Raw genomic sequence first — 113,256 nt, forward strand, 5'->3', positions numbered from 1 at the left:
ATGCTTGGCTTGGAGATGGATAGCTTTGATCGGCCACGCGCGCGTGCATGGCGATACCCCGCCAGCCAACATCAGTACGGCGAAGGATGCCTGAACTCTGTTCTCGAAATTGACACCGCCCCCTCCAGTCGAAAAGGGGTTCGACAGCTTTTTAACTTTGGGGGGCTTGGTAGGTGAATTCTTTTTTGACGGCATGGGAACACTGCGAGAGACCTAAACAAGCCCCTGTGTACAATACTCCTGCGCGCAGCAGTCGGATGAAAATACAACTCAACAGTTTTTTGTTGACGGGTAGCAGTTGTTGACGCCTCAAGTGATTTCACTGAGGTAATCAACTGCATCGGATTGCTATACCGGAAGCTCTTCAACCTCCCTATCCCTGCAAAGCTCCATGCCTACCTCGGTCACGCACGCGACTAGGTCCTTCCGCGGCTGGTCCATGACGTACCCCTCGCGGAAAAACACCGCGATATCGCGATTAAGGGTCGGGTCGAAGAATGGCAACTCGTAGAGCCGTTGCTCTGCAACCTCCTCGCGGACGGCGTGTGCCGGCAGTAGAGCCAAGTGCTCTGTTTCGGCTACCAGTGATTTCAACAGTGATACCGATCCGCAAACGGTGATCTGGGGAAGGGGAGCGTCCATGGTTTGCATGATGTGATCCAGGACCGTGTGGGTCCTACGCGACGTCGGGCTGATCCACGGATATTTCACGAGATCGGCCCAGGTAAGCGTCTCCAGCTTCCGCAAGGGGTGATTTATCCCGGCTATCACGCGCAGGGTGTCACGGAACAGGACGCGCTGACGTAGGCCATCGAGCATATCGAAGACCTTGGTAAAGCCGATCACGAAGTCAAAATCGCGACGAAGAAGGCCCGTGAGGAGATCGACCTGAGCGTTTTCAACGACCTCGAGGTGTCCACCCTCGTGGGTTTCGCGCCATTTGCTGAGGGCCATAGGCACTATTTTGCTGGCAAGGCTGGGTAGGCTGCCAATGCGAATGGACTCGCTGCGGCAATCGTCCGCATTCAGGAGGTCTCGTTCGGCAAGCTGAATCTCTTCCCGTATAAGCCGTGCGTGACAGTAAAGGATGTCGCCCTTTCTCGTGGCGACGATCCCCTTAGGTCCACGTTCGAGGAGCTGCATCCCAAGCTCGGCCTCCAGACGGTCCATCGACGTTGACAAGGCCGGCTGCGACACGCTCAACTGGCGTGCCGCACGGTTCAAACTTCCCTGTTCGATAACGGCGGCAAAATACAGAAGCTTTTTGGGATCGATCTCGAGCACCATCGCTAGAACTCACCTCCATTCGTTCGCGGAGGAGTCTAAAGCTTTGAGCTTGAAAATCAAACTTTTACCCGACGCTCCGCGATCGTTTTCGCGACGGTATAGCTGTGGTACATCTCTGTTCCACCCTCGCGTCCGATCCCGCTCTCTCGAACGCCCCCGAAGGGTGCGTCTCCACCCGGGCTGGTAAACACGTTAAGGGCTACCGATCCAACCTGAAGCTCCCGTGACAGATAGTCGGCGCGCTCCATGTCGTTGGTGAAGACAAAGGCTGCAAGCCCCATGCTGAGGCTGTTGCTGATCTTCAGTGCTTCCTCCATGGAGTCTACTGCCGTGCATGGAGCGATAGGACCAAAGGGCTCTTCGCTCATGACCCGGGCCTCCAGCGGAACGTCGGCCAGAACCGTGGGGGCGTAGAACCATCCGCGGTTGCCGACGCGCTTTCCGCCCGTCGCGACCCTTGCGCCGTGGTAAACAGCGTCCTCGACGAGGTCTGCCATCGCCGCCAACCGACGCCGATTGGCGAGCGGTCCCATCTGAACACCTTCGGTAAAGCCATCGCCCACTTTGAGCTTGCTGGCCTTTTCCGAAATGCTTGAAACGAAATCGTCGTAGCGCGAGCGATGGATCAGGAAACGAGAGGGGGCAGAGCAAAACTGCCCAGCCATCCTGAACTTCCAGTTCACCGCAAGCTGGGCGATCTCGTCGACACTGGTGTTCTCATCGATGAGGACAGGCGCGTGGCCTCCCAGCTCCATGAGGACCGGCTTCATGGTCTCGACCGCCAACCGTGTCAGATGCTTGCCCACATTGATCGAACCGGTGAGGGTGACAAGGCGGGTGATAGGCGAGAGGACGAGCGTTTTCGACACCTCGGCCGGATCGCCGAACACGACATTCAGCACGCCCTTTGGAAGGCCGGCGTCGAGGAAGCACTGGGCAAACAGACATGCTGTTGCCGGCGTCTCTTCTGCCGGCTTGAGGATGATCGAGCAGCCAGAGGCAAGAGACGCGCTGATCTTGCGGGACGGCGCGCTCATAGGAACGTTCCATGGCGTGAAGGCGGCGACAGGACCGACAGGTTCGCGAACCACAAACTGCTGGATCGGCGGATCGGTGGGGACAATCCGACCGTAGAGGCGTCGGATTTCCTCGGAGTCCCAGTCGAGGAACGTCGCGGACCGCTCGATCTCAGCGAGGACCTCGGCGTAGGTGCGTCCAGATTCGGCCGTGAAGATCGGAGCGATATCCTTCGCACGTTCGCGGACGAGTGCCGCAGCGCGTCGCATCACCGCTGCCCTCACTGTCGGAGGGGTCTTCCGCCACGTCTCGAAGCCGCGAGCCGAGGATTCAAGTGCGTTCTGCAGGTCCTGTGCCGTCGCCTTGGGTACCTGACCAAGGATCGACTCGTCGCTGGGGTTTTCCACCTCGCAAAGCGGCTCGCGATCGTAAATCCATTCTCCATCGATCAAGAGGCCGATCTTGGGGTAGGTGAACTGATGCTTGTCGGTCATTTCGTTGGTCCTTTGGAAATCGACCACCATCGATTTCGCTTCTAATTGATGTGTCGGTTCAGTTCGCCGGTCAGGGCAGCGTCGCCAAAAAAGCTAGGACCTCGTCCTCGGCGATCCGGGCACCTCGAGAACGCTGACCCCAGGTCTGGCCGCCAATGTGCGGTGTCAGGATTACATTGGGAAGCGCCGCCAGCCGGGGAGGGACAGTCGGTTCCGTATCGAGAACATCGAGCGCTGCACCGGCGATCGTCTTGTTTTCCAGAGCGGCAATCAGTGCTTCTGTATCGACAAGGTTACCACGACCCACGTTTACGAGCCGCCCCTTTGGGCCGAGCGCTGCAAGTTCACGAGGTCCAATGATGTGCTTGAGATCGGCGGTGCCTGGAACTGCGAGGACAAGAACGTCACTCGCCTCTGCCAGTGCTTCCCATCCATCATAAAGGGACGCGCCGAGGCCCTCGTTCGATCCCCGCCGTAAGCCTGCAATCTTCATTTTGGAGGCAGCCGCTCGCGTGGCGATGGCTTGACCGATCCGCCCGCTCAGACCGCCGATCCCGATGGTCATGCCAACAGGGCTGTCCCCCACGTCAAATCTACCAGCCTGCCAGTCGCCGCCACGCGCAAAAGCGTCGGCGCGAACAAGATCGCGGCAAAGCATGATGGTCAACGTCATGGCGAGATCGGCGACATCGTCCGTCAACGCTTCTCCCACACAGCGAACTCGGACGCCGCGCTTCTCAAGACCCGCGATGTCAATCTTGTCGCTGCCGGCTCCCTGCGAAACGACAAAACCCAGGTTAGGCAGCTTGTCAGCAAGGTCTAAACTGCAGCCTCTTGTGGCGCTGGTCATCAGAACCCGCACATGCGACCGGTCGATCTCCGATACCTCGGCGACGCCTTCGGGTCCGGCTATGATCCTGATCAGGTCCTCCTGATCGAGCTTGGGGTATGTCATGCCGGCGAGCGGTGGAAATGACAGGATGGATTTTACAGTCATGGCAGCTTCGATTTGATTGAGTTGGCGTCAGGCTATCGACCGAAAGGGCGGGTTTCAACGCGCCCTTCGTCGGCCCTATAGCTTTATGTTATACCACGGGCAGCATCAGAGATCGGCGTAGAAGACCGCGCTTTTGCGCAGACCTGCAGCCATGTCCGCATCGGACCCCAAGAACGCCGTCATGAAGAGGCGGTTGCCGCTATCGCCGCCGATCGTGCAGGATATTGCCGATCCATCGAACTTGAAGGTATCGGTAATTCGCCCTCCGTCGAGCACGCGGACGAACTCTCCCGTGTTGTAGATGCCGGCCCAGATAGCTCCTTGAGCGTCCGCACAGATACCGTCGGGCTGGCGGCCGTCGAGGTCTGCAAAAACACGACGGTTGCTAAGATTTCCAGAGGTGTCGATGTCGAACGCGGTGATACGGGCTTTCCAAGTCTCCGCAACGATAAGCGTACGCCCGTCATCGATGACTACTGAGCCGTTCGGAAAATCCACGTTCTCCGCTGCGACGGAAATCGATCCATCTCGTTCCACCCGATGGAGTTTAGTGCTGCGTGGGGGATCATTGGCAACGAAGTCGTAGCCGAAGTCTCCAACGAAGATGCGATCGGAGGCATCGATAGCGAAGTCGTTCAGCCACCATTTCGTATGGGCCGACAGGTCCGCATGTTCGGTTATCGCCGAGCCATCAAAACGGAGAAGCTTGCGATCCTTGGCCGACACGATGATCAAGGAGCCGTCAGACATAATACCCAGACCTGATGGCCGGTTAGGAATGTCCAAAGAGTGGCAGTGCTGACCGTCGTTGTTCAGCGCATATACCTTGTGATCGAATACGTCGGACATCCACAAGCGACCGTCGTGCCACTTCGGGGCTTCCAGAAATAGAAAGCCGTCCGCGAGCAAGCGCGGATTTCCCTCTCCCATTGCATTTCCTCCCAGTACGGCTGGCTTACCAGCCGCCGTCGCAATGAATGTCCTGTCCGCTTATAAGGTCCGCCTGCGGAGAGGACAGAAATACTGCGAGATTCGCGATGTCGACAGGCTCAATCCTACGCTTGATGCTCTGCCGCTCGAGAATCCATTGGTGATAGGCCTCCCGCTTCTCCCCGAAATGCCTCCATTCCGCGTCCGAGAGGACTGCGCCGGGCGAGATGCCGTTCACCGTGATGTTGTACTTGCCCAGTTCCCGGGCCATCGACTTGACCAATCCGAACATCGCGCCTTTCGAGGCGACGTAGGGGACAAAGCCTTCCCAATTCCCATTGAGGGTGAGAGAAGTCAGGTTGATGATCTTACCGTACATCTTCCGCTTCATGTGCTTGCTGCAGGCTCGAGCTAACACAAACGCGGCAGTAGAGTTCACCCGCACTTCTTCCTCGTACTCCTCGATGGAGAACTCTTCATGGGGCTTGTTCACCACAAAGGCTGCGTTGTTTACCAGAATATCGATGCCGCCGACGTTGTCGGCGAGCTGCTCGACCGAGGTCTCGAGATCAGCGAGTTTGTTTAGGTCCGCACCGAAGTACTCGGCGTCACGAGCCAAGCCGCGGACAGTTTCGGTTGCATTCTCGGCTCCCGGAAGGTCGGATGCGATGACCCGCGCGCCTTCTTGGCCAAAACGTTCGACCAACGACTTGCCGATTGTCCCGAGTGCGCCGGTGATCAATACGGTCTTGCCAATCAGTGACGTCATATTCTCCTCCATGTTCTTTCGCTGAACTTTCCATTTTGGAGGTCGAATGAGAACCACCAATGTCGCATGCAATGGCCGAGATATAACTTAAAGCTATAAGGTCGAAGTTCCTGAGCGACGTTGACGCAGGTTGGTGGTGAGATCATTTTCGGTTCGTGCAACATCAGGTCACTGATCAGGAATAGGGTTTTAGACAATGACTGATGACGCGCGCGATCTCGTTCATATCTTCGGTGCACATGCTGCGGAGGTTAGCTATGATTGCCTCGATGACGACGCGCGCTGGGCCGCGAAAAAGAGTATCCTCGATACCCTTGGTGTCATTTTGGCTGCCAGCGGCATGGAACCGGCCGTCCAGGCTGTGGGGGAGATCGTCGCCGAAACCGGAGGGCGACCGGAGTGTACCGTTCTCGGATTTGGGGGACGGGCTCCAGCTTTGATGGCGGCCATGGCAAACGGAGCGCTTGCCCATTGCCTTGACTACGACGACCAAACCCCTTGGGGGCAACATACAGCGAGCTCCATTGTGCCAGCCGTCTTCGCTTTAGCGGAGAGGAGAGGTGGCGTTCACGGAAAAGACCTGATCGCTGCCGTGGCCGCTGGCCAGGACATTTTCGCGCGGCTCAGGTGCAATGTGGGGTGGAACAAGGACTGGAACCTCTCGACCGTCCTGGCGGTCTTCGCGGCGGCAGCTTCGGCCAGTCGCGTGATGGAGCTGCCTGCTTCGAAGACCGCAGCAGCGATGGGGATCGCTACCATGCAATCTTCAGGCATCATGGAAATGGTGGCGGGCAGGGGAAGCGATCTGCGGGGAATGTACGCAGGCTTTTCTGCAAAGGGAGCGGTGCTTGCTGCAATGATGGCTGAGAAGGGCGTCACCGGGATCGACAAGGCCTTTGAGGGTCAGTACGGCTTCATGAACACCTATTTCGGCGGTCGCTATGATCGCGAGAAGATAGTGGAAAATCTCGGGCACGACTTCCTCGGGAGCGGGACGTTGTACAAACGCTGGCCATGTGTCGGCACCGCGCACAGCCACATGAAGGCGGCCATCGATATCGTGTCCCGCAATAACCTTCAGCCCGAGGAGATTGCAGAAATCCGTCTTCACGTTGGCGACTACCATGACCTGATGTGTCAGCCTCTTGAGGAGCGCCGCGCGCCGGCCACTCTCGCAGATGCCAAATTCAGCCTCCCTTATCTTGTCTCGGTGGCGATCGTGCGCAGGGGGATGAGCGTCACCGACTTCACAGATGCGGCGCTCAACGACGAAAAGGTGCTTTCTGTCGGGCGGAAAATGAGCCTAGTGCGTGACCCTGCGCTGGACTGGAAGCTGGAGCTGCCACCTGGACGCGTCGAGATCACAACCCGTGACGGTGGACGGTGGATAGAGGAGGGGCGTCGAGTTCCCGGCAACGCGGACAATCCGATGAGTTGGGAGAATGTCTGCGTGAAGTTTTTCGAATGTGCATCCGTGGCCAAAAATCCTGTCCCGGAAGCAGTTTCGGCGAAGGCCGTAGCCCTCGCCGAACACTTGGAAACTCTTGAAGACGCAACCGAACTGGTCAGGTGCTTTGCCTGACCAGCATTGGGTGACGTCTTAAATTCCGGCCGTCTGGCCACCGTCGACGATCATCGCGTGTCCGGTGACAAACCCCGCGGCGTCGGAGCAAAGCCACAGCACAGTTCCGGCGATTTCCTCGGGGCGTCCCATGCGCCCGATGGGCTCTTGGGCAATCATGAAAGCGCGCCGCTCTTCGGTGTCGTTGGTATAGCGGGAGATCATGGGCGTATCGATGATCCCGGGGCAGATCGCGTTCACACGGATACCCTTGTCGGCGTACTCCAGCGCAGCGACCTTGCTGGCCGCGACGACGCCGAATTTCGATGCGCAGTAGCTGGATTGATTTCGGATCGCCAGCACGCCTGCGCCCGAGGACGTGTTTACAATGGCTCCGCTACCCTGTTTCAGCATAATTTCGATTTGATACTTCATGCACAGGAACACGCTCTTCAGGTTAACGGAGATGATGCGGTCCCATAGCTCCTCAGAGATGTCGCCGATCGGCTGGGCCGGCTGTTCGATCCCCGCATTGTTGTGGGCCGCGTCCAATCGCCCGAACGTTTCCACCGTCTTGTCCAGTGCGGCTTTAACCTGGTCGCCCTTGGTGACGTCGCAGATGATGGGCAATACCTTGCCGCCTGCATCATTGATCATCGCCACTGTTTCGTTCAGGCTCTTTTCGCTGATGTCAACGGCTGCAACTGACGCGCCGGCCTTTGCGAAGGCGAGGGCAGTTGCCCGTCCTACGCCGCTCCCTGCTCCGGTCACGAAGGCAACTTTGCCGTTGTAGTCTACCCGCGGGATATCGGTCACGAACTTCACTCCAGTGTTTCAAGATAAAGACGAGCGGCCGCGGTCAAGTGACGCGCGGCCGCGGGATTGTTCTTAGGTCAGCCGCCGGTCTTCGACTTCGACTTGTTGCCGCCTACGGTGTAGATGGCCGCCGCTACCACAACGACGATGCCTTCGATCAATCCCTGCCAGTTCGCGCCGAGGTTCAGCATGTTGAACCCGTTGGTTAGCGAGAAGAGGAGGAGAGCGCCAGCGAGGGTCTTGATGACGCTGCCCGCACCGCCGAACAGGGAGGTGCCACCAAGGATGGCCGCGGCGATGACCGTCAGTTCCGCGCCGGAAAGGCCCGCAGGGTTGATGGAACGAAGGCGGCTTGCAAAAAGGATGCCTGCGAAGCCGGCCGTCCCGCTGCAAAAGACGAACGCCATGAGCTTGTACAGTAGGACATTGATGCCAGAGAGGCGCGCTGCTTCCGAGTTGCCGCCAACCGCATAGAGCCGACGCCCAACCATGGTGAAGCTAAGGGTGAACCAGACAATGGTCGTGAAGATTGCCAGATAGATTACCGGATTCCGAAGCGTAAGTTCGCCGCCCGATGCCCAGGCCAACAGAAGGAACCCAATTCCGCCAATTGTCATTCCGATCGAAGACGGGCGTACCGGTGCCTTACTGCTTACCGCCTTGATCAGGCCGATGATGCCGAGGGCCAACAGAACGACGCCCCCGGCCAAAATCAGCCAAAATCCGTCGTGACGGCCGCCTTCGAACGCCTTCATAGTTGCGATGACATTCGGGTCGGATGCCGACAGTGAACGTCCGTCGGTGTAGATGAGAACCAGGCCCCGGACTGCTGTCATTGTACCGAGCGTAACGATAAACGCATTGATGCCGAGAAACTGGACGATCGAACCGTTGATAAGGCCGATAGCCATCGCAACCGCCATTGCCAAGGCAGCGGCGGGGATAAACCCGATGGCATCGGCATTGCCGATGAGGACGACAGCCGCCAGCGCGGCGACCGATGCGACCGACAAGTCGAAGTTGCCGCTGATCAGTACCACAGTCATCGCGACTGCCATGATCGCCATCAGCGACGACTGGTAGACAACGTTCGACAGGTTCAGAACGCTCAGATAGTTTGCCTGGCCAAGGTAGGTGGTGAGCAGGGTCAGCACCGTGATCAGCAACAGCAAAGCGTAGTAGACGCCGCGCTCGCGCAGACCGAACATGCGACGCCAGTTTGTGGATGGCGATACGGTCTGCACCTGTGAAACCTCCGGCATCTTCTGGGCTGGACTCTGTGTGATCGTGTTCATGATATTATCTCGCTTTCTCAACGATGCCGGTTAGTGGACGGCAGCTTCGGGGGAAGCAGCCTGGCCGCCGGCAAGCAGAAGCAATTCGTGTTCAGATGTTTTATGGCCGTCGCGCACCGCTACGCATTTGCCGTCTCTGAGGACGATGATGCGGTCGGATACGGCCAGGAGTTCCTCGAACTCAGATGAGACGATGATGACGGATTGGCCTTCGCTGGCCAATTTCCGGACGAGCCGCAGGATGTCGGTCTTTGCTCCAATGTCGATACCAGCCGTGGGCTCGTCGAGCAGGAAGAGCTTCACGTCACTGAATAGCCACTTGGCGATCGTCACCTTCTGTGCGTTGCCGCCGCTGAGTTCCTTGACGAGAATGTCGGGTGAGCTCGCTTTGATTGAGAGCATGCGGATAGCTTCCCAGCCGCGCTCTCGCTCTCGATCTTCGATCGGCATGGAGTTCATCACCGAGACGCCACCGAGAGCGGGCAAGGTCGTGTTTCGCCAAATCTCGAAGTCCGGCACAAGGCCTTGAGCCATGCGGTCTTCCGGGACCATGCCCATGCCAGCTTTCACAGCCGCACCTGTATTTCTTGGCACAGTTTCCCCGTCGAGGAGAACAGTTCCTGTCGCGTCGCGATCGGACCCGTAGATTGCATGCAGCAGTTCACTTCGACCGGAACCGAGGAGGCCGGCGACGCCAATGACCTCGCCCCGAGCGACGTCGAGCGAAATAGGCCCGAACCGGCCTTTCGAGGCCAGGTTCTGCAGTTGCAGGCGAGCCTTTCCTGTAGTGGGCTCCCGTTCCTGAGCTTGGCGTTCAAGTGCGACGATCTGCTTGCCCACGATCGCCTCGGCGATGCGGTCTTCGTCCAAGTCCGCTGTATTGGCACGAAGGACAGCAGTGCCGTCGCGCAGTACCGTCACCTGGTCGGTCAGTGCCATCACTTCGTCAAGGAAGTGACTGACGAATAGGATCGCCTTGTTCTCGCCTTTCGACAGCCGGCGCACGGTCGCGTAAACGAGTTCGCGCTCTTCGGCGGCCAGCGAGGCTGTCGGTTCGTCCATAACGATCAGATCGGCACCAGTGCCGACGGCAGTCATGATCGAGACCATCTGGCGCTCGCCGATGGAAAGGTTTCCTACCAGCGCATCGGGATCGAGCCGATAACCGATGCGCTGGCACAGTTCTTCATAGTCGCGGCGGCTGCTCGACGCGAGCCGCCACATTCCCCGGTTTCCGAGATAGATGTTCTCGAGAACCGAAAGCGTCGGGACCAACGGAATGTGCTGGTGAACAGTGGCGACACCCATATCGTTGGCAGCTTTGGGGCTGTCCCACTTGACGGGCGTTCCGCGCCAGATGATCTCTCCAAGGGTGGCCCAATAGGCCCCCGATAGGATTTTGATCAACGTGGATTTGCCGGCTCCGTTCGCGCCGAGAAGGCCGTGGACCTTGCCCTGCTCGATGTCGAGATCGACACCGCGCAGGGCGAGTGTGCCATTGGGAAACCCCTTAACAACACCGCGTAATTGCATGATAGGGTTCACGTGTTGCATAAGGACACCTCCCATTCATCAATCGAAAGATTTCACCACTGCTCTGGGCAGGAGTCGATGGTTTCCTTCGTGATGGGCGGCATGTCGTAGGACACAAATCGGCCCTTGGGGGTTTCCGGCTTCGTCGCGGCCTCGTACATGGCGTCGAACATCAGCTTCCCGAGAAGCTTAGGCCGCGTGCAAACCGATCCGTCCATTTCGCCGGCAACGATGGCGTCGTGGCCGAGCTTGGAACCACCGCCAGTGGCGATTAGTTTGGGCTTCGAGTTCGATGCGTCGATCGCACGCGCGCAGCCGATGGCCATGTCGTCAGCGTGGCTGTAGATGAGATCGATATCCGGATGTGCCGTCAGGAAGTTCTGGCAGACGGATTCACCTTCGTCCGGCGTCCAGTTCGTCGGCTGCTCAGCTACGATGTCGTACTTCGCACCGGCCTTGTCGAGGGCAGCCTTGAAGCCATCGGTGTCGAGCTTGACAATGGTATAGGCCGGATCGCCCATGACGATACCGATCTTGGCCGTCTTGTCCTTGGGCAGAAGTTTGGCAGCCATTTCGCCCGAGACGTAACCCGCCTGGTAGTTGTCAGTAGCCACGAGGGCGGAGAGGCCCGGGTAGGGGTCCTGCAGCTTGCGCTTGGCGGAGTCACCAACTTGGAGAGCTATTGCTACAACCGGGATTTTTGCGGCGTTGACCTTGTCCACGAAGCCTTCCGCAACGACGGAGTCGAGCGGAAGAAAGCCAATCGCGTCGACCTTCTGCGACATCAGATCGTCAAGCGAGTTACCTTGCTTTTCGACGCTGCCGCGCGGGTCGAGAACGACCGTCTTGACGCCCTTTTCCTTGGCTGCCTCTTCGAAACCCTTGGCCGTCATGACGTTGTAGGGATATTCGAGACTTGCGGGGACGTAGCCGAAGGTCAGGTCCTTCGCCATGGCGGAACCAGCGAAGAGAAGGGCCGTCAAGGCGAGCGCGGACTTGCGGAAAACCGAGCCGGAGATGGACTTGGAATGGGTGCGGTATCTGTTCTGCGTAGCGTGCATGGAATCCTCCCTCATGCATGTTGCTCCAACCGATCCCATCGTCTCAAGACGTGGGTCTCCGGCATCGGTCTCCGGTATTTCGACTTGGCCAACAGCCAGTATTGCCAAGTAATGTGATGGGCTTTGCGAGTGTGGCCTACGCTCCCGAATGGCCAGTAGCTCGTGCCTCCTGATTAAATTGGGTAACACGCTAGAACTGCTCAAAACAGTGGGGCGTCCGTCACGGTATAACCTCGGGTTATAATGGTCTGATCCCGGCCTTCCGGCCCTAAATACGGACGTAGTAACTCATCGACGGCGGCCCGAAAGCAGACCGATTGGCAGGATTAGGTATAATGTAGGGCTATAGCTCGCCTCGGTCCTAGCCGCTTTCGACCCATATCGTTGTTGTGCCGATACGCGAGATTTGCGAGCACCAAGGTCGTTGCAAGCGTGCCTCGGACATGCGTTTCCAGCAGGCTAGCCAAAACCGACGGAGGATTGGAAATGAAGGGTCTCGTGTTTCTGGGCGAGGGGAAGATGGAGCTTAGGGACTATCCCGATCCGACTCCTGGTCCTGATGAGGTTGTCGTCAGGATCAAGGCGTCCGGGATGTGTGGGAGCGACCTGAACCACCTCAACGAGCCCAAACGACGCGAAGAACAAATCGTTATCGAAGGGCACGAACCCTGCGGAATCGTGGAAGAGGTCGGTTCGGCAGTTCGTCCTTGGGAAGCACGTGTTGGCGACCGTGTCATGGTCTACCACTACGATGGCTGCCGTACTTGTCCAAATTGCCGGACCGGGTGGATGCAAAACTGCGACAACACCCGGATCGCCTTCGGTGGCAATGGGCATGGCGCGCACGCACCTTTCATGAAGGTCCCGGCTCATACGATCATCAAGCTGCCGGAAGAACTCTCATTCAATGCGGGTGCAGCTGTCGGCTGCGGTAGTGGGACAGCCTACGCCGCCTTGAAGAGGGTCAATCTCCTTGCTGACGAGACGATCGCGGTTTTCGGACAAGGGCCTGTGGGCTTGAGCTGCACGGTATTCGCCAAGGCCTTCGGTGCTCGCGTCATTGCGCTCGATGTTGGCGAAGAGCGACTGCAGATGGCCAAGGACTTCGGGGCGGACTTCGTCATCAACCCTATGAAAGACGATCCCGTGAAGGCGATACGCGACCTCACGAAGGGTGGGCTGGGAGCAGACAAAGCCATCGAATGCAGTTCTAATTCGGTGGCCCGCCAACAGGCGCTCCAGGCTACCAAGCGTTGGGGGACGACCTGCCTGGTAGGTGTCCATGGCTCGATGCAGTTCGAATGCAACGAACTCATCACCAATCAGAAAAACCTCGTGGGCTCGCTGACCTTCAACAAGAACCTTCAGGACGAATGTGCCGGTTTCGTTGCCGAACGCGGCATTGACGTCGACGCGCTCTTCACACACGAGTTTCAACTGGATCAGGCCGTCGAGGCCTACGCTCTCTTCGAGCAGCGTAAGATCGGCAAAGGCGTGTTCGTGTTCGATTAAGAGCATCGCCGCGCTCGCGCGCTCGTCGAGCGATGTCGCAGCCAAACTTCCCCCCAAAAGGAAATCTCCAACTTCGCGAGCGGTGCGCAAAGCACCGCTTTCGCCGCGGGCTTCGGCCGCACGAACTTCGGATAGAACTCAATGAAAATCGGATCACTGAAAGAGACCACCGAGCGAGAAGCTCGTGTGGCACTGACCCCTGACAGCGCTCGCCAACTGATAAAGCTAGGCCACGAATGCCTTGTCGAGAGCGGTGCGGGCGCGAAATCGGGTTTCTCGGACGAGGCGTATCGGTCGGCGGGCATAGTTGTCGTCGAGGACGCTGTTGCATTGTCCGCAGCGTCGGATGTCTTGGTGAAAGTTCGTCCACCACAGCCGGACGAGCTGGATCGCCTCTTTGCGGGCCAGACACTCATCTCATTCTTCTATCCAAGCCAGAACGAGCGACTTCTTCAGCAAGCGGTCGAGAGGGGCGTGAACACCATCGCAATGGACATGGTTCCACGAATTTCCCGTGCGCAAAAGATGGATGCGTTGTCGTCGATGGCAAACATCGCGGGATACCGCGCCGTGATAGAAGCAGGCAACAATTTCGGACGCTTTTTCACCGGTCAGGTAACCGCTGCTGGCAAGGTGCCGCCAGCGAAGGTGCTGGTAATCGGAGCCGGCGTCGCCGGTCTAGCGGCGATCGGAACGGCGACGTCGCTCGGGGCGATCACCCTTGCGTTCGACGTTCGCCCCGAGGTGGCCGAGCAGATCGAGTCGATGGGAGCCGAATTCGTCTATCTTGACTTCGCGGGGCAGCAAGATGGCTCCGCATCTGGCGGCTATGCCGCCCCGTCGTCCCCTGAGTTCAGAGAAAAACAGCTTTCGAAATTCAGGGAGCTTGCTCCAGAGGTCGATATCGTCATCACGACGGCTTTGATCCCCGGGAGGGATGCTCCGAAGCTCTGGCTGGCGGACATGGTTGCGGCGATGAAACCGGGGTCCGTCGTCGTTGATCTTGCGGCCGAGCGTGGAGGTAATTGCGATCTCACTCGGCTCGACGAAAAGGTCATCTCCGATAACGGTGTTACAATCATTGGCTACACCGATTTTCCGAGCCGCATGGCGGCACAGTCTTCCTCGCTATATGCGATGAATATTCGACACATGCTGGCCGATTTGACGCCTGGCAAGGACGGGAAACTCGTTCACAACATGGATGATGATGTGATCCGGGGAGCGACGGTGGCGTTCGACGGATCACTCACCTTCCCGCCACCACCACCGAAAGTCCAAGCCATTGCAGCTCAAAAGCCCCGTGAAAAGGCAGAGGAGCCGACAGCAGAGGAACGGCGGGCAAAGGAAACTGCTGCTTTCAAGGTGCAGACGAAAAATCAAGGCCTGTTGCTTCTAGGCGGCACCGCGCTGCTACTCGTCCTCGGAGCGTTTGCTCCCGCGAGCTTCATGGCGCATTTCGTGGTCTTCGCGCTGGCGTGCTTTGTTGGTTTCCAGGTTATTTGGAACGTATCTCACTCGCTGCACACTCCGTTGATGGCGGTTACCAATGCGGTGTCGGGGATCGTGATCCTTGGGGCACTGCTTCAGGTCGGCTCCAGCGACTGGCTGGTCGCGACACTGGCGGCGATCTCCATCGCTATCGCCACCATTAACATCGTCGGGGGATTCCTGGTGACGCGGCGAATGCTCGCCATGTTCCAGCGGTCCTGATCTGAGGGGAAATCATGACAATCGGTGTTGTTTCCGCTGCGTATATCGCCGCGGCTGTTCTATTCATTTTGTCGCTGGGGGGGCTCTCCGGGCAGGAGAGTGCAAAGAGGGCTGTTTGGTATGGCATCATCGGGATGTCGCTAGCCACAGTCGCCACCATCTTTGGCCCCGGCGTTGGGAACTGGCTTGTCATTGCCGGAATGATCGCGGGTGGCGCAGTGCTGGGGTACATCCTCGCGAGCAAAGTCCAGATGACGGAAATGCCACAGCTCGTCGCGGCGCTACATTCGTTCGTCGGGCTCGCCGCGGTATTCATCGGTTTCAATGCCCACCTGGAAGCGGCCCGCATTGCGCTGATGGACGAGGGGGCGCAAGCGTCACTCGCTGGCTTTGCAGGTATTCTGGCCCATAAGACAGCGGTGGAGCTCTCGATTATGAAGGTCGAAGTGTTTCTTGGTGTCTTCATCGGTGCCGTGACCTTTACGGGATCGGTCGTGGCCTTCGGAAAGCTGGCCGGAAAAATCGACGGGAAGGCGAGGAAGTTGCCCGGGGGCCATTTCCTGAATGCAGGAGCGGCAATTCTCTCTCTCATCCTTCTACTGGCGTACGCAAACCAAGGCAGCGCGTGGCAACTCCTGGCCATGACGGTGCTCGCCTTCTTCATCGGTTATCATCTGATTACGGGGATCGGCGGTGCGGACATGCCCGTCGTGGTTTCGATGCTGAATAGCTACTCTGGTTGGGCAGCAGCTGCGATCGGGTTCACATTGGGCAACGACGTTCTGATCGTGACTGGAGCTTTGGTCGGCTCGTCCGGCGCGATCCTATCTTACATCATGTGCAAGGCAATGAACCGATCCTTCATCTCCGTCATCCTCGGTGGGTTTGGTGGCATCAACGGGCCCGCCATGGAAATCGTCGGTGAGCAGATCGCGATCGACGCCGACGGGGTGGCCTCGGCTCTCAACGATGCGGAGAGTGTTGTCATCGTTCCGGGTTATGGCATGGCCGTGGCACAAGCGCAGCAGGCAGTCTCGGAGCTAACCCGGAAGCTACGCGCAGCTGGAAAGACCGTTCGCTTCGCAATTCATCCGGTCGCCGGCCGATTGCCCGGCCATATGAACGTTCTCCTCGCCGAGGCGAAAGTCCCATACGACATCGTGCTGGAAATGGATGAGATCAACGAAGACTTCGCGAGCACAGACGTTGTTATCGTCATCGGCTCCAACGATATCGTAAATCCGGCCGCCCTCGAAGACCCCAACTCTCCGATCGCGGGCATGCCGGTGCTGGAAGTTTGGAAGGCAAAACACGTATTCGTCTCCAAACGCGGGCAGGGGACGGGTTACTCCGGCATCGAGAACCCCCTGTTTTTTAGGGAGAACACACGGATGTTTTACGGCGATGCTAAAAAGTCGATTGATGGTCTTATTCCCTTGATGGCGTAGATCGTTACGCCATCTGAAGCCCGCAGACAGGCACTTCAAATGTCTCGTATAGAAATCGGAGAGGTAGGGACCGCTCGTGAAACCTTTTATCGCATGTCTTATGCTGACGTCACCGGATGGTAGTCTTCATCCGAGTCGATGGACAAAATCACCGGACGGTGACAGGTCTGATTTCTCGAAGATATGCGATAAGGTGCGCGAGGAACTTCGGGGCCAGGCTTGGATGGTGGGCCGCGTCACAATGGCTGAGATGGCCAAGGGCGTGCCCCACGCACCAGAGGGACCGCACAACATCAAGAGGCCGGCCCATTTCGCAAACCGAAACGCCAAGAGCTTCGGGATTGCGATCGACCGATCGGGCGCGGTCCACTATAAGGGACCTGACCTGTTCGGTGATCATATCATCGCTCTTCTAGGGCACGACGTTCCTGACAGCTACCTTGCCGAGTTAGCTGCCGACGGCGTCTCGTACGTGATAGCCGAGACCGCCGACTTTGACGTGAGGACGCTGCTTGACGTCGTGAACAAGGAATTAGGTATCGAACGCATCGTACTTGAAGGCGGTGCTGGAACCAACGGAGCGCTGTTGGCTGCCGGATTGGTGGATGAGATCAATTTCATCGTTGCGCCGGCCTTGGAAGGTCGATCCGGCACCGACAGCGTGGTTGAGTTCGGCCCAGACGGGCTCACTGGCAAGGTCGAGCTTTCTCTGATCGACTGTCAAAGCCTTGGTCATGGCATGGTCAATCTTCGTTATGCCGCTACGGGACCTCGCACTGAACGACAATAATGCTGGTGTCGTTGCGCCCTTCTGAAGGGCAGGCCGAACGTCGCTACTCATGAGCTATCCATATAAGACCATGCCGATTGGGACTGGTAATCGGGATAGCGAGGAACGCTATATTGAGCGTGCAGGCCATTTCGACTTGTAGCACAAGGAGTATTCCAATGAAGATCGACAGAAACGGGAGCCAATCATCGGGAAAAGGTCCGGCGGATTGGTTTACTGGAACGGTTCGCATTGATCCGCTGTTTGCACCAAACGACGCACGACGCGGTGCGGGCGGTTCTGTGACGTTCGAGCCGGGCGCACGCACTGCCTGGCACACGCATCCCCTCGGCCAAACGCTTGTCGTAACCGCCGGCTTGGGCCGCGTGCAGCGCGATGGAGGGCCGATTGAGGATATCCGCCCTGGTGACGTGGTCTGGTTTGAACCTGGCGAAAAGCATTGGCACGGAGCATCGCCCACCACGGCAATGACGCATATTGCCATTCAAGAGAGCCTTGATGGTAAAGTCGTAGACTGGTTGGAACATGTCAGTGACGACCAGTACTCGGGAAAATGAGGTTTGAAATGCCGCATATAGTTGTGAAGATGATTGAAGGCCGTTCATCAACCCAAAAACAAGAGCTTTCAGACCGACTTGCGAAGACGCTTATGAGCGTTCTTGGAAGTAAGGACGAATCCGTCTCCGTTGCAATCGAGGATGTCCCTGCTGATAAGTGGGAAAGCGAGGTCTTCGTGCCGGAGATCAAGGGCCGTAAGGATACGCTCTACAAAAAGCCAGGATATGCTTCCGTTGATTGATACGGGGCTCGGTGGCTGATCAAGTCGCGGCCGCCCTGCCATTATCCCTTATCCTTCCTCTGTTTTTGATTGAGACACGACTGCAAAGCCTCCCAAGTGATGGCCCCAAAATATGTTCGCGGTACCCACTTCAAGTTGCTTAGGCATTCGAAAGTCATGTATCTCTCGCTGACACAAAAGTAGTTGTTGCGGTTCCGCGACAGGTCAGCTTGGGAGCGGCGCGTGCGTTTCAATGAGAACGGCCCAGACATACCCGATGAGCTTCTGATTGCTCGAGATGAGGGGGATGTCTTGTTCTTTTGCGGCGCGGGCGTGTCTCTCGCGTTCGCCGGGCTCGCTGATTTCTTGAGACTGGCGGGTGACGTTATCGAAGAGCTAGGGTCTCTGACGGGCAGCCAAGCCAGACGTCTGTTCGATGCCGCCAGCACGACATCACCGTCTGGTTTCAAATCCTTCGTGCCTGTCGATCGGATGTTCAGCTCGTTGGACTTGGAATTCGACCCACTGGAGGTGCGAGGCGCGGTTGCGCGGGCTTTGAGGCCCGAGCCGGATGCTGATCTGACCGCCCATAAAACGTTGATCGACCTTTCGCGCGGCATTGATGGGCGACCAAGACTCATCACGACCAACTTTGATTTGCTGTTCGAAAAGTGTGATGCGCAATTGAAGAGCTGGGGCCCAGCGAGCCTTCCTGTTCCAGATCGTCCTGCCGACTTCGAGGGCATTATTCATATTCACGGTCACGTTGACCGAGATTATTCGGGAATCTCCGACGCCGTCGTTCTTTCGAGTGGCGATTTTGGAAAGGCATATCTTTCGGACGGTTGGGCAACGCATTACATCCGCAAGCTCATGAACCGATACAAGATCGTGTTCATAGGCTATTCCGCCGATGACCCACCGGTTCAGTATTTGCTTGAGGCGCTAAGGGAAGAGCAATCGCCGACGACCAGCCTCTACGCCTTTCAATACGGCGACGAAGCCGACGCACGGGAACAGTGGATGCAGAAGGGGGTGACTCCGATTGCGTTCGGGAGCGACTACAGCAATCTTTGGGAAACGCTTCGAGGTTGGGCAGAAAGGGCTCGGGACCTGAGCGCATGGCATCACCAAACGGTAGTCGATGCCTCGTCAGGCCCATCTCAAGCGTCACCGGTTTTCCGTGGAAGAATTGCTCACATGGCTTCCACGGTCGTGGGAATGGCCAAGCTCGCGTCCGCAGAGCCACCGGTCCCATCGACTTGGCTCTATACGTTTGATCCGGCGGTGCGGTATCTCCGGCCCGAACCGATTGATCGAGGCGATCCTAATAGCGGGCAATTTGATCCGTTCGAGCATTTCGGCCTTGATAGAGATGAACCACCACCGCCCTACGATCCGGAAGATGATTTCCACAAGAGGGAAGCACCTGCTTCGGCATGGAATGCGTTTGGCGCAAGCAAGCGCGATCTAATCGGAATACACGAAAGGGAGCTGGGAAGCATCTACGCGCACTCGGCGATCGCACCGCGGCTATGGAGCCTGTCGATCTTTTTAATCAGGCGCATGAAGGAAGCACCTACCCTCTGGTGGGCGGCGGGTTTGCGGACAGCGCATCAGAATCTCATCTTTCAATTGGAACAGGAGTTGCGATATCGCCTGAGTGATGATCCAGGCCCTATGCCGAAATACTGGCGTTATCTGCTAGCGTTCTGGAAGGAGCCAAACCGGGAAGTCGACCAGGCGGCGCTGGAAATCAGTGGCCGGGCACTTCGGGAAGGTTGGTCGCCTGGCCTTGTTCGTGAAGCGGTCGAGCTATGTCGGCCCGCGATCTCAGTTCAGCGCAAATATGGTGTCGAACCGCCTTCTAGCCCTGATCACGATCCCGCAGGCTTCATTTCGCTGGATGTCGAGTATCCGCGGCCACACCAAGAATTCAAATTCGACGTTCAACACCTGCCTCTAGCGGCGGAGCTATGGAGAGGCCTCCTTGCAGACGCAGAAAGAATGGAAATCGAGATAGGTGCTTGGATCGAGCTCGATACGACGCGACCGGACGACGACGGTCAAGAGCTCAGCGCGGACACATACGGATTGACAGGGCCTCTGTTGCGCTTCACGCACTTATTAGAAGCATTGGAAGATGGAAATCCAGGAGCAGCCGCCCGAGAGGTGATGGCATGGGAGGCTTACACTGGGATAGTCTTCGAGCGCCTTCGTATTTGGGCTGCAGGGCGCTCTGCACTCACGAGTTCGGAATATGCTGAGGCCATTTTCGCGAAATTGGATGACAGAGTGTTTTGGTCATCGAACCACGAGCGGGACCTGTTTTTCGCAATCAGAGACCGATGGCCAGATATCTCTTCCAACGGGCGCAAATCGATAGAGACGCGTCTTCTGTCATCTCCAATTCCATATCTTGAGATGACCGAAGTCGAAGAGGCGAGGACCACTGCGGCAATGGTGCGCCTGAGCGCCCTCCATTGGTTTGCCCAAAACGGCGTCACATTCTCGTTCGACGTGGAAGCCGAAAAATCTCGACTGAGGGCGCTCGCGCCAGCTTGGAAGGACGAGTATGCAGAATATACGGCACGGCCAAAATTCAGCGGCGTACACTCGGTTGTAACCGACAGCGACCCAACCAGCATCTTAAATGTCCGTTCGAGTGAATTGTTGCCGATCGAACTGCCGAGACGACGGGGGCTAGACTTTACCGAGTACGACCCCTTTGCCGGTTACTGCGCAATGAAGCCTGCCCGCGCCATTTTGGCACTTCACAGTGCGATGCGCCGAACTGTGGATACGACCTGGCACTATTGGTCGACCTTCCTTAGATCGACCAGCAAGATGAAGACGTCGGCTCGGATGGACACGGTGGTCGTTACACTGATCCAATCACTTTCAACGGATGAGGTGGCGAAGCTCTGGTACCCTCTGGTGGATTGGCTTTCGAACCGGGCCGTTGCTCTGGAGGCTCGAGGCTTCGGGGAGTTCGACATTATCTGGGATAGAATTGTTGCAGCCGCCGCGGTGCATCCTTCCCAGTATAAACAGAAGCCGTCCCGTGATTGGTCGTTTGAATCGTTGAATTCACCCATTGGGCGACTGGTCCAGGCCTTAGTGGACATCCGCTTGCCCGACGGCCAGCATGCTGTTCCGCCGCAGTGGATAGCGCGCCTCACAAAGGTGTTGAACCTTCCAGGCGATCATGGGCGGCATGCTCTTTATCACGTCGCGATGCGCGCATCGTGGCTGCATTACCACGAGCCCGCTTGGACCGACGCCCACGTATTGTCAAAAGCCACCGCAAAGGGTCCGGACGGCGATGCATTTTGGTCTGGCTTCGCCAGAATGGGCCGCGTTCCAGAACAAGCTATCCTTCAGAAGCTGAAGTTGCCTATGTTGACGAGGATCGGGAAGGGCGGGCGCGACGAACATAATTTAGTTGGTTACCTTCTCAGCGGCTGGGCCGGCAAGGCGGCGGAGCGGACGGTATCAGACCAGGAAATGCGAGACGTTCTTATCTTGGGCGATAACGACGTCCGACATGCGGCACTCCGCTTTGTCAGTGACTGGGCCGCTGCGCATCAGGAATGGATGGAATTGGTCATACCGTTCCTGAACCGGGTCTGGCCGAAACAGCGAACCCTCCGCACGCCGCAGGTTTCGGCGGAACTGTTTCGTTTTGCATCGAGGTTGCCCACGCTCTTTGGGCCTATCATCGATGCCGTGTCTCGAGGCTTGGTTTCACTGTCCCGTGGCCACATGATGCATCTCAGCTGCAACGTCGATGATTTGGATAACGACGGCGTGGAGGCGTTGCTGACCGCGCTCGAAAAGCTGCTGCCCGAAGACCGAGTGCAGTGGCCCTACGACGGGAAGCGCATCATCGACCAGTTGAAAGCTTCGGGCCGTGGGCTCGGGCCGCGCCTTGATAGACTGGTCCTTCGAGCCAATGAAAGGGAGCACTAGCCTCAGTCGTTGGCTACGCGTCCCTTTCAGCCTCATGCGTAGGGTCTTCGGATTCGCGACGATAAAATTTGACGCGTAGTCCGTTACGCGACCTAGCGCTGGATGTAGACGCTCTTCGTGTAAAGGTACGTGTCCAGATGTGCTAACCCGCCCTTGGCTCCGTAGCCGCTCATCTTTGCGCCGTTGAAGCCGACGAGAGGGTCAATCAAACCATAGCAATTGACCCACATGACGCCAGAATGGATACGATCGACAACGTTCAGGGCGGTGGAGATGTTTTGACTCCAGACGGCTCCTGCAAGACCGTATTCGGTTTGGTTTCCGATTTTCACCGCTTCATCGACGGTGTCGAACGGGATTACGGATACAACGGGCCCGAAAATTTCCTCGCGCGCGATAGTCATCCCCATGTCGACGTCAGAGAAAACCGTAGGCGAAACGAAGTAGCCTCTCCCGTCGATAGTCGGCGTGTCGCCCCCTGCGATCAGCGTAGCCCCATCTCGCTTCCCAGCTTCGATGTAGGAAGAAACAATATCCCGCTGTTTCTCGGAGATCACTGGCCCTATCTGTGCCGAAGGGTCCAGACTGTGTCCCAACTTCAGTGTCTTCAGAAACTCGGCTAGGCGGGCAGTGAATTCCTTCGCAATCGTCCGCTCCACGACGATGCGGGAACCTGCAAAACAAATCTGCCCTGAATTGGAGAAAATGCCCATCGCGGCACCAGGCACTGCTTTGGCCAGGTCCGCGTCCGCGAAAACGATGTCCGGTGACTTTCCGCCCAACTCCAGCTGAAGTCTTTTGATGTTGACCTTAGACGCATCGATGATGCGACGCCCCGTTTCCGTGGACCCTGTAAAGGCGATCCGATCGACATCTGGGTGACGGGCGAGGGCGTCGCCTGCTGCAGAGCCATGACCCGTGACCACGTTGATGACGCCCTTAGGCAGGCCGATCTCTTGAAGCATTTCGACGAGGTAAAGGACACTCAACGATGCTTCGGTCGCCGGCTTGAGAACGGTCGTACATCCTGTGGCGAGAACGGCCCCGATGATCCACCACAAGGCGGTCAGAGAGCCATTCCATGGGATGATGCCACCGATTACGCCAACCGGGGCACGGAGCGTCATGGTCGTGACGTCACCAGCCAGGCCGTTTGGCAAGGTCTCGCCACGGACACTCAGGGCCATCGAGGCGAAGAATTGCACCATTCGTAAAGCGCCCGGCTTTGATCCCCGGGTGCGGGAAATCGGTGCGCCCATGTCCATAGACTCGATCTCAGCGACCTCGTCGAACCTTCGGCTCAGCAGATCGTATGCGCGGAAAAGGAGGGCCTGACGCTCGTATGGCGTCCATCGGCTCCATTCGCCTTCGAAGGCTGCTCGCGCCGCCCGTACCGCGTCGTCGATGTCCGAGCTTTCGCCGGCGGCGAGATATCCGAGGACATCCCCCGTGGACGGATTTCGGACCTCGATCTTGCCGCCGGACGACGGAGATACCAGTTCTCCATTTATGAGGAGGCTATGCGTCTTGCGCTGCAAGAAGCGGGATGCGTTCTCGCTGATTATGTGGGTCGCTATCGTCATGTTGGTGTTCCTGCCACTGCGGTCAATCGAAGACGAAGACGCCTTTTCCGATCTTCTTCTGGTCGAAAAGTTCGTACGCTTCCTTCGCCTGTTCCAGGCGAAACTCGTGGGTGAAGAGGGCGTCGACATTGATGCCTCTTTCCATGACGAAGTCCGCACAGTCCGATTGCAGGTTTTTGGAGAAGGTCAGAGAGCCAACGACAGACCGGTTTTTCAGGATGATGTCGTTGCTATGGAACTCGATGTTTCCGGTAACGCCGAGGATGCAGGTCGCGCCCCAAGTCCGCGTGCACTGGATTGCCTGACGCCGAGCATGGATGTTTGAACTGCATTCGACAGACTTGTCTGCACCAAGTCCACCGCGTGTGAGGTCTTTGATCGCTTTTACGGGATCGTCGTGCGAGGGGTTGATTGTGATGTCCGCGCCGAACCTCTTTGCCATTCCCAGACGCTCTTCGCTGACATCCAGGGCAATGACCCTCGCGCCCATGGCCTTCGCGAACATCGTGACGCTGAGCCCGACGGGACCTTGTCCGAAAACCGCAACGGTTTCGTCGCCGGCTAAGGCAATCCGTTTGAGTGAGGCATACGCGGTCCCGCTGCCACAGGCTACAGCCGCGCCGGCCTTGAAGGACATCCCGTCGTGCAGCTTGATCAGCGTGTGCGCGGGTACCTTCATCAACTCGGCATGTGCGCCGTTACCGTTTAGCCCGCCGTAAACAATGCGGTCGGTCTCGCAAAACTGCGTCCAGCCAGAACGGCAGTGCTCGCACGTCCTGCATCCATCGTAATGATGGACCATAACCCTGTCGCCCACCTTTGCCTCACGCGGAGAAACGGCCGATCCTACCGCCTCGACGACGCCGCACGGCTCGTGCCCCTCGATCACAATCTGGTCTTCACCTCGCCTGGGCTCGTGTAAATGGTGCAGATCGCTCCCGCACATGCCAGAGGCTTTCATTCGGATGACCACTTCGTCCGGGCCTGGCGTTGGGTCCGGATAGTCTCGAATCTCCAACTGTCCTTCGCCAAGGAAAACGACCGCTTTCATGCACTTCCTCCACTAAATCCTTGCCGGGATATCCTGCCGCGACATCCGCGTGTCGCCGCCTGCTGCAGACGACCGGACAGCAGATATCGCTCACCGGGACCGTGGGGTCGCGATGATGCCGTTGCTTACGGCGCGGTGGATTTCCTCTGCGCTATGAATAGGATTTTCGGGTTGGGTTGGAAACTGAGAATGGGCGACTGCCGCGATAGCCGATAAATTTACTTATGGGGCAGCAACAGGAGAGCCGCGGCCACGTAGGAGGCTTCCCACGGCTTCTCGACGGTTTGGCCGAAACTGGGATCAGTCGACCTAGCCGTCGTTTCCACTTTCCTGGATATAGCGCGTGCGCCCTTGTTCCCTGATCAGGTTTAGGAGAGCTAGGCTTGGCCTGTCGGGCGTGGCCCCCTCTCGAATGAACACCGCGATGCTCCGTTCGAGGTTCTCCTGGCTTAGCGGCAGCAACGTGAGCTTGTTGCTGGCCATTTCCTCTTTCACGGCGTGCGCGGGAAGCAATGCCAGGTTATTACTCTCGGCGACTAGCGACTTGAGCAGTGTTATCGAGCTGCATACCGTCACCTTGTGGTAAAGGCTCAAGCCCGCTGGCTCCAAAATGTGCTCGAGCGCGGTGTTTCGCCATCCCGTCGTTGGCGATACCCAAGGGTAGTGGGTCAGGTCCCGTATTGTGACGGTCTCTTTTTTCGAGAGCGGGTGATCCGGCCGAGCAGCAACGTAGAGGCGTTCGCGGAAAAGGACACGCTGTCGCAACCCGTAAGCTTGATTGTCCCTGTCGACGACGCCAACTGCGAAATCGTATTCCCGCCTAAGTAATCCCCATAGTAGCTCGTTTTGTGGGCGCTCCGTCACCTGTAGCTCCCATTCAGGATGGGTTTGCCGCCAACGACCTATGGCCTGGGGTATCACGCTTCCCGCCAGCGTGGGTAAGCATCCGAAGCTCAGGATTTCTTTGCTTGCGACACCTGTCCCAAACACCGCGCTCTCGACCGCCGAGACGCATTCGAAAATCTGCCTGGCGTAGCGCACCAGGCTTTCGCCCATGGCCGTCGGCTCAACCCCGGTTGGCGTGCGCACGAGCAGCGATGTCTTCAATTCCTCCTCCAGTCGGTCCATCGAAATGGATAGGGCAGGTTGGGAAATGCCAAGCGCTTTCGCTGCTTTCCCCAGGCTTCCGAGCTGTACGATGAGGCCAAAATACATAAGTTTGCGTGGATCGATTGATCGCACGGGGCTGTTGGCGGGTGATTCATTACCGTCGCTTTTCGATGCCAAAACGCTCTCCTCCTTGGCCCTGTGAACGAGCCACCTCGCGGAGAATGAAGGGTCAGCTTCGGCCTAAAAGCAATAAATTGTTTTATGAGCCTTTAAGCGACGTTGGTTCGCAAGAGCGAAATTCGGCGAGATTGAGACGCAAAAAATCATGGAATAGAAAGCAAAATCATTCCCTTAGTTGAGGCCTTTATTTGCGCCGCCGGTTATAATCCGGTCCTATAGCTTTTCAACATGCTCTTCTGTTCGTCAGGCCGCCACTACCATAAGCTTCTCGTCATGTTCCTCAATGCCAAGCCAAAATGCGCGGTCTTGATGGAGCCTAGCCGCCTCAGGGAGGGGTGCGGCAGAATGAAATGATGGAGGAGAAAGTGATCTACAATCGGATTTCCGAGCGATCTACAGCCATACAGGCGTGGACCGTTTGCTCGCCGCTCCTCCTCAACGCAAGGAGAGAGCTGCCATGTCAGCTGTAGTCAATGCAGGTGCCCGTCTTGATCGCCTGCCAGTGTTTGCTTTTCACCGCCGCATGTTGTGGCTCGTCGGTCTCGGGATGTTCTTCGACTCGTTCGACAACACCCTGTCGGGAGCCGTGCTTGCACAGCTGTTGAAGAGCGGGTGGTCAACGCTCGAACTGAATTCCCTGTTCATGTCCGCGACATTCGTTGGTCTCACGATCGGGGCGGCCTTCGCGGGATGGCTCAGCGACCGGTACGGACGTCTGTTCGCCTATCAGTTCAACCTTCTGATCTTCGGCGTGATGGCACTAGCCTCCGCGGTCGCTCCCAACATGGAGGTCTTGATCGGTATCCGCTTCTTCATGGGTATCGGCATGGGAGCCGAATATGTGATGGGCTATGGCCTTGTCACGGAATTCGTTCCGCCCTCCAAGCGCGGTCGGTACATCGGACTGCTCGGGCTCATCGCTGGTGCTGGTGTATTCGCCAGCTCTCTCGTGGGCATGGTCGTGATCCCGAACATCGGATGGCGCGCCATGTTCGTCATTGGTGGTCTCGGCACCATCTGGGTCTGGTGGCTTCGTCGGCATCTGCCAGAATCCCCGCGTTGGCTGGAACGCGTCGGCCGCGGCGAGGAAGCTGATGCCATCGTCCGTGAAATCGAGGTTGAAGCTGGTGTAACGCCGTATGTTGCTCCCCATCGGCCTGCGACCAAGATTGGCGGGGCACCGTCGAAGTCGGTGTCGTTTGGCGTGCTGTTTTCGAAGGGCGTCATAAGCCGCACCATGATGGCCATCATGCTGAACGTAGTCTGCCTTTTCGGTTCTTACAGTCTCACAGGATGGATGCCGACCTTCTTCGTCCAGCAAGGGATGAGCGTCACGAAGTCGCTTGGTTTCAACACCGCGATGATGGCTGGGTTTCTTGCCGGACCCCTGATCTGCGCGCTTCTTTCCGACCGTATCGGTCGCCGCTGGGGCATCGTTCTCTTCGGTGTGATCTGTGCCGCAGTGGGTGCGGTCTACCCGTTCCTGGAAGCGCCGGTCGCGGTCATCACCTGCGGTTTCCTTCTGGTCTCCGCTGTGGCTGTCTTCTTGACGCTCGGCCTTGGTGGCACGCCTGAACTGTTCCCCACGGAATATCGCTTCCGAGGCGGTGGTCTGGCACAGATGGTTGGACGCGCTGGTCTCATCGTTTCGCCCTTCATCGTGCTCTACCTGTTTGAGAATTTCGGGATCACCGGCGTGATCGGCGCGATATCGGGACTCTATCTCTTGGTCGCCTTGGTCATGGCTGTGGCAGGACTTGAGACAAACAAGCAGTCGTTGGAAGACCTGGAGCCTGAAGTCGTCGATAGCCCTCAAGCTGGGGCCGTTCATACTACCGCACAGCGGTAATGCATATTCGACTTAGCTACGCAGCCCAAGGCTGAATGCAGCCAAAACCAAGATGACAAGCGACGGACCATCCGGCCCGTCGATCGGAGACCCTATGCCTTGAGAACGCTGTCGTTCGTGGCGCAGGCAGCAGCACCGGGAGGTGTTGCAGACATCCCGGCGGGCGGACGGGCCGCCGGGGAAACCCTAACCGTCCCAATGGTCTATCACTCAAGAGGAGGAAGTTTATGTCGCTTAATAAGAAACTTGTTGGAGCCGTGCTATTCGTGTCCACGGCTTTTGGGGGCTGGCAGGGAGCCTGGGCGCAGGACAAGGGCGAGATCGGATATGTTGGCTTCGATGTGAACACGTCGTTCCTCAGCACGTTCGCAAAGGAAATCGAAGGGGCAATTACAGCCGCCGGGTACACGCCACGCCTGGCGCACTCCGACAGCGACGCAAGCAAGCAGGCCAATCAGGTCAACATCCTTGTGTCCAGCGGCGTCAAGGGTCTGCTGATCGATCCCGTCGATGCCAAGGCTATCGTTCCGATTATCAAACGAGCGACGGCACAAGGTGTTACGGTTGTGCCAGTTGATGGCTCTGTATCGTCCGGACCGATCCCGGTTCAGGTCGCCACCGACAACTATGGCGGCGGAGCTATGGCCTGCAAGATCATCGGAGACCGGATCAAGGGCAAGGGCACCGTTCTCAACCTCCAAGGCTCCCTCGACAACCAAGCCGCCCAGGGTCGGAGCAAAGGCTTCACCGACTGCATGTCCAAGGACTACCCGGACGTGAAGGTATCGTCACAGCCGTTCAACTGGTCTTCTGAAGTGTGCGCGCGAGTAGCGCAGACCGAAATGTCGACCAAACAGGTCGACGGCGTGTTCGCGGCGGCCGCCCAATGCCTGACACCGGTGCTTTCCATTCTGAAAAAACAGGATCGGCTGCACAAGGTGACCGAAGAAGGGCATGTGCCGTTTGTCGTTGTTGACGGAACTCCGAACGAGCTCGCGTCCGTACGGGAGGGTTATCTGACCGCCTCTGTCGCCCAACCGCTCGCCGACATTGCGAAATACGGCGTTGGGTATTTGGTGAAGGCAATGAACGGCGAGAAGATCGTCGCCGGCGATACCGATCACGGGACGAAGATCGTCGAGATCGATGGCACGCTTCGCGACCTTCTTCCGCCTATCGCGGTTCTGGCCCAAAACGTCGACGACCCGTCTCTCTGGGCAAACAAGAAGTAATCTCGTCGGGGGCAGGCGGCCTTATCGCGGGCCGCCTGCCAGCTTCTGTTCTTGACATGTTAGGAGAGACTAATGGCCGAACCAAGCCCAGCTGTTGTCGCTACCGGTATATCCAAGACATTCGGCGCAGTGCACGCGCTCGACGACGTTTCGTTGTCAGTGAAGCAAGGCTCGTCGCTTGCTCTTTTTGGTCGAAACGGCGCTGGTAAGTCCACGTTGATATCAATCATTACAGGTCTTCAAAAACCCGACACCGGCACCCTCGAATTCGGAAATTTCGGAGCAGGAGGGGGGATTGAGTGTGTCTATCAACGCAGCACTCTGGTGCCTGGGTTCACAGCGGCAGAGAACGTCAGCCTCAACAATTATCACACAAAAGCGGGAGCCATCGATTGGCGTGTGCTACGGCGTCGCGGCGTAGAGATGCTTGCCGAGTGGGATTGCGCCGACGTCGCGAACATAGCGGTCGAGAACCTCGCGCCCGTGGAAAAGAAGATCGTCGAAATATGCCGCGCGTTGTCGCGGAACCCGAGCGTGCTGCTCCTCGACGAGCCGACAGCCGGATTGGACTACGCGAGCGCGCAGCGACTGTTCGCTCGAATTCGAGAAGCCCGGTCGCGGGGCGTATCCTTGATTTTTGTGTCACACCATCTCGAGGAGTCCTTCGACGTCTGCGACCACACCGTCGTATTGCGAGATGGCCGTGTGGTGCTGGATCGCAAGCTGGAGGGCCTCGGGATAAAGGACATCGTTGGAGCCATGATCGGCGAGACACGCGCGAGGAGCGACGCGATCGTGCCGACTGAGCTCCCGAACAATTCAAAGAGACTGCTCGCCGTGGAAAACCTATCGATCGGCAACGGAATCAGTGAGATCGACCTGAGCGTTTCAGAAGGCGAGTGCGTTGGGCTGGCCGGGCTTGAAGGTGCGGGACACATGCGTGTCGCGCAGGCGATATGCGGCCTCCGATCAGATGCCTCCGGGACCGTTTCCGTCGGAGACAAGCAGGTTTCCGGTTTTGGCGTTCCTGCCAGTTTGAAAGCCGGCATCGGCTTTATTCCGGAAGACAGGCACGACGGCGGCTACGTACCGGCTCTGAGCGTCTCCGAGAATGCCACGCTGCCGATCATGGGCGCACTTAGAAACTCTGTAGGAATGCTCACGCGCTCCGCCCGTGAAAAGGCCTACCGACATTTGAGTGGCGCATGGTCGATCAAATCGGACGGTCCGGATCAACCGGTGGAGGAATTGAGCGGAGGCAACCAGCAGAAGGTCGTCTTGGCTCGAGCGATGTCGACCGATCCAAGAGTCATCGTTCTGATGAACCCGACGGCCGGCGTCGACGTCGCCGCGAAATGGTCGATCTACGAAACCGTCAAGAGCAATGCAGCCGCTGGAAAGGCCGTGCTGATCGCCTCTGCAGAAGACGACGATTTTTCAATCTGCCACCGGGTCATCGTGATGTTCCGGGGCAAGTTTCATCGCGAGCTCAAAGCACCGTTCTCCGGTCATGAGCTCGCCTTGGCAATCCAGGGGGAATGAAAATGGCCAATAACGACGCCCACGCAGCAACGACTGCCGCGGACGTACGGCCTGAGACGCCGGGTTTCCTGCGATTGGTATTGCGCAATCCAAGTCTCAAGAGTCTGGCTCTAGTCCCCGTCATCATCGTCGTCAGTACTATCGGCGCGCTGATCAATCCGGCGTTCCTGACCAGCTTCAACATCTTCGATAATATTCTAGCATTCTCAGCAGCTCTCGGCCTGTTGGTGATCGCCGAAAGCATTCTTCTCATCGGTGGGTTTATAGACCTGTCGCTGCAGTCGACGATCGGCTTCTCCGTCGTCCTGTTCTGCTATCTCACCGGGGGCGGTGATAGCGGTGGGCCAGGGCTAGGTCTCTCGGTCGCCGCTGCGGTACCGATCACGCTTCTCGTTGTCGTGGCTATTGGTGTTTTCAACGGCTTTGTCGTGAAGGTCCTCAAGCTCAATTCGTTCATCGTCACACTTGCGATGCTGATCCTTCTCCAAGGACTGACACTGGGCATCTCAAATGGTCAGACCTACACCAACGTCCCCGATGCAGTCCTTTATCTAGGCACGGGAAGCGTTCTCGGCATCCCGGTACAGGCACTCATCTTCATCGGCGCTATCACGGCGGCGGCTCTATTCATGGGCTATCGGCCTACAGGCCGGGCGATCTACGCGATGGGCGGCAATCAGGCCGCAGCTCATGCCGCAGGCATCAAGACAACTCGCTTGGCCATTGGGCTGTTTGTGTTCGGCAGCTTGATGGCGATGGTCGCCGGCGTCCTCCTTCTTTCGCAGGTGGCGTCAGCCCCGCCGACGCTTGGCCGCAACATGATCTTCACGGTGTTCGCCGCCGCCGTTTTGGGAGGGATCGATTTGAATGGCGGAAGGGGAACAATCATTGGTGCCGCCCTCGGCGTCCTGCTGCTCTCGATCATCCAGAACATTCTCATCCTGTCATCGGTGCCCGCGTTCTGGATCGACGCAGTTTACGGCGCGATCATCGTTGCTGCCCTGATTGCCGGCAGGCTCTCGTCAGTGAAGTCGCTGTTTGGTCGGGGCGGCCGGCCAGCCTGATTATAAATTCGAGTCAAAGATCAATAAGTGGAGGTATGATGTTCGACTACAATGGAAAAGTTGCTCTTGTGACGGGAGCAGGCTCCGGGATGGGTCTCGCGACGGCTAAGGCTTTCGCTAGGTGCGGAGCTTCGGTTGCCCTGGCGGATGTCGACGGGGCGGCGGTAGAGGCGGCAGCCCACGAGCTGCGATCTGAGGGTCATAAGGCGCTGGCTGTTACATGCGACGTTTCGAAAGAAGACCAGGTCGCGGCAATGGTGGACGCAACGGTCGGACAGTTTGGACGACTTGACGCAGCGTTTAATTCAGCTGGCATACAAATTCCCGCAACCGATGCCGCTGAGGAAACCGGAGACACCTACGATCGGGTGACGGACATCAACCTGCGCGGTGTCTGGGCGAGCATGAAGCACGAGCTCCGCCATATGCGCACGCAAGGCTCCGGCGCGATCGTCAATTGCTCGTCTCTAGGTGGCCTCGTCGGCAATCCAGGACGATCGATCTATCACGCTACAAAGCATGGAGTTATCGGACTTACCAGAAGTGCCGCCCTCGAATACGCACCCCGGGGAATCCGGATCAACGCTGTATGCCCGGGTACGATCGACACGCCAATGGTTTCAAAGATGGTCGAAGCAGGCGATCTCGACCTCGAGGCATGTATTGCGGCGTTGCCTATCGGCCGCCTTGGAACCTCGGAAGAGATTGCCGACGCCGTCCTGTGGCTCTGCGGACCGGGTTCGACGTTCATCATCGGCGTTGCGCTGCCTGTCGACGGCGGTTGGACCGCGCAGTGAAACTACGGGGAAAATCATGGTGAACTACGACTACAAAGGTAAGGTAGCGTTCGTGACTGGCGCTGCGAACGGTATTGGTCGAGCCACGGCGCTGGCGTTTGCCCGTGCCGGGGCCAGCGTGGCTGTTGTCGATATCGACAAAGAAAAAGCCGAGGAGACCGCGCAGCTTGTGCGGGGTTTTGGCTGCGATGCCGCGGCGTACAGAGCCGATGTCACCGTCGAGAGCGAGGTCAAGGCAGCATTGGAAGCCACTGTCCGCGAACTGGGCGGTCTGGACATGGCGTTCAACAACGCGGGCAAATTTCAAAAAGTGGCTCCGCTTGCGGAAACCGACGCCGAGGAATGGCGGCGGATCATGGACATCAATGTGACAAGTACATTCCTTTGCATGCGTAACGAGATACCGATCATGCTCGAGCGGGGCGGCGGTGCGATTGTCAACGCGTCCTCTGGGGCCGGCATCGTCGGTACCAAGGGAGGCGCGGTCTACGGTGCTGCAAAGCATGCTGTGATCGGCCTGACCCGGTCGGCAGCGCTTGACTACGCGACAGCGGGCATTCGCATAAACGCGGTCTGCCCGGGTGTCATTGAAACGAACATGATGCGTGAGGTCTCGGGTGGAACCGCCGAGGGCCGTGCTGCCATGGTGGAAATGGAACCGATCGGGCGCTTGGGGAAGCCCGAGGAGATCGCGGCCGCGGTGCTTTGGCTTTGCTCACCTGAGGCCGGGTTTGCGATCGGCCATGCCATGGTGATCGATGGCGGTCACACCATCCGGTGACAAAGAAAGAAGGAGCGACTGAGGTCGCTCCTTCTCGTGGATAAAAGACCATAAAACTAGAAGCGCAGAAGCGTCTTGATGGCGCGCCGCTCGTCCATTGCTCGGTACCCCTCGGCGACGTCCGTCAGTGGAAGCTCAAGGTCAAAGACCTTTCCCGGATTGATCTCTCTGTTCAGGACGAGGTCCATCAGGTGAGGCAGGAAGCGTCGAACCGGGGCCGGGCCGCCCAACAAACTCTTCTGCTGGAAGAATAGTGTCTGGCCATCGAATTGGACGCCGTGGGGAACGCCGACGAAGCCGATCTTCCCGCCCGGTCGCGCGCAGTTGATCGCCTGGCTCATGGATTCCTGAGTGCCGACGCATTCGAGGACGGACTCTGCGCCAACCCCCTTCGTCAGTTCCCTAATGCGTTTGACGCCGTCGTCACCGCGCTCCGAAACGATGTCGGTCGCGCCGAATTCCAGAGCGAGGTCCTGACGGGATTTGTGTCGGCTCATCGCGATGATACGTGATGCGCCCATTTGCTTTGCCGCGAGAACTCCAAGGAGACCTACTGCACCATCGCCGACGACGATTGCCGTTGAGCCTTCGGTTACGCCGGCAGCATCCGCTGCGTACCAGCCGGTGCCTAATACGTCGGATGTCGCAAGCAGGCTCGGGATGAGGTCATCTGGTGGAAGATCGGTTGTCGGTACAAGAGTTCCGTCGGCGAGCGGAATTCGGGCGCGGGGTGCTTGTGCGCCGGACATGAACTGCCTCTGCTCGCACGACGACTGGAAACCGAAACGGCAATGTGGGCAGGTGTTGTCCGACAGACAGAATGATCCGACGACGAACTGACCCGGTCGCACATTCCTTACCGCGCCGCCGACCTCTTCAACGATACCGCAGTACTCGTGGCCCATTGCCATCGGGTCCTTGACTTCGTTTGCACCGCGATAGGGCCAGAGGTCCGATCCGCATATGCATGAAGCCGACAGACGGATAATCGCGTCGGTCGGCTCCAAAATTTTGGGCTCGGCGACTTCCTCGCAGCGAACGTCGCCCGGTCCATGCAGTATGGTGGCAAGCATCGAAATTCCTCCGGTTACGCGGACGGCCCTTTCGGATTGATCGCATCGTCCGCAGTTGTTCCGAGACTACTCGCACCGCCTTCTATATTTTAGAGGGGCTAGGTCGCATGTACTTATGAGGTTTGTTCATGAATTGCAGACTATCGCACAATGCTCATGTGTAGCGCTGCGATCGTGCAGTTCTTGTCGCTTCGATTGTTCCACGCGTGCTTCGTTCCTCTCTGAACGAGTGTGTCGCCCTGCTTCATGAGGGTTTCGCCTGTCTCCACGAGTGCCCAGATTTCTCCGTCGATAATGGTGACGATGTCGATCGAGTCGGTCTTGTGCATACCTGGCGGGTCGTTCTCGTTCGCAGAATCTGCTGCTCCGGCGTCTGCAAGCGCTTTGGCGTAGCCGGCGGCGAAATCCCACGAACTATCCGGCGGGAACGTCGTGATGACGTAAGTATAGCCTTCGGGAGGCGGTGGAATGACGGCTTTCGGGCCCAACGTGTTCTCGGACATCACGGGTGTCGGCACCTGCGTGGCCTGCCATATCTGATTTATTGTATATCCTTCGGTAGCCACGCGAGTGTCGGTCGGCCCGTCGGCGACGATCGTCGATCGACCATCGCCATCGAGGCCGATGACAATTCGCCTCGCTTGAATATTGAAGTGGTCTTGACCCATTAGCCTTATCTTCCATTCATTTGATTATTTACGGGGTAGCGGTCGTCACTCTTCAAGTGCCTGATCTTTCTTCCTGCGGATTGATGGAAGCAGCATCGCGCCGAGAGCGAGGGCGGCGATAGCCAGCAAAACGGCGCTGACGGGGCGCTCCACGAAGACGAGCGCACTGCCACGGGACACGACCATCGCCCGCCTCAGATACTCCTCAAGCATGGGTCCCAAAACGAAGCCGATGAGCAATGGTGCCGGCTCGAGCGCGAGCTTGAAGAACAGGTATCCAAGGAAGCCGAAAAGGACCGTCTCGAACACGTTGAACGCAGAATAGTTTACCGAGTAGACGCCGATGGCGCAGAACACGAGGATCGCGGGGTAGAGGTATTTGTAAGGGAGTCTCAGGAGTGACACCCACATCCCGATCAAGGGCAGGTTGATCACGAGCAGCATCAGGTTCCCGATCCACATGCTGGCGATCAGACCCCAGAATAGGGCTGGCTGGGCCTGGATGACGCCTGGGCCCGGCTGGATGCCGTGGATCATCAGACCGCCGATCATGAGAGCCATGACTGCATTTGCCGGGATGCCGAGGGTGAGCATCGGAATGAATGAGGTTTGTGAGGCAGCGTTATTCGCGCTTTCAGGCCCCGCAACCCCCTCGATTGCTCCGGTCCCGAACTCATGACCGTACTTCGAGACCTTCCGTTCGAGCATGTATGAGGCGAAGGTCGACAATGCCAGACCACCGCCCGGGAGGATGCCGAGGATGGACCCGACGATGGTGCCGCGGACGACCGATGGCGTCGCCCGTTTGAACTCTTCCTTGGTCAGCATGAGGCTGCCGACCTTGGCGACTGTCCCGCTGCGGTTTTCCGGATTTTCGAGATTGCGGATGATCTCGGCGACGCCGAAAATCCCCATTGCCACCGCTACGAAGTCGATCCCCTCGAACAGTTCGAAGAATCCAAACGAGAAACGGACTTGGCCACTCTGCACGTCGGTGCCAACAAGACCTAGCGCTACCCCTAGCACGAGCATGGCGATCGACTTGAAGATGCTGCCCTGGGCGAGCACGGTCGCGATGATCAAGCCGAGGAGGATAAGGGAGAAATACTCGGCGGGACCGAACGAGAGAGCGAGGTTGGTCAGGACTGGGCCTGAAGCGGCAACGACCAGCGTAGCCACAGTTCCTGCGAAGAACGATCCCAATGCGGCGGTGGCCAATGCCGCGCCGGCACGACCGCGTTTTGCCATCTTGTGTCCCTCGAGAGTGGTCACAACTGCTGTGACTTCGCCCGGGAGGTTCAAAAGGATGGCCGAGGTGGAGCCGCCGTATTGGGCTCCGTAGTAGATGCCTGAGAGCATGATCAGCGCGGTGATCGGGTCCAACGCGAAGGTCAGCGGAAGGAGGAGGGCGATCGTCGCAAGCGGACCGATACCGGGAAGCACACCGATCGCTGTCCCGATCATACAGCCGATGAAGGCAAAGCCGAGGTTGTGAAACGTCATCGCGACCGAAAGGCCGAGGGCGAGGTTCTCGATCATGGCTGCCTCGCTCAGAACTGAGTGAATGGGGGCAGGAACGACACGTTCAAGCCAAGCCCGAGAGTGAACACTGCCCAACAGATCGCGACGAGTGCCACAGTCAGGCCGGCAATTCCCTTGATCGTCTGGTCTCTGTCCGCAAGCCCACTAATGACCACGACGACAGCAACCGAAACCGCCATCCCGACACGTTCGATGAGAACGCCGAACGCAGCCATCGCGCCAAGGATGAGGACCATTTCCCTCCAGGCCCAACTTTCGAGGGGATCGTGTTCTCCTTTAATCCCAAGGAGGGCGACCGCAGCACCGAGGAGACCGAGCAGGCCGAAGACCAACATCGGCATGTAGCCTGGACCCATCTGGGCGGCCGAACCGATTTCGTAGTCCTGATTGTAGTAAAGTCCTCCTAACGCGACGGCGACCAGGAAGACGCCGGCCGTGACATCCTTCGCACCCAACGGTCGACGTGGAGCCGGAGCGAGTTCATCGTTTTGCATTTGAGTGTTCCCCGTTTTTTTGTTTTCAGTGGAAGGAGCGGCCGCCATCGACCGCAAGTGCTGCGCCCGTGACGTAGGAAGACTCCGACGACGTGAGGAAGAGCAGGGCTCGGGCGATCTCTTCTGGGTCGGCCAAGCGCTTGAGCGCATAGTTGCCCACGTTGGTGCGGTAGCCATCGGCCATCGGGGTATCCACCATCCCAGGCGCGATGCTGTTGACCCTGATTTTTGGAGCAAGTTCCGCAGCAAGGGCACGGGTCAAGTTGACGACCCCACCCTTTGACGCCGCGTACGCAGTGTGACCTGGGGCGTTCGGCAGTAGTCCCTGTGCGGATGCGATATTCACGATCGTGGAGTGGTCGTGCAATTGAAGGAAAGGGATGCAGCAGCGTGCGACAATGTACGTGCCGGTGAGATTGACCTCTATAATCCGCCGCCAGTCGTCGGCAGGCACTTCTGTGGCTAGCCCTTTTGACATGATGCCAGCCGCATTGATCAAACCGTCGATGCCGTCCATCTCGGAAGCAGCCTTTTCAACGGCACGCGCAACGTCCGCCTCGTTGGTGATATCGACACCTGAGAAGCCTGCTCCGATCTCCTCGGCCACCTTTCGCACTGCCTCGATATTTCGGTCGAAGAGTGTGACCTTTGCGCCTTGCGCCACAAAAAGCGTGGCGGTGGTTCGGCCGATACCCGAACCGGCACCTGTAACGACGATTCTTCGGCCGGCCAATCTTGCTGAATGGCCTGTGGTATGCGCCTGACTGGCAATGGGCGATGCGCTCATCTTGATATACTTTCTTGTATCGATTTCACTTCGGCTCGAACTGTGTATCCGCGGATACGAACGCTCACCTCATGATGAAGGGATTGGTTGGGCCCTCAGTCGTCGTGGACACGAAGACACTCTTGGTCTCGAGATACTCGTTGATCGCCTCGATTCCGCTCTCTCTCCCAAGGCCGGATTTCTTCGTGCCGCCGAACGGCATCATGAAACTGTAAGCTCGGTATGTGTTGACCCAGACTGTTCCGACCTTGAGAGACTTGGTCATCCGCATTGCGCGTCCGATATTCTGCGTCCAGACGCCGGCGACGAGGCCGTAGGCGATGTCGTTGCCAATCCTCGTGGCATCTTCTTCTGTGTCGAATTCGATGATCGATAGGACAGGACCGAAGACCTCTTCCTGCGCAATCCGCATATCGTTGGTCACGTCTGAAAAAATGGTTGGCTCAACGAACTGTCCCGCGCTCAAACCCGCTCCGGTCGCCCTGTTGCCGCCAAGGATGCATCGAGCGCCGTCCTTCCTGGCGATTTCGATGTAGTCGAGCACCTTTTGGAATTGCGGAGGGGTCGAGATCGGGCCGACGTTGGTGTTCGGGTCCATCGGATCACCCATCCTGATATAGCGGGCGAGATCGACGAGTTTGGTTGTGAAGGCGTCTTTGATCGACTTCTGGACCAACAGACGGGAGCCGGCAGTGCACATTTGACCTGCCGCACCGAAGATACCTGAAACGACACCTGCAGCGGCCAGGTCGAGATCGGCGTCCTCAAACACGATGTTCGGTGACTTGCCACCCAGTTCGAGTGCAACACGTTTCATGTGTTTGGCAGCGGTCTCGTAGATTTTCGCTCCGGTCAAATCCGAGCCGGTGAAGGTGATCATCGCGACGTCGGGATGTTCGACAAGCGCAGCGCCTGCGTCATGTCCATACCCGGTGACAACGTTGAATGCGCCATCGGGCATCCCCGCTTCTCTGATGAGCGCCGCCAATTCCAGAGTGCTTGCCGACGCGAATTCGGACGGCTTGACGACGACGGTGCAGCCAGCCGCCAGGGCAGGGGCGCTCTTAACCGTGGCGAACCAGATGGGTGAATTCCAAGCAGTAAGGGCGGCAACCACACCGATGGGTTCACGCATCGTGAATGCCATCGTGTCGGGCTTTTCGACTGGTATCCAGGCCCCTTCGATCTTGTCGGCAAGGCCGGCGTAGTAATACCAGCACTCGGCCACACCATTGAGCTGACCACGCACCTCCGCCAGCAGTTTACCGTTGTCCCGGGCTTCGATCTCCGCAATCCGATCCGCATCACGCGTGATGAGGTCGCCAATCTTGCGCATGATCCGCCCGCGTGCGGTCGCCGTCAGTTTTGACCAAGGCCCGCCTTCGAGTGCTTGACGTGCAGCCTTCACCGCACGATCCACGTCACCACGCGTCGCCCGAGCTAATTCCGCCCAAGGCTTTCCGTGATAGGGATCGAGGCTCTCGATACGCTCCCCGCGCTCCCCGTCGGAGAATTGGCCGTCAATGAAAAGTTGGTAGCTGCGCATCGTCACTCCTTGAATTCGTCTTATCGGCAGGGAGGCGCGTTTCACCGATGGGAGCCCGCAGCGAAAACGGGCCCCATCGGCGATTGCACGGCAGTCCCCAGCCGTCTGCCGTTCACGTGTTGGTGGCCTTTGCCGCCAACTTAGTTGTTCAATCGAATGTTGTTTTCCGTAATGACCTTGCGGAACTTGTCCTGCTCGCCCTTCAGAAAGGCAGCGAGTTCGTCGCCGGTCTTGATGTCCGTCTGGAACGACAGCGGCGTGAAACGTTCCTGGAATTTTGGATCGTTGACACCCTTTACGATCGCTGCAGAAAACTTCGTCACGACCTCGTCGGGCACGCCCTTTGGAGCCGCGTAGCTGTACCAAACACGCGAGTTGATCTGCGGATAACCGATCTCAGCTGTCGTCGGAACATTCGGCATGTTCGCCGTACGTGCAGGGGACGTTACCGCCAGAATCCGCAAGTTCGGGTCGTCCTTGAGAAGCGCGGCCTCGCGAGCAGACGCGAAAATCATTTGGGTGAAGCCGCCCTGCAAAGCTTGGATGCCTTCCGGGTTGTTCTTGTAGGAAACGTGGACACCCTTGCCGCCCGCTTCCTTGAGGAACATCGTCCCTGTCAGGTGGCCCATGGTGCCGACACCGCCGCTGGCAAATGTCACGCCGTCTGGCGACTTGGCCACTGCCATCAGTTCATCGATGCTCGTGATCCCGCCCTTGGCGGAGACAATCAGTGCCAGCGGATACCCGCCGATTCCAACGATCGGAACAAAGTCATCTAGCCCGTACTGCAGGTTATCTCTGAGGACGGTCTGAACCAATCCGGCCGTGATTAGGCAAAGAATGTTGTAGCCGTCCGGCTTCGCGCCGGCGACCGCGTTTCCCGCAACCGTGGTCGATCCACCCGCGCGGTTTTCGATCACGACGGGCTGTCCGAGTTCTTCGCTCGCTGTCTGCGCCAGGAACCGGCTTAGGGTGTCGTCGTCGCCACCGGGCGCGTTCCCGATGTTGATCGTGATGGGTCTGGCTGGCCATTCGGCGGCGAGGACGTCCGATGCCCGCGAAAGTAGACCCGCCGAAATGGCCGCGGTCGTGCCGAGCAAAACTGTTCTTCTCGTAATCATGTTATTCTCCCCCTGGTCGATACCTTTGCCGCCACTGTAACCGAGCCCGACCTCCCGCCGGGCTGCAGCGCAAACTGCCGAAATCGGCCCGCGACGCGCATAATCGAACCCGACGAGCCTGCTCTGTAAAGCCGAAAGCCCCAGCGAGCCGTTAAGGTTATAAGCGTGGGTTATATGTCGAAGCGGCACGACCCATGCCGAATCCCCTGCGTTTTCGGGGCTTCGCGGTGCAACAGGATGGCGTGTTTTTTGACTGGCGCGCGGAGCAAGAAGACGCTTATCGTGAGGTGATGGAATGGCTATGTGATGACGCGTAGCCGAAACTTGCAGCTGATCGAGGATGAAGTGACCGTGACCGACATGTCCGCCGAAGACGAGAAATATCGCGCACCGGCGCTCACCAAGGGCCTCGATATTTTGGAGCTGCTTGCATCCGCCAGCGATGGGCTGACCCAGGTTGAGATCGGAAAGATGCTAGGCCGGACAACATCGGAGATTTTCCGTATGCTGGTTGTCCTCAGCCAGCGAGGCTACGTCGAGCTGAGCGGCGATGACCGATATCAGCTGACGACGAAACTGTTCGAAGTCGCTCATCGCCACCCACCGATCCGCCGACTGACAGCAATCGCCGGTGACGCGATGCAGAAACTGGCCAACCGCATAAACCAGTCTATCCACCTGTGCATCCTCCAGGGCGGCCGACTACTGGTCGTTGCGCAGGTCGACTGCCCAGACAACAATCTGAACTCGGTCCGCCTCGGGGCGCAGATACCGATTTTCGATTCGGCATCCGGCCGCGTACTGGCCGCGTTCATGGATGACCGTGCCTTGGAGCATCTGTTGACTCTGGCGGGGACGGAGGCCGGTGAGCGTCGCGACAAGTTCCTGGCCGATCTCCCGGCAGTGCGTGAAGTCGGATACTGCGAAGGCCCGTCGCTGACGCTCGCTGGCGTGACGAACCTTTCTGCGCCAATCTTCGACTACACCGGCGAGGCTGTTGCAGCGATCACGACGCCGTTCATTCACAGGCTCAACAGCGCCTCCCATGTACCGGTTCCCGAGGCACGAAACGTGCTCGTGGAGACATGTCGCGACCTCTCGAAGAGGATGGGTGCAGGAGCGGCCGTCGATCGATAAGCGACGAGACAGCAATTCTCAAAGGGCTCGGCATCTCGCCGGGCCCTTTTGTATTTGAAAGCAAGTTGCGCAAATAAAATGTTGACGGAAACTTCAACATATGAAAGCCTATTTCATATACGAAATTTATGAGCGTTTCTCGACAGGGTCTCGCTGCGATGGGAGGAGAATGCATGCACAGGTTTGATGGCAAAGTGGTCTTGGTGACGGGAGCCGGCAGCGGCATTGGCGCGGCCACCGTGAAGAGGCTACATGCCGAAGGCGCGACCGTAGTCGCCATCGACGTCACGGAGGAGGGAGTCTCCAAGGTCGTTCAGGAAATCGGCGACCGGACGAGGGTGGAGGGCATTGCTCTGGATGTTTGCGATCACTCTGCCTCCATCAAAACGGTTGCGGATGTGCGCAGACGCCATGGTGCGCTGCACGGTCTTGTAAACTGCGCGGGTATCAAAGGTGTCGGCAGTATCGTCGATGTGGAACCAGACGGCTTTGGCCGCGTAATGGCGGTAAACCTCGAAGGCACGATCAACCTCTGCCAAGCGTTCGTACAGGCGGTCAAGGACGATACCGGCGACCGCGCGATCGTGAACATCTCGTCCGGCGCTGGTCTCATGGGTGTGGCGAACCGGCTCCCTTACGTAGCATCCAAGTTCGCGGTTTCCGGCATCACGAAATCGATGTCACCCGAACTCGGGCCGCTTGGCATTCGCATCAACGCGGTCGCGCCGGGCATGACCAAGACGCCGTTCACCGAATACATGCTGCAGGACCCCGCTGCAGTGGAGCGGGTAAACGCGAAGCATCCCATTGGCAGGATGGGAGAGCCGGAGGAAATCGCGGCTGTCATCGTATTCCTTCTGACAAAGGACGCGAGCTTCATGACCGGTGCGATCGTCTCGGTCGACGGAGGGCAGACCGCCTGCCTTTGACTTGTTGGCACTGACCAGCGAGGGAGGAAGCGTTGGCGGAAATTCGACTTTTAGTGGACTGCAAGAACAATCTAGGCGAGGGCCCGGTTTGGGACGTCCGCGAACAGCGTCTGTATTGGGTGGATAGCACGGCGGGCGAGATTTGGTCCTGCCGTGCGGACGGTAACGACGTTCATACCTATTATGTACCGACCTACATCGGCTCTATGGCTCTTCGAGAAAAGGGCGGAGCGGTGCTGGCTCTCGCGAGCGGGTTTGCCCTCTACGAGTTTGACACCCAGCGGATCGAGTACGTCGGCAATCCGCTGGCCGACCAGCCCGATTACAGGTTCAACGATGGTAAAGTGGATCGGCGTGGCAGGTTTTTCGCGGGGTCCATGGGCTACGACTTTCACCCGCTCGATGTGACAATTCCCCAAAAGCCGGCAGGAAACGGATCGCTCTATCGGTTGGACCCGGACCTTCGCGTAACGGAGGTTGATACGGGGTTCATATGCTTCAATGCACCGTGCTGGAGCCCGGACAACCGGACTTTCTACTGCGGTGACTCCGAGCACAAGGCAATCTGGGCATACAATTACGATCTTGAGACGGGTCAAGTCAGCGACAAGCGCCAATTCGTTTCCGATGCGGGTTACGTGAGCACGGTAGACGGTGCGACCGTCGACACCGATGGCTTCATTTGGAATGCAAAGGTCCTCGGGGGACGGATCGTCCGATACACGCCGGATGGGACCGTCGACAGGGTGATTGAGGTCCCCGTACGGAACATCACCAGCATCATGTTCGGCGGCCCCGATCTCGACATCCTCTATTTCACAAGCATGGGACGTCCGATGCGCGGCATCCCGCCCAAGGAACCCGGTGCCGGGGGCCTGTTCGCTATTCATGGTCTCGGGGTCAAAGGACTTCCCGAGACCCGGTTCGCCGGCTGACCGGCAGTTTGAAATCAAAACGAGGATATCATTGAAATGACCATCACTGCCGACCTCTCGCACCAGCTTGCGGAATTCGCCGTAAACACCAGGTTCGCCGACCTTCCGCCAGAAGCAGTTGAAGCGGCTAAGAAGAGTGTCCTGGATACGATCGGAGTCATGCTTGCCGCGAGTGGCATGGAGCCTGCGGTCAGGCCGATCATCGAACTGGTTCGGGAAAGCGCTGGCAAGGGCGAGGCGACTATCCTGGGATATGGCGATCGCGTTCCGGCAGGCGCTGCTGCCTTCGCCAATGGTGCGCTCGCGCACGGTCTCGACTTTGACAGCCAGACACCATGGGGAGCACATGCCGACAGCTCTATCGTTCCGACTGTTCTCGCATTGGCGGAACTGCGCGGGAGTGTGACCGGAGAGGAGCTGATTACCGCGGTCGCCGTAGGGCAGGAGATTTTTATCCGCCTCCGCTGCAACGTCGGCTGGCATATGGACTGGAACCTCTCGACGGTCGTCGGCTGCTTCTCCGCGACAGCGGCCGGCGGATCGATCTTCAATCTCGACGCATCACAGTTGGCCAATGCACTCGGCATCGCCAGCCTTCAGTCCAGCGGCACGATGGAACAGATTTTCGGGCTCGGCAGTGACCTCCGGGGCATGTACGCCGGGTTCAGCTCGCAGGCGAGCGTCAACGCCGTCAGGCTTGCGGCACGCGGGATGACCGGCATCCGCAACCTCTTCGAAGGCGAGGCGGGACTGTTCAAGGTCTATTTCAAAGGTGAGTACGATCGCGAGAAGATGGTCGCCAACCTCGGCAAGGAATTTCTGAGCGGAGGCATGACATACAAGTACTGGCCAGCTGTCGGCAACGCCCATACGTACATTCATGCGGCAATCGAGTTGATGAAGGAAAACGACGTCGCGCTGGATCAGGTATCGGAAGTGAAAGTCTTCGTCGGCGACTTCCAGCAGAGGATGTGCTCGCCTTTGGCTGAACGGCAGGTTCCAAACACACTTGTCGATGCCAAATTCAGCTTGCCGTTTCTCGTCGCCCTCGCACTGGCAAGGGGCAAGATGGAAGTCGAAGACTTCACCAGCGAAGCGCTGAAGGATCGGACGGTCCTCGCTCTCGCCCGCAAGGTCGTACCGGTCCCAGACAGCAGCTATAACTGGACCTCGAAACTGCCCGACGGAAAAATCGAAGTACTGCTCGCAGACGGCACCAGTATCTCACGCCTGGGATCGAGAGTGCCGGGGTCGGTCGAGCTGCCGATGACGTGGGAGGAGCTCTTCCATAAGTTTGGCTCCTGCGCTCGTGCTGCGGTTTCACCGCTTTCCGCCGACGGAATTTCCGACCTTTGCAATTCGCTAAAGACACTCGAAACCATCCACGACGTTCGGGAGATCGTCGCGGGCGTGTCGAGTTTCAACGTCGCACAAAGGAAGTCCGCTTAGCCCGCGAGCGAGTTTTCTCCGGGGGCGGGGGGACCGTCTCCGGAGATCGACACAGCCATGTATCTCAATGGGAGGAGAGTAGCATGCCAAGCTTTGAAATCACGAGACGCCGGTTCCTTATGACCGGAGCGGCAGCCGCCGCAACCCTTGCAGCGTCGGGTCCAGCATGGGCTGCGTATCCGGATAAACCCGTGAAGTGGATCGTCGGCTTTCCGCCCGGTGGAGCGACGGACACGGTTGCCCGGCTCGTCGGACACCCGATGTCGGAGGCTCTTGGGAAGCCGATTGTCGTTGACAATCGGCCAGGGGCAGGGAGCTCCGTGGGAGCGGCGGTCTTGGCAAGTTCTCCGGCGGATGGGTACACGGTCGGCAGCGCTGACAACGGCACGCTGATTATCAACCCCGTGGTCTATCCCAAAATCCAGTACGATCCGGACCGCGACTTCCGGCCTGTGGGCATGTATGCCGGCATTAACCTGCTTCTGTGCGTTCCCAGCAACTCGCCGATCAAGACTGCGGCTGAATACCTGGAGAAGGCGAAGGGCGCATCTGAACCACTTCTGTACGCCAGCCCGGGGATCGGTACGCCTCTCCACCTCGCCATGGAGCGCCTAGCACGCGACGGGAACGTTCATCTCAAGCACGTGGCATACAAAGGTATGGCTCCCGCGTTGAATGATGTGCTCGCCGGCATCGTCGACAGCATCGTGATCGACTACACGACGGCCAATTCCCAAATCAAGGACGGAAAAATCAGAGCGATCGCCGTTTTCTCGGAGAAGCGCCTGACAGTGCTGCCGGACGTTCCCACAATGGCTGAGCAAGGACTGCCAGGCTTCTCGGCTGGAGCCTGGCACTCCTTGATTGTGCCCAAGGCAACACCGGATGACGTCGTGGCAACCCTGTCTCAGGCACTTGGCAAGGCTTTGCAAGACCCGTTGGTGAAGACTCGTTACGCCGAGCTCGGTCTTGATATGCCCCCCAGCGACCCGGAAACCATGGCCCAGCGATGGGCGAGCGACAAAGCGACGTGGCAACCCCTCATCAAGTCGTTGAATATCAAGCTGGACGGTTGATTCAAGAAGAGTGTGTCCGCGCGATTACGCTCGGACACACACGCAAATGCCAGGCGAAGATCAAACTGGAGCAATGGCCAGTTCGTGCTGTGCCGATTGGCTATCCAGGAGCACCATCATGAACGTCCGGTCGGTCATTCGATCGCTTCTGCTCAACTGCGATTGATGAATCTGTTCGATAAGCGTTAGCGATAAAACGCACCTAATCATCTTTCTCAGCTGCCCTACGTTGGAAAATGGCGTTTCTCGGAATGCGCCAGGCCATCAACAACGAATGGAGCTGGAGATGAGAGATCACTCACATTTGGAACTTTCGCGTCGAGAATTGCTTGTCTCCTCAGCGGTGGCAATCGCCGCTACGGGAGTCGCTACAAAGGAAGTAGCGGCGCAGTCCTCGGGGAAAGAGATGAATTTCAACACAAGTGTTTCCTTAAAAGTGAACGGCGAGATGCATGATCTCGAGCTCGATAATCGTACCACCTTACTTGACGCTCTTCGCGAGCACCTCCATCTGACGGGCACGAAAAAAGGCTGTGACCACGGCCAGTGCGGCGCATGCACCGTTATGGTTGACGGACGTCGGATCAATTCCTGCCTGACACTGGCCATCATGCACGACGGTGACGAGGTCACTACAATTGAAGGCTTGGGACAGCCAGGCAACCTCCACCCAATGCAGGCCGCATTCGTAAAACATGATGGCTTCCAGTGCGGTTATTGCACGCCGGGACAAATCTGTTCCTCCGTCGCGGTTCTGGAGGAAATCAAGGCGAACATCCCCAGTCATGCGACCCCCGACATCTCCGCAAATGTCGAGCTAACCGCAGCGGAAGTCCGGGAGCGAATGAGCGGAAACATCTGTCGATGCGGGGCTTATTCAAACATCCTTGACGCTATCTCCGAAGTAGGGGGGATCAAGGCATGAGACCCTTCACATATGAACGAGCAACGACGGTGCAGGCCGCAGCGAAAGCCGCGGCAGCCAACCCGGGGGCGAAATTCATCGCCGGCGGCACTAATCTTCTGGACTTGATGAAACTGGAGATCGAGCACCCCACTCATTTGATTGACGTCAACGGTGTAGGTCTCGACAAGATTGAGAAAACGTCCGACGGCGGCCTTCGTATTGGCGCGCTGGCCCGAAACACTGATTTGGCAGCAAATGGCGACGTGCGCCGCGACTACGGAGTCCTTACCCGCGCCTTGGTAGCGGGCGCGTCTGGCCAGTTGCGCAACAAAGCGACTACGGCCGGCAACCTCCTGCAGCGTACGCGCTGTCCCTATTTCTACGACACCAATCAGCCTTGCAACAAAAGGCAGCCGGGAAGCGGATGCTCGGCACTCGGCGGGTTCTCTCGCCAGCACGCGGTCGTCGGGAGCAGCGACTCCTGCATAGCGACCCATCCCAGCGATATGGCGGTCGCTATGAGGGCGCTCGACGCGACGGTCGAAGCGGTGAGGGGAGACGGCAGCAAGCGAACAATCCCGATCGCAGACTTTCACCGGCTGCCGGGCGACACGCCGCATATTGAGACCGTCCTTGAGCCAGGCGAGTTCATCACGGCAGTGACGCTGCCCAAGCCGATCGGCGGAAAACATATCTATCGCAAGGTCCGGGATCGAGCTTCCTACGCTTTTGCGCTGGTATCCGTCGCCGCGGTGGTCCAGCCAGATGGTACCGGCCGCGTTGCTGTCGGAGGTATCGCCCACAAGCCCTGGCGAACAGAACCAGCTGATCAGCAATTGAGGAACGGCGCGAAAGCCGCGAGCGAAGCACTTCTCGCCGACGCACGCCCGACGGAGCAAAACCGTTTCAAGGTGACCCTCGTGGAAAGAACGATTGGTGCGGTGATCGCAGAGGCAAGGGGATAACGACCATGAAGTTCGACACACCAGCAACCACCAATCCTATTGACCGGATGACCGTCGTCGGACAGCCCGTCGCTCGCATCGACGGGCAGCTCAAGACTACCGGGCGAGCTATGTATGCCTATGAATGGCATGATGCGAATTTCCCTTATGCCTACGGTTACCCCGTCGGCTCCTCGATCGCGAAGGGCCGTATTCGGTCCATCGACACCGATGCAGCGAAGCGGTCTCCCGGCGTTCTGGCGGTCGTCACCACTTTGGATGTCGGCAAGAGGGAAAAGGGCAAGTTCAATACCGCCAACCTCTTCGGAGGCGATGAGGTGCAACACTACCACCAGGCAATAGCGGTAGTGGTCGCCGAGACCTTCGAGCAAGCGCGAGCTGCCGCTTCACTCGTGAAGGTCGACTACGAAGGAGCGACTGGTAGTTTTGATCTGACTAAGGCCAAGGACACTGCGGTCAAGCCTGATGAGAAGCAGCAACCTGACACTGCTGTCGGCGACTTCGAAAAAGCCTTTGGAGGTGCTGCTGTTACCTTGGATCAGACTTATACGACGCCCGACCAATCTCATTCGATGATGGAGCCCCATGCCTCGATCGCGGCTTGGGACGGGGACAAGGTGACGGTTTGGACCTCCAGCCAGATGATCGACTGGTGGCGATCCGATCTTGCGACCACTCTCGGTATCGACAAGGACAATATTCATCTGATGTCTCCGTTTATCGGCGGTGGGTTTGGCGGTAAGCTGTTCCTCCGCGCAGACGCCGTCTTGGCGGCCTTTGGGGCGAAAGCCGCAGGCAGACCGGTCAAGGTGGCGCTTCCACGTCCTTTGATGGCCAACAACACCACACATCGTCCTGCCACGATCCAGCGTATCCGGATAGGCACTGGTCGTGACGGAAAGATTCAAGCGATCGGCCATGAAAGTTGGTCGGGTGACCAGCCAGGCGGCCAGCTCGAAACCGCGGTTAATCAAACGCGCCTCCTTTACGCCGGCGAGAACCGTATGACGGCGATGAGGCTGGCGACGCTTGATTTGCCGGAGGGCAACGCCATGCGAGCGCCTGGAGAAGCGCCCGGATTGATGGCCCTCGAAATCGCAATCGACGAGATCGCCGAAAAAGCGGGCGTCGACCCGGTCGAGTTCCGTATTCTCAACGATACTCAAGTCGACCCTGAGAAGCCCGAGCGTCCGTTCAGCCAGAGAAATCTGGTCGGCTGTCTCAAGCTCGGCGCGGATAAATTCGGCTGGAGCCAACGCGGCAAACCCGGCTCTCGAAGGGAAGGGAATTGGCTGGTCGGTTTGGGTGTCGCCGCCGCTTTCCGAAACAATCTCCTGCTCCCATCTGCTGCGCGGGTCCGGCTCGGCGCGGACGGGATCGCCACCGTCGAAACCGACATGACTGACATCGGGACTGGCAGCTATACCATCATCGCGCAGACGGCAGCCGAAATGCTGGGGCTTCCGGTGGATCGCGTCGCCGTCCAGCTGGGAGACTCGCGCTTTCCGGTCTCCGCAGGTTCAGGCGGGCAGTTCGGAGCGAACTGTTCGACCTCGGGTGTGTATGCTGCGTGCGTGAAGCTCCGCGAGGCGGTCGCCCAGAAACTGGGCTTCAACACCGACGACGTTGTGTTCGAGAATGGGCAGGTGCGATCGGGCAACCGTTCGGTTGCACTCTCCGAAGCGGCGGGTCCTGACGGACTTGTGGGCGAAGACAACATGGAATGGGGCGATCTTGCAGAGACCCACCAGCAGTCGACCTTCGGTGCCCATTTCGTTGAAGTGGGCGTCGATGTCGCCACAGGCGAGACCCGCATTCGGCGCATGCTCGCTGTCTGTGCCGCCGGCCGAATCCTCAATCCCATCACCGCGCGCAGCCAAGTCATTGGAGCCATGACGATGGGCGTTGGTGGAGCCCTTTCGGAGGAATTGGCGGTCGACACAAGGCAAGGCTTCTTCGTGAACCACGATCTCGCCGGCTACGAAGTGCCGGTCCACGCCGACATCCCGCATCAGGAGGTGATTTTCATGGAGGAGGCGGACCCTATGTCTTCACCGATGAAAGCCAAAGGCGTTGGCGAACTCGGACTTTGCGGTGTTTCGGCGGCCGTCGCCAACGCGATCTACAACGCAACGGGCGTGAGGGTGCGTCACTATCCCATGACACTCGACAAGATCATCGGTGGGCTGCCGGATGTTGCATGATGACGTCGCCGACCTGTCGCACATCCGTCCGTACAAGGTGACTGAAGCCAGAACCAAGCCGACGCCGGTTCGATGGTCGTTCTCTGACGACACGGAAGAGATATTTCGTTTTGCGATTGGCGAGCTTGCAAAAGGTGGGGTGGCGTTGGCCACCCTCACCGAAATACGCGGAGGAGCTGCACGCGCACTGGGCTCCCATGTCGCCATTGCGGCCGATGGACGGTTCTGTGGTTATGTATCCGGGGGCTGCATTGAGGCTGCGGTTGCCTCTGAGGCGCTAGATGCGCTCGGTGAAGACCAAGATCGGGAGGTGAGATACGGGCAGGGCTCTCCCTTTTTCGATATTGTCCTGCCGTGCGGTGGCGGCATAACAGTGGCTATACACGTGCTGCGCGACGCAAAGGCACTAAGCCACGTCCTTTCAGAGCTTGGCCAACGCCGATGCGCTGGCCTCCGCTACACAGGCTCAACGGAACAGCTTAGGATGGTCGAACCGCCGTCAAAGCCAGGATTTGTCGATGGCGGCTTCGAGACGGTATATCGGCCACGCACGCGTATCGTGATCTCCGGTCAAAGCGTCGAGGCGGAGCGCGTGGCCTCTATCGCCGATTCAGCAGGGTATGAGGTCGTCGCATACACGAATAGAGAAATAGAACTGCCCGTTATCGACCGGTACACAGCCGTGGTTCTTCTCCATCATGACCTCGACGCCGAGCAAGATGTGCTTCATGCTGCACTGCGGTCGAGTGCGTTTTACCTTGGTGCGTTGGGGAGTACGCGCACTCACCGCAACAGGGTCGACAGGCTCGACAGCTCTGGTTTCACGAAGGCTCAAACCCAACGAATAAAAGCGCCGATTGGTGTGTTTGGACCGACTCGTGACGCCAACTCACTTGCCCTTTCCATCTTGGCGGACGTTGCGGCCACCCGTTTGTCCGTCTACGCGTGAGGCGCAATGGGCTCGATCGGAAATGTGTCCGTCTCGGTTGTGGTCGTTGTTCTTGCGGCGGGTAGATCAAGCAGGATGCAGCTTTCCGGGCACAAACTCCTGGCGCAATTTGGTGGCGTAGCCCTTGTGCGCTTGGCTGCTTTGGCCGCAACGGGTTGCAAGGGTGACTCAGTGATAGTCGTGACCGGATATCGCGGCCCTGACATCGAGGCCCAGATCACGGGACTGGAAGTGAGTGTAGCTCGAAATCCTTATTTCGGTGATGGCATGGCAAGTTCGATCGTGCTCGGCGTCCAATGTGCCGTCGATCTCGATCCGGATGGCGTCATGATCATGCTCGCCGATATGCCGCTGCTCAAAGCAGAGGACCTCGACACGATCATTGATGCCTTCCGGAAGAGCGGTGGAAGGGCGATTGTGCGCGCGGCGTGCGACGGGATACCTGGGAATCCTGTTATTTTCCCTCGCGCGGCATTCCCCGCACTCCAGTCTATCAGTGGCGACAACGGCGCTCGAGCCATCATTTCACATTCGGCTCTCGACGTGATCGACGTCGACATCGGCGTGAGTGCGAAGGTGGACATCGACACGACCGAACAACTGTTCGCTTTGGGCGCGCGCCCCGAAGCGAAGTGATTGAGGGGATTTGTTCTCGTCTCAGCGCCCTTGGTAGCGTCTGTCGATTTATGAAATAACCTCATAACGTCAAACGGTTGCAGGCTCTAATCCTGGCCTGCTGTCCTTGCTATCTTTTGGGTGACCGTCTCCGGTTCATATCGGAGCATGCGGTCTTGATTTCTGAATCTCGTGCGGTGGGGAGGACCGGCAGCGAAAGGATTTTTTGAATGCCACCTAAGACCCTTACAGGCTTGGCTTGCGCTGTCGCTGCCGGTCTCGTCGTTTTCTCGGTCGGATATTTTTCTGGTCCGGCCATCAATGAAACAACCCCAGCCGCAGCGGCTGAAAACGCTGTGACCTTTCCTCCTTTGGATCAGCTTGTCCACTACACTACCGTACGGCGTGGTGTAACGAGAGAGCACATGCTCACAAATCCCGAAGCGCTTGCGGCGATCAAGGCCGGCCAGCCTGTGGCAGCCGGCACGCATGTTGTGTTGGTCGACTATCAAAGTGACGTGCTGCACCGCTACCTCGTGGCGCAGAAAATGGGTGAGGGGTCGGCCGACTGGGCTTATCAATGGTTCTGGCCTGACAAGTCGATCAAGGCTGATGAGAATACCTCTCAGTGTTACTCGTGCCATCGCTCGCGCGAAGATCGCCAGTTCATGTTCACGTTCACCGACGCACTGTCGTTTAAGTGACAAAGCACAGAGGCGCTTCATTCTACATGGTCAGAAGTTTTCTTTTGCAGCGCGTGATGCTGCCATCGGCGATGCTCGCGTTGTTGCTCGTCTCGCTTGCCTACTGGTGGCTGGACAATGTTCCCCACGAGGTCTTCGGAACTGGGCTCTTTGCATTGCTCTGCTGGCACATCTACGCAAACCGAACTTGGTTTAAGAACCTGACGCGGGGGACGTATGATGCAAGGCGGACCGTCCGAGTGCTACTCCATGTCGGTCTCATCGCGAACATGATCGTGCTCCTCGTCACCAGCGTGGTGATTTCGAAATCGGTCTTTGCCTGGTTGCCAATCCCGGACTCTGTCTATCTAAGGGAAATACATTGGTTCGCTGCCTACTGGGTCATCATCGTGACCGGCATCCACGTGGGCCTCCATTGGGAGCGTCTACGAACGAGCTTGGTGAATGTCTTGGGGGTCAGGCAGACCAACCCGGTAGTGCGAGCAGCCCTTCTGGCAATCGGCGCTGCGTTTGCCTTGCAGGGGTTGGCGAGCTTTGAGAAGCTTGGTGTCTGGACGAAGCTAACGTTCAACTACAGTTTGGATTTCTGGGACTTCACTGCCTCCGTTGCGCCGTTCTTCGGACATTGGTTGGCAGTGTTTACGCTGCCCGCCATTGTCACACACATGTTTATGGCCATCTGGAAATTGACGAGCCGTCGAGCAGCACGCCCGGTCAGGACGGGCAGCTAGTGCGTCGAGAGAATTTCAGGATCGATGGCGCAACGCGTCCAGCAACGCTGCGAATGCAGGGGAGGATTGGCGGCGGCTCGGATAATAGAGATAGTATCCGTCCCAGGGAGGGGAGAACTTTTGGAGGACATGCTCCAGTTTTCCTTCGTCTACGAGAGGCTGGACGATCTCCAAAGGGATGTAAGCCATACCGAAGCCGTCCAACGCGGCTTCGAGCGCGTTGAAAATGTTGTTGAACGCGAGCTGTCCGTCGACCCTGATTTTGATCTCTTGCCCATCCTCTTCGAATTCCCAGACATAAAGGCCGCCGGCGCTCGGAAGTCGGAAATTGATGCAGGTGTGGCCCACCAGGTCCTTGGGGTGGGTCGGCACTCCACGTGCCTGGAAATATGTGGGTGAACCAACGACAGCCAGGCTGAAATCAGGCCCGATCCGAGCCGAAATCATGTCTTTTGCCAGATGTTCGCCCATGCGGACCCCGGCGTCGTACCGTTCATTGACGATATCCGTCAGGCCGTTGTCTAGGATCAGCTCCACCTTGATATCGGGATATTGGGGAAGGAACTTCCGCAGCTTTGGCCAGAGGACATGCGTGATGGCATAGTCGGCCGCAGAAATTCGAATGGTCCCAGCCGGTTTGTCGCGGAGCGCGCTTAACGCCTCAACGTGTGCGTCGATCTCGTCCAGATGAGGTCCGATGCCTTCGAGAAGTCTCTCTCCCGCCTCGGTAAGTGAAACGGCGCGCGTTGTACGCGTTAGCAACCGAACGCCGAGCCTGGCCTCAAGTTGCTTGATAGTGTGACTGAGGGCCGATTGCGATACTCCGACCTTCGCTGCCGCTCGGGTAAAGCTTCGCTCCCGCGCCACCTCTGCAAACGCGTTTAAGTCGCTGATAGACTCCCGTGCCACTCATTGATCCTTCTCATGGTAGAAGGATGATTATATCGGATTGTTTCTGAAAGACGCCATCAAACTGATTTCACGCATGCGTGACTGATTATGGATTTGCCGCCCGGCACCACACAGCGATCGGAGTTTTCCGCCCACGCACGCGATGAGAATCGTCGGGATGCAGGCCGGGCATGATCAATGTGGGGTCTGACCCGCGGGAGCGGGCTGCCGACACAAGGTCGTCGCTTACCATAACGGGTGACGAGGTTCTCCTAGTAAGGCGCTCCAGCCTGCTCGCCACATTTACCGTGTCGCCAAGAACGGTGTATTCCAGTCGGCGAGCGTGGCCGGTGTTGCCTACGACCACTTCCCCATAATGCAGCCCGATACCGATGCCGATCGACGGGAGGTCATTCAACTTTCGTTCCCGGTTCCACTGCTCGATTTCGCGGATCATCGCTTCTGCGCAAGCCAACGCTCGGATTGGATCATCTTCGCGCGGCTCGGGAGTACCGAAATGAACCATGATTGAGTCGCCGATGTATTTGTCGACGGTACCTCCGTGATTGAAGGTCACCTTCGCGAGACGGCCATGGAATGCCCTGAGCAGCAACATTATTTCGCTGGGCGACGAATTCTCGGAAATTGAGGTGAAGCCCACCATGTCTGCAAAAAGAATGGCCGCGTGCTGTGTGTTTGATTGTTCTAGGCCGGCATGACCGCTGGTAAGCGCTTCGACGATGTTCGGCGAAAAGTATCTTGCCAGATTGGAGCGCTCTCTTTCGGCCGAAACCTGTCTCCTGACGAGCTGTCGTGATCGCCAAACCGTCACGGTCAGTATTACTGTCACCAGGAATATGAACACTAGCTGGTTGTACCAAATTGTCAGGCTGACGGTATTCCGATCAAGAAAGCTCGTGATAACGGCCTCTGAGGACATGCCGGTGTCGAGGGTCTTACGTGAGCTGGAAAGTACTGATGTCGGTAGCGTGGCGACCCATGCAAATCCAATGCTCCAGGCGACGCCTGCCATAGAGCCCGAAAGCAGTACCAACCACGGCGAGTAGCTCAACGCCATTCCCACTATATAGATGCCGACATAGAGGAAATTGGGCAGGCGCAGATTTATCTGAGGCGTCCAGTCTTCGACGTAGAATGGCGGAGGCACGATCAGGAGGAAGGTCAGGACAGAAACATCGAGAAGCACGAACAGGGCGAGGATAACCTTCTGCCGGGGCCCACGCTTTACAAGAAGGCGTGGTAGAGCGCCGAGAAGGCCAAAAACCAACAGTGCTAGGAGATAGCCCCCTGAACGCTCGAACGGAAGGGTCATCGCCCATATCGAAAGAATGGCGAGGACAGCAGATCGGCACCAGAAAATCGTGGTGAGTCCACGTAGTTCCTCTCGCGCAAGTTCGTCCTCAACGAACCGGGCAGTTGGCTCGGTTGCGTGCGACACCGACCGTCCTTCATTTCTCGCGAACGGGATCGAGCGCAAAAGGCTTGCCAAGGGTTTGCTATTTATCGCCACTGTACCGGGCTCCTCGGTGATCGCTGGACAAGACCGCCTGCTATCTGCGGATAGGTCCCGCCCAGCTCTGGAGAGACTCGACCGATATAGGAATGGTATTGTCCCCGAATTAGCGGTGGTTGCCGCTAGCGGCTATCGACTGGGCTCATCAATAGGTGCCGCTCTCGATTAACTGAGAGCGTGTCGAACCCGAAATATTGTCAGTGCCACAGCCACCACAACAGCCGGAACCGACACCAGCATGGCGAAGGGCCCAAGGTGGACGCCCGCATGATCCAGGGCCTCCACGATCAGCTTTAGCAAACTCAGCAAGTAGTAGCTGATCGCAATGATCGAAAATCCCTCGACGGCCCGCTGGATTTTCAGCTGAACTGCAGCGCGGTCTGCCATTGCTCGTATCTGGACAGTGTTCTGGTACTCGATTTCAAGCTGAATGCGTGTTTGGAGCAAGTCGAGAAGATGCATGGTCGCGTGCGACAGCTGGTCCAACCGCAGGGCCGTCGCAGAGCAAGTGCGGACTGCCGGCTTGAACCTCCTTGCCACGAAAACCCCGAACCGCTGAAAGCCTGGCACATGGGTCTCGCGCAGCTCGGCGATGCGTTCTTCAACGATGGTGGCATAGGCGGCCGTGGCCCCGAAGCGATTGCGGGTCTCCGCAGCTGCTGAAATCACCTCTGCGGATAGCATGGAAATTTCGCTGAGAAGTCTTTTGTGCTCCTCTGGCGACGTATTGAGGTGGAGCTTGGTGAGGAAGGCGAGCCTCTCGTCGAAGCCTTTCAACAAGGGGCCGAGACGTCGGGCTTCCGGCAGTCCCAACAATGACATCGATCGATAGGTCTCGATCTCGCATATCCGGCGGACCATTCGCCCAAGGCGATACGCGTTTAGCTCAGCATTGAACAAAATTACTCGGCTGCTCTCGCCGGGCCCCACGAGAAAATCCGAGCATACCTGGGCGGCAGCGCCACCGATGGACGATGCCGCCGTATCGCCGAAACCATACTGTTTGAGCATCGGAGACAGGTCCACTGGCGGCGCGTCGAGGACCAACAATGAAATTCTACAAACCACCTCAACCGCTGGAGGCTCAACGCCGAAATCCCTCAACAAACGGGTCTCTTGCGGCCATTCTAGTACAGGAAGCTTCAGCGGCGTGACCTTGGTGAGGGTGGTAAACTCGGTGTGGTGCTCCACCTGAACGCGCGCCCCATCGGGGGCGTAAGCGCTTGTCAGTTGGGTCTCGATATTCTTCGAGGTCGCAAACGAGCCCGCGATTATGGCTACGTGTTCAACCAGCGCCGGCCCACTGAAATAAATAGACGGACGGGCGTGAAGCTCGGCGTTGAAGTTGATTGCAGTCCGTCTGTCCTCACCCATGAAGGCGACCGTCAATCACTACCATGATTTAAGTCCATTAGGACTTGTGGCACATGTTGGCTGCCGGGCAAACGATCGTTGGATCGTGAGCGGCTCTCCGCTTTGATCTCGGTGGCAGCGCGGACCGCCATTATTCCAAGTGGCTTATAGCGATCCACCAGATTGATAGTGGTCGGGTGTTCCGGATTGCTCGAGCGCATCTCGCCTCACTTCATGACAAACATTTATCGACGCTAGGGGTAGCGCGACGACGTCACCGCTAGCGAGCAGCGAGTGCTGTTATAGTTTATTGCCCGATCGGCGCACATATGGCCTGCCACAGCGCTATAACGTGAGGCTATTGGTCACTATTGCATGCACGCGTTGCCTCTTAACTGTCGTGCGAACGCCGGCAGCTCGCGGATGAAATCAACAGGGTCAACAACCCGCGTCGATTACACTCACGGCTCGGGCGGCTAGAGACGAGGTCCTTCGCTTTCCAAAGGTGATGAAACGTCTTGGGGTCTTGAATTATTCGATCCCATCGCACCGCCATGGTCTCAGAAACTCGCGGCTGCTCATCACTGTAGCAGAAAGCATTGACGTGCCTGCAGTCCCGGCGTCCACTAGAAAGAGGTATCAGAGGTCTGGGTCATGTCGAAGGTTGAATGCCATCCAAAAAATTTCACGGCAGATCATCGAACCGTCGCAAGTGATCGGCTCAGGAACATGGTCCGAGCAGAAGGCGGACGTTTCGCCGAAATGACAGCGGAGCAGAGCGAAGAGATTATCGATCTCATTATAAACAGGCGACGCAATGCTCCTGCAATTTCCGAAGGGAATGTCGGCTAACCCGCCGACACCTGCGTCATGATTCGGTCCCATCGTCAGGGGGCTTACCCGAAGTGTTCACAGGCGTTTCCTGCGGGGAATCGTCCGGAGAGACAGGAGAGGTCACTCGTTTCTTCGAGACAAGTATTCTCTTGCCTAACGGACGGAAACCGATCTCATCAAGCACGGAGCCGAATGAGGCCTCGCGTTTGCCCTTCGCAGTTTGGGCCGACCGGCGGTTTTTCCCGCCTTTGCGTCGCCGTTTCATTGAGCCCTGACCTGGGAAGGTATTTTGGAAAGGCTCACCCGCGGCCGCCGATAGGTCTCGAACATTAAGCGAGCATCATCCCCATCAATAGATCGGTTCGTGACGAGTTCCTTGACAAAGACATCCAGGGCCCGTTGATTTTCCTGAATGATTGCCGTCGCACGTTTAAACTGGCTGTCCAAGATATCGTGAATCCGATAGCCAAGCTCTCGGTCGTACATTCGCAGCCGCTGGATGTCCTCTGAGGCGACTTCGTTCGCAACCCAGCTGGTGCCCATCCCCAGATTTGCCTCGACCAAGGTGGCGGTTCTGGTGGCTCGTACAAGGTCAGAATCGGGGCTTCCGGCGGCTCCGTCATCAAAATTCCCGAAGACGATCTGCTCAGCCGCGATGCCGGCCAAGAGCATCGCTATCTCGTCCATGTAGAAGTCACGGGTCCTTCTCATATCCGACGAAAGAGCTATTTGGGTTTGGCCCAGGTTTGCTGGACGACCGGGTGTCCTGTGCGATTTCACCAGGACGCGCCTCAATTCCCCGAAACCCATTGAAAGAGCGACAATTGCGTGGCCAGCCTCATGAACCGCGACGGACGATATCATCTCAGGTGGAATTGCACGAAGTTCTGGAAGCGCCATCATAACGTGACCCGCCCCGAAGGGCTCTCCCCGTCGCCGCGCCGCCCTTTTTGCTTCCTTGATTACCTCGGCGATGTCGGCCCCTGACATTCCGTCGGTAGACAGGGCAACCAGTTCCTCTTGATCGCGCTCGAACGTAACGGAGGCAATGCTCTTGAAGATTGCCACTCGTGCAGCGTCGCCGGGAAGCGACAATTTGAAGTGCTTGCCGAGTCGTCCTGAGCGTTTGATCGCCGGATCGAGTGCATCCGGGTCGTTGCAAGCTCCGATCACGACCACTCCCTCCCGGCGTCGGAAACCGTCCAACTCTTCCAAAAGGCCGGCAACTACCTGTCGTTTGTAGTCTCCATGCCTATCTGACACCGACCGGTCGCCAAACGCGTCGATTTCGTCGATAAATAGGATGCATGGCGCTTTCGATCGAGCGTCGGAAAACGCACGTGCCATGGCCGTCAACATATCGTTCAGATAGCCCGCCGCCTGCCATTGTGCAGCGCTCCCGTAAAACAGCGGGATCGAACACGTGTCAGCAAGCGATGCTGCGTACATGGTCTTTCCGGTCCCAGGCGGGCCCGAAATCAAGACACCGGATTCGATCTCCGACCAAGGTATCTTGCCGTTTTTGAAATCGGCAATATCGCATGCGAGCTCCAATCCCCATGAGACCGCTTCCCCGAAGCCATGTAGGGAATGCAATTTAGGCACGCCCACAGCCACAGTCGGCCTTGGGGAAGGCTCGATGGGTTGCTGTCGTAAAGTCCGAAGTTTCGCCAGTGCGAGGTTTGCCGGGCGATAAGGCAGAAAAGCGTCTCGCATCCGATCTAAAGGTATGGAGGTCAGGAGTTCGATGTCCTCAGGCGACCCCTTCATGCCATGGCGTTTCAAGGCAGCCTCAAAGTGGGACGGTTTTGGACTGGGCAGCGAGATAATGGCGTCAGCGAGAAGGTGTGCACGGGCGTCGATCTCCTGCTCCTGGAGTGCTACCAAGATGGCACGCCCTCGACGCGAGCCTTCTAGTCCTGTTTTCCTTTCGGTCTTTTTGAAAGTCCTCACGAGCTCGTAGAACGACGTATCTTCGAAGCTGCTCAAAAACACGTCCGCGGCATCGGAATAGACCTGAGCCAACTCTTCATCGCCGTCGATGCGAAGGAGTGCCACGACGGGACCTGCAGTCCGGTTCCATGTCCGAAGAGCCGCGGCAATTGCACAAAACGCCACGAAGACAGGAACCGTTACCTTGACCTGTTCCGACGGAAAGAGTCTCCACGGCACTCGGCATCGCTTTTTCCTAGCGCGCATTTGGAGCCTCCCCAAGATCAATGACGAAATAGGGATCGAAACCAGTGAGGCCGCGCTCGTGCGAATAGCCTCGCGGATTGCACACCACTCGCGTTTCTCCGATCATATAATCGCAACGCTTGTGAAGATGGCCGTGCACCCATAGCCGAGGTTGGTATCGCATTATGGTTTTCTCTAAGCGAGACGCGTATGCGGGGGCCAACGGGTCGTCCAGGAACTCCACCGGAACGGAAAGTATGCTGGGAGCATGGTGGGTGACCACCACGGTAGGTTCAGCGGTTTCCTCTTGAAGCCAGCTTTTAAGGAACGAGGTGTCTTGAATGTGCATTGTGAGGGACTGCTGAGCTGTAAACCTCCTATACGGGCGCTTGGAATATTTGATATCGCGATAGTCATTCATTCCGTGCTGTGCTTCGTACATAGCCGGCCCATGCATGCCGAATAACTGGAAGTCGCTCCACAGCGTCGCACCGATAAAGCGGAACCCGCAAATAGACACGGCTCCGCGGCTCAGCATGTGCACATTCGGGTATTGGGCCGCTCGGTTTACCCCCTCTCTTGTACCTTCTAGGACGGATGAACCATAGAACTCGTGGTTCCCGGGGACATATACCACCGGCATATGTTTCGAAACGGTCTCGCCCAACATCGAGATGCCCGTCACCATTCCGTTATCGGAAAAATCGCCAGCGAAAATACAGACGTCGGCATCGGGGATGTCCGGGAATGGCCACGGGGGATTGTGAAGCAGGTGAAGATCAGAAAACACCCAGGCCCTCATTGTGGACTCTTGATTTTCTGGTTCCAGAACTCGGGAGCCACGCGACGTCCCAACCGATACCAACGAGAGAAAGATCGTGCCAAGCCCCGCGATTCATCGAGATAGTAGAGACCACTCGAGCAGAGCGGACTGCCGTCTTCGATTTTGGGATGGCCGGTTGGTATTCCCATCAAGCAGGGCACGGTTCGTCTGGCCAGCGCCCAGTCGTTGATCAACACCTTCGACGCGAGCGGGGTGGTTCCACGCTCGACAATCTCGAGCTCGTCGGCGAGTTGCCTCAGGTGCGCGATCAAGGCCTCCGATGTCATTCCGAACCATGCGAACGACGAATCACTCATGGGTCTCAATACCTCCGAACTAAAAGCATCGATTCGTTTCCGATTTGGTGCACCATAACGCACTAAAACGGAAATCAAAGACCCTAAATGGTTTTCCTTTGACTTTTTTTACGACGACCGGTTCTTCGATTTTATGGAGCCAATCAAGCCGCAAAAGCCGACCGTGCCGCCGCCAGCGCTGCGGGCCGCTCGTGCTTTGCTCAAGCTCTCTCAAGACAAGGTTTGCCAGGCTGCGCAGCTGACCGACCGTTCTTTGCGTCAGGCGGAAAGCAGCAACGGGGCCGGAGAAGGCGTCAGCAACAAACTTCGCCGGTTTTATGAAGCAAACGGCCTTGTCTTCTTAGGGAGTGTGTCAATAGAGACAGGCTGGATTTCGGGCTGTGGTGTCAGGTGGTCAACACCGGATGACAACGCGATCGGGGATGCAGACCAAACCGACTCACCGGCGGACCAGAGCGGGTTGTCTTTTCGGGCGGCGAGGGCGTTTCTCGGGTTGAGCATGGATCAAGCGTCCGACATGGCCGGCCTGAGCAAGAAAGCCATGATCGGGCTGGAAGGAGATGGCCTCAGCTCCGAGGCATCGACGCGCGATCGTCTGATCGACTTTTACGAGAGCCGCGGCCTAATTTTCCTGGGCCGCCGCGGAAAAGCCGTGCGCCAATATTATGGCGTAGGAATTCAGATGGGCGACGGATCGCCCGACAACGTTTCCGACTTTGAACCTAGTTGACGTGGGGAGCGTCATACATCGATGTCTCGCCGCTCTTTGCGGACATCCATGAGAATCTCCAACGCGCCGGCCTTGGCGTCCTCGATGGTCTTGAAGAGACGGCGGTCGTTGCGGACGAACTCGTTGTTGAATTCGTTTTGAAGTCTAATCGTTACGCCGAAACCTGCGCCACCTTTGTTCCATATCGCTATGTTGTAGCCCCGCGAGTTTATGTAGGGGTTGCCGACCCGAGAAACCTGCCAGACACGTCGGGGCCAGTCGCTACGAATGCGAAGATCGTCCCGAAAAGCCCGCTCGCGCTTTTCCGCCGTGAATGGATCGTCCACCATCTTTTCTACGCAGCCCAGTCCGGCCGACAGAGCTTGGGACACATCGGGATGCGTCATGACGTGGGCGAATCTGATACGAACCCCTTGGCACACGTCGCATAGCCGTCCCTCGTGGCCGACATCCTCAATCCCGCGACACACCCATCCCGTGGTCGGAAACACCGGGTCGAGCCAGCGGCCGCCGCGGGTGTGCCGTTGCTGATGGGGGGCGTCGTTTTGTGGGCTGTTGTCCATACCGCCTCGACTTCGTATGCCTTCGAGGGGAAGAGAATCATTATACTCTTTGAGGGTCAAGGCGGAAAAAAACGGGGAAAAAGCCCGGACCTACGGCCGGGTAAAGCGGCTGCGCCGACCAGAGACACGCAACATCGATTGAGTGTGTGGAACGCTCGTGAAGCCCCGGACCTACGGCCGGGGAAAAGCGACTGTCGTCGAAATAAAGGCAAGAAAGTACAAGCTTATTTCGCCGTGTAGATATTGGCATAGTCGAAATAAGCTTGTACTCAAAAACGTAACAAAACGTGATGGTAACGATTTTGATGAAAATGACCGCCCGTGGAAAACCTTTCAACATCGCCTCCTATGCGCTGCTGACGATGATGGTGGCTCAAGTCACGGGGCTCAAACCTGGCGACTTCGTCCACACGCTCGGCGACGCCCATCTCTACCATAACCATTTCGACCAGGCGAAGCTGCAGCTCACGCGCCAGCCGAAGCCGCTGCCCTTCATGCGGATCAACCCCAATGTGAAGGATATCTTCGGTTTCACGTTCGAGGATTTCGAGTTGGTCGGCTATGAGGCCGAGGCCAATATCAAGGCGCCGATCGCCGTCTGATCGGAGACATTTCATGGCCGACATCCTGAAGACCATCATCGTCGCCGTTTCCCGCAACGGCACTATCGGCCGCGACGGCGATATGCCCTGGCGGCTTTCGAGTGACCTCAAGCGGTTCAAGGCGCTGACTTCAGGCAAGCCCGTGGTGATGGGCCGCAAGACCTACGAGTCGATCGGCAAGCCGCTTCCAGGGCGGCCGAACGTCGTCATATCAAGGCAGGTGGTGATCGACAGTCCCGATGTTGACATGGCGCAGTCGCTGCCCGAGGCCTTGACGATCGCCGAGAAGCTCGCGGTCGCAACCGGCGCCGGCGAGATCTGCATCATCGGCGGCGGCCAGGTCTATGCCCAGGCGATCGGTTTTGCCGACCGGATGTGCATCACCCATGTCGAGGCGGACCTCGAAGGGGATGCGGCGTTCCCGGCGATCGATCCCGATGTCTGGCAGGCGGGGGAGACACTTGCGGTCCCGGCCGGCGAAAAGGACAGCTATGCTACGCGCTACGTCGTCTACGAACGCCGACACGCCTGAAAACGAACTATTTTCCAATTAAATTGACCAAGTTCCTCACGCTGCGTTGAAAGCCAGTGCGGCGATACCTATAACGGTCAGCATCGCATCCGCCGGTCGGCCCCCACGGTCCCGGATGCGTGGAAGACTTAACGAAGAACGAGGTTTTGATGCCCTGGAGCAATCAGAATGGCGGCGGCGGCCCTTGGGGCGGCGGCGGCGGTAATAATCAGGGACCATGGGGCCAGGGGCCGAACCGCCCGCGCGGCGGCGGCAACAAGGGCGGACCGCCCGACCTGGAAGACATTATCCGGCGCGGCCAGGACCAACTGCGCAACATCATTCCCGGCGGTTTCAACGGCGGCGTGGCGGCGATTGTCGCGGCAATCGTTGCGGTCTTCTGGCTGATCCAGTGCGTCTATACCGTCCAGCCGGACGAACGCGGCGTCGAGCTGCGCTTCGGCAAGCCGCGGGATACGGTATCGATGCCGGGCCTGCATTTCCATTTCTGGCCGATGGATTCGGTCGAGATCGTCAAGGTCACCGAGCAGTTGCTCAATGTCGGCGGCTCGCAGGGCAGCAGCAACACGGCCGGTGGCCTGATGCTGTCGGGTGACCAGAACATCCTCAACGTCCGTTTCAACGTGCTCTACCAGATCAGCGATGCGCGCGCCTATCTCTTCAACGTCGAAAGCCCGGCGCAGACGCTGCAGCAGGTTTCCGAAAGCGCGATGCGCGAAGTGGTCGGCCGGCGTCCGGCGCAGGACGCGTTCCGCGACCGGCGTCTCGAGATCGCCAGCGAAGTCGCCAGCATCATCCAGGATACGATGGCACGCTATAGTTCCGGCATCTCGATCAACAAGGTGACGATCGAGGACGTGGCGCCGCCGCGTGAAGTGGCCGATGCCTTCCAGGAAGTGCAACGCGCCGACCAGGACAAGCAGCGCCTGGTGGAAGAAGCCAATCAATACGCCAACCAGAAGCTCGGCCAGGCCCGCGGTGACGGCGCCCGCATCCGTGAAGACGCGGCCGCCTACAAGGACCGCGTCGTGAAGGAAGCGGAAGGTGAGGCGCAGCGCTTCATCGCCATCGACGAACAATATTCGAAGGCGCCCGACGTCACCCGCAAGCGGCTGTTCCTGGAAACGATGGAACAGGTGCTCAAAAATTCCAAGAAGGTCATCATCGACGAGAAGCAGGGGGTCGTGCCCTATCTGCCGCTCAACGAAATCACCAGACCGTCGCAGCAGGGAGGTTGAGCCATGACTTCGAACAGGCTTCCCGTCATCCTCATCATCCTCGCGGTTCTGCTGCTCGGTCTCTATTCCTCGGTCTACGTGGTCAATGCCCGCGAACAGGCGATCGTGGTGCGCTTCGGTGAGATCCAGTCGGTCAAGACCGAGCCCGGCATCTATTTCAAGCTGCCGTTCAGCTTCATGGATGCCGATCGCGTCCAGCTCGTCGAAAAGCAGAAGCTGCGTCTCGACCTCGATAATATCCAGGTACAGGTCAAGGGCGGCGCGACCTTCGACGTCGATGCCTTCGTGATCTACTCGATCAACGATCCTCGCCGCTTCCGCGAAACCGTCTCCGGCGATCGCGATTCGGCTGAAGCGCGGCTGCGCACCCGTCTGGATTCGGCCCTGCGCCGCGTCTACGGTCTGCGTGAATTCGATGCCGCACTGTCCGACGAGCGCGTATCGATGATGCTCGAAGTGCGCGACGATCTGCGTCCCGACGCCGAACTTCTCGGCCTCAACATCGAGGACGTGCGCATCCGCCGTACTGACCTGACGGCCGATGTGGCGCCGAACACCTATAACCGCATGCGCTCCGAGCGCTTGGCCGAAGCCGAGCTGCTGCGCGCCCAGGGCACGGAAGACGGCCTGCGCCGTCGAGCGGTCGCCGACCGCCAGGTGGTCGAAATTACCGCCGATGCCCAGCGTGACGCGGAAATCCTGCGCGGTCAGGGTGATGCCGAACGCAACCGCGTCTTCGCCGACGCCTTCTCCAGGAACCCTGCCTTCTTCGAGTTCTATCGCTCGATGGCGGCCTATTCCTCGGCGCTTTCTTCGCAGGATACGACGCTGGTGCTGTCGCCGAATTCGGAATTCTTCCGCTATTTCGACAATGCCGAAGGCGTCCTGCGGTCGCCGGCCAACCCTGCCGCACTTGCTCCGGCAACACCGGGGGCACCTGGCCCGGCCACGCCGGCCCAGCCGGCGAACTGACGGCAAGGGATGCCATCCGCATCCCGCAAAATTCAGGAGGGCCGGCCGTGCGCCGGCCCTTTTTTCTTGGAGTGATTGCGATAATCCGGCTTTTGCGAGGACATGTCAGATTGCACGGGGATTTCGCGAAAAGGTGATTTCGCCCTCCATCATTCCGCCTTATGCTGGTGCTCAATGTGCGCATTTACCCCCTTATGAGGAAGCTTGATGGCCCCCACGATACGCTCGCCCTTCAGACGAACGCTCGCGCTACTGGCCAGCGCCGCAATCCTGGCGCAAGCCGGCGTGAGCGGGATTGCCCATGCGCAAACCGCTCCTGAAGCCGCTGCACCTGGGATGGCCACGCCTCCTGCCGCCGCGCAGACCGCTCCGGCGCCGGCTGCGCCACAGCAGGTCCCGCCGATCCAGTCCACCGTGCCCAACAATGGTCCGGCCTCGGTCGCCGATCTTGCCGAAGGCCTGCTTGACGCCGTGGTCAATATCTCGACCTCGCAGAACGTGAAGGACGACGAGGGCGCAGGTCCTGCGCCGCGTGCGCCAGACGGCTCGCCTTTCCAGGAATTCTTCAACGATTTCTTCAACAAGAAGCAGGGCAACAAAGGCCCCAACCATAATGTCAGCTCGCTCGGCTCCGGCTTCGTCATCGACCCCACCGGCTATATCGTCACCAACAATCACGTCATCGAGGGCGCCGACGATATCGAGATCAATTTCGCCAATGGCTCAAAGCTCAAGGCGAAGCTGATCGGCACGGACACGAAGACCGATCTTTCGGTCCTGAAGGTCGAGCCGAAGACGCCGCTGAAATCGGTGAAATTCGGCGATTCCAGCACGATGCGCATCGGCGACTGGGTGATGGCGATCGGCAACCCGTTCGGCTTCGGCGGTTCGGTGACGGTGGGCATCATTTCCGGGCGCGGCCGCAACATCAATGCCGGCCCCTACGATAATTTCATCCAGACGGATGCGGCGATCAACAAGGGCAATTCCGGCGGCCCGCTCTTCAACATGAAGGGCGAAGTGATTGGCATCAACACGGCGATCATCTCGCCGAGCGGCGGCTCGATCGGCATCGGCTTCTCGGTGCCCTCGGAGCTTGCTTCGGGTGTCGTCGAGCAACTGCGCCAATTTGGCGAGACGCGGCGCGGCTGGCTCGGCGTGCGCATCCAGCCGGTGACCGACGATATCGCAGACAGCCTCGGGCTCGACAGCGCCAAAGGGGCGCTGGTCGCCGGCGTCATCAAGGGCGGCCCCGTCGACGACGGCTCGATCAAGGCGGGTGACGTCATCCTGAAATTCGATGGCAAGGCGGTCATCGAAATGCGTGACCTCCCGCGCGTCGTGGCGGAAAGCGCCGTCGGCAAGCAGGTCGACGTGGTCGTGCTGCGCGATGGTAAGGAGCAGACCGTCAAGGTGACACTCGGCCGGCTCGAAGACAGCGATCAGCCGGGCGGATCCGACGATGCCGCACCCGATGGTTCGCAGGATGACGGCGTGATCACCCCGGATCCCGGCGAAAACAACGACATGGACCAACCTGACACCGGCGATCAGGCTCAGCCCGCGCCGACCGCGCCCGACCAGCATCAGGGTCAGGGTCATGCCGCGCCGGATGCGGCAACGCCGAAGAACGTGCTCGGCCTGTCGCTCTCGCTGCTGAGCCCCGAGACGCGCAAGGCGTTCGGCATCGCCGAGAGCGTCGACGGCGTCGTCGTGACCGAGGTGACCCCCGGTTCGGCTTCGGCCGAAAAGGGGCTGAAGCCCGGCGACGTGATCGTCGAGGTGGCGCAGGAATTCATGAAGTCGCCGGATGCGGTCGCCGCCAAGGTGCAGTCGCTGAAACAGGAAGGCCGCCGTAATGCACAGCTGATGATCGCTTCGGCCAATGGCGATCTGCGGTTCGTGGCGGTGCCGATGGAGTAGGCGAAAAGGGAGCGGTCTGCGCTCCCTCCTAACTGAAATGTAGAATACGTCCGCCGCTTAAATTAGGGCGCGCAAAAAACCACGGAAGTCGAAAATCTTTAAACTATTTTTCCGCTTCGCCATCCGGGCGCGTTTGCCAACACCGGCGGCCAATGCCCGTCACATTCGTCCTCTCCGAACGGCGGCTCCACAACATACGTGGGGTCGCAATATGCGCGGAGCCACTGGGCGGCGCGTTCTTCGCAGTAACGCGCGTTGAGTGGCGCACCTTCCTCATTCAGTTCCAGATTATTGGTGAATACGGTGTACACCATCTCCATGGCGCTGGGTTCATGCAGCACCTTTGAGTAGTCGATGCCATCCAATAGCGGATACCCAACCGTTCCGTTCGCAATCCAAAGAGAAAATCGAGCTAAGACACCTCGGAGGTCTGGATGCATTCTATGGGGTGCTGCGCCCTGCATTCGGCTGTATGCAGCCTCCTGTGTTCTCTCAGAACCACCGACGTCCCTTACCACTCGGTTTCGTTGCCATGGCCATAGTGCCATTTGTACCTCCTCCCACCAATCTCGAGTCTTTAGCGAGAAACAAAATCCGTCTTCCGGTAACCCTGAATATAGAGCAGCGCGGTGAGATCACCGTGGTTGATGCGCATTTGCGCCTCGGCGGCGACGGCGGGTTTGGCGTGGAGGGCGACGCCGGAGCCGGCGAGGTGCAGCATGCCGAGATCGTTGGCGCCGTCGCCGACGGCGATTGCTTCCTTCGGCGAAATGCCGAGGCGTGCCGAAATCTCGTTCAGCGCGTCTACCTTCGCCTGCTTGCCGAGGATCGGTTCGGCGACGAAGCCGGAGAGAATGCCGCCGTCTTCCCGCAGCGTATTGGCGCGGTTCTCGTCGAAGCCGAGGGTGGCGGCGATGCGGCTGGTAAAGACGGTGAAGCCGCCGGAGACGAGCGCGGTGTAATGGCCCTTCGACTTCATGGTGGCGATCAGCTCCGGCCCGCCCGGGGTCAGCGTGATGCGCTTGGCGATGACCTCGTCGACGACTGAGAGCGGCAGGCCCTTCAAGAGGGCGACGCGTTCGCGCAGGGCAGGCTCGAAGGCGATCTCGCCGTTCATCGCGCGGGCGGTAATGGTCGCGACCTTTTCCTTCAGGCCGACTTCGGCGGCGAGTTCGTCGATGCATTCCTGGCCGATCATCGTCGAATCCATGTCGGCGATCAGCAGCTTCTTGCGGCGGCTGTCCTGTTCCTGAATGACGAGATCGATCGGCGCGCCGGATAGGACCGCGAGAAGATTGGCCTCGGCCGCTTGCGCATTCGTGCCGTCGCGCAACGCGATATCGCAGGCGACGCCGTCCGCCAGCCAGTAAAGACCGGATGCCTCCACGGCCTTGGCCGCCCGTTCGGCGATGCCAGGGGTCAGGACAGGATTTGACGGATTGGCAACAAGCGTGGCAACGAGGGCCATGATGGAAAACCTTCTGAGCGTAGAGAACGCGATCCTGATAACCGGGCCGACCGCCAGCGGCAAGTCCGCGCTCGCTGTCGAATTGGCGAGGCGGCACGCAGGCGCGGTTGTTAATGCCGACAGCATGCAGGTCTACGACACGTTGCGGGTACTGACCGCGCGTCCCTCGGAAGAGGAGATGCAGGGCGTGCCGCACCATCTCTACGGCTATGTGCCGGCGGGTGCGGCCTATTCCACAGGCGCCTGGCTGCGTGATGTCTCGGCGCTGTTGCCGGTGCTGAGGGCCGCCGGGCAACTGCCGGTCTTCGTCGGTGGCACCGGGCTTTATTTCAAGGCGCTGACCGGCGGCCTCTCCGATATGCCCGAGATACCCGAGGCACTGCGGGAAGAGTTGCGGGCGCGTTTGCTGGAGGAGGGGCCCGATAGGCTCCACGCAGAACTTGCCGAGGCTGATCCCGCCATGGCGGCAGGCCTCAACCGCCAGGATGGGCAGCGCATCGTGCGGGCGCTGGAGGTGGTGAGGGCGACGGGGCGGTCGATCGCCGATTTCCAGGGCCGGTCAGGCCCTGTCGTGATCGATGCCGCCAAGGCTCGCAAGATCGTCGTCCTGCCGGAGCGCGCCGTGCTGCATGCCCGCATCAACGGCCGTTTCGAAAAGATGCTGCGCGAGGGCGCGGAAGACGAGGTGAGGGCGCTGCTTGCGCTCGGCCTGCCCGCCGAGGCGCCAGTGATGAAGGCGATTGGCGTCTCGCAGATCGCGGCGATGCTGAAGGGCGAGATGTCGCGCGACGAGGTGCTGGAGAAGGGGGCTGCGGCAACACGGCAATATGCCAAGCGCCAAATGACATGGTTTCGCAACCAGATGGACGAGAGCTGGGAGCGGCTGACGGTTTAGCCGACAGTGGACCGTCAACCGCCGCACTTGTGCTGGGCATCGGGCAGAATCCAGCTTTCGTGAGTACGGCCGTTGGTGACGAGGAACAGTCTCCCGCCCTCGTCAGGGCCGCAATCGCGGTCGATCTCGACCAGGCACATGGTAACGGGATCGCCGGGCTTCGATCTGATCAGCGCTTCCTCCCTGTTGTAAGAGACCTGGTAGCCGTCATTGGCATAGTCGATCCCGGTGCCGTTATCGAAGTCGGCATCGTCAGCCGCGCCGCCATTGTCGAGGCGGGGATGGACCTCAAGAACCGATGTGGCGGCACAGCGCCCGGCTTTCTCGGGGATCGCCTTTGCCTCGGGCAGCCGGCTGCCTGCGAGAGACTGGGCTGAAATCCCCTGCATGAAATCGCTTTTGTCAGGCGAGATATTCCAGAGGACGGCGAGGTAGGCGCTCAGAATGCACGATCTGTCGTCACCGCAATCGCGCCGATCCGCCAGGAAGTTGCGGGCGGTATGGACGATATCCTGGTCGGGCGCTGCTTTTTCTGAGCGGCATAGCGTTGGTTGAAAAGCTCGTCGAGCCGGGAGAACTCGACGTCGCCGCAGACGGTCTTTTCATCGGCGCTGCCCGCCTTGGAGCAGTCGAAGCCGGCAGCCTCCGCCGCCATCGTCAGAAGAATGCCGACGCTGAAGACGATGATGAAGTTCAAGATGGATTTCACGATGGCCCTCTCCGAAACGGTGCCGTCTCCAACGGCGCAACGCACATTCGCATCAGGGCGTAGATTCATCAACGCGCAGCTTCATATCGCACCACTGGCCTTTATGTCGGGGGCGCTGCTGGCGTAAGGCCGTGGCGGCGCATGATTTCCGCCATCTTGGCCCGGTCCGGCGGACCACCGGCCGCCGCGTTGAGCACCGCGAACGCTTCGCGGAAATACTCCGGTCCGATCGCTGCCGGCGTGACCACGCAGAGCGCCTTTACGTCCTGGCTGCCGTTGTTGTCAAACCGGTGAACGGCGCCGCGCGGAATGCAGAGCGCTTGCCCCGGCCCGACGTCGATCTGCTTTTCGTCGACCGTCCAAGTCAGCACCCCCTCGAGGCCGTAGATCGTCTCTTCGTAGTGGTCGTGGCTGTGTGCCGGCGCCGGCAGTCGCAGCGCGGCCGGGACCATGAGCTCGAAGGCGGCAATGCTGCCATTCGAGTTGTCCGCAGTCAGCAGGAAGCGAACTGCGAACCCTTTGGTGCCAATGATTTCATCGGAAGGATTGACGCGAGGATCGATGGTTCCCTGTGGCATTATGGAAATTCCTCCGGTAAACTACGTTTACTACTTAGCAGTAAACTCAATTTACCGGACCGTCAATGCCATCATCCGCGAAAGCTTGCCAGTGAAAACCGAGGACATGCTGATCGGCGCCCTGCTGCGCGTCCCGGCCCAGGCGATCCAGCGCCGTCTGATCAAAGGACTGAACGCCGCCGGTTTTGACGAGCTGCGTCTGCCGCATATGGCGGTTCTGCAGTTTCCAGGTCCGGACGGGGCGCGGCCGGGCACGATCGCCGAGCGCGCCGGCATGAGCAAACAGGCGATCAACCAGTTGCTCCGCAGCCTCGAGAGTTTCGGCTACATCGTCCGCTCCGACGTTCCCGGTGAAGGCAGCGCGCGCATCGTCCGGCTTACCGAACGTGGACACGCGGCATTCTCTGAGATGGTCGACATCTTGCGCGACATCGAGGACGAATGGCGCGCCGAGCTCGGGCCGGAGCGCTTCACCCAACTCAAGGGGCTGCTGTTTGTCGTCTGGGACAGTCCATTGGCGCGCTAGCCGAAGACATTTGCAAATTCGTCACTCTTTCACAGTGGCGTTTGTCCGCTTGTCCGCCGTTTCACACAGCCTCAGCAGTCTTACCAGTTCACCGACCGCGGCCTGCAGCTGTTCCGGCAGGAAGCCGCCGAAGCCCAGCATCAGGCCGGGGCGCGCGGGCTGGCCGGCATACATGGGGGAGATCGCACGCACGGCGATGCCGGCGGTCAGGGCGCGAGCCGCGAGCTGCACGTCGTCGGTTCCTTCGGGCAGCCATAGGAGAATGTGCATGCCCTGGTCGCTCGGCTCGACGCTGCAGCCCTCGGGCAAGGCGCGTTCAAGGGCCGACAGCAGGATGGCGCGGCGTTCGGCATAGAGGCCGCGGATGCGGCGGATATGGGCTTCGAAGTAACCTTCCTTCATGTGGGCGGCGAGAACGTGCTGTTCCGCCATCGGCGAATGGCGGTCGAGAATGGCGCGTGCGCCGGCGAAGGCTTCCGCTAGGGGTAAGGGGGCGATGACGTAGCCGAGGCGCAGGGACGGAAAGAGCACCTTGCTGAAGGTGCCGAGATAGATGACGCGCGACGGACGCAATCCCTGCATCGAAGGGAAGGGATGTCCGGCATAACGCAATTCGCTGTCGTAGTCGTCTTCGACGATCCAGGCGCGGTTCTGGTCGGCCCAGGCGATTAGGGCGTTGCGCCGCGCCATGCTGAGCGGCATGCCGATCGGATATTGATGCGACGGTGTCACGAAGGCGGCGCGCGCTTGGCGGCAGAGTTCGAGGCCGCGTTCCACATTCATCCCCTGCGCATCGACCGGGACGCGACAGGTGCGTACGCCGAGATCGTCGAGCACGGCCGTGAGGCCGGGATAGGCCGGATCTTCGGCCCAAACAGGATCGTCGCGCGAGAGAAGCACGCGGCCGGCCATGTAGAGGCCCTGCTGGGTACCCGACGTGACGATGACTTGCTCCGGCGCACAGTGCACGGCCCGCGCGCGGCGAACGTGATCGGCAATGGCAACGCGCAGCTCCGGCAGGCCCATCGGATCGTGATAGCCCGAGGGGGCGGCCTGTTTCGACGCGCGCATGCGATTGCCGAGGCGCCGCCAGTTGTCGTCGGGGGCGATGCCGGACGCCGGCACGGCGACGGCGAAGGGAACGGGCGGGTGAGGCGTGAGCGCGCGGGCAATCGCCATCAGCCGCGCCGCAGGGGAAGGCAGGTCGATGGTTTCCTCGATCGCCGGGGCGGCCCGCTCGGACGGGCGTGCCGGCGGCGTGTCCCTGAGGGCGGCAGCAACGCGGGTGCCGGCGCCGACCTGCGCTTCGAGGTAGCCTTCGGCAGTCAGCTGGTCGAACACTTCGACGACGGTGCCGCGCGCGATTTTCAGGGTCGCCGAAAGGGTGCGCGTCGAAGGAAGGCGTTCGCCCGGCCTCAACTCGCCGCTTGCGATTGCGCTCCGAAGGGCCTGCGCAAGCTGGCGGCCGACATGGGCCGTTCGGTCGATCGCGTTGAGCGAGGGGATTTCGATGATGCTGCGTCGCTTGGACATCGCAAAATGGTCCATGAATTTTCTTGAAAATGGCGCTACACGATGAACCAATTTTCGAAGAGAAGAAAGCGAATTGCCGACTCCCGCGTTTAGGCGGTGCCGGTGCGCGGATGGCCAAACTCGGGAAAAACACATGCAGGATCTTATCGTCGTCTACATCGCCTATGCCATCGCCGCAGGCAGTCCCGGGCCAAGCAACATGGCCATCATGAACGTGGCGATGAGCCAAGGACGCAGACCCGCGCTTGCGCTTGCCGCCGGGGTTATCACCATGTCGTCATGCTGGGGGCTGATCGCAGTCACGGGCATCTCGACGCTGCTGGTGCGCTACGCCCATGCGCTGCTGTTCCTCAAGATTGCAGGCGGGCTCTACCTTCTCTGGCTCGCTTGGAAAGCCGCCCGCTCGGCCGTTCGGGAGGCACCGGCAACCGAGTTCGTGCGGCCTGCAGCGGAGTTCGGGGCGCTCTATCGCCGGGGGATACTGATGCATCTCGGAAACCCGAAAGCGGTTCTCGCCTGGGTGGCGATCATGTCGCTCGGCCTCAAACCCGGCGCTTCGCCTCAAATGGCGGTCACGGCCTTCGGCGGCTGCGTGATCCTCGGGATTTCGATATTCGCCGGTTATGCCTTGCTGTTCTCGACGGCACCGATGGTGCGCGGTTATGCCAGGGCGCGCCGCTGGATCGAGGGAAGTCTCGCCGTCTTCTTTGCAGGTGCCGGATCGCGCCTGCTGTTTTCCCAATGACCGCATTCAGGAGCGCATCATGTCTTCCGTCTCTCCGTTTCATGGCCTTTCGGCCTTTCCGCCAACGCCCGCCGACATCCATGGCCGGGTCGATACGCAAGCCCTTTGCCGCTTGCTGGAACGTCTGTGCGAGGCGGGCGTCGCCTCCATCGGCCTTCTCGGCAGCACCGGGATCTACGCCTATCTCACCCGCGAGGAGCGGCGGCGGGCTGTCGAGGCGGCGGTCGAATGCGTCAACGGCCGCGTTCCCATCCTCGTCGGCGTCGGGGCTCTGAGGACGGACCATGCGCAGGATTTTGCCAGGGATGCCGAGGCAGCGGGTGCGAATGCTCTTCTGCTTGCCCCCGTCTCCTATACGCCGCTGACCCAGGACGAAGCCTACGAGCATTTCCTGGCGGTCACGAAGGCAGCGAAGCTGCCGCTCTGCATCTACAACAATCCCGGCACGACCCATTTCACCTTCAGCCGAGACCTGCTGCAACGCCTGTCCGACATTGAGACGATCAGGGCGGTGAAGATGCCGCTGCCGGCCGACGGTGATCTGCTGGGGGAACTCGCGGCCTTGCGGGAAAAGACCAATCTCGCGATCGGATACAGCGGCGACTGGGGTGCGGCCGAAGCGCTGCTTTCAGGCGCTGATGCCTGGTACAGCGTCACAGGCGGTTTGCTGCCGCGCACGGCTCTTGCCCTGACCAAGGCGGCCATGGCCGGCAACGGCGATGAGACACAACGGCTCGCTGGGCTTCTCCAGCCGCTCTGGGAAACGTTCAAGGCATTCGGAAGCATCCGGGTGATCTACATGCTGGTCGAGCATCTCTCACTCGGCCGGGCGGAGCTTCCGCGGCCTCTCTTGCCGCTTGGACCGGCGGACCGACAACGCGTGCTTGACGCCGTCCGGCCGTTGGTCGCCCAGGAGACGGGGCAGCCGCATCAATCCTTGTTGTAAAGGCTGCTCAGGGGCTTTTTCAGGATGCTTTCGCGCAGCGACGGGCCGGGTTCCCGGCGGGTGATCGCCGGCTGATCCGTCGGGGCTGCCGGCCGGGGAAAGACCGGCTCCTCGCGGCGCATCTCGCGGCGCAGCGCGTCCAGTCGCGGGTCGATCGAAGGGGAGGAGGCCGGGTCCAGCCGTGGCGCCTGCGGCAGCAATTCGCGCCGGTAGGATTCGAGTGGTGCTGCCGCCTCGGCTGCCGGCGGCGTATAGGGCTTGGCGTCGAGATCCTCGTCGGCGGCATCCGCCTCGTCGAAGCTTGCCGCAGATGCGGCCATGCTCTGCTGGAAATTTGAAATGTCGGGTCCGACGGTCACTGCCCGCATGCGGGTGACGATCTTGCGCAGGTCGACCGTATCCGGATCTTCCTCGCTATGCTTGCTGTTGGCGCTGGCGGCCTTCGGCAACAGGCTTTCGTCGACGCGGGAAAAGCGCATGCGCATCGGCACACTGATCGCTTCGCCGAAGGCAATGGCCTCGCCGTTGCCGATCGAGGAGATGAAGCTCGTCGTCGAGATCGACGAATTCGGGATAGCCGAGCGGATGATTTCCTGGTCGCGGTCGTTGGCAAGGCGCATGGCAAACAGCGTCGAGCACTGCGACAGGATCGTCTGGTCGAGCTCGCCCGGCCGCTGGGTGATGATGCCGAGCGAGACGCCGTATTTGCGGCCTTCCTTGGCGATGCGGGCGATCGCCTGGCGCGTCGGCACGAAACCGAGGCTGGGATCGGAGGGGATGTAGCGGTGGGCTTCCTCGCAGACGACGAGCATGTGGATCGCGCCCTCGCTCCAGAGCGCCACTTCGAAGGCCATGCGGCAGAGCACTGAGGCGACCGAGTTGACGACCTCGGAGGGGATACCGGCCAGCTGGAAAGTGCAGATCGGCTTGCCATCGCCGGGGATGCGGAAGATCTGCGCGATCGTTTCGGTGATCGTGTCGCTGATCGTGTTGTTGGAGAACATGAAATGATAGCGCGGATCGTTGATCGCGGCGATGAGGCGCATCTTCAGCGAGCGCAGGAAGGGTTTTTCCGCGCGGCCTTCCAGGCGGCCGATGCGCTCGTCGATCAGCGCCAGCAGATCGGCCATGCGGTAGGGAACCGGCGTATCCGCAGTGATCGAGCTCTTTTCCGTCGTGCGGCGCACCAGCGAATTGTCGCTGCCGCGGAAGGCGCGCTTGGCCTCCGGCAGGATATCGCGCAGCATGTCGAGCTCTTCGGGCACCGGCGGGCGGCCGCGGAAGACCACTTCGGCGAATTCTTCGAGCCGCATCAGCCAGAAGGGCAGGTCGAGCGTGTCGGTATCTATGGTGACGGCATGCTTGGGAAAGGCGGCGGCGAATTCGTTGTGCGGATCGAGGATCAGCACGCGCAGCTTCGGGTTCGCCGCGATCGCCTTGTGTAAGAGCAGCGACACGGCCGTCGACTTGCCGACGCCGGTGGAGCCGACGACGGCGAAATGTTTGGAGAGCATCGAGGGGATGTGGATCGCCGCATCGATGCTTTCGTCCTGCGTCAGCTTGCCGATGACGGCAGTCGTGCCTTCGCCGGCATCGTAGATGCGGATCAGGTCGGCCGCGCGGATGCGGTGGGCGATGGCGCCGAGATAGGGATAACGCGAAATGCCGGTCGAGAATTCCTCGGTACCGTCCTCATCGACGCGGACTTCGCCGAGCAGTTCGGTCTCGATCTGGAAGTAATTGTCCTCGCCTTCGCCCCAGGCATGGCTGCCGGTGTTCATCTGATAGACGAGGGCGACAACACGGTTGCGGCCGACGCTGATCGAAATCAGCCGGCCGACGGACCAGAGTTCAGTGAGATCGGTGCCGCCCTCTTCGGCGACGGCGGCAATCGTTGCCCTGGAGCCGCTGCACGCAACGACGCGTCCGAGAAAGCGATTTCCCGGCGCATGGCCGTCGCGTCGATCGTGCTCGCCTGCCTTGCCAGACATGCGCAAGTCGTTGTTGAGCAAAGGCTACTCCTCGCAGTAGCGTTAAAGGATAAAGTCGATCCTTTAACAAATCCTTCATCCTATCGATTTTCGGGGGCGCGGGCCTGGGGCAGTTTTTTATTGCGGCATGCGTTGACGCTGCGAAATTTTCTGTCTATCACTTCCGACCATGAAAATCGCAACGGCTCTTATCGTGGTGGGAAGGCGCATGGGCAGGATGGTGTAACCATCCGGCGATAGCCACCCATGCGCTAGATGACAGGCTCCTCCGGGGCCTTTTTTTATGCCCGAAATCAGGGCTTCCGGCCACAAACGCAAATCCCAGCATCAAACGGAACATATAGATGAGCACGGACAATCAGGCGGCAGGCAATCGGATGACGGGAGCGGAGATCGTTCTCAAGGCGCTGAAGGACAATGGCGTCGAACATATCTTCGGCTATCCCGGCGGCGCGGTCCTGCCGATCTATGACGAGATCTTCCAGCAGGACGACATCAAGCACATCCTCGTCCGCCACGAGCAGGGTGCCGGCCATGCGGCCGAAGGCTATGCCCGCTCCACCGGCAAGGTCGGCGTCATGCTGGTGACCTCGGGTCCGGGCGCCACCAATGCGGTCACGCCGCTGCAGGACGCCCTGATGGATTCGATCCCGCTCGTCTGCCTCACAGGCCAGGTTCCGACCCCACTGATCGGCTCCGACGCCTTCCAGGAATGCGATACGGTCGGCATCACCCGGCCCTGCACCAAGCACAACTGGCTGGTCAAGGATGTCAACCAGCTCGCCGCCATCATCCATGAGGCCTTCCGTATAGCCCAGTCCGGCCGCCCGGGTCCCGTCGTCATCGATATTCCGAAGGACGTGCAGTTTGCGACCGGCACTTATACGCCGCCCGCCGACTATCCGGTCCAGAAGAGCTACCAGCCGAAGATCCAGGGCGACATCAACCAGATCCATGCGGCGATCGAGCTGATGGCGAATGCGCGCCGTCCGGTCATCTATTCCGGCGGCGGCGTCGTCAATTCCGGCCCCGAAGCCTCCAAGCTGCTGCGCGAACTGGTCGAACTCACCGATTTCCCGATCACCTCAACGCTGATGGGCCTCGGCGCCTATCCGGCTTCGGGCAAGAACTGGCTGAAGATGCTCGGCATGCACGGCTCCTACGAGGCCAACATGGCGATGCATGACTGCGACGTCATGGTCTGCATCGGCGCCCGTTTCGACGACCGCATCACCGGCCGTCTCAACGCCTTTTCGCCGAACTCGAAGAAGATCCATATCGATATCGATCCGTCCTCGATCAACAAGAACGTCCGCGTCGATATCGGCATTCGCGGCGATGTCGGCCATGTTCTCGAAGACATGGTCCGCCTGTGGCGGGCGCTGCCGAAGAAGCCGGAGAAAAACCGCCTCGCGGATTGGTGGAGCGATATCACCCGCTGGCGGGCGCGCAACTCCTTCGCCTATACGAAGAACAGCGATGTGATCATGCCGCAATATGCGCTGGAGAGGCTCTTTGCGCATACCAAGGACCGCGACACCTATATCACGACCGAGGTCGGCCAGCACCAGATGTGGGCGGCACAGTTCTTCGGCTTCGAGCAGCCGAACCGCTGGATGACCTCGGGCGGCTTGGGCACGATGGGTTACGGCCTGCCGGCGGCCCTCGGCGTCCAGATCGCCCATCCCGGCAGCCTTGTCATCGACATTGCGGGTGATGCCTCGATCCAGATGTGCATCCAGGAAATGTCGACGGCGATCCAGTACGATGCGCCGATCAAGATCTTCATCATGAACAACCAGTATATGGGCATGGTGCGCCAGTGGCAGCAGCTGCTGCACGGCAACCGCCTGTCGCATTCCTATACGGAGGCGATGCCCGATTTCGTCAAGCTGGCGGAAGCCTATGGCGCGGTCGGCCTGCGTTGCGACAAGCCGGACGAACTCGACGACGCCATCGTCGAGATGATCGAGGTCAATAAGCCGGTCATCTTCGATTGCCGCGTCGCCAATCTCGCCAACTGCTTCCCGATGATCCCCTCGGGCAAGGCTCACAACGAGATGCTGCTGCCCGACGAAGCCACGGATGAAGCGGTCGCCAACGCGATCGACGCCAAGGGCCGTCAGCTAGTCTAACGATAAGGTAGGAAACCCAGGATCATGAACGCACATCTTCAGCCCACGGGCTCTGCCTACTTCATCTCTCCGGAAACGACCGCAGTCGAGAGCCATACGCTCTCGGTTCTCGTCGACAACGAGCCGGGCGTGCTTGCGCGCGTCATCGGCCTGTTCTCCGGCCGCGGCTACAATATCGAGAGCCTGACGGTCTCCGAGACCGAGCACCAGGCGCATCTTTCCCGCATCACCATCGTCACCCGCGGCACGCCGCACGTGCTGGAGCAGATCAAGGCCCAGCTCGAGCGCATCGTGCCTGTTCATCGCGTCGTCGACCTGACGGTGCGCGCCCGCGAACTCGGCCAGGAACGGCCGATCGAGCGCGAAGTGGCGCTGGTCAAGGTGATCGGTGAGGGCGAAACGCGCGCCGAGACGCTGCGCCTTGCCGACGCTTTCCACGCCAAGGTCGTGGATGCGACGGTCGATCACTTCATCCTGGAGATCACGGGCAAGTCGTCGAAAATCGACCAGTTCGTGGCGATCATGAAGCCGCTCGGCCTCATCGAGGTCTGCCGCACCGGTATTGCCGCGATGAACCGCGGCGCGCAGGGTATGTAAGAATTGGATTCCGTTATGCCTGATGCGGCATAACGGATTCTGCCCAGCTGAAACGTTGCCGGGCCACTTTCGCAGATCGCGGAATTTCCGACGGGTGCGGATCGTCGGCTCGGCATAATTTCAGTGAGGTTTCTTCGATAGTACCACCGCCGCCATGTAAGGTTCATGGGGTCTGGGGTCTTCCGAGAGACGACGCTCGAAACGGCTGAACAGGTCATCGACGAACGCGGTCTGTTCGCATGAGCTCGGTGCCACGCTGGCGAGCAGCGGGCCGCTCCATGCTCTCGTGAGGTCCGCATGCTGCCTGGCGAATGCCAGCCTGTCGCCGCTGCCATCGAATTCCGGCCAGAACGCATCGCTCACTTTCACCAGATCGAGATGCTCCAGCGTCAGATCGGCGAAAGAACCGGATTGCCTGAAAGGAGCCTTGATATCCTCCAGGGACCGAAGGCCGATCGGTATGGTCATCTGCTCCTGTTCCCGTTCAGAGAGCAGGCCATCTCTTCTCATGTCTGCGAGCGCCGACCATAGCTCGCCAAGCAGCCACTCCCAGCCGGTCTCAGCGTCTGCGCGGGCCGTGAAGCCGGCCACGAGCTTCGCGCCCGGCCGCATCTCCCGGGACCGTTGCGTCAGAAAACATTGCCAATCGCTGGCCTGCTGCGCCGCGACCGCAGCGGTAACAGCCGGTGACCTGCTCATGCCCGCGAGAATATGATCGGGTGCATCGACGGCATTGGTGCTCATCCATTGCAGCGCCCAGGTCGACCAGCCAAGGTGCACGCGGCCAGGCGGGAGCAACGGTGCGAAATATGATTTGCCGATGGCCAGAGGAAAAACGTCGGAGCTTCCCGTCATGTAGCTATTCGGGTCCGAGATCAGCGCTTCGAAAAGGGATGAGAAGTCGTTGGATGGAAGGTCGGTGTGGACGATTTCGATGGGAATGGTTGCGTCCGCTCTGGAACGCACAATGTCGATGGCCTTCCGCATCGGGATCATTGAATTCCGGCCTTGCGAGCAGCCGTAGTCGACGATGGTCACCGGGGCGTCGCTGATGTCCACCATCCGGCACGCGGCTTCCCAGAGGGAAAGCAGCGCGGCAATGCCGGTGGCCTGCATGGCGGAATGCCTGTTGTAGAAGCCGCCCCCTTGCATAGCCGCTAAATCACTGCGCGTCCGACCGCCTGGCATAGGATTGCCTCGCTTGCTATCCGCAAATTATCAAGCTTTCCCAGGCGTGGCGAGCCTATTGCCTCGCGCCGCTGGCGTTCAGAGCATCTCCAGCGACCTTTTGCTCGTCGGCGGCGGGAAGGCGGCGTCGAGCGCCTGCCAGTCCTCGTCGGTAATGTCGAGTGAGATACAGTCGCGGTTTTCGCGAACTCGTTCGGCATTCGATGTCTTCGGGACGACAATGACGCCGTCGCGTTTGAGCAGGAAGGCGAGCGCCAGCTGGGCGGGCGTCGCCTGATAGGCCTTGGCGATGTGGATCAATTCCGGATGGTGCAGGATGCGGCCCTGTTCGATCGGCGAATAGGCCATGATCGGGATGTTGCGGCTCTGGCACCAGGGCAGCAGGTCGAATTCGATGCCCCGACGGGAAAGGTTGTAGAGCACCTGGTTGGCGGCGACATTGGCGCCGTCGGGCACGCGGAGCAGTTCCTGCATGTCGTCGGTATCGAAGTTGGAAACGCCCCAGGCGCCGATCTTGCCCGCGGCCTTCAGCGTCTCGAAGGCTTCGACGGTTTCGGCGAGGGGATAGTTGCCGCGCCAATGCAGGAGATAAAGATCGATGCGTTCGGTGCCGAGGCGTTCGAGGCTGTTCTCGCAGGCGTCGATCGTGCCTTTCAGGCTGGCGTTCCAGGGATAGACCTTGCTTGTGATGAAGACCTCGTCGCGCCGTCCTTTGATCGCCTGGCCGACGATCTCCTCGGCGCCGCCGTCGCCATACATCTCGGCCGTGTCGATCAGCGTCATGCCGAGGTCGATGCCGGTCCTCAGGCTTTCGATTTCGGCCTTCGCATGGCCGGCATCCTCGCCCATGGCCCAAGTTCCCTGGCCGAGTGCCGGCACATCAGCGCCGTTCGGGAATTTGACTGTAGGGATCGGATCATCTTGCATGATTTTTTCCATTTTGCAGGAGATTGCGCGGCGTTCTTATCTTTCAAGTAATCCTGTCACCATGACAATGATGTCATGGCACCAACAGTTTAGGGCAGTTATCCTGACCTAAATAACGCAGGCTTGGGAAAACCGGCCTCGGGAGGTCGCATGCCGCTGGATACGTTTTTCGCCCTCTTTCTCTTCGCCTTCACGACGTCGATCACGCCGGGGCCGAATAATATGATGCTCTTCGCCTCGGGTGTGAATTTCGGCTTTCGCCGAACGATCCCGCATATGTTCGGTATCGGCGCCGGTTTCTTCACGCTGCTCATCGGCGTCGGCCTCGGGCTCGGCGCGCTGCTGCACACGTTGCCGGTGGTCTATACAGTGCTGAAGTTCGCCGGCGGCGCCTATCTCGTCTGGATCGCCTGGAAGATTGCCTCCTCGCGTTCGCTGAGCGAAGGCAAGAGCGGTGCGGCGCCGATGTCCTTTGTCTCGGCCGCCGCCTTCCAGTGGGTCAATCCGAAAGCCTGGGTGATGGCGGTGACTGCCATGGCGACCTATACGAATCCCGAGCTCTATCTCGTCAGCGTGCTGATCGTCGGACTGGCTTTCGCGGTCGTCAACGTGCCGAGCGTTTCGACCTGGGCGGGCTTCGGCTCGGCGCTCCGGGAATGGCTTTCCGATCCGGTGCGGTTGAAATGGTTCAATATCAGCATGGCCGTGCTTTTGGTGGCGAGCCTCTGGCCGATGCTAAAATAGCGCGATCGACGGCTTGGTCAGCATCAGCCAGAGAATGCCGAGGACGGCGAAAAAGGCCGGAAAGCCGCAGGCGAACCAGATGCGATAGAGACTGGTATAGGCCAGCGGCAGGGCTTGTCCTGAGCTGGCTGCGGCGCGGGCGAGATCGCGCAGCCGGATCTGGATCCAGACGACCGGCAGCCAGAACAGGCCGGTGACGACGTAGAGCAGCAGCGACAGCGCAATCCAGCCTTCCCAAAGGTCCCAGCCGATCGATCGCGCCAGCAGATAGCCGGTGACTGGCTGGAGAATGGCAGCGGTGGCGGTGAAGACGGTGTCGGCGATGACGACGGTTGCCGCGACATGGGCGATCACTATGGGATCGCGTGTGCGATGCGCCATCACCATGAAGAAGGCGATGCCGGCGCCGGTGCCGAAGAGCACGGTCGCGCCGATCACATGGGCAAGCAGCAGCAGTTCGGCCAGCATCAGCGTTCGTCCAGAATGGCGAGAGCGGCGAGCGTCAGGAGCAGCGACGGCAGCACCTTGACGAGGGGACCGAGCGGATCGAGCCAGAGCGCGGGTTCGAGCAATGTGCCGCCAGCAAGATAGGCCAATGAGACGGCCAGCATGCCGAGAAGCGCGCGTTTGGCGAGCGGGCGAACAAGCACGGCGGCGCCGAGCGCGATGTCGACGAGACAGGTGATGATCGTCAGCGCCGTTGCCGCCGCCTCGGGCATGAAGGGCAGGAAATGGGTGCTTGCTTGTACTGGTGCCAGAAGCGGGATGAGGCCAGATAGTAACCAGAAAAGCGAAAGGCCGACGAGGATGGGCGCCTTCAGGAGATAGAGGCGGGCAAACCAGAGATCCTGCACGCCGGAGGGATTGGCTGCGAGCGTGGCAGCCGCCGGCGTCGCGGCGAGGCCGTTTCCGGTTTTCGCGCTGCTGATGCCTTCCGACATGACCGTCATCGCCGTCGAGCGCAGCGGCGAACGCCAGCCGAGCAGGCCGGCCACATCCGCGAGCCATGTCACCGGCCTCGTAAGCCAGGGGGCAAGGGAGATCACGCGGGCAGGCGGCAGGCCCAGCCATTGCCGATGCAGCCGGACGAGATCGGCGAGCGTCAACGCCTCGTCGGCGGCGAGAACGAGATCGCCGCGGAGATCGCCTGCGACCGCCCTCGACACGGCGTCCGCCACGTCGTCTACGCAAAGTGTTTCAACCGGGCTTTCAGCATGGACGAGCGGCAAAGCCAGGGGACAAGCGGCGAGCGCGCGCAGCAGCGACGAGCCGCCATGGGCATTGCGGCCGAGAACGAGGGCAGGGCGCAGGATGAGGTGAGGCAGGCCGCTTGCCGCCAGCGCTTCGTCGGCCCGCCGCTTGGTGGCGAGGAAGGGCAGGTCGCCGGCCGCGCCCGCCGTCCTTGCCGAGATCTGTACGATCAGAGGACGCGAGCGTTTTGCGGCGGAATAGAGCGCCAGCATCGCATCCGCCTGGGTGGCGGCCAGGTCGTCCGACAGACCGTCCTGCAAGGCGCCGGCACAATTGACGACGACATGCTGGCCTTGGAGAAGATCGTCCCAGTCCTCAGGCTTCGTCATGCGCGAGAGATCGGCCTGGCGCCAATTTATCGCGGGCTGTTTCAAGCGCGCTCGCGCGGGGCTGCGGCCGAGGCCGGTCACGGCATGCCCATCGGCCACAAGCCGGGCCGCGACGATGGAGCCTATGAAGCCGGTAGCGCCGAGAATCAGGATGTTCATGGCGGGAGATTAGCGGAAAAGTTTGAGGGGGATAGGAGGGCTTGGCGGGGTTGTGGTGTGTGATAGAAGGGGAGGATTCTTTTTCAAAGAAGGACGAGACGTTTCCGCGATTCCCCTTCTCCCCAGCGGGGAGAAGATGCCGGCAGGCAGATGAGGGGGCGAGCGACGATAGGAGCGAGTGCGCTGAGCGTAAGCGAAGGGCAACAATGAACGGTGTGCCGCGAGGCCCCCTCATCCGACCCTTCGGGCCACCTTCTCCCCGCTGGGGAGAAGAGGGAGCGAGCCTCGGACTTCGTCCATTCTTCGCAACCTCGCCGAAGAGAAGAGGCGGTAGTTGCCTATCTGCTGTTAGGAGAGGACTTCGACTTGCACGAAGATCACGACGACCACAATCATGGCCACGATCACCATGATCATCACCACGACAACCACTACTCCGACATGCAGGCGCGCGTGAAAGCGCTGGAGACGCTGCTGACCGAAAAGGGTTTGATCGATCCGGCGGCGATCGATGTGATCGTCGAGACCTACGAGACGAAGGTAGGCCCCAGAAACGGCGCCCATGTCGTCGCTAAGGCCTGGAGCGACGCCGATTTCGCCGACTGGCTCAGGCGCGACGCGACGGCGGCGATCGCGAGCCTCGGTTACACCGGCCGGCAGGGCGAGCATATGCGCGCGGTCTTCAATACGGCCAAGACGCATAACCTCGTCGTCTGCACCCTCTGCTCCTGTTATCCCTGGTCGGTGCTCGGCCTGCCGCCGGTCTGGTACAAGGCGCCGGCCTATCGCTCGCGCGCGGTCATCGATCCGCGCGGCGTGCTTGCCGAATTCGGGCTGGTGCTGCCGGAGGGCAAGAAGATCCGCGTCTGGGATTCGACGGCGGAGCTGCGTTATCTCGTGATCCCCGAGCGGCCGGCGGGCACGGAAGGAATGGATGAGGAAGCGCTTGCCGGCCTCGTCAGCCGCGACGCGATGATCGGCACATCAATTGCGGGCAGCTCGAAGATTTCAGCTGCCGGCAGCCCGGAGGCTTTGGCATGAACGGACCGCACGATCTCGGCGGGCAGATGGGGTTCGGCCCTGTCGCGCCCGAAAAGGACGAGCCCTATTTCCATGCCGAATGGGAAAAGCGGGCGCTCGGCATCACGCTTTCCTGCGGCGCTTTCGGCGCCTGGACGATCGATGAGAGCCGGCATGCGCGCGAGAACATTCCGCCGGCCGATTATCTCGCGGCGACCTATTACGAGATCTGGATGCGCGGCGTCGAGACACTGCTCGAACGCCATGGTTTTGCGACGCGCGAGGAGCTCTGGTCCGGGCGCAAGCTGCAGGATGGAACGGCGCCGAAGCGGGTGCTGAAGGCGGATATGGTGCCGGCGGCTCTGGCGAAAGGCGGCCCTTGCGATCGTCCTGTCGAGACCGCGCCGCTCTTTGCGGTGGGCGAGCGCGTGAGGACGAGGAATTTCAATCCGGCGACCCATACGCGGCTGCCGCGTTATGCGCGCGCCAAGGCGGGCGTCGTCGAAGCGGTGCAGGGGGCTTTCGTCTTTCCCGATGATAATGCCCATGGCAAAGGCGAGAACCCGCAATGGCTCTATACCGTCGTCTTCGGTGGCGGCGAGATCTGGGGCGAGGGGGCCGATCCGTCGCTGACGGTCTCGATCGATGCATGGGAGAGCTATCTTGAGCGTGTGTGAAACACACTCCCAGCTCTCGCAATCGCCCGGCCTGCCGAAGTCGCCGACGGGCGATCCCGTTTTCCCCGAGCCCTGGGCGGCCGAAGCTTTCGCGATGACCGTGCACCTGCACGAAAAGGGCGTCTTCACCTGGGGCGAATGGGCGGCTTGCCTCTCAACGGAGTTGCACAGGCCGGGCCGCGCCGAAGATGGCAGCGATTATTTCGACTGCTGGGTGGCGGCGCTTTCGGATCTGCTGGTCAGTCGCGGGGTGGCGGAGGCATCCGTCATCCTCGACCTGCAGAAGAGTTGGCAGCGCGCCGCTGAAGCCACGCCGCATGGCAAGCCGATCGAGCTTGGCAATGATCCCCTGCGCTGATCGTCACGACGGGAACTGCCGGTAGCACTCCTCAGCCACTGCGCGCAGGGTCTCGCGCGAGATTTCGCCGGTGACGGCGTAGCCGAGTTCGCCGTCGATCCAGTAGAAGGTTTCGAGATTGCCTGACGAGGCGAAGCGGAAGCTCGTGGTGCGGTTTTCCCTATTGCGGCCGACCATGACGGTCAGGCGCTCGCCGGCCTGGTTCTCATACATGAACATCGCCCCCGGCCTGCCGTCGACCGGCAACAGGCGGCCGCCGACCAGCTTGAAGCCCAGCGGCTGCAGGGTCGGGATCTTGAGGTTTTCGATCGCCAGCCGCTTGCCGAGCCAGGTGGCGAGATGCGCCTCCTCGTCGGCGAAGACCTCCACGGGGTGGCGGACCTCGGCGGCATAGACCATAAAGGCGGTCTCGGCCTGTTTCGGCAGGGTTTCTGAGCCGGCAATCTGCAGCTCCGGCTTTTCCAGAAGCGCCGGGCCATAATGGCCGCTGACGGCGCCGAGTGCGAAGACGAGGACGGCAGCAGCGGCGACCGCCCAGCGTTTTGCTCCCGGCGAAACGGCGCGCGGGGGCGATACGAGCAGGGGATCGGTCTCCCTGGCCTTCTCGTAGCCTGCAAACAGCGAGCGGATCGCCCCGTTCTGCGCCTGCCATTCGGCGATCATCGCCGCCTCGTCCGGATTGTCGGCAAGAAAGGCCTCGATGCGGGCGCGGGTCGTCTCCGGCAGCTGGCCGTCTGCATAGGCGTGGAGATCGGCTTCGGTGGCGATCGGGTTGGCGTCGTTCATTTCGGTCTCCGAAGCGTAATGATGTTATCGGCCTTCAGGTGTTCGGCCACACGCCGGCGGGCGCGCGACAGGCGGGACATGACCGTGCCGATCGGGATATCGAGAGCGTCGGCGACCTCGCCGTAGGTGTATCCCTCGATGACGACGAGCATCAGCACGGCGCGGTGTTCCTCCGAAAGGCTGTTAAGGGCATCGTTGAGCCGGGCGCGCTCCAGTGGATCGGCCGGCGGTTCGGGCGTGGCCACATCTTCTGCGGCGTGGAGTTCGACCAGGCCGTCGCGCGCCTTGCCGCGCCGGCCATTGCGGTAGAGATTGGTCATGATGGTCAAGACCCAGCCGCGCAGATTGAGGCCGCGCCATTGGCCGCGGCGCGTCAGAATCTTCTCGACGCAATCCTGGAGCAGATCCTCGCCATCGGCATCCGAACGCGTCAGGCTGCGCGAATAGCGCCTGAGCGAGGGGAGGAGGGCCAGGACCTGGCCCTCGAAGGTTTCGGGTGCGGGTATCTTCACGCCGGCTCTCTTGTGATCGGGGTCTGAGCGATCAACGCCCCTGTCATCACGGCTTGGCGAGCTCCCAGTTGCCGCCGACGCCATCGCCGGTGATGTCGCCCGTCTTCTTGTCCTTGACCCAGAAATAGAGCGGCATGCCGTCCTTGGCCCATTGCTTCGTGCCATCCTTACGATCGATGATCGAATATGCACCATCGGCCTTGGCGTCGCCAGCCGCCATCAGCGGCGGCCAGTTCTTGGCGCAATCGCCGTTGCAATTGGAAACGCCTTTGACGTCCTTCTTGAAAGTGTAGAGGGTCATGCCGTTTTCGCCGGCAAGAACCTTGCCTTTGGTGGAATCGACTGTCTTGACGGGAGCGGCGGCAAAAGCAGCGGTCGCGGCAAGAGCGCCAGCCGCCACGACAGACAGGAATTTCACGGATTTCATGATGTGTCTCCTCAGGTTGGGCACGCAATCCTGCGATACCTCCCATGAGACACGGGCCGAGGCGGTTTTATTCCCGATGCTGGAAAAGTTTTGATGGGCGAGGCGGCGGGTGGGCTGTTTTTGCAGATCATTTACATCATGCTGATTTGCGGATATGATTTGTCCTTAATTCCATTCGCAGATATCAAGCACACGAGTTGCTGAATGATCCTGAAAAGCCAGGTCGAGTGGGCGCTGCACTGCTGCGCCATTCTCGCGGGCCTGCCTGAGGGCAGGTATCTCTCCACCAAGGCGCTCGCAGAGCTTCATGGCCTGCCGAAGGAATATCTCTCCAAAGCGCTGCAGAGCCTGTCGCAGGCCTCCCTCGTCGAGACCACGCTTGGGCCCAGCGGCGGCTACAGGCTGGCGAGATCGCCGTCCGAGATCAATTTCCTCGACATCGTCGAGGCGGTCGAGGGAAAGGCGCGCAGCTTCACCTGCACGAATATCCGCGAGAACAATCCGTGCCGGCCGGCAGGCTATTGCGACAGCAAGCCTTGCGCAGTCGCGCGCATCATGTGGGAGGCCGACGAAGCCTGGCGCGATACGCTGAGGCGCGTGCGGCTCTCCGATCTCGTCGATACCCTGTCCGAGGATGTGCGGCCCGACATCTGGAAGAGCACGTTTGAATGGGTGCTCAAGCGCGCCGGTTGAAGAGCATACTAAGTTCTACGCCCTGAAAATGGTCCTGATGGTCTTCAGGATGGCATGCGCGTTGCGGGCCTGTTCCGGGGGTAGGGCGCCGCCGTTGCGGAAACGCTCCGCGCGATTGGCGAGGTCTTCGGCGATCTCTTCGGCGAGCGCCGGACGTTCGGTGAGCAGCGGTGCGAAGGCCTCCTGATCGATTTCATAGACCGTGACCGGCGTGACCGCCTCCAGCGTGCAGACTTCCTGCATGCCGGCGAGCAGCCCCGTCTCGCCGAAAAAATCACCCGGTGCGAACCGTCCGCGCTCTTCGCCTCCGTGCCGCGCTGCGATGATGCCGGCGCGCACCATCATCAGCGACGGCAGCATTTCTCCCTCGCGCACGATCACGTCGCCCTTGCGGAATTCCCGGATAGCGGTGGTCTCGGCGAGTGTCTGCTTTTCCCCTGATGTCAGCGTCGCAAAGATCGGAATGGCTTCGATCAGCGCCAGCGGCGTCACGCTCGGCGGCTGCGCGGTCTCCTCGGTCGGCAAGTCGGCCGTCAGGATCGTGGCGGAGGCGGGAAGGGCGAGCAGCAGGCCCGCCGACTTGCAGTGACGATAGACGAGATCGAGCACCTCGTTTCGGGCTGTTGCGCGCTGGCTGGGGCTCGTTACCTTGAACTGCAGCTCGACTTCGAGCGCCGTTGCGTCCAGCCCCTTCATCGCGACGACCGGCGGCGGCTCCCGCACGATCGAATTGCAGCTTGCGAGCGCCGAGACCATGACGTGCCGGATCGACGCGGGCATCCGCGTCGGGGCGACCCGGATGGTGAGGACCAGGAGATGGGTCTCGTCAGGCCGGCTGACATTCGTCACGCCGAGCTTCGCCAGGAAGCTGTTCGGCAGGACGACGATATTGTTTGCGCCGGTCAGGATGTGGGTCGCGCGCCAGTTGCTTTCGACGACGCGCCCCTCGGTGCCGTCGCTCAGAAGGATCCAGTCGCCGATGACATAAGGCCGGCCGAGGGTCAGTGCGATGCCGGAAAAGACGTCGGCGAGCGTGCTCTGCAGCGCGAGGCCGAGGATGATGGCAACCACGCCCGACGTGGCGACCAGCGTTCCGATCGGCACGCCGAAGACGAAGGCGAGGATCGACAGCGCCATGCCGATATAGACGACACCGACGACAAGATCCTGCAGCAGTCGGGCCTCCCGCGGGCTCCCCTCCAGCACCAGATAGAGCCGGATGAAACCGATGACGGCCCATGCCAGATGGACCCACCAGAGTGATTTCGCCAGGATGACGAGCAGGGCCTGCGGGTCCTCGGACTGGTATCCCTGAAACCGGTACGGCTCGATGCCGCTGCCGACGATGATCAGCGTCATCAGGCCAAAGAAGAGGATCTGCATCACCAGCCGCGTCGTCGGCCGCTGGCGGGAGAGGAAGAACCAGACGACGATACCGGCAAGGCCGACTGTAACGAGGGATATCAAAGGCTTGCCGAAGAGCACGTCGTAGATCATCTCTCAGTCTCCGGGATGGGCTGATGGCACATGATTCAGCATGTCGGCCGCCCGCGCAAGCATCAAGGCTTGGCGCGGACGGCATGAGCAGGCTGTCACTTGTCGAGCGGGAAGGTCAGCTCTTTCTGCTTGGTATCGACGACGAAGACGGCGAGCAGCCGGGCCGGCTTGGTATCGCTGCCGTTGGCGCTGACACCGTGGCGGTCGCCCGGCATTTCGGAGAAGCTTTCTCCCGCCTTGTAGACCTTGACCGGCCCGTCATTGACCTGGCTGCGGATCGATCCTTCGAGCACGGTGGCGTAGATGAAGGCCGAGTCGGGATGGGTGTGGCCTTCGGAGAAGCCGCCCGGACCATATTCGACGAGCACGCCTTTGATGCTCTTGCCGGGGACGTTCGGAAGCTCGTGCTCATAGACGAGCGTCACCTTGGCAGACTTGCTGCTGTCATGCGCGGCCGCGCCGGTGGCGGCCAGAAGGGCGAAGGCGGCGGCGAGGAGTGATTTTCTGATCATCGGAATCTCCATGAATCTGGGTCGGGAAGGACGCGCCCGAGCGGCCGCGTCCTGAGGGCAGGCCAGTCACTTCGGCTGCGCGGACTTCGCGAACCACTCTTCGAAGGTGGTCGAGCCGAGCCGCGGATTGGCGTCGGAGACGAGCGACTGGTCGTTGAGCCGCGCGCCGAAATATCTCGCTTCGGCATCGGCCTCGACGGTGCGCGGGTCTTTCATCGCCTGGAGATAGCGGGCGACGAGCTCGCTGAGGCGGGCACGTTCGGGACCCGATATCTCGACCGTCGCGTTGGCCGGGGCCGACAGCGCGACGTCAGCCATGGCGTCGGCGACGTCGTCGGAGGCGATCGGCTGCACATAGGCCGGCGACAGGTGGACCGTCTGGCCGATCGTGCCGGATTGGGCGATGCCGCTCAGGAATTCCATAAACTGCGTCGAATGCACGATCGTATAGGGAATGCCCGACGCCTCGATCAGCTTTTCCTGGGCAAGCTTGCCGCGGAAATAACCGCTCTCCTGCAGGCGCTCGGTGCCGACGACGGAGAGCGCGATATGGTGCTTCACGCCGGCGACTTTCTCGGCGGCGAGGAGATTGCGGCCGGAGGTTTCGAAGAATTCGAGCACCGCCTTGTCCTCGAAGGAGGGCGAATTGGCAAGATCGAGCACGACCTCGGCGCCTGCGAGCGCCTCTGCCAGTCCTTCCCCGGTGATCGTGTTGACGCCGGTATTCGGCGATGCGGCAATCACTTCATGGCCGTGCTTGCGCAAGCGTTCGACAGTCTTCGAACCGATAAGGCCGGTCCCGCCGATGATAACGATTTTCATGACAGATCTCCGTTCGCTGCCGCGATGCGGCAGCGTCAAAGTTGAATCTTCTCAATGAATTGCGGGGATTAGCTCAGGCCTGCTTTATCGAGGCCGTAGGCCTTGTCGGCCGAGCCGGGCACCGTCTTGAAGGCGACGTTGACGCGGTTCCAGGCGTTGATCGCCATGACGACGAAGGTCAGGTCGGAGATTTCCTTCTCCGAAAGCTGGCCGCGAACCCGCTCATAGATTTCATCGGGAATGCCACCTTCCGGCAGCTTCGTCAGGGCTTCGGTCCAGGCAAGGGCGGCGCGCTCGCGGGGAACGAACAGGTTCGATTCCCGCCAGATGGCGACGTGGTGGATGCGCAATTCGCTCTCGCCGAAGATCTTTGCCTGCTTCACATGCATGTCGAGGCAAAAGCCGCATCCATTGATCTGCGAAGCGCGGATCTCGATGAGCGCCTGAAGCTTTTCGTCGATCACGCTGCTCTTCAGCGCCATGCTGAATTCCATGAATTTCTTGAAAAGCTCGGGGGACTGCTGGGCGTAGTTCAATCGCTGGGTCATGTCGTCTCTCCGTTAATTAAGGACATTTAATATCCTTATGGATAGAAGATATCCTTAATTGCTGGACTGTAAAGCCATTCCAGCTTAGTCTGGCGGCATAAGGCCTATGCGCAAAAGTATGAGGGGGCGATCATGGATATCGTATCGGCATTACGGACGTTTCAGCGTGTCGCGGAGGCGGGCTCCTTCTCGGCGGCGGCGAACGATCTGGAGGTGACGCAGCCGGCGGTGTCGCGGCAGGTCGCGGCCCTTGAAAGCCATTTCAACACGCGGCTGCTGCATCGCACGACGAGCGGCCTGTCACTGACGGCGGAGGGAGAGCGGATGCTGCCGATGGCGCTCAGGATTCTCGAAGCGGTGGAAGAGCTGGGCGAGGCTGCCGGATCGGACGGAACCACGGCTTCCGGAAAGGTCAGGCTCAGCGTTCCGGCGCCGCTCGGCCTCTTTCTCAGCGAACGGCTCGGCGATCTTATTGCCGCTCATCCGAAATTATCGGTGGAACTGATTTTCCGCGAGCAATGCTCCGACATGATCGAGGAGCGCCTGGACCTCGAAGTGCGTTTGGGTTCGGTCGCAGACAGTAGCCTCGTCTGCCGGCGGATCGGCTGGACGACCGCTTTCCTCGTCGCTTCGCCCGCCTACCTCGCGCGCAAGGCGGCGCCGCGCCAGCCGCGTGATATCAAGGACCATGAATGTCTGTGTTACAACAGGGCAGGCGAGGCCAATGCATGGTCGTTCTCGAACGGCTCGGAGGACATCTCCGTCAGGATCTCGCCGCGGCTGACCGCCTGCAACGCGGTTGCCATTCACAGGGCAGCGCTTGCCGGCGCTGGCCTTGCTGTGCTCTCCCACATCATCGCCGTGCCGGATATCGTCGCCGGCCGGCTGATCCCGGTCATGGAGAATTTCCAGCCGAGCCGGCTGCCGATCACCGTCGTCTATCCCTCCAGACGCAACATGGCGCTGCGCGTCAAGACGGTGCTGGATTTCCTCACCGATGCGATCGGGCAGGACCCCTCGATGTGCGCGAGCGGCGCGGATCGGCGGTGGAACGGGTGATCGTGCGGCGGAGGGGTTGGCGCGGGGATCTTGCCGTCATCGGCCCTGCCGCATCAGTTTCCGCCTTGCCTAACGCCCGCGAATCCTGCCAAGTCCTGCGATCATGCAATTTGCGCCGCAACAAGACGAAGCCCTGAAGGCTGTTTCGAAATGGCTGAAGGAAGGGCGCTCGCCGCTCTTTCGCCTGTTCGGCTATGCCGGGACGGGCAAGACGACGCTTGCCCGGCATTTCGCCGAGAATGTCGATGGCGACGTGCTGTTTGCCGCCTTTACCGGCAAGGCCGCCCAGGTGCTGCGCTCGCGCGGCGCTTCCAACGCCCGGACGATCCATTCGCTAATCTACCGCCCGCGCGGCGAGGAAGCGGTGGAGGACGAGGAAACCGGCAAGACCTCGATTGCGCCGATGTTTTCGATCAACCGGCAGAGCCCGGTCGCCAAAGCGGCGCTGATCATCGTCGACGAATGCTCGATGGTGGACGAGGCGCTCGGCAAGGACCTGATGAGCTTCGGCACGCCGATCCTGGTGCTCGGCGATCCCGGCCAGTTGCCGCCGGTCAGCGGCGGCGGCTATTTCACCAACCAGGACCCGGACTACCTGCTGACCGATATCCATCGGCAGGCGCGCGACAATCCGATCATCAAGCTTGCCATGCAGGTGCGCGAAGGCAACGAGGTGATGTACGGCGATTACGGCACGGCCCAGGTGATCTCGAAGAACGAGGTGACGCAGGATCTCGTGATGAAAGCAGACCAGGTGCTCGTCGGCACCAACCGGACACGGCGCCGCTACAATCAGCGTCTGCGCGAGCTGAAAGGTTTCAACGCCGATTATCCGCAGACCGGCGACAAGCTCGTCTGCCTCCGCAACGATCCGGCCAAGGGTCTGCTCAACGGCTCGCTCTGGCAGGTGATGACCTCGTCCAAGGAAACGACCAAGCCCGGCATCAATCTGCTGGTCCGTCCCGAGGACGACGACATGGACCGCGGTGCGGCTAAGATCAAACTGCTCAAGCAGGCCTTCGAGGATGTCGAAGGCGAGATCCCCTGGAACACGCGCAAGCGCTATGACGAATTCGATTACGGTTATGCCCTGACTGTGCACAAGGCGCAGGGTTCGCAGTGGAACGACGTCGTGCTCTTCGATGAGAGCTGGGCCTTTCGCGATACGCGGGAACGCTGGCTCTATACCGCGATCACGCGCGCGGCGGAGACGCTGACGATCGTGCGCTGATCCCGATCACGTCAGTGATCTCTTGATTCCGATCACGTTAGTGATGTCCATCACATCCGTGATGAGGCCGAACGAGAGAATGGACGGTGGCGGCCGTCGGGAATGCCCTAAGCTTGCACGATGCCGAGCAGAACGGCCTTGGCGATCGCCTGGAAGCGGTTGTTGGCGCGGAATTTCAGGATGATTCCAGCTTCGAGATCCCTGGTCTCGTCATGCTTCAGGTCGAGCGCCCGGGCGATTCGCTGGGTGGAATAGCCTTCTGCCATCAGTTCCAGGCAGCGAAGCTCCCGCGGGTTCAGGCTGGAGCTGTCCTGATTATCGTTCAGCGGCGCCACCTCCACGCTGCCGTCGAAATCCAGGAGATCGCCGACCTGCTGGAGCTGGCGGTGCAGCGTCGACATCTCGGCCGTCAGCTCGCGCTGGCGCACCTGCAGGGCCTCGCGGAACATTGCCTCGGCCGATTCCTGCGAATCGGCTTTGCGAAGCTCGTCCATCAGTTCCTGGATGACGGCGATCGGCATGCCCGTCTCGCGACAGACGGTGATGACGGCCATGCGCATCACGTCGTCCTGGCCGTAGACCCGCATCAGGCCGATGCGATTGGCGGAGATCAACCCCTTTTCCTGGTAGAAATGCAGTGTCCTGTGCGTAACGCCGAATGCGTTGGCCATATCGGCAATGGGCACGGGACCGTCGGGTAGATCCGGCGGCAGCGCAGCCGAAGGCAGAAACCGGTATTTCGACCGGGCCTCCGAAGCAATACCGGCGGTAGCAAACAGGCGTTTGGAACCGTCTGGCATGAACCCTCCTAGGGCACCTTGTTGCACCTCATGCGGTTTTGCCAGTTGCTTCCCGGGCGCGGCGAGTGGGGTTTCCTCTAGGCGTTCTTGTCATTGGGAAAGAAGCAGTACGCGGCCTACCAACGCGATACGATGTCCACGTTATGCGCGAACGAGTCTTTTTATAAGTGCTAAAAATAATCTCTTTTAAATGGGATAGCAACGTGACGGCCTAATTTACCAAGGGGTTAAGTGTGCTGCAGCAAAACATGCGCTGCATTGCAGCATTGGTTGGTCATCTTTCGGGGCGACGGGAATTACTGTCTGCGGTACGCCTGTGCCGTCGAATGCGGCGGCTAAACGCAATGCTCATCAGCGATCGGCATCGCATCCATCTGCGAATCTCGTTGGTCATCGCACGGCACTTGGCATAAAAGCAGGCCTCCCGTTTCCGTGACCGATGGATGCCAGCCATGCCCGCCAAGCTCTCCGTAAACCTCAATGCCATCGCCATGCTGCGCAACCGGCGCGATCTGCCGTGGCCAAGCGTCGAAGCGTTGGGGCGCATTGCGCTTGCCTCCGGCGCCAGCGGTCTGACGGTGCATCCGCGCCCCGACCAGCGACACATCCGCTTTTCCGACCTGCCCGTCATCCGCAACCTGATCGACGACGACTTCCCCAAGGCCGAATTCAACATCGAGGGTTATCCCACAGAGGAATTCTTCGAACTCTGCGCTGGCGCCGCACCCGAGCAGGTGACGCTGGTGCCCGACGATCCCGCACAGGCGACGTCCGATCACGGCTGGGATTTCCGCAAGCACCGGGCGTTTCTCACCGATGCCGTCGCGCGGCTGAAGACGATGGGATGCCGCGTCTCGCTGTTTGCCGACGGCGACGGGGATGCGGAAGCGGTCAAGATCGCCAAGGCTGTCGGCGCCGACCGGATCGAACTCTATACCGGCCCCTATGGCGGCTGTTACGACGCGCCAGAGCGCGCCGCCCCGATCCTCGAAGCGCTAGGGCAGACCGCGGACGCGGCGCTCGCGATCGGCCTTGCCGTCAACGCCGGCCACGACCTGACGGTCGCAAACCTGCCCGCGCTGGTAAAGCGCATTCCTGATCTCGCCGAAGTCTCGATCGGCCATGGGCTCACTGCCGATGCGCTGGAATATGGTATGGCCGAGACGGTGCGCCGCTTCTGCAGGGCTTGCGGGCAGAAGGTTTGACGGTATCGTCGATCGGCGATATGGCGGTATAAACTGGGTCGTGCTGCCGGACTGGCAGTGCCTGGGGCACCCCCCTCTGCCCTGCCGGGCATCTCCCCCACAAGGGTGGAGATCGGCAAGATGCTTGACCATCGCTCCCCCTCAGACGGCACCGACGACCACAATGCTTGAGTTGTTTGGGGAAGCCGGTGCGCCCAGCCAATCTCCACCCTTGTGGGGGAGATGCCCGGCAGGGCAGAGGGGGGTGTCCCACGGCACGCCCTCTCCTCCGTCATTCCTGTGACGTGCGTTTTCTCGCTGGCATTGCATCCCTGCGACGTTGCGCAGGGATGCATAGAGCTCAATGGCCTCCGGCGTTGCCCGAAGCCGTCAGCGCTGCCTTGTGTGCCACGAAGAAATCCTTCAGAGGCTGCGGCTTCCTGCCGGTCAGCTTGGTGAAATCTTCGGTGAGGATGGCGAATTTGCCGGCGCGGGTGTTGGCGTCGGCGGAGACCAGCATGTCGGCGACGAAGCCGGGGAGGCCGGCGCCGCGGATGCCCTGGCCGAGCTGCTCGTCACTGACGTCGACCACTTCGAGCGGCTTGCCGGCGGCTTCGGAAGCGATGGCAGCGATCTGGCGGTTGGTCAGCAGCTCGGCGCCGGTCAGCGTATAGGCGGCGCTTTCTGATGTGCCCGACGCAAGGGCGGCGGCGATCGCCAGCGCGCAGTCGTCGCGCGAAATGGTCGAGATCTTGCCGTCGCCCGTGGCGCTGTACCATTTGCCGCCCTGCAGGTTGTGCGGCATGCCGTGCAGGTAATTGTCGTGATACCAGGCGTCGCGGATGATCGTGTAAGCGAGGCCGCTCGCCTTGATGGCGTTTTCACTGCCGAGGTGGTCAGGTGCGAAGGTGACGAGCGAATCGTCGGGCGCCGGCATTGAGGTATAGGCAATGTGCTTGACGCCTGCCTTGGCGGCGGCAGCGACGGCGGCCTTGTGCTGGGCGAGACGCTTGCCAGGGGTGTCGAGCGCATCGGTGCTGATGATCAGCAGCCGGTCGACGCCGGCGAAAGCCTTCTCGAGGCCAGCCGCGTCATCGAAATCGGCCTTGCGGGTGACGACGCCCTTGCTTGCGAGCTCAGCGAGCTTTTCGGGGCTGCGCGTCGCCGCGACGATTTTGCCGGGGGCGACCTTGTAGGTCTCGATGAGGTGGTGGATGACACGCTGGCCGAGCTGTCCGGCAGCGCCGGTGACCAGGATGGTTTCGCTCATGGGTCGTTTCCTTTTGCGTTGGGCAAGGTGGTCTCGAAAAGAGACTAACACTAGAATAGGAATTGACTTCGCGGTGTAAAGGAGGCAGTTTTTCGGCTCTACGTTACCAAAAGGGAACCAGCAGATGAGCGGCGCAGTCCTCAGTCTGAAGAACAGGATGCCGGGCGCGCGGCGCGAGATCGATCTCGCCAGTCTCGATTTTTCCAATTGCCCGGTGCGGGACATGATGCAGCAGATCGGCGGCAAGTGGTCGACGCTGCTGCTCGAGGTGCTGGCGGCCCAGCCCCATCGTTTCGGCGAACTGCGGCGCCTACTCCCCGATATCTCGCAGCGCATGCTGACGCAGACGCTGCGCGACCTGCAGAGGGATGGTTACATCGCCCGCGAGGTCTTCCCGACCAAGCCGCCGAGCGTCGAATATTCGATGACCGATCTCGGCCGCTCGCTCTACCAGCCGCTGTCGCAGCTTCTGAACTGGGCGGAAGCGAACCACGAAGCGGTGCGCGCCGCCCGCTCGCGCTTCGATTCCGCCGATAGCTGAAGCGCGTCGCGATCCCTCGCATTCCAGCGCCGCGCTTTAGTCTTTTGTGTTTCGGCATGTCTTGTCGCAAAGCCGCCGCAAACTTTGCGCGGCAGGCTCAGGCTTACTTGCCGCGCCCTTCCGTCAGGAACAGCAGGAAGGCCAGTGCCGGGAAGGCGAAGCCGATCCAGGCCGTCATCGTCCAGCCGCCGGTCGCATAGGCCCAGCCGCCGAGTGCCGAGCCGAGCGCGCCGCCGGCAAAGAAGGTGGCCATGAACAGGCCGTTGAGGCGGCTGCGGTGTTCCGGGTTCAGCCCATAGATGGCGCGCTGGCCGCAGACGAGGTTGGTCGTTACCCCGAAATCGAGCATGATCGCCGCCACCGTTAGGAGGATCAGGGCGGTGAGCGAGCCGTCGCCCGCGAAATGGCTGATCAGGAAGGAAGCCATGCCGAGCAGCATGGCGATCGTCGTGGCGATCTTCGTCATGCCGCGATCGGCAAGCCGGCCGGCGATCGGTGAGGCGACGGCGCCGGCCGCACCTGCCAGCGCGAAGAGGGCGATGCCGTTCTGCGTCAGGCCGAAGGCCGGGCTTGCGAGCAGCAGCGGTGTCGTCGTCCAGAACAGGCTGAAGGCGCCGAACATGCCGGCCTGATAGAGGGCGCGGCGCTGCAGCACGCGCGAGGTCATCGCCAGATGGGCCATGGAGGCAAGCAACTCGCCATAGCGCAGCTTCGTCTTCGGCAGGCGCACGGGCAGGTTGGCGCGCAGGACGACGGCGAGCACGATCATCAGCCCGGCGGTGAGGTAATAGACGACGTGCCAGGAGGACGCCTCGGCGACGAAGCTTGCGAAGGGGCGGGCGAGCATGATGCCGGCGAGCAGGCCGCTCATGACGTTGCCGACGACCTGGCCGCGTGTGGCATCCGGCGCCATGTTTGCCGCAAAGGGCACCAGCACCTGGACGGCGACCGAGGCGAGGCCAATGGAGAGCGAGGCGGTGAGGAAGGCGGCGGGCGTCGTCGACAGCGCTGCGCCGATCAGCGCAACTGCGGAGACTGAAATCAGCAGCAGGACGAGGCGACGGTTTTCAGTGAGGTCGCCGAGCGGCACGATCAGCAGCAGGCCGAGGCCGTAGCCGATCTGCGTCAGGGTGACGATCAGGCCGGTGGCGGCGGGAGTGAAGCCGAGATCGGCGCTGATCGGGCCGGCAAGCGGCTGGCCGTAATAAAGATTGGCGGCCACCAGCCCGCAGGCGGCGGCGAAAAGGAAGGTGAGCCAGGGCGATAGCGTTCGCGGAATGGCCTTTTCAGGCGTGGTGGCTGAAATGCTCATCGGAAACTCCGGTATTCGAGGATTTGTGAAGATTGAATGCAAAAATACTGGCCGGGGCCACCCGATCCTTGACCGGATGCCGTTATCTTCAATCAGCTGGGGCCTGACCTCAGGTCACGAGCTTCATCGACGCTTCGGCCGCGGCGACCATCTCCTGCCTGCCGCGTCCTGTTTTGCCGATGACACGCAAACCCTTGGTGAAGCAAAGAAAGGCGAGGGCGGCGGCATCGGGGTCCACGGTCTGCGCAATGGAGCCGTCGGCCTGGCCGATGCGGATGAGATCGGCCATCAGCTTCTCGTCGGCGGCAAAGGCCGTCGCGACATGGGCGGCGGCTTCCTCGTCGAGGAGAGAGAAATCGTTGGCGCCGCCGACGACGAGGCAGCCTTTGCGGCCGGCATCGCCATAGGAGTTCTCGGTATAATACATCACCATCTGGAAGACTTTTTCGCGGCCCGTTTCCGCAGACGCGATCATCGCTTCCAGACGCCGGCGGCCGAGCTGGCGGTAGCGCGCAAAGGCGGCAAGAAAGACGCCGCGCTTGTCCTTGAACGCCTTGTAGATGCTGCCCGAAGCGAGATCCATCGCCTCGGTCAGGTCGCTGATCGAGGTGGCGTGGTAGCCGCGTTCGGAAAAGACCCGCAGGGCCGCATCCAGCGAGGCGTCCATATCGAACTCGCGCGGACGGCCACGGCTGCGGGCTTTTGCATCTGATGTGAGGTTGGCAACGGTCATGGCTCCTAATTAGGGAATGATCGTTTCCAAATCAAGCGAAATTTTTGCGACGCAGCAAAGCAGGGGGCGAGATCAGAGCGTGAGAAGCCAGTTCTGGCCGTTTGCCTCCGGGCCGAACATGCGATGTCTCTCCTCGGAGACAAGGCGGAAGCCTGTTTTGATGTAAATGGCGCGGGCGGCATCCAGCATGTCGTTGGTCCAGAGTGAAAGCTCGCGGTAGCCCTTCTGTCTGGAGAAGCGGATGCATTCGTCGACCAGCCGCTTGCCGAGCCCGAGACCGCGGGCTGATTTGTCGACATAGAGCAGCCGCAGCTTGGCGATGCCATCGCCGCCATTGGTGATGAGGACCGAGCCGACATTGATGCCGCCGCGCTCGGCGATCCAGCAATATTCCAGGGCCGGATCGAAATTGGCGAGAAATTTTCCGGCGACATCGGCAACCAGCGCCTCGAAGCGCAGGTCCCAGCCATATTCCTCCGTATAGAAGCGGCTCTGGCTCTGGACGATCCAGCCGATATCGCCGGCGCGGTGGGGGCGCAGGATGGCCGGAGCGGGTTTGGCCGCCGGGTCGAGCAGGGCGCGGATCGTGCCCATGGCGCGGACCGCCGCCTCCGGCTCTCCGGCCGCGAGGTTATCGAAACGGGCGGCGATCTGCGCATTGGCGCGCCGGCCCAGTTCCTCGAACTGTTCGCGTCCCTGATCGGTGACAGTGATGACCTGGCTGCGCAGATCGGCCGGATCGGGACTGGTCTCGATCAGCCCCTCTGCGCGAAAACGCTTGAGAATGCGGCTGAGATAGGCCGGGTCGAGATGCAGGTCGCGCACGAGGCCGACGGCGCTGACGCCGTCATGCGAGCCGATCTCGAAGAGGATGCGGGCATCGGTCAGTGTGAACGGCGAGTCGAGATAGGCCTTGTTCAGGAGGCCGAGGAAATTCGTATAGAAGCGGTTGAAATCGCGGGCGGTTTCAATGAGCGGGATATCGGACATGGCGACGGTCTCCAGATGGAGACGCCGAGGCCTCCGGACGGAGGCCTTTATCGGTCTGCTGACAACCGGCGCTCTTCACTCGACGTCATCCTCGGCCTTGTGCCGACGATCTGCTGCCGCATCGATCGGTTGCAGATGCTCGGGACAAGCCCGAGCATGACGAAAGAGAGGTTAGCCGACTATGTCTACAAACGACGGATTCTCCAGATGGAGATATCTGTCCTGCATTTAGTGGACTGAGTCAACTAAATTATCGCCGCGATTCAGGCGGCTTCTTCTTCGTCCGCTTCCTCGGCGCCAAGTGCGAACTCCACTGCCGCGCGCGCATGGATCGTGGTCGTGTCGAAACCCGGCAGCGGCAGGCGGTCGGGATCGAGGATCAGGCAAATCTCGGTGCAGCCGAGGATGATGCTGTCGGCGCCGTTTTCCACGGCGCGGTCGATGATAGCGATCAGCTTCTCGCGCGAACTGTTGTGCACCCGGCCGGCGCAGAGCTCATTGAAAATGATGTCGTGCACGGTGGTGCGGTCGGCAGCGTCTGGCACCATGATGTCGAGACCGAGGCTCTTCATGCGTTCGGCGTAGAAGCCGTGTTCCATCGTGTAGCGGGTGGCAAGCAGCAGCGGGCGCTTGCGGCCGCTCGCATGCAGCGATTTCGCCGTCTCGTCGATGATGTGGATCAGCGGCACGGAGATCTTCTTGGCAACCTCGTCGGCGATCAAATGCATGGTGTTGGTGCAGATGAGGACGCAGCCGGCGCCACCTACCTGCAGGCGCAGAGCCACATCAGCAAGGCGGCGGGCGGCCATGTCCCAGTCGCCGGCCCTCTGAAGCGCGACGATCTCCTCGAAATTGACCGAGTGCAGGATAAGCTCGGCCGAGGCGAGGCCGCCTTTGCGGGCGCGCACCATCTCGTTGACCAGGCGGTAATAGACCGCCGAACTTTCGAAACTCATGCCGCCGATCAGGCCGATCGTTTCCATCTCTTCATGCTCCCATGCTTCAACTGCTAAAATCATGCCGCAATGCCGGCGCGGCGTGTTTGCGTTGTTTGTCCTTCGTGCGGGATATGTGCTATGATTTTGCGCAGTTTTCGGAAATCACGCAAAATCAGGGCGCATAGGATATGCTGGACGATCGTGACAGACGCATTCTCGACATGCTGCAGAAGGATGCAGGCATATCCGTGACCGATCTTGCCGAGCGCGTGGCGCTTTCGGTGTCGGCCTGCTCGCGGCGCATCCAGCGGCTGGAGGAGACCGGCCACATCGCCCGGCGCATCGTCGTGCTCGATCGGGAAAAGATGGGCGTGCCGACGACGGTCTTCGCGCTGGTCAAGACGGCGCATCATTCCGACGAATGGACGGAAACCTTCCGCAGGATCATCAGCGATATTCCTGAGATCGTCGAGGCGCACCGGCTGACCGGCAATCACGACTACATCCTGAAGATCGTGCTGCCGCGCGTCGAGCACTACGACGTGATCTACAAGCAGATCGTGCGCAAGCTCGAACTTTTCGATGTCTCAGCCTCGATTTCCATGGAAGAGTTGAAGCATGGTATGGCGATACCCGTGGGTTACGCACGGTGAAGAGTGGACGAGCGTGCGCCACCTAATCTTGTGTAGATAGGGCAAGGTTGGATCGCAGGAGAAGCCGATAGCCCTCCGCGCCATCGCCAGCGATTAATTTGTCTCTCTACGGAACGTTTTTCGACATATTACGTTCACCTTTGGTTCAGGAGGGGGTAAGGTATTTCCCCCACTTGGAGGAGGAGAACAGTCATGAGAAAGCTAACCGTCGCCGCGTTATGCTTGATCATCGGTGCCCCCGGCATCACGCCGGCTCAAGCGTTTCCGGCTATCAACCCACCCAGGATCGAAACACAGCAGCAAATAGAGCAAGTGCAATGGCGGGGCCATGGCGGCCACTGGGGTGGTGGTTATCATGGAGGCGGCTATTACGGAGGCGGGTATTACGGCCATCATCATGGTGGATCGGGCTGGGGCTGGGCCTTGGGCGGTCTGGCCGTCGGCACCATCATTGGCGGCGCTCTGGCGCAGCCCTATTACGGCTCGTATTACGGCTCACCTTACGGTTACGGCTCGCCCTACGGCTATTACGGGTCGCCTTATCGCTATTACGGTTCGCCGTATCGCTACTATGGCTCGCCTTACCGCTATTATGGCCGGCCCTATCGCGCCTATGCATCATCTGCCTATTATGGAGGAGGCGGCAACCACGAGAGCTGGTGCTATGCGCGCTATCGTTCGTACAGGGCTTACGACAATACCTTCCAGCCTTATAACGGACCCCGTCGCCAGTGCGTCGGTCCCTATTGATTGGCAGGTTACGCATCTGCGCCGCGAACTGCTACCGTTCGAACGGCACGTCGGTATTGCACCCCAGCCGAAGCTTGGTCTGGCAGCATAACTTCGTCTGACTTCCATTCCACAAGCCGCTCTCGGCGCTAAGGCGCGTCGCGAATCTCTCGGATTCGCTTGCTCCGCGCTTTTAGGTCTTTGCTTTTCAAGCATGTCGTTGTCGCAAAGCCGCTGCTCAGTTTTGCGCGGCATGCTCTTCGACTGCGATCGGCGCAGGGGAGACATGCCGAAACGGCGGTTGCAACCTTTGCGGCAAAGGCCACATTGGCTTTCAGCGAAATGGCGCAGAAGGGGCAAGTCATGAGCGATCATCGTGTCGTCGTTGTCGGCGGCGGTTTCGGCGGGCTGCAGCTCGTCAACGGGTTGAACGGCGCAGGCGTGAAGATCACGCTCGTCGATCGGCGCAACCATCATCTCTTCCAGCCGCTGCTCTATCAGGTGGCGACGACCATTCTCTCCACCTCGGAAATCGCCTGGCCGATCCGCCGCCTCTATGCCGACCGGCCCGACGTGACGGTGCTGCTCGGCGAGGTCACCGGCGTCGACAGCGGCGCAAAGACGGTGTCTCTCCGTAACGGCATGACTCTCGGTTATGACACACTGGTGCTGGCGACCGGGGCGACACATGCCTATTTCGGCCGTGACGAATGGGAGCCGGTGGCGCCGGGCCTGAAGACGCTGGAGGACGCGACGACGATCCGCCGGCGTGTGCTGCTCGCCTTCGAGAAGGCGGAGATGGAGGCCGATCCCGCCGTGCGCGATGCACTGCTGACCTTCACCATCGTCGGCGCCGGGCCGACCGGCGTCGAGCTGGCCGGCATTATCGCCGAGCTTGCCCATTTCACCCTGCCCAAGGAATTCCGCAACATCGATACGCGCAAGACCCGCGTCGTGCTGGTCGAGGCCGGTCCGCGTGTGCTGCCGACCTTCGCCGAGGAGCTTTCGGCCTATGCGCAAAAGGCACTCGAGAAGCTCGGGGTCGAGATCCATCTCGGCCGGCCGGTGACCGACTGCAGCGCCGATGGTGTGCGGATCGGCGAGAGTTTCATCGCCAGCCGCACGATCGTCTGGGCGGCCGGCGTCACGGCCTCGCCGGCGGCGCAATGGCTCGGCGTGCCGGCCGACCGGGCAGGGCGCGTCACCGTCGAAAAGGATCTGACCGCACCCGGCCTGCCCGACGTCTTCGTCATCGGCGATACCGCCTCGGTGATGCGCGAGGATGGCAAGCCGGTGCCGGGGATCGCGCCCGCCGCCAAGCAGCAGGGCGGCTATGTCGCCAAGGTCATCCGCGCGCGTCTCTCGGGCCAGCCGGCGCCCGCGCCGTTCAAATATCGGCACCAGGGGAGCCTGGCGACGATCGGCCAGAGCGCCGCAATCATCGATTTCGGCCGGATCAAGCTCAAGGGCTGGATCGCCTGGTGGATCTGGGGCCTCGCCCACATCTACTTCCTCATCGGCACCCGCTCACGCTTCTCCGTCGCCTGGAGCTGGCTGTGGATCTACCTGAGCGGCCAGCACAGCGCCCGGCTGATCACGCAGAGGGAGACGATGCGGGAGGAGGGGTAGACTGCTTGTTTTTGGGTTAAGCCGGAAGATAGTTAGAAGAGGGCGTGCCAGGGGTCGAGCCACGGGCCTCGACCCGTCCTTCGGCCCCCCACAAGGGTGGAGATCGACAAGAGGTTGGGTCATCCGTCCCTCTGTCTGGATTGCGCCGTCAGGGGGCAACGCAGGTTGAGGCAAGTTGCGTCCATATTGGAAAGAAGCTACTCAACCAAATGCTTCAAGGGATTTTGTTCGGTATAGTTACGGCGACCATCTTAGAGCCCACTGGAGTAGATGAGGTTCGGCTTCGAGCGGAGCGCAAGGCTGATGCTGATGTGCTCTCCAGCTTGCAACGGAACGGTGATTGCTCTTCCATCGTTCGGTCTATCGACCTCCGCTTCGTTGGCTCGAAGTCAAGTGTATTAGAACTTTCTGCGGCATCGACTGAACTTGGCTTCACCGTAACGCAGTCCGTGCGGATGGCAGATAGTGAAGTTGCTATTGATCTAGCTATACAGTCGGACGCCAGAGCTTCTTCCATTGACGCCCTGACTTTGACCGCGCTGAAAATCGAAAAGCGCTTCAACCTGCGTTACGATGGTTGGGGGACGGTCGCAAAGACGTGCTAACCTGTTGCGCGTCCGCTTCCGGCCGAAAGCAGTCGCTGGTGGCAATGCTACATAGTTCCGGAAATAACCATGCGGTAGTTGTTTGGGGTGATCAACGAAGTTGAATTCCTGGGTGGCGAGTTCGCTAGGCCAGACCCCGCCTCTCGTCTGATGCGGCGACCACAAACGTGTGACGGCTGGTCGGCGGGCTCAGCGGCGGACGCGGTAGCGGATGTGCGTGGCCTCGGGTGTATCGATCACCCGAACGATCTCCAACTCGACGCGCGATGGTAAGACTTCGAACATTCGGCGGCCACCTCCGAACAAGACTGGAACCTGGTGTATTTGCAGTTCGTCGAGTACGCCAGCTTCCAGCGCCCGTTGCGCCGTATATGCGCCAAGCATCAACACGTCCCGGTCCCCGGCGGCGGCCTTCGCCTGCGCCATTGCGCTCACGATCCCGTCGCTCACGTATTTGACCAACGGATAATTCGCGACGGATGGCCCGGGCGGCCTGTGACTGGGTACGAAGATCGCGACACCGTGATTGTCACCGCCCCAGTGATCGACCTGCTCCACGGTTCGCCGCCCCGCCAGAATCGCACCTGGCGCGTTCCATTCGTCCCACAATTGTCCGACCGGCCCGGTCGGTCGGGAAAAATCCCCGTACCACTCGTGCAATCGCATAAAGTCGTCGCCGCCGGGATTGCCCACTTCATCGTTGGGCCCCGCGATATACCCGTCCAGTGACATGGACATGAAGAGCACTGATTTAGACACTTTTATCTCCTGTGGTCTTTTTCCAAACTGGGGCGGTGGGAATTCGTTCTGCGGGTGGGCTATCGATGCAAAAGCTGTTTCAGGCAAGCGGAGAGCGCGGGGAACGGTCTTGATGTTCCCAAGGACGCTCGAGCGACGCTGACGCCGACATCCCGAATACGGATTTGTGTACTGCCCTATCTCACAAGGGGCCGAACCATGCTCGAGCCGACTGGTTGGGTCCGGCCCATATCCAGCGAACCCTATTCCATCACACAATGGGACCAGACAGCTAAGGCACTTAAACTGCGACAGAGAGCTTGTGTCGGTTCGGGAAGGCGCCCGACCTCGACACAGCGCCCCGGCGTGCCGCACCGTAGATGCAATACGCCCAACCTTGACATATCTCCACACCCACCCTTAGCATTCCGCCCGCGTCTCCCCACCACCGGGGGGCGCATCCAAGCCGTAACAACGGGTAGAGGTTCCAATGCGCCGATTCACTTCTCACGAAAATCACATCCGAATTTCCGAGAAGTTGGTGGTTTATGCGCACTTTGAATCTGGGCATCCTCGCCCATGTGGATGCAGGAAAGACTAGCCTTACCGAAAGACTGCTTTTTAACGCCGGTGTGATCGACAAGCTCGGCAGCGTTGATACCGGCAATACACAGACGGACAATCTCGAACTCGAGCGGCAGCGCGGCATCACGATCAGGGCCGCGGTGGTGTCGTTTGCGATCGGTGACAGGGTCGTGAACCTCATCGACACGCCCGGCCATCCCGATTTCATCGCCGAGGTCGAGCGGGTGCTCGGATTGCTCGATGCGGCGGTCGTCGTCGTTTCGGCGGTCGAAGGCGTTCAGGCGCAGACGCGCGTGCTGGTTCGGGCGCTGCGGCGGCTCGGCGTTCCCTTCGTCTTCTTCGTCAACAAGGTCGATCGTCCCGGCGCGCGATATCAGGAGGTGGTGGAGGCGCTTGCCGCGCAGCTCTCGGTCCGCCCCATCGCCATGTCCTCGGTCATCGATGCCGGAGCCAAGCTTGCGCGGGTGGAGACGCTCGCGCCGGGGGACGAGCCGCTCTTTTCGGCGCTTTGCGAAACGCTCGGGGAAAACGACGAGGCGCTGCTTAATGACTATGTCCTCGCTCCCAATCGGCTGACGGCGGAAAGGCTCGGATGCTGTCTGGCCGATCAGGTGGCGCGTGGTCTCGTGCATCCCGTCTTCGCCGGGGCAGCAATGACCGGCGTCGGCATCCCTGCCTTGGCATCGGCGATTGCGACGATCTTGCCCGAGCGGCGCCTCGATCCGGATGGACCGGTCACCGGCAGGATCTTCAAGATCGAACGCGGCTGGGGCGGTGAAAAGCTTTCCTACATCTACCTGACCTCGGGCACGCTGCGACTTCGGCAATATCTGGATCTGCCCAAAGGCCCGGAACGGGTGACCGCGATCCATGTGTTCGAGGCCGGCCGGGTTCATGGCGCCGAGAGCCTTCGCGCCGGGCAGATCGCGCGCGTCAGCGGCCTTGCCGGCGCCCGCATCGGCGATGTGGTGGGCTGTGATTCCGCAGGCGGGCGGGCTCACTTCGCGCCGCCGACGCTCGAAACCCGCGTTCTTGCCCGGCGGCCTTCCGACAAGACGGCGCTCTGGCTGGCGCTGAACCAGATGGCCGAGCAGGATCCCTTGATCAACCTGCGCCGCAACGAGGAGGCGGACGAAGTGTTCGTGTCGCTCTATGGCGAGGTACAGAAGGAGGTTATCCAATCGACCCTGCTGACGGATTTCGGCCTTGAGGCAAGCTTCGAGGAAAGCACGGTCATCCTGGTCGAGAGGCCATTGGGGATCGGGGCCGGCCTGCAGATCCTCTTCAAGGAGCCCAATCCGTTTCTGGCGACCGTCGGCCTGCGCGTCGAGCCGCGTCCGCCCGGGGCGGGCAACAGCTTCGCGCTCGAAGTGGATGTCGGCCAGATGCCGGTCGCCTTTTACCGGGCGGTCGAGGAAACCGTGTTCGAGACACTGAAGCAGGGAATTTTCGGCTGGCAGGTCATCGATTGTCACGTGGCGATGACGGCGGCCCGGCACAGTTCGCCTGCAAGCACCGCCGCCGATTTTCGGCAGTTGACGCCCTGGGTGCTGGCAACGGCGCTATCGGCGGCGCAGACCGTCCTCTGCGAGCCGGTCGACCGCTTTCATCTCGAGGCGCCCGTGGAAAGCCTGAGCGGCGTGCTCACTCTGCTTGCGAAATCGGCGGCGGCGACGACGGAGTCGGTGATCGCCGATGGCGTCGCCCGGCTCGAAGGCACCATGGCGTCTCAGATGGTCCAAAGCGTCCAGCAGCAATTGCCGGGGCTGACGAGCGGGGCGGGGACCATGGAAACCGCTTTCGATCATTACGCCCCTGTAGCCGGCCCGCCGCGCTTGCGTGGGCGTTCGGGGCCTGATCCGTTCAACGGGGAATATCTGCTGCGGCTGCGGGGCGTCCCTATTTAAGTACAGTCCCCATCTAGAGGTGCTGTGAAATGTATAGTGAGCGTTGATGTCGAGCTATTTCCTCGCCAAAGGGCTCTGTCTCGAATAATCATGACTTGGTGGTTGGGAAGAGCGCGCGAGATCTTTGCATGGCACGCGACATAAGTGCTGACGGAAAACATCGTTTCTGGATGCTCGACCTATTGCGGGGCGCATCTGCAATACTCGTGCTCGTCTATCATTCCAGCAACAAGTTTCCCATCGCGTATGCCGCCGTCGATCTTTTCTTCATGTTAAGCGGCTTCGTTTTGGCGGAAAGATACGGCGAGAGCCTGTTGCAGACGGGTGGGCGCCGAGACTTCATCAGTCACCGTATTGCTCGATTGTACCCCGTCTACCTGGTTTGCACATTGCTCGGCGCTGTGTCGGTCTTGCCGTTGATTGGTCATCTTGAAAACTGGAGCCGCAGCGCTTTTGCCGTTTCGTCCGTTACCAGCCTGCTCATCCTCCCAGCGCCATCGGACACCGCTCTCGGCATCCTGCCCTTGAACGGGCCGGCATGGTCGTTGTTTTTTGAAGTCGTGGCCAACGCAGTCTTTCTGTTCACTGGGGCTCGTCTGCGAGCAGCCGTTTCTCTTGCCCTACTTTCGACACCGGCATTCGTCGTTGCGCTGTGGTATTTCCGCTACCCGCCGGGCTCTGTTTGGGGCGATATTGTCGGGGGCTTTCCCCGGGTGCTGGCATCTTTCTATGGCGGAGTGCTTATCAGTTGTCTTTGGCGACGAGGCTTCCGCATCAGGCTTGCAGCCTGGCCTTGCTGGATTTTGGTGGCCGCTCTCGCAGCACTTTATTCTGGGTTCGTCCTCACCGAGCGAAAATACTATCTGCTCCTGACGTTCGTCGCCCACCCAGTCATCATCTGGTTTGGCTTAGGTCTCGCGAGAAACGCCCTTTTCGAACGCGTCGCCACTTGGATGGGTGAGATATCCTATCCACTCTACCTCGTGCACGTACCGCTGCTTATTCTTCTCGCGACGTACGGAGTGGGTGACTGTTTTGCTTTGCGCAATTATCTGGGGCTCGGAAATACCTCCTGGGGCGGTGAATGCCACCGAGACGCAGCTCCCTTGGTCGTATTCCTTTTGCCTCTGTCATTGTTGATGGCGCACCTCATCGCCATCTCGATACAGTCCCCCGGCAGAAAATTGTGGCTTCGTTGGAGGCCTATCTAACTGTGCAGAATTGACGGCTGTTGACGACCTACACTTCGAGACGGCCGGTTGCAGGTAGTCCGCGCCGGGTAGACAGGCGGCCCCCGAAGGAGCCGCCCTCCATTTCCTCAGGCCGCCAGCGAGGCGATGTCGATGACGAAGCGGTAGCGGACGTCGCTTTTCAGGACGCGTTCATAGGCTTCGTTGACCTGCTGGATGTTGATCTTCTCGATTTCGGAGACGATGTTGTGGGCGCCGCAGAAGTCGAGCATTTCCTGCGTTTCCTTGATCGAGCCAATCATCGAGCCGGAGATGCTCTTGCGGCCGGGGATGATCGAGAAGGCATGCACCGGGATCGGGTTCTCAGGCGCGCCGACGACCACGAAGGAACCGTCCACCTTGAGCAGGCCGAGATAGGCGTTCCAGTCGATCTCGGCGCTGACGGTGCAGATGATCAGATCGAACGTGCCGGCGAGCTTGGTGAAGGTTTCCGGGTCGTTGGTGGCGTAATATTCCTTGGCGCCGAGCTTCAGGCCGTCTTCCTTCTTGGAAAGGCTCTGGGAGAGAACAGTGATGTCAGCACCCATCGCCGAACCGAGCTTGACGCCCATGTGGCCGAGGCCGCCCATGCCGACGATCGCGACCTTCTTGCCGGGGCCGGCATTCCAGTGGCGCAGCGGCGAGTAGAGCGTGATGCCGGCGCAGAGGAGCGGCGCGGAGGCATCGAGCGGAAGATTGTCCGGGATGGACATGACGTAGCCTTCCCTGACGACGATCGAGTCGGAATAGCCGCCCTGGGTGCGCGTCTTGCCGTCGGCTTCGAAGTCGTTGTAGGTGCCGGAAAGACCCGGCATGTACTGTTCGCGGTCGAGGTCGCGCTCGGCGCAGCCGATGCAGGAATCGACGAAGCAGCCGACGCCGACGCGGTCGCCGACCTTGAACTTGGTGACGGCGGAGCCGACCGCCGAAACGATGCCGGCGATCTCATGGCCGGGCACGATCGGATAGACGGCGTTCTTCCATTCGTTGCGGACGGTATGGATATCGGAATGGCAGATGCCGGCAAACTTGATGTCGATGACGACGTCATCGGCGTTCGGGTTGCGGCGTTCGAAGGTGAACGGGATGAGCGGTTTGGAAGCGTCGGTTGCGGCGTAGCCTCTTGCGATAGGCATGGGAACCTTCCTTTTCGTTTTTTGGGAGGGGTTGAAAGGGATGGTGGACTATTGCCCGGAACCGCGTGAGAGGGTTAGAGCGATCCTCCGAGCTTTTTGCACGATCCTGCAAAAGTGAGCCGCCTGCCTGTTTGCGAAATGGCTAAGGCACTCTAGATAGAGGCAGTATCGACGGCGTCGGACAGTTGACAGAAAGAATTGCCGCATGACCTTGCCTTTCAGCCCCTATCAGGAAATCGTCGACATCGCGATGCGCTTCGCGCCCGGCGATGGCGAGTTTTCGACTGCGATCGGCAATCTTCACGTCAGCCGCCGGTCGAAGCCGAGCGATCCCTTGCACAGCAGCTACAGGCCCTGCTTTGCCTTCGTGCTGCAGGGCGCGAAGAGCCTGCAGCTCGGCACGGAGCAGATCAGCTACGGCACCGGGGATTATCTCCTGACCTCGCTCGATCTGCCGGTCGCCTGGCGCGTCACCGAGGCAAGCCCCGAGGTTCCGCATCTCTGCCTGGGGCTGGCGATCGATTCCGAAAAGCTTCTGGAATTGCTCAGCCGCATCGATATTCCGCGCCCGGCCGCCCATACCGACGGGCAGCGCGGCATGGCGGTGAACGTCGCGCCGCCGGAACTGCTCGACGCCGCTATCCGCCTGCTGCGCTTGCTCGATCGTCCAGGCGATATTCCCGCCATGGCGCCGCTGATCGAGCAGGAAATCCTCTACCGCGTGCTGACCGGGCCGGATGGCGCGCGGCTGATCAACATCGCCACGGCAGACAGCCACAGCAACAGGATCGCCCGCGCTGTCGCGTGGCTGAAGGAAAATTTCGCGCGGCCGCTGCGCATCGAAGATCTTGCCGAGCGGGTCAGCATGAGCGTGTCGTCCTTCCATCACCACTTCAAGTCGGTGACGGCGATGACGCCGGTGCAGTATCAGAAGCAGCTTCGCCTGCACGAGGCGCGCCGGCTGATGCTCGTCGAGCGGCTCGATGCCGGCACGGCCGGCCACCGCGTCGGCTATCAGAGCCCGTCGCAGTTCAGCCGCGAATACAGCCGCCTCTACGGTGCGTCACCCGCCCGCGACGTCGACGGCGCGCGCGAAATCATGGCGGCGGAGTAGAGCCCAGCGCCTCCGACGAGACGTCGGCGCGGGTGCCATTAAAGGATGTTTGACGTTTCGCGATTAGTCTGGCGCGAAACACCAAGCACCGATGGCGGCATGACGCAAACACCACTTCTTTCCATCGTCGCGCCTTGTCATAACGAGGAAGAGGGCCTGCGCGAATTCTGCCGTCGCGCCGTCGCCGCTGCCCGCAGCGTTGCCGGCGATGCCTTCGAGCTCATACTCATCGATGACGGCTCGTCCGACGGCACCTGGGAGATCATCTCGGCTCTGGCGGCTGATGTGCCTGAGGTGCTCGGCATTCGTCTCCTGCGCAATCACGGCCACCAGCTGGCATCGACGGCGGGTCTTTCCGCCTCCCGCGGCGAACGCGTGCTTTTGATCGACGCCGATCTTCAGGATCCGCCCGAACTGCTTTTGATGATGATGCCGATCATGGAGCGTGGCGCCGATGTCGTCTACGGCCAGCGCACGCGCCGCGAGGGTGAAACCTGGTTCAAGCTTGCCTCGGCTTCGCTGTTTTATCGCACGCTCTCCAGGCTCGCATCGGTGACCATTCCGCGCGATACCGGCGATTTCCGGCTGATGCGCCGGCGCGTCGTCGATATTCTGCTGTCGATGCCGGAGCGCGATCGCTTCATCCGCGGCATGGTCAGCTGGATCGGCGGCAGGCAGGTGGCTCTGCCCTATGAGCGTGACGCGCGTTTTGCCGGCACGACCAAATATCCGCTGCGCAAGATGATCAATTTCGCGCTCGATGCGATCACCAGCTTTTCGACGACGCCGCTGCGCATCGCCACATGGCTCGGCATG

At 60.0% G+C, this 113,256-nt stretch carries 108 protein-coding genes and 1 pseudogene (2 of these 109 cut by a window edge); 56 read left to right on the forward strand and 53 right to left on the reverse strand.

Translation table 11 applies throughout. The features are described from left to right. From EFQ99_RS16615 to EFQ99_RS16640, 6 genes are all read right to left on the reverse strand, one after another. A protein-coding gene (locus EFQ99_RS16615) for a hypothetical protein (RefSeq protein ID WP_126922092.1) crosses the window boundary here: on the reverse strand, positions 1-195 show its start. Its footprint begins 3,345 nt before the window's first position; only the first 195 of its 3,540 coding nucleotides appear in the window; it begins with the start codon at positions 193-195; its stop codon lies beyond the left edge, outside the window. Between the two features lie 153 nt (positions 196-348). Continuing rightward, entirely contained in the window at positions 349-1,287 is a 939-nt protein-coding gene (locus EFQ99_RS16620) for a LysR family transcriptional regulator (RefSeq protein ID WP_126922093.1), read from the reverse strand. 56 nt (positions 1,288-1,343) lie between these two features. Next, complete coding sequence (locus EFQ99_RS16625; protein WP_126922094.1) at positions 1,344-2,798, reverse strand: NAD-dependent succinate-semialdehyde dehydrogenase; 1,455 nt, start codon at positions 2,796-2,798, stop codon at positions 1,344-1,346. Positions 2,799-2,868: 70 nt separating this feature from the next. Continuing rightward, the gene (locus tag EFQ99_RS16630; RefSeq protein ID WP_126922095.1) at positions 2,869-3,795 is read right to left on the reverse strand and encodes an NAD(P)-dependent oxidoreductase; all 927 of its coding nucleotides are present in this window, start codon (positions 3,793-3,795) and stop codon (positions 2,869-2,871) included. Between the two features lie 105 nt (positions 3,796-3,900). Continuing rightward, complete coding sequence (locus tag EFQ99_RS16635; RefSeq protein WP_126922096.1) at positions 3,901-4,725, reverse strand: SMP-30/gluconolactonase/LRE family protein; 825 nt, start codon at positions 4,723-4,725, stop codon at positions 3,901-3,903. 25 nt (positions 4,726-4,750) lie between these two features. Further along, positions 4,751-5,494 (reverse strand): SDR family oxidoreductase, encoded by a 744-nt coding sequence (locus EFQ99_RS16640; protein ID WP_126922097.1) that lies wholly within the window; start codon positions 5,492-5,494, stop codon positions 4,751-4,753. Positions 5,495-5,690: 196 nt separating this feature from the next. Here EFQ99_RS16640 and EFQ99_RS16645 point away from each other — a divergent pair, with 196 nt between their 5' ends. Continuing rightward, entirely contained in the window at positions 5,691-7,076 is a 1,386-nt protein-coding gene (locus EFQ99_RS16645) for an MmgE/PrpD family protein (RefSeq protein ID WP_126922098.1), read from the forward strand. An 18-nt stretch (positions 7,077-7,094) separates the two neighbouring features. On the opposite strand, the gene EFQ99_RS16650 is transcribed toward EFQ99_RS16645, so the two are convergent. The 4 genes from EFQ99_RS16650 to EFQ99_RS16665 form a co-directional block, all read right to left on the reverse strand. Continuing rightward, positions 7,095-7,880: a glucose 1-dehydrogenase gene (locus EFQ99_RS16650; protein WP_126922099.1), complete on the reverse strand. Its 786-nt coding sequence runs from the start codon at positions 7,878-7,880 to the stop codon at positions 7,095-7,097. A gap of 68 nt (positions 7,881-7,948) precedes the next feature. After that, positions 7,949-9,166 (reverse strand): ABC transporter permease, encoded by a 1,218-nt coding sequence (locus tag EFQ99_RS16655; protein ID WP_126922100.1) that lies wholly within the window; start codon positions 9,164-9,166, stop codon positions 7,949-7,951. 30 nt (positions 9,167-9,196) lie between these two features. Beyond that, a complete protein-coding gene (locus EFQ99_RS16660) occupies positions 9,197-10,720 on the reverse strand; it encodes a sugar ABC transporter ATP-binding protein (RefSeq protein ID WP_126922101.1) in 1,524 nt (507 codons plus the stop codon). 32 nt (positions 10,721-10,752) lie between these two features. Continuing rightward, positions 10,753-11,775, reverse strand: coding sequence for a sugar ABC transporter substrate-binding protein (locus tag EFQ99_RS16665; protein ID WP_126922102.1), 1,023 nt, complete (start codon positions 11,773-11,775; stop codon positions 10,753-10,755). Positions 11,776-12,246: 471 nt separating this feature from the next. On the opposite strand from EFQ99_RS16665, the gene EFQ99_RS16670 reads away from it, so the two are divergent. The 7 genes from EFQ99_RS16670 to EFQ99_RS16700 all read left to right on the forward strand — a co-directional run bounded on the left by EFQ99_RS16670 (position 12,247) and on the right by EFQ99_RS16700 (position 21,973). After that, positions 12,247-13,272: a zinc-dependent alcohol dehydrogenase family protein gene (locus EFQ99_RS16670; RefSeq protein WP_126922103.1), complete on the forward strand. Its 1,026-nt coding sequence runs from the start codon at positions 12,247-12,249 to the stop codon at positions 13,270-13,272. A 141-nt stretch (positions 13,273-13,413) separates the two neighbouring features. Further along, positions 13,414-14,985 (forward strand): Re/Si-specific NAD(P)(+) transhydrogenase subunit alpha, encoded by a 1,572-nt coding sequence (locus EFQ99_RS16675; RefSeq protein ID WP_126922104.1) that lies wholly within the window; start codon positions 13,414-13,416, stop codon positions 14,983-14,985. Between the two features lie 14 nt (positions 14,986-14,999). Then, positions 15,000-16,433, forward strand: coding sequence for an NAD(P)(+) transhydrogenase (Re/Si-specific) subunit beta (locus EFQ99_RS16680; RefSeq protein ID WP_126922105.1), 1,434 nt, complete (start codon positions 15,000-15,002; stop codon positions 16,431-16,433). Between the two features lie 76 nt (positions 16,434-16,509). Beyond that, positions 16,510-17,223 (forward strand): dihydrofolate reductase family protein, encoded by a 714-nt coding sequence (locus EFQ99_RS16685; protein ID WP_126922106.1) that lies wholly within the window; start codon positions 16,510-16,512, stop codon positions 17,221-17,223. 158 nt (positions 17,224-17,381) lie between these two features. Beyond that, positions 17,382-17,780, forward strand: coding sequence for a (R)-mandelonitrile lyase (locus EFQ99_RS16690; protein ID WP_126922107.1), 399 nt, complete (start codon positions 17,382-17,384; stop codon positions 17,778-17,780). 8 nt (positions 17,781-17,788) lie between these two features. Then, positions 17,789-18,022, forward strand: a complete 234-nt coding sequence (locus EFQ99_RS16695) for a tautomerase family protein (protein WP_126922108.1) — start codon at positions 17,789-17,791, stop codon at positions 18,020-18,022. 222 nt (positions 18,023-18,244) lie between these two features. After that, complete coding sequence (locus tag EFQ99_RS16700; RefSeq protein WP_126922109.1) at positions 18,245-21,973, forward strand: SIR2 family protein; 3,729 nt, start codon at positions 18,245-18,247, stop codon at positions 21,971-21,973. Between the two features lie 92 nt (positions 21,974-22,065). Here the strand turns inward: EFQ99_RS16700 and EFQ99_RS16705 are convergent, their stop codons facing one another. The 3 genes from EFQ99_RS16705 to EFQ99_RS16715 all read right to left on the reverse strand — a co-directional run bounded on the left by EFQ99_RS16705 (position 22,066) and on the right by EFQ99_RS16715 (position 25,894). After that, positions 22,066-23,556, reverse strand: coding sequence for an aldehyde dehydrogenase family protein (locus EFQ99_RS16705; RefSeq protein WP_126922110.1), 1,491 nt, complete (start codon positions 23,554-23,556; stop codon positions 22,066-22,068). 22 nt (positions 23,557-23,578) lie between these two features. Continuing rightward, positions 23,579-24,607 carry a zinc-dependent alcohol dehydrogenase family protein gene (locus tag EFQ99_RS16710; RefSeq protein ID WP_126922111.1) on the reverse strand — a complete coding sequence of 343 codons (1,029 nt, stop codon included), beginning with the start codon at positions 24,605-24,607 and terminating at the stop codon, positions 23,579-23,581. A 309-nt stretch (positions 24,608-24,916) separates the two neighbouring features. Next, positions 24,917-25,894, reverse strand: a complete 978-nt coding sequence (locus EFQ99_RS16715; protein WP_126922112.1) for a LysR family transcriptional regulator — start codon at positions 25,892-25,894, stop codon at positions 24,917-24,919. Between the two features lie 460 nt (positions 25,895-26,354). Between EFQ99_RS16715 and EFQ99_RS16720 the strand changes: the two genes are divergently transcribed. From EFQ99_RS16720 to EFQ99_RS16745, 6 genes are all read left to right on the forward strand, one after another. After that, the gene (locus tag EFQ99_RS16720; protein ID WP_126922113.1) at positions 26,355-27,746 is read left to right on the forward strand and encodes an MFS transporter; all 1,392 of its coding nucleotides are present in this window, start codon (positions 26,355-26,357) and stop codon (positions 27,744-27,746) included. Between the two features lie 227 nt (positions 27,747-27,973). Further along, entirely contained in the window at positions 27,974-28,978 is a 1,005-nt protein-coding gene (locus tag EFQ99_RS16725; protein WP_126922114.1) for a sugar ABC transporter substrate-binding protein, read from the forward strand. A 72-nt stretch (positions 28,979-29,050) separates the two neighbouring features. After that, positions 29,051-30,520, forward strand: a complete 1,470-nt coding sequence (locus EFQ99_RS16730; RefSeq protein ID WP_126922115.1) for a sugar ABC transporter ATP-binding protein — start codon at positions 29,051-29,053, stop codon at positions 30,518-30,520. Positions 30,521-30,522: 2 nt separating this feature from the next. Beyond that, positions 30,523-31,584 (forward strand): ABC transporter permease, encoded by a 1,062-nt coding sequence (locus EFQ99_RS16735; RefSeq protein ID WP_126922116.1) that lies wholly within the window; start codon positions 30,523-30,525, stop codon positions 31,582-31,584. A gap of 35 nt (positions 31,585-31,619) precedes the next feature. Next, the gene (locus tag EFQ99_RS16740) at positions 31,620-32,381 is read left to right on the forward strand and encodes a glucose 1-dehydrogenase (RefSeq protein ID WP_126922117.1); all 762 of its coding nucleotides are present in this window, start codon (positions 31,620-31,622) and stop codon (positions 32,379-32,381) included. A 16-nt stretch (positions 32,382-32,397) separates the two neighbouring features. Next, the gene (locus EFQ99_RS16745; RefSeq protein WP_126922118.1) at positions 32,398-33,162 is read left to right on the forward strand and encodes a glucose 1-dehydrogenase; all 765 of its coding nucleotides are present in this window, start codon (positions 32,398-32,400) and stop codon (positions 33,160-33,162) included. Positions 33,163-33,218: 56 nt separating this feature from the next. Here the strand turns inward: EFQ99_RS16745 and EFQ99_RS16750 are convergent, their stop codons facing one another. The 7 genes from EFQ99_RS16750 to EFQ99_RS16780 all read right to left on the reverse strand — a co-directional run bounded on the left by EFQ99_RS16750 (position 33,219) and on the right by EFQ99_RS16780 (position 40,393). Then, positions 33,219-34,235, reverse strand: coding sequence for a zinc-dependent alcohol dehydrogenase family protein (locus tag EFQ99_RS16750; protein ID WP_126922119.1), 1,017 nt, complete (start codon positions 34,233-34,235; stop codon positions 33,219-33,221). A 140-nt stretch (positions 34,236-34,375) separates the two neighbouring features. Continuing rightward, on the reverse strand, positions 34,376-34,903 hold the full coding sequence (locus tag EFQ99_RS16755) for a cupin domain-containing protein (RefSeq protein ID WP_126922120.1): 528 nt from the start codon (positions 34,901-34,903) through the stop codon (positions 34,376-34,378). Positions 34,904-34,948: 45 nt separating this feature from the next. After that, a complete protein-coding gene (locus EFQ99_RS16760; protein WP_126922121.1) occupies positions 34,949-36,442 on the reverse strand; it encodes a tripartite tricarboxylate transporter permease in 1,494 nt (497 codons plus the stop codon). Between the two features lie 11 nt (positions 36,443-36,453). Next, the gene (locus EFQ99_RS16765; protein ID WP_126922122.1) at positions 36,454-36,939 is read right to left on the reverse strand and encodes a tripartite tricarboxylate transporter TctB family protein; all 486 of its coding nucleotides are present in this window, start codon (positions 36,937-36,939) and stop codon (positions 36,454-36,456) included. Between the two features lie 25 nt (positions 36,940-36,964). Beyond that, a complete protein-coding gene (locus EFQ99_RS16770) occupies positions 36,965-37,726 on the reverse strand; it encodes an SDR family NAD(P)-dependent oxidoreductase (RefSeq protein ID WP_126922123.1) in 762 nt (253 codons plus the stop codon). A 64-nt stretch (positions 37,727-37,790) separates the two neighbouring features. Next, the gene (locus tag EFQ99_RS16775; RefSeq protein ID WP_126922124.1) at positions 37,791-39,272 is read right to left on the reverse strand and encodes an aldehyde dehydrogenase; all 1,482 of its coding nucleotides are present in this window, start codon (positions 39,270-39,272) and stop codon (positions 37,791-37,793) included. A gap of 140 nt (positions 39,273-39,412) precedes the next feature. Beyond that, complete coding sequence (locus EFQ99_RS16780) at positions 39,413-40,393, reverse strand: Bug family tripartite tricarboxylate transporter substrate binding protein (RefSeq protein WP_126922125.1); 981 nt, start codon at positions 40,391-40,393, stop codon at positions 39,413-39,415. 306 nt (positions 40,394-40,699) lie between these two features. Here EFQ99_RS16780 and EFQ99_RS16785 point away from each other — a divergent pair, with 306 nt between their 5' ends. The 12 genes from EFQ99_RS16785 (at position 40,700) to EFQ99_RS16840 (ending at position 52,994) form a co-directional block, all read left to right on the forward strand. Further along, entirely contained in the window at positions 40,700-41,530 is an 831-nt protein-coding gene (locus EFQ99_RS16785; RefSeq protein ID WP_245441517.1) for an IclR family transcriptional regulator, read from the forward strand. Positions 41,531-41,703: 173 nt separating this feature from the next. Further along, the gene (locus EFQ99_RS16790) at positions 41,704-42,459 is read left to right on the forward strand and encodes an SDR family NAD(P)-dependent oxidoreductase (protein ID WP_126922126.1); all 756 of its coding nucleotides are present in this window, start codon (positions 41,704-41,706) and stop codon (positions 42,457-42,459) included. 32 nt (positions 42,460-42,491) lie between these two features. Beyond that, positions 42,492-43,394, forward strand: a complete 903-nt coding sequence (locus tag EFQ99_RS16795) for an SMP-30/gluconolactonase/LRE family protein (protein WP_126922127.1) — start codon at positions 42,492-42,494, stop codon at positions 43,392-43,394. Between the two features lie 36 nt (positions 43,395-43,430). Next, entirely contained in the window at positions 43,431-44,843 is a 1,413-nt protein-coding gene (locus EFQ99_RS16800; protein WP_126922128.1) for an MmgE/PrpD family protein, read from the forward strand. A gap of 83 nt (positions 44,844-44,926) precedes the next feature. Continuing rightward, on the forward strand, positions 44,927-45,919 hold the full coding sequence (locus tag EFQ99_RS16805) for a Bug family tripartite tricarboxylate transporter substrate binding protein (RefSeq protein ID WP_126922129.1): 993 nt from the start codon (positions 44,927-44,929) through the stop codon (positions 45,917-45,919). 286 nt (positions 45,920-46,205) lie between these two features. Further along, positions 46,206-46,844 (forward strand): aldehyde dehydrogenase iron-sulfur subunit PaoA, encoded by a 639-nt coding sequence (paoA, locus tag EFQ99_RS16810; RefSeq protein WP_126922130.1) that lies wholly within the window; start codon positions 46,206-46,208, stop codon positions 46,842-46,844. After that, positions 46,841-47,791 carry an FAD binding domain-containing protein gene (locus tag EFQ99_RS16815; RefSeq protein ID WP_126922131.1) on the forward strand — a complete coding sequence of 317 codons (951 nt, stop codon included), beginning with the start codon at positions 46,841-46,843 and terminating at the stop codon, positions 47,789-47,791. The genes paoA and EFQ99_RS16815 overlap by 4 nt, the downstream gene beginning before the upstream one ends. Before the next feature lie 5 nt (positions 47,792-47,796). After that, positions 47,797-49,995 (forward strand): aldehyde oxidoreductase molybdenum-binding subunit PaoC, encoded by a 2,199-nt coding sequence (gene paoC, locus EFQ99_RS16820; RefSeq protein ID WP_126922132.1) that lies wholly within the window; start codon positions 47,797-47,799, stop codon positions 49,993-49,995. Further along, a complete protein-coding gene (locus EFQ99_RS16825) occupies positions 49,985-50,944 on the forward strand; it encodes an XdhC family protein (protein ID WP_126922133.1) in 960 nt (319 codons plus the stop codon). The genes paoC and EFQ99_RS16825 overlap by 11 nt, the downstream gene beginning before the upstream one ends. A 6-nt stretch (positions 50,945-50,950) precedes the next feature. Further along, a complete protein-coding gene (locus tag EFQ99_RS16830; RefSeq protein ID WP_126922134.1) occupies positions 50,951-51,580 on the forward strand; it encodes a nucleotidyltransferase family protein in 630 nt (209 codons plus the stop codon). A 209-nt stretch (positions 51,581-51,789) separates the two neighbouring features. Then, positions 51,790-52,263, forward strand: a complete 474-nt coding sequence (locus EFQ99_RS16835) for a cytochrome P460 family protein (protein WP_126922135.1) — start codon at positions 51,790-51,792, stop codon at positions 52,261-52,263. A gap of 26 nt (positions 52,264-52,289) precedes the next feature. Beyond that, entirely contained in the window at positions 52,290-52,994 is a 705-nt protein-coding gene (locus EFQ99_RS16840; RefSeq protein WP_126922136.1) for a DUF4405 domain-containing protein, read from the forward strand. A 15-nt stretch (positions 52,995-53,009) separates the two neighbouring features. Here the strand turns inward: EFQ99_RS16840 and EFQ99_RS16845 are convergent, their stop codons facing one another. The 3 genes from EFQ99_RS16845 to EFQ99_RS16855 all read right to left on the reverse strand — a co-directional run bounded on the left by EFQ99_RS16845 (position 53,010) and on the right by EFQ99_RS16855 (position 56,793). Continuing rightward, positions 53,010-53,903 (reverse strand): LysR family transcriptional regulator, encoded by an 894-nt coding sequence (locus tag EFQ99_RS16845; RefSeq protein WP_126922137.1) that lies wholly within the window; start codon positions 53,901-53,903, stop codon positions 53,010-53,012. A gap of 88 nt (positions 53,904-53,991) precedes the next feature. Continuing rightward, positions 53,992-55,416: an adenylate/guanylate cyclase domain-containing protein gene (locus EFQ99_RS16850; RefSeq protein WP_126922138.1), complete on the reverse strand. Its 1,425-nt coding sequence runs from the start codon at positions 55,414-55,416 to the stop codon at positions 53,992-53,994. 168 nt (positions 55,417-55,584) lie between these two features. Continuing rightward, positions 55,585-56,793: a DUF3422 domain-containing protein gene (locus tag EFQ99_RS16855; RefSeq protein WP_126922139.1), complete on the reverse strand. Its 1,209-nt coding sequence runs from the start codon at positions 56,791-56,793 to the stop codon at positions 55,585-55,587. A 633-nt stretch (positions 56,794-57,426) separates the two neighbouring features. Here EFQ99_RS16855 and EFQ99_RS16860 point away from each other — a divergent pair. After that, positions 57,427-57,624 (forward strand): hypothetical protein, encoded by a 198-nt coding sequence (locus EFQ99_RS16860; protein WP_126922140.1) that lies wholly within the window; start codon positions 57,427-57,429, stop codon positions 57,622-57,624. A 243-nt stretch (positions 57,625-57,867) separates the two neighbouring features. Here EFQ99_RS16860 and EFQ99_RS16865 read toward each other — a convergent pair whose 3' ends face one another. From EFQ99_RS16865 to EFQ99_RS16875, 3 genes are all read right to left on the reverse strand, one after another. Further along, on the reverse strand, positions 57,868-59,631 hold the full coding sequence (locus EFQ99_RS16865; RefSeq protein WP_164736388.1) for an AAA family ATPase: 1,764 nt from the start codon (positions 59,629-59,631) through the stop codon (positions 57,868-57,870). A 163-nt stretch (positions 59,632-59,794) separates the two neighbouring features. Next, positions 59,795-60,574, reverse strand: coding sequence for a metallophosphoesterase (locus EFQ99_RS16870; RefSeq protein ID WP_245441508.1), 780 nt, complete (start codon positions 60,572-60,574; stop codon positions 59,795-59,797). A gap of 8 nt (positions 60,575-60,582) precedes the next feature. Next, on the reverse strand, positions 60,583-60,924 hold the full coding sequence (locus EFQ99_RS16875) for a hypothetical protein (RefSeq protein ID WP_126922143.1): 342 nt from the start codon (positions 60,922-60,924) through the stop codon (positions 60,583-60,585). Positions 60,925-61,057: 133 nt separating this feature from the next. Between EFQ99_RS16875 and EFQ99_RS16880 the strand changes: the two genes are divergently transcribed. After that, a complete protein-coding gene (locus tag EFQ99_RS16880; protein WP_126922144.1) occupies positions 61,058-61,654 on the forward strand; it encodes a hypothetical protein in 597 nt (198 codons plus the stop codon). Between the two features lie 11 nt (positions 61,655-61,665). Here the strand turns inward: EFQ99_RS16880 and EFQ99_RS16885 are convergent, their stop codons facing one another. Next, the gene (locus EFQ99_RS16885; RefSeq protein ID WP_126922145.1) at positions 61,666-62,217 is read right to left on the reverse strand and encodes a hypothetical protein; all 552 of its coding nucleotides are present in this window, start codon (positions 62,215-62,217) and stop codon (positions 61,666-61,668) included. A gap of 323 nt (positions 62,218-62,540) precedes the next feature. On the opposite strand from EFQ99_RS16885, the pseudogene thyA reads away from it, so the two are divergent. The 5 genes and pseudogenes from thyA to EFQ99_RS16910 all read left to right on the forward strand — a co-directional run. Next, a pseudogene (thyA, locus tag EFQ99_RS16890) lies at positions 62,541-62,819 on the forward strand (thymidylate synthase); the annotation flags it as partial. Positions 62,820-62,832: 13 nt separating this feature from the next. Beyond that, the gene (locus EFQ99_RS16895) at positions 62,833-63,351 is read left to right on the forward strand and encodes a dihydrofolate reductase (protein ID WP_126922146.1); all 519 of its coding nucleotides are present in this window, start codon (positions 62,833-62,835) and stop codon (positions 63,349-63,351) included. A 149-nt stretch (positions 63,352-63,500) separates the two neighbouring features. Further along, on the forward strand, positions 63,501-64,589 hold the full coding sequence (gene hflK, locus EFQ99_RS16900) for an FtsH protease activity modulator HflK (RefSeq protein WP_126922147.1): 1,089 nt from the start codon (positions 63,501-63,503) through the stop codon (positions 64,587-64,589). Positions 64,590-64,592: 3 nt separating this feature from the next. Next, on the forward strand, positions 64,593-65,561 hold the full coding sequence (hflC, locus tag EFQ99_RS16905; RefSeq protein WP_126922148.1) for a protease modulator HflC: 969 nt from the start codon (positions 64,593-64,595) through the stop codon (positions 65,559-65,561). Positions 65,562-65,768: 207 nt separating this feature from the next. Further along, a complete protein-coding gene (locus tag EFQ99_RS16910) occupies positions 65,769-67,484 on the forward strand; it encodes a Do family serine endopeptidase (RefSeq protein WP_126922149.1) in 1,716 nt (571 codons plus the stop codon). Between the two features lie 98 nt (positions 67,485-67,582). Here EFQ99_RS16910 and EFQ99_RS36295 read toward each other — a convergent pair whose 3' ends face one another. Beyond that, a complete protein-coding gene (locus EFQ99_RS36295) occupies positions 67,583-68,032 on the reverse strand; it encodes a DUF7677 family protein (protein WP_425376272.1) in 450 nt (149 codons plus the stop codon). Positions 68,033-68,061: 29 nt separating this feature from the next. Beyond that, positions 68,062-68,952: a phosphoserine phosphatase SerB gene (gene serB, locus EFQ99_RS16920; protein ID WP_126922151.1), complete on the reverse strand. Its 891-nt coding sequence runs from the start codon at positions 68,950-68,952 to the stop codon at positions 68,062-68,064. Here serB and miaA point away from each other — a divergent pair. Beyond that, positions 68,951-69,847, forward strand: a complete 897-nt coding sequence (miaA, locus tag EFQ99_RS16925) for a tRNA (adenosine(37)-N6)-dimethylallyltransferase MiaA (RefSeq protein ID WP_164736389.1) — start codon at positions 68,951-68,953, stop codon at positions 69,845-69,847. The two genes, serB and miaA, sit on opposite strands and share 2 nt — an antisense overlap. A 14-nt stretch (positions 69,848-69,861) precedes the next feature. Here the strand turns inward: miaA and EFQ99_RS35525 are convergent, their stop codons facing one another. From EFQ99_RS35525 to EFQ99_RS16935, 3 genes are all read right to left on the reverse strand, one after another. Beyond that, positions 69,862-70,236 (reverse strand): hypothetical protein, encoded by a 375-nt coding sequence (locus tag EFQ99_RS35525; RefSeq protein WP_245441509.1) that lies wholly within the window; start codon positions 70,234-70,236, stop codon positions 69,862-69,864. A 50-nt stretch (positions 70,237-70,286) separates the two neighbouring features. After that, the gene (locus EFQ99_RS35530) at positions 70,287-70,556 is read right to left on the reverse strand and encodes a lysozyme inhibitor LprI family protein (protein WP_245441510.1); all 270 of its coding nucleotides are present in this window, start codon (positions 70,554-70,556) and stop codon (positions 70,287-70,289) included. A 101-nt stretch (positions 70,557-70,657) separates the two neighbouring features. Then, positions 70,658-71,134 (reverse strand): cupin domain-containing protein, encoded by a 477-nt coding sequence (locus tag EFQ99_RS16935; protein ID WP_126922152.1) that lies wholly within the window; start codon positions 71,132-71,134, stop codon positions 70,658-70,660. 1 nt (position 71,135) lies between these two features. On the opposite strand from EFQ99_RS16935, the gene EFQ99_RS16940 reads away from it, so the two are divergent. Beyond that, on the forward strand, positions 71,136-71,660 hold the full coding sequence (locus EFQ99_RS16940) for a MarR family winged helix-turn-helix transcriptional regulator (protein ID WP_245441511.1): 525 nt from the start codon (positions 71,136-71,138) through the stop codon (positions 71,658-71,660). A gap of 21 nt (positions 71,661-71,681) precedes the next feature. Here EFQ99_RS16940 and pdxR read toward each other — a convergent pair whose 3' ends face one another. Further along, positions 71,682-73,193, reverse strand: coding sequence for a MocR-like pyridoxine biosynthesis transcription factor PdxR (pdxR, locus tag EFQ99_RS16945; RefSeq protein WP_208722780.1), 1,512 nt, complete (start codon positions 73,191-73,193; stop codon positions 71,682-71,684). A gap of 133 nt (positions 73,194-73,326) precedes the next feature. Here pdxR and EFQ99_RS16950 point away from each other — a divergent pair, with 133 nt between their 5' ends. Then, positions 73,327-73,938 carry a LysE family translocator gene (locus EFQ99_RS16950; RefSeq protein WP_126922154.1) on the forward strand — a complete coding sequence of 204 codons (612 nt, stop codon included), beginning with the start codon at positions 73,327-73,329 and terminating at the stop codon, positions 73,936-73,938. Positions 73,939-73,957: 19 nt separating this feature from the next. Beyond that, positions 73,958-74,884 (forward strand): dihydrodipicolinate synthase family protein, encoded by a 927-nt coding sequence (locus tag EFQ99_RS16955; RefSeq protein WP_126922155.1) that lies wholly within the window; start codon positions 73,958-73,960, stop codon positions 74,882-74,884. Here EFQ99_RS16955 and EFQ99_RS16960 read toward each other — a convergent pair. Beyond that, complete coding sequence (locus EFQ99_RS16960; protein ID WP_126922156.1) at positions 74,869-76,896, reverse strand: ATP-binding protein; 2,028 nt, start codon at positions 76,894-76,896, stop codon at positions 74,869-74,871. The two genes, EFQ99_RS16955 and EFQ99_RS16960, sit on opposite strands and share 16 nt — an antisense overlap. A gap of 323 nt (positions 76,897-77,219) precedes the next feature. Between EFQ99_RS16960 and EFQ99_RS16965 the strand changes: the two genes are divergently transcribed. Beyond that, positions 77,220-79,010, forward strand: coding sequence for an acetolactate synthase 3 large subunit (locus tag EFQ99_RS16965; RefSeq protein ID WP_126922157.1), 1,791 nt, complete (start codon positions 77,220-77,222; stop codon positions 79,008-79,010). A 24-nt stretch (positions 79,011-79,034) separates the two neighbouring features. Beyond that, the gene (gene ilvN, locus EFQ99_RS16970) at positions 79,035-79,607 is read left to right on the forward strand and encodes an acetolactate synthase small subunit (protein ID WP_126922158.1); all 573 of its coding nucleotides are present in this window, start codon (positions 79,035-79,037) and stop codon (positions 79,605-79,607) included. Between the two features lie 120 nt (positions 79,608-79,727). Here ilvN and EFQ99_RS16975 read toward each other — a convergent pair whose 3' ends face one another. Together EFQ99_RS16975 and EFQ99_RS16980 are read right to left on the reverse strand one after the other, a co-directional pair. Beyond that, the gene (locus EFQ99_RS16975) at positions 79,728-80,723 is read right to left on the reverse strand and encodes a class I SAM-dependent methyltransferase (protein ID WP_126922159.1); all 996 of its coding nucleotides are present in this window, start codon (positions 80,721-80,723) and stop codon (positions 79,728-79,730) included. A gap of 150 nt (positions 80,724-80,873) precedes the next feature. After that, entirely contained in the window at positions 80,874-81,722 is an 849-nt protein-coding gene (locus tag EFQ99_RS16980; protein ID WP_126922160.1) for an aldo/keto reductase, read from the reverse strand. A gap of 150 nt (positions 81,723-81,872) precedes the next feature. On the opposite strand from EFQ99_RS16980, the gene EFQ99_RS16985 reads away from it, so the two are divergent. Beyond that, positions 81,873-82,466 carry a LysE family translocator gene (locus EFQ99_RS16985; protein ID WP_126922161.1) on the forward strand — a complete coding sequence of 198 codons (594 nt, stop codon included), beginning with the start codon at positions 81,873-81,875 and terminating at the stop codon, positions 82,464-82,466. Here EFQ99_RS16985 and EFQ99_RS16990 read toward each other — a convergent pair. Continuing rightward, complete coding sequence (locus EFQ99_RS16990; protein WP_126922162.1) at positions 82,458-82,934, reverse strand: DUF2269 family protein; 477 nt, start codon at positions 82,932-82,934, stop codon at positions 82,458-82,460. The genes EFQ99_RS16985 and EFQ99_RS16990 overlap by 9 nt on opposite strands. Beyond that, positions 82,934-84,205 (reverse strand): SDR family oxidoreductase, encoded by a 1,272-nt coding sequence (locus EFQ99_RS16995; RefSeq protein ID WP_126922163.1) that lies wholly within the window; start codon positions 84,203-84,205, stop codon positions 82,934-82,936. Before EFQ99_RS16995 ends, EFQ99_RS16990 begins: the two co-directional genes overlap by 1 nt. Positions 84,206-84,571: 366 nt before the next feature. Between EFQ99_RS16995 and nthA the strand changes: the two genes are divergently transcribed. Genes nthA through EFQ99_RS17010 form a run of 3 tightly spaced genes read left to right on the forward strand, consistent with a single transcriptional unit; the run spans position 84,572 to position 86,260 of the window. Continuing rightward, positions 84,572-85,246: a nitrile hydratase subunit alpha gene (gene nthA / locus EFQ99_RS17000; RefSeq protein ID WP_126922164.1), complete on the forward strand. Its 675-nt coding sequence runs from the start codon at positions 84,572-84,574 to the stop codon at positions 85,244-85,246. Then, positions 85,243-85,902: a nitrile hydratase subunit beta gene (nthB, locus tag EFQ99_RS17005; protein ID WP_126922165.1), complete on the forward strand. Its 660-nt coding sequence runs from the start codon at positions 85,243-85,245 to the stop codon at positions 85,900-85,902. Before nthA ends, nthB begins: the two co-directional genes overlap by 4 nt. Beyond that, complete coding sequence (locus tag EFQ99_RS17010) at positions 85,889-86,260, forward strand: nitrile hydratase accessory protein (protein ID WP_126922166.1); 372 nt, start codon at positions 85,889-85,891, stop codon at positions 86,258-86,260. Before nthB ends, EFQ99_RS17010 begins: the two co-directional genes overlap by 14 nt. Positions 86,261-86,263: 3 nt before the next feature. On the opposite strand, the gene EFQ99_RS17015 is transcribed toward EFQ99_RS17010, so the two are convergent. Genes EFQ99_RS17015 through EFQ99_RS17025 form a run of 3 tightly spaced genes read right to left on the reverse strand, consistent with a single transcriptional unit; the run spans position 86,264 to position 87,985 of the window. After that, entirely contained in the window at positions 86,264-87,046 is a 783-nt protein-coding gene (locus EFQ99_RS17015) for an anti-sigma factor family protein (protein ID WP_126922167.1), read from the reverse strand. Beyond that, complete coding sequence (locus EFQ99_RS17020; protein WP_126922168.1) at positions 87,043-87,558, reverse strand: RNA polymerase sigma factor; 516 nt, start codon at positions 87,556-87,558, stop codon at positions 87,043-87,045. Before EFQ99_RS17020 ends, EFQ99_RS17015 begins: the two co-directional genes overlap by 4 nt. Positions 87,559-87,604: 46 nt before the next feature. Next, positions 87,605-87,985, reverse strand: a complete 381-nt coding sequence (locus tag EFQ99_RS17025) for a COG4315 family predicted lipoprotein (RefSeq protein ID WP_126922169.1) — start codon at positions 87,983-87,985, stop codon at positions 87,605-87,607. Between the two features lie 204 nt (positions 87,986-88,189). Here EFQ99_RS17025 and EFQ99_RS17030 point away from each other — a divergent pair, with 204 nt between their 5' ends. Then, positions 88,190-88,678, forward strand: a complete 489-nt coding sequence (locus EFQ99_RS17030) for an RrF2 family transcriptional regulator (protein ID WP_126922170.1) — start codon at positions 88,190-88,192, stop codon at positions 88,676-88,678. Positions 88,679-88,693: 15 nt separating this feature from the next. Here EFQ99_RS17030 and EFQ99_RS17035 read toward each other — a convergent pair whose 3' ends face one another. The 4 genes from EFQ99_RS17035 to EFQ99_RS17050 all read right to left on the reverse strand — a co-directional run bounded on the left by EFQ99_RS17035 (position 88,694) and on the right by EFQ99_RS17050 (position 92,057). Further along, the gene (locus EFQ99_RS17035; RefSeq protein WP_126922171.1) at positions 88,694-90,175 is read right to left on the reverse strand and encodes a cyclic nucleotide-binding domain-containing protein; all 1,482 of its coding nucleotides are present in this window, start codon (positions 90,173-90,175) and stop codon (positions 88,694-88,696) included. A 95-nt stretch (positions 90,176-90,270) separates the two neighbouring features. Further along, positions 90,271-90,687, reverse strand: coding sequence for a cupin domain-containing protein (locus tag EFQ99_RS17040; RefSeq protein ID WP_126922172.1), 417 nt, complete (start codon positions 90,685-90,687; stop codon positions 90,271-90,273). Positions 90,688-90,753: 66 nt separating this feature from the next. Continuing rightward, a complete protein-coding gene (locus EFQ99_RS17045; RefSeq protein ID WP_126922173.1) occupies positions 90,754-91,509 on the reverse strand; it encodes an SDR family oxidoreductase in 756 nt (251 codons plus the stop codon). A gap of 68 nt (positions 91,510-91,577) precedes the next feature. Then, positions 91,578-92,057 (reverse strand): carboxymuconolactone decarboxylase family protein, encoded by a 480-nt coding sequence (locus EFQ99_RS17050; protein ID WP_126922174.1) that lies wholly within the window; start codon positions 92,055-92,057, stop codon positions 91,578-91,580. Between the two features lie 132 nt (positions 92,058-92,189). Between EFQ99_RS17050 and EFQ99_RS17055 the strand changes: the two genes are divergently transcribed. Continuing rightward, on the forward strand, positions 92,190-93,116 hold the full coding sequence (locus tag EFQ99_RS17055) for a LysR family transcriptional regulator (RefSeq protein ID WP_126922175.1): 927 nt from the start codon (positions 92,190-92,192) through the stop codon (positions 93,114-93,116). Between the two features lie 103 nt (positions 93,117-93,219). Then, complete coding sequence (locus EFQ99_RS17060; RefSeq protein WP_126922176.1) at positions 93,220-94,347, forward strand: ATP-dependent DNA helicase; 1,128 nt, start codon at positions 93,220-93,222, stop codon at positions 94,345-94,347. Positions 94,348-94,454: 107 nt separating this feature from the next. On the opposite strand, the gene EFQ99_RS17065 is transcribed toward EFQ99_RS17060, so the two are convergent. After that, complete coding sequence (locus EFQ99_RS17065) at positions 94,455-95,147, reverse strand: MerR family transcriptional regulator (RefSeq protein WP_126922177.1); 693 nt, start codon at positions 95,145-95,147, stop codon at positions 94,455-94,457. A gap of 452 nt (positions 95,148-95,599) precedes the next feature. On the opposite strand from EFQ99_RS17065, the gene EFQ99_RS17070 reads away from it, so the two are divergent. After that, positions 95,600-96,352: a pyridoxine 5'-phosphate synthase gene (locus tag EFQ99_RS17070; protein ID WP_126922178.1), complete on the forward strand. Its 753-nt coding sequence runs from the start codon at positions 95,600-95,602 to the stop codon at positions 96,350-96,352. A 340-nt stretch (positions 96,353-96,692) separates the two neighbouring features. Here the strand turns inward: EFQ99_RS17070 and EFQ99_RS17075 are convergent, their stop codons facing one another. Further along, on the reverse strand, positions 96,693-97,601 hold the full coding sequence (locus EFQ99_RS17075; RefSeq protein ID WP_126922179.1) for an SDR family oxidoreductase: 909 nt from the start codon (positions 97,599-97,601) through the stop codon (positions 96,693-96,695). 124 nt (positions 97,602-97,725) lie between these two features. On the opposite strand from EFQ99_RS17075, the gene EFQ99_RS17080 reads away from it, so the two are divergent. After that, complete coding sequence (locus EFQ99_RS17080) at positions 97,726-98,142, forward strand: winged helix-turn-helix transcriptional regulator (protein ID WP_126922180.1); 417 nt, start codon at positions 97,726-97,728, stop codon at positions 98,140-98,142. A gap of 103 nt (positions 98,143-98,245) precedes the next feature. Here EFQ99_RS17080 and EFQ99_RS17085 read toward each other — a convergent pair whose 3' ends face one another. From EFQ99_RS17085 to EFQ99_RS17105, 4 genes are all read right to left on the reverse strand, one after another. Beyond that, the gene (locus EFQ99_RS17085) at positions 98,246-99,454 is read right to left on the reverse strand and encodes an MFS transporter (protein WP_126922181.1); all 1,209 of its coding nucleotides are present in this window, start codon (positions 99,452-99,454) and stop codon (positions 98,246-98,248) included. Positions 99,455-99,563: 109 nt separating this feature from the next. Beyond that, on the reverse strand, positions 99,564-100,187 hold the full coding sequence (locus EFQ99_RS17090) for a TetR/AcrR family transcriptional regulator (RefSeq protein ID WP_126922182.1): 624 nt from the start codon (positions 100,185-100,187) through the stop codon (positions 99,564-99,566). Positions 100,188-100,259: 72 nt separating this feature from the next. Then, entirely contained in the window at positions 100,260-101,177 is a 918-nt protein-coding gene (locus EFQ99_RS17095; RefSeq protein WP_126922183.1) for a bifunctional helix-turn-helix transcriptional regulator/GNAT family N-acetyltransferase, read from the reverse strand. 263 nt (positions 101,178-101,440) lie between these two features. Then, positions 101,441-102,160 carry an aspartate/glutamate racemase family protein gene (locus tag EFQ99_RS17105; RefSeq protein WP_126922310.1) on the reverse strand — a complete coding sequence of 240 codons (720 nt, stop codon included), beginning with the start codon at positions 102,158-102,160 and terminating at the stop codon, positions 101,441-101,443. Positions 102,161-102,303: 143 nt separating this feature from the next. On the opposite strand from EFQ99_RS17105, the gene EFQ99_RS17110 reads away from it, so the two are divergent. The 4 genes from EFQ99_RS17110 (at position 102,304) to EFQ99_RS17125 (ending at position 105,731) form a co-directional block, all read left to right on the forward strand. Further along, the gene (locus tag EFQ99_RS17110) at positions 102,304-102,768 is read left to right on the forward strand and encodes an Lrp/AsnC family transcriptional regulator (RefSeq protein ID WP_126922185.1); all 465 of its coding nucleotides are present in this window, start codon (positions 102,304-102,306) and stop codon (positions 102,766-102,768) included. A 192-nt stretch (positions 102,769-102,960) separates the two neighbouring features. Then, on the forward strand, positions 102,961-103,518 hold the full coding sequence (locus tag EFQ99_RS17115; protein ID WP_126922186.1) for a BA14K family protein: 558 nt from the start codon (positions 102,961-102,963) through the stop codon (positions 103,516-103,518). 342 nt (positions 103,519-103,860) lie between these two features. After that, positions 103,861-105,126, forward strand: coding sequence for an NAD(P)/FAD-dependent oxidoreductase (locus EFQ99_RS17120; protein ID WP_126922187.1), 1,266 nt, complete (start codon positions 103,861-103,863; stop codon positions 105,124-105,126). Between the two features lie 209 nt (positions 105,127-105,335). Continuing rightward, a complete protein-coding gene (locus EFQ99_RS17125; RefSeq protein ID WP_126922188.1) occupies positions 105,336-105,731 on the forward strand; it encodes a ribonuclease E inhibitor RraB in 396 nt (131 codons plus the stop codon). 189 nt (positions 105,732-105,920) lie between these two features. Here EFQ99_RS17125 and EFQ99_RS17130 read toward each other — a convergent pair whose 3' ends face one another. Beyond that, entirely contained in the window at positions 105,921-106,478 is a 558-nt protein-coding gene (locus EFQ99_RS17130; protein ID WP_208722781.1) for a dihydrofolate reductase family protein, read from the reverse strand. Positions 106,479-107,017: 539 nt separating this feature from the next. On the opposite strand from EFQ99_RS17130, the gene EFQ99_RS17135 reads away from it, so the two are divergent. After that, the gene (locus EFQ99_RS17135; protein WP_126922190.1) at positions 107,018-108,961 is read left to right on the forward strand and encodes an elongation factor G; all 1,944 of its coding nucleotides are present in this window, start codon (positions 107,018-107,020) and stop codon (positions 108,959-108,961) included. Positions 108,962-109,089: 128 nt separating this feature from the next. Further along, positions 109,090-110,172, forward strand: coding sequence for an acyltransferase family protein (locus tag EFQ99_RS17140; RefSeq protein ID WP_126922191.1), 1,083 nt, complete (start codon positions 109,090-109,092; stop codon positions 110,170-110,172). 107 nt (positions 110,173-110,279) lie between these two features. Here EFQ99_RS17140 and EFQ99_RS17145 read toward each other — a convergent pair whose 3' ends face one another. Beyond that, positions 110,280-111,326: an NAD(P)-dependent alcohol dehydrogenase gene (locus EFQ99_RS17145; protein WP_126922192.1), complete on the reverse strand. Its 1,047-nt coding sequence runs from the start codon at positions 111,324-111,326 to the stop codon at positions 110,280-110,282. Between the two features lie 205 nt (positions 111,327-111,531). On the opposite strand from EFQ99_RS17145, the gene EFQ99_RS17150 reads away from it, so the two are divergent. Beyond that, a complete protein-coding gene (locus tag EFQ99_RS17150; RefSeq protein ID WP_126922193.1) occupies positions 111,532-112,440 on the forward strand; it encodes an AraC family transcriptional regulator in 909 nt (302 codons plus the stop codon). Positions 112,441-112,539: 99 nt separating this feature from the next. Further along, positions 112,540-113,256: the 5' portion of a glycosyltransferase family 2 protein gene (locus EFQ99_RS17155; protein WP_126922194.1), read on the forward strand. The gene runs 336 nt beyond the window's last position; 717 of the gene's 1,053 nt are visible here — the first part of the coding sequence; the start codon lies at positions 112,540-112,542; its stop codon lies beyond the right edge, outside the window.

The organism is Rhizobium vallis (assembly GCF_003985155.1).
In the GTDB taxonomy this organism is placed as follows: domain Bacteria; phylum Pseudomonadota; class Alphaproteobacteria; order Rhizobiales; family Rhizobiaceae; genus Rhizobium; species Rhizobium vallis.

What these genes read in the sequence shown, in the direction of transcription:
- EFQ99_RS36295 (WP_425376272.1), bottom strand. Translation starts at nt 68,032, where the DNA reads ATGGCACTATGGCCATGGCAACGAAACCGAGTGGTAAGGGACGTCGGT.
- EFQ99_RS17045 (WP_126922173.1), bottom strand. Translation starts at nt 91,509, where the DNA reads ATGAAAATCGTTATCATCGGCGGGACCGGCCTTATCGGTTCGAAGACT.
- EFQ99_RS16780 (WP_126922125.1), bottom strand. Translation starts at nt 40,393, where the DNA reads ATGATTACGAGAAGAACAGTTTTGCTCGGCACGACCGCGGCCATTTCG.
- EFQ99_RS16935 (WP_126922152.1), bottom strand. Translation starts at nt 71,134, where the DNA reads ATGCCACAGGGAACCATCGATCCTCGCGTCAATCCTTCCGATGAAATC.
- EFQ99_RS17070 (WP_126922178.1), top strand. Translation starts at nt 95,600, where the DNA reads ATGCCCGCCAAGCTCTCCGTAAACCTCAATGCCATCGCCATGCTGCGC.
- EFQ99_RS16785 (WP_245441517.1), top strand. Translation starts at nt 40,700, where the DNA reads ATGACGCGTAGCCGAAACTTGCAGCTGATCGAGGATGAAGTGACCGTG.
- EFQ99_RS16745 (WP_126922118.1), top strand. Translation starts at nt 32,398, where the DNA reads ATGGTGAACTACGACTACAAAGGTAAGGTAGCGTTCGTGACTGGCGCT.
- EFQ99_RS17015 (WP_126922167.1), bottom strand. Translation starts at nt 87,046, where the DNA reads ATGAACGACGCCAACCCGATCGCCACCGAAGCCGATCTCCACGCCTAT.
- pdxR (WP_208722780.1), bottom strand. Translation starts at nt 73,193, where the DNA reads ATGTCCAAGCGACGCAGCATCATCGAAATCCCCTCGCTCAACGCGATC.
- EFQ99_RS17065 (WP_126922177.1), bottom strand. Translation starts at nt 95,147, where the DNA reads ATGCCAGACGGTTCCAAACGCCTGTTTGCTACCGCCGGTATTGCTTCG.
- EFQ99_RS16725 (WP_126922114.1), top strand. Translation starts at nt 27,974, where the DNA reads ATGTCGCTTAATAAGAAACTTGTTGGAGCCGTGCTATTCGTGTCCACG.
- EFQ99_RS16660 (WP_126922101.1), bottom strand. Translation starts at nt 10,720, where the DNA reads ATGCAACACGTGAACCCTATCATGCAATTACGCGGTGTTGTTAAGGGG.
- EFQ99_RS16965 (WP_126922157.1), top strand. Translation starts at nt 77,220, where the DNA reads ATGAGCACGGACAATCAGGCGGCAGGCAATCGGATGACGGGAGCGGAG.
- EFQ99_RS16735 (WP_126922116.1), top strand. Translation starts at nt 30,523, where the DNA reads ATGGCCAATAACGACGCCCACGCAGCAACGACTGCCGCGGACGTACGG.
- EFQ99_RS16675 (WP_126922104.1), top strand. Translation starts at nt 13,414, where the DNA reads ATGAAAATCGGATCACTGAAAGAGACCACCGAGCGAGAAGCTCGTGTG.
- paoA (WP_126922130.1), top strand. Translation starts at nt 46,206, where the DNA reads ATGAGAGATCACTCACATTTGGAACTTTCGCGTCGAGAATTGCTTGTC.
- EFQ99_RS16840 (WP_126922136.1), top strand. Translation starts at nt 52,290, where the DNA reads ATGGTCAGAAGTTTTCTTTTGCAGCGCGTGATGCTGCCATCGGCGATG.
- EFQ99_RS17025 (WP_126922169.1), bottom strand. Translation starts at nt 87,985, where the DNA reads ATGAAATCCGTGAAATTCCTGTCTGTCGTGGCGGCTGGCGCTCTTGCC.
- EFQ99_RS17040 (WP_126922172.1), bottom strand. Translation starts at nt 90,687, where the DNA reads ATGATCAGAAAATCACTCCTCGCCGCCGCCTTCGCCCTTCTGGCCGCC.
- EFQ99_RS17135 (WP_126922190.1), top strand. Translation starts at nt 107,018, where the DNA reads ATGCGCACTTTGAATCTGGGCATCCTCGCCCATGTGGATGCAGGAAAG.
- EFQ99_RS16815 (WP_126922131.1), top strand. Translation starts at nt 46,841, where the DNA reads ATGAGACCCTTCACATATGAACGAGCAACGACGGTGCAGGCCGCAGCG.
- EFQ99_RS16995 (WP_126922163.1), bottom strand. Translation starts at nt 84,205, where the DNA reads ATGAACATCCTGATTCTCGGCGCTACCGGCTTCATAGGCTCCATCGTC.
- EFQ99_RS17055 (WP_126922175.1), top strand. Translation starts at nt 92,190, where the DNA reads ATGGATATCGTATCGGCATTACGGACGTTTCAGCGTGTCGCGGAGGCG.
- EFQ99_RS17140 (WP_126922191.1), top strand. Translation starts at nt 109,090, where the DNA reads ATGGCACGCGACATAAGTGCTGACGGAAAACATCGTTTCTGGATGCTC.
- EFQ99_RS16630 (WP_126922095.1), bottom strand. Translation starts at nt 3,795, where the DNA reads ATGACTGTAAAATCCATCCTGTCATTTCCACCGCTCGCCGGCATGACA.
- EFQ99_RS17080 (WP_126922180.1), top strand. Translation starts at nt 97,726, where the DNA reads ATGAGCGGCGCAGTCCTCAGTCTGAAGAACAGGATGCCGGGCGCGCGG.
- EFQ99_RS16940 (WP_245441511.1), top strand. Translation starts at nt 71,136, where the DNA reads ATGGAAATTCCTCCGGTAAACTACGTTTACTACTTAGCAGTAAACTCA.
- EFQ99_RS16875 (WP_126922143.1), bottom strand. Translation starts at nt 60,924, where the DNA reads ATGAGTGATTCGTCGTTCGCATGGTTCGGAATGACATCGGAGGCCTTG.
- EFQ99_RS16765 (WP_126922122.1), bottom strand. Translation starts at nt 36,939, where the DNA reads ATGCAAAACGATGAACTCGCTCCGGCTCCACGTCGACCGTTGGGTGCG.
- EFQ99_RS16665 (WP_126922102.1), bottom strand. Translation starts at nt 11,775, where the DNA reads ATGAGGGAGGATTCCATGCACGCTACGCAGAACAGATACCGCACCCAT.
- EFQ99_RS17060 (WP_126922176.1), top strand. Translation starts at nt 93,220, where the DNA reads ATGCAATTTGCGCCGCAACAAGACGAAGCCCTGAAGGCTGTTTCGAAA.
- EFQ99_RS16955 (WP_126922155.1), top strand. Translation starts at nt 73,958, where the DNA reads ATGTCTTCCGTCTCTCCGTTTCATGGCCTTTCGGCCTTTCCGCCAACG.
- EFQ99_RS17115 (WP_126922186.1), top strand. Translation starts at nt 102,961, where the DNA reads ATGAGAAAGCTAACCGTCGCCGCGTTATGCTTGATCATCGGTGCCCCC.
- EFQ99_RS16835 (WP_126922135.1), top strand. Translation starts at nt 51,790, where the DNA reads ATGCCACCTAAGACCCTTACAGGCTTGGCTTGCGCTGTCGCTGCCGGT.
- EFQ99_RS16860 (WP_126922140.1), top strand. Translation starts at nt 57,427, where the DNA reads ATGTCGAAGGTTGAATGCCATCCAAAAAATTTCACGGCAGATCATCGA.
- EFQ99_RS16705 (WP_126922110.1), bottom strand. Translation starts at nt 23,556, where the DNA reads ATGACGATAGCGACCCACATAATCAGCGAGAACGCATCCCGCTTCTTG.
- EFQ99_RS17085 (WP_126922181.1), bottom strand. Translation starts at nt 99,454, where the DNA reads ATGAGCATTTCAGCCACCACGCCTGAAAAGGCCATTCCGCGAACGCTA.
- EFQ99_RS17145 (WP_126922192.1), bottom strand. Translation starts at nt 111,326, where the DNA reads ATGCCTATCGCAAGAGGCTACGCCGCAACCGACGCTTCCAAACCGCTC.
- EFQ99_RS16620 (WP_126922093.1), bottom strand. Translation starts at nt 1,287, where the DNA reads ATGGTGCTCGAGATCGATCCCAAAAAGCTTCTGTATTTTGCCGCCGTT.
- EFQ99_RS16635 (WP_126922096.1), bottom strand. Translation starts at nt 4,725, where the DNA reads ATGGGAGAGGGAAATCCGCGCTTGCTCGCGGACGGCTTTCTATTTCTG.
- EFQ99_RS16775 (WP_126922124.1), bottom strand. Translation starts at nt 39,272, where the DNA reads ATGCGCAGCTACCAACTTTTCATTGACGGCCAATTCTCCGACGGGGAG.
- EFQ99_RS16730 (WP_126922115.1), top strand. Translation starts at nt 29,051, where the DNA reads ATGGCCGAACCAAGCCCAGCTGTTGTCGCTACCGGTATATCCAAGACA.
- EFQ99_RS16625 (WP_126922094.1), bottom strand. Translation starts at nt 2,798, where the DNA reads ATGACCGACAAGCATCAGTTCACCTACCCCAAGATCGGCCTCTTGATC.
- EFQ99_RS16980 (WP_126922160.1), bottom strand. Translation starts at nt 81,722, where the DNA reads ATGCAAGATGATCCGATCCCTACAGTCAAATTCCCGAACGGCGCTGAT.
- EFQ99_RS17030 (WP_126922170.1), top strand. Translation starts at nt 88,190, where the DNA reads ATGATCCTGAAAAGCCAGGTCGAGTGGGCGCTGCACTGCTGCGCCATT.
- EFQ99_RS16950 (WP_126922154.1), top strand. Translation starts at nt 73,327, where the DNA reads ATGCAGGATCTTATCGTCGTCTACATCGCCTATGCCATCGCCGCAGGC.
- EFQ99_RS16680 (WP_126922105.1), top strand. Translation starts at nt 15,000, where the DNA reads ATGACAATCGGTGTTGTTTCCGCTGCGTATATCGCCGCGGCTGTTCTA.
- EFQ99_RS16885 (WP_126922145.1), bottom strand. Translation starts at nt 62,217, where the DNA reads ATGGACAACAGCCCACAAAACGACGCCCCCCATCAGCAACGGCACACC.
- EFQ99_RS35525 (WP_245441509.1), bottom strand. Translation starts at nt 70,236, where the DNA reads ATGCAGGGGATTTCAGCCCAGTCTCTCGCAGGCAGCCGGCTGCCCGAG.
- EFQ99_RS16720 (WP_126922113.1), top strand. Translation starts at nt 26,355, where the DNA reads ATGTCAGCTGTAGTCAATGCAGGTGCCCGTCTTGATCGCCTGCCAGTG.
- EFQ99_RS16990 (WP_126922162.1), bottom strand. Translation starts at nt 82,934, where the DNA reads ATGCTGGCCGAACTGCTGCTGCTTGCCCATGTGATCGGCGCGACCGTG.
- EFQ99_RS16855 (WP_126922139.1), bottom strand. Translation starts at nt 56,793, where the DNA reads ATGGGTGAGGACAGACGGACTGCAATCAACTTCAACGCCGAGCTTCAC.
- EFQ99_RS16800 (WP_126922128.1), top strand. Translation starts at nt 43,431, where the DNA reads ATGACCATCACTGCCGACCTCTCGCACCAGCTTGCGGAATTCGCCGTA.
- EFQ99_RS16985 (WP_126922161.1), top strand. Translation starts at nt 81,873, where the DNA reads ATGCCGCTGGATACGTTTTTCGCCCTCTTTCTCTTCGCCTTCACGACG.
- EFQ99_RS17075 (WP_126922179.1), bottom strand. Translation starts at nt 97,601, where the DNA reads ATGAGCGAAACCATCCTGGTCACCGGCGCTGCCGGACAGCTCGGCCAG.
- EFQ99_RS17150 (WP_126922193.1), top strand. Translation starts at nt 111,532, where the DNA reads ATGACCTTGCCTTTCAGCCCCTATCAGGAAATCGTCGACATCGCGATG.
- EFQ99_RS16830 (WP_126922134.1), top strand. Translation starts at nt 50,951, where the DNA reads ATGGGCTCGATCGGAAATGTGTCCGTCTCGGTTGTGGTCGTTGTTCTT.
- EFQ99_RS16690 (WP_126922107.1), top strand. Translation starts at nt 17,382, where the DNA reads ATGAAGATCGACAGAAACGGGAGCCAATCATCGGGAAAAGGTCCGGCG.
- EFQ99_RS17105 (WP_126922310.1), bottom strand. Translation starts at nt 102,160, where the DNA reads ATGGAAACGATCGGCCTGATCGGCGGCATGAGTTTCGAAAGTTCGGCG.
- EFQ99_RS16760 (WP_126922121.1), bottom strand. Translation starts at nt 36,442, where the DNA reads ATGATCGAGAACCTCGCCCTCGGCCTTTCGGTCGCGATGACGTTTCAC.
- EFQ99_RS17095 (WP_126922183.1), bottom strand. Translation starts at nt 101,177, where the DNA reads ATGTCCGATATCCCGCTCATTGAAACCGCCCGCGATTTCAACCGCTTC.
- EFQ99_RS16975 (WP_126922159.1), bottom strand. Translation starts at nt 80,723, where the DNA reads ATGCAGGCCACCGGCATTGCCGCGCTGCTTTCCCTCTGGGAAGCCGCG.
- EFQ99_RS16825 (WP_126922133.1), top strand. Translation starts at nt 49,985, where the DNA reads ATGTTGCATGATGACGTCGCCGACCTGTCGCACATCCGTCCGTACAAG.
- EFQ99_RS16695 (WP_126922108.1), top strand. Translation starts at nt 17,789, where the DNA reads ATGCCGCATATAGTTGTGAAGATGATTGAAGGCCGTTCATCAACCCAA.
- EFQ99_RS16645 (WP_126922098.1), top strand. Translation starts at nt 5,691, where the DNA reads ATGACTGATGACGCGCGCGATCTCGTTCATATCTTCGGTGCACATGCT.
- EFQ99_RS16805 (WP_126922129.1), top strand. Translation starts at nt 44,927, where the DNA reads ATGCCAAGCTTTGAAATCACGAGACGCCGGTTCCTTATGACCGGAGCG.
- EFQ99_RS16770 (WP_126922123.1), bottom strand. Translation starts at nt 37,726, where the DNA reads ATGAGCGCATCGCCCATTGCCAGTCAGGCGCATACCACAGGCCATTCA.
- EFQ99_RS16670 (WP_126922103.1), top strand. Translation starts at nt 12,247, where the DNA reads ATGAAGGGTCTCGTGTTTCTGGGCGAGGGGAAGATGGAGCTTAGGGAC.
- EFQ99_RS17090 (WP_126922182.1), bottom strand. Translation starts at nt 100,187, where the DNA reads ATGACCGTTGCCAACCTCACATCAGATGCAAAAGCCCGCAGCCGTGGC.
- paoC (WP_126922132.1), top strand. Translation starts at nt 47,797, where the DNA reads ATGAAGTTCGACACACCAGCAACCACCAATCCTATTGACCGGATGACC.
- serB (WP_126922151.1), bottom strand. Translation starts at nt 68,952, where the DNA reads ATGGCCCTCGTTGCCACGCTTGTTGCCAATCCGTCAAATCCTGTCCTG.
- EFQ99_RS17050 (WP_126922174.1), bottom strand. Translation starts at nt 92,057, where the DNA reads ATGACCCAGCGATTGAACTACGCCCAGCAGTCCCCCGAGCTTTTCAAG.
- hflK (WP_126922147.1), top strand. Translation starts at nt 63,501, where the DNA reads ATGCCCTGGAGCAATCAGAATGGCGGCGGCGGCCCTTGGGGCGGCGGC.
- EFQ99_RS16895 (WP_126922146.1), top strand. Translation starts at nt 62,833, where the DNA reads ATGGCCGACATCCTGAAGACCATCATCGTCGCCGTTTCCCGCAACGGC.
- EFQ99_RS16910 (WP_126922149.1), top strand. Translation starts at nt 65,769, where the DNA reads ATGGCCCCCACGATACGCTCGCCCTTCAGACGAACGCTCGCGCTACTG.
- EFQ99_RS16750 (WP_126922119.1), bottom strand. Translation starts at nt 34,235, where the DNA reads ATGCTTGCCACCATACTGCATGGACCGGGCGACGTTCGCTGCGAGGAA.
- EFQ99_RS17120 (WP_126922187.1), top strand. Translation starts at nt 103,861, where the DNA reads ATGAGCGATCATCGTGTCGTCGTTGTCGGCGGCGGTTTCGGCGGGCTG.
- EFQ99_RS16740 (WP_126922117.1), top strand. Translation starts at nt 31,620, where the DNA reads ATGATGTTCGACTACAATGGAAAAGTTGCTCTTGTGACGGGAGCAGGC.
- EFQ99_RS16755 (WP_126922120.1), bottom strand. Translation starts at nt 34,903, where the DNA reads ATGGGTCAAGACCACTTCAATATTCAAGCGAGGCGAATTGTCATCGGC.
- EFQ99_RS17035 (WP_126922171.1), bottom strand. Translation starts at nt 90,175, where the DNA reads ATGATCTACGACGTGCTCTTCGGCAAGCCTTTGATATCCCTCGTTACA.
- EFQ99_RS16710 (WP_126922111.1), bottom strand. Translation starts at nt 24,607, where the DNA reads ATGAAAGCGGTCGTTTTCCTTGGCGAAGGACAGTTGGAGATTCGAGAC.
- ilvN (WP_126922158.1), top strand. Translation starts at nt 79,035, where the DNA reads ATGAACGCACATCTTCAGCCCACGGGCTCTGCCTACTTCATCTCTCCG.
- EFQ99_RS16880 (WP_126922144.1), top strand. Translation starts at nt 61,058, where the DNA reads ATGGAGCCAATCAAGCCGCAAAAGCCGACCGTGCCGCCGCCAGCGCTG.
- EFQ99_RS16790 (WP_126922126.1), top strand. Translation starts at nt 41,704, where the DNA reads ATGCACAGGTTTGATGGCAAAGTGGTCTTGGTGACGGGAGCCGGCAGC.
- EFQ99_RS17125 (WP_126922188.1), top strand. Translation starts at nt 105,336, where the DNA reads ATGCTTCAAGGGATTTTGTTCGGTATAGTTACGGCGACCATCTTAGAG.
- miaA (WP_164736389.1), top strand. Translation starts at nt 68,951, where the DNA reads ATGATGGAAAACCTTCTGAGCGTAGAGAACGCGATCCTGATAACCGGG.
- EFQ99_RS17110 (WP_126922185.1), top strand. Translation starts at nt 102,304, where the DNA reads ATGCTGGACGATCGTGACAGACGCATTCTCGACATGCTGCAGAAGGAT.
- EFQ99_RS16640 (WP_126922097.1), bottom strand. Translation starts at nt 5,494, where the DNA reads ATGACGTCACTGATTGGCAAGACCGTATTGATCACCGGCGCACTCGGG.
- hflC (WP_126922148.1), top strand. Translation starts at nt 64,593, where the DNA reads ATGACTTCGAACAGGCTTCCCGTCATCCTCATCATCCTCGCGGTTCTG.
- EFQ99_RS16655 (WP_126922100.1), bottom strand. Translation starts at nt 9,166, where the DNA reads ATGAACACGATCACACAGAGTCCAGCCCAGAAGATGCCGGAGGTTTCA.
- nthB (WP_126922165.1), top strand. Translation starts at nt 85,243, where the DNA reads ATGAACGGACCGCACGATCTCGGCGGGCAGATGGGGTTCGGCCCTGTC.